This is a genomic window from Streptomyces sp. NPDC099050 (genome assembly GCF_044759865.1).
GTDB lineage: Bacteria > Actinomycetota > Actinomycetes > Streptomycetales > Streptomycetaceae > Streptomyces.
Window position 1 is genome coordinate 140263 of record NZ_JBIWAE010000002.1, and the last position, 114542, is coordinate 254804.

Below are 114542 nucleotides of genomic sequence, written 5' to 3' on the forward strand. Positions count from 1 at the left end.
GTTCGCGACGCGGCGCGCCGTCGGGCCCCACGCCCCGGGGGGCGGGGGCGGCGGGGCGGGGGGGGGGGGGGCGGCGGGGGTGGGGGGGGGGGCGCGCGGGGGGCCCCCCCCCCCCCGCCCCGGGGGCGCCCCTCTGTTTTGTTCTCTCTCGGATTCCCGTCTCAGATCCTGATCTGCACGGCGCGGGTGAGACGGTCGTGCAGTCCGCGGCCGTCGCGGTCCCAGACCAGGGCCGGGATCAGCAGGGCGAGCAGGGCGGTACGGAGCACCACGCGGCCGAATCCGAGCCGGCCTCCGTCCTGTGAGACGACCCGGAGGCCCAGGATCCGCTTCCCGGGGGTAAAGCCCACGGTGCCGACCGTCAGGATCACCAGGGCGACGAAGACGGCCAGGGTCCAGTTCCCCGAGCCGTTCCAGTCACGGCCCGTGATCAGGCCGTACGCGATCAGCTGGCAGCCCAGCCAGTCGATGGCCACGGCGCCGAGCCGGCGGCCGAAACGGGCCACCGAGCCGGGCCCCTGCTGCGGCAGGCCGAGCTGCTTGCCGGGGTAACCGAAGTCGGCACCCATCTCCTCGGCGGCCTCGCGGGGGCCGGAGAGCCAGGATCCGATTGCTTGCCTCTTGTCCACCCCAACACGGTACCGGTGCCGCTCTGCGCCGTTCCGCCGAGGGCCTGGTTAACTTGTGCGAAACAAATGGGTCATGCTTGAGAAACCCCGTCTGCTTATGGTCGGGTCAGCGTGCGGCACCGCACTGACGCACCACTAGCTATAAAAGCCCGCCCCTGCCCCGGGGTCGGGAGTAGGAGGAGTTGGATGTTCAAGAACGCCGACGAAGTGACGCAGTACATCCAGGACAACGACGTCAAGTTCGTTGACGTCCGCTTCTGTGACCTGCCTGGTGTGATGCAGCACTTCACCATCCCGGGGCGCGCGTTCGACCCGAACGAGGAGCTGGCCTTCGACGGCTCCTCGATCCGCGGCTTCCAGGCGATCCACGAGTCCGACATGGCGCTGCGCGCCGACATCACCACCGCGCGCCTGGACCCGTTCCGCAAGGACAAGACGCTCAACATCAACTTCTTCATCCACGACCCGATCACGGGCGAGGCCTACTCGCGCGACCCGCGCAACATCGCGAAGAAGGCCGAGGCGTACCTCGCCTCCACCGGCATCGCCGACACCGCGTTCTTCGGTCCCGAGGCCGAGTTCTACGTGTTCGACAGCGTGCGCTTCGCGACCTCCGCGAACGAGGGCTTCTACCACATCGACTCCGAGGCCGGCGCCTGGAACACGGGCTCCGAGGAGAACAACCGTGGTTACAAGGTCCGCTACAAGGGCGGCTACTTCCCCGTAGCCCCGGTCGACCACTTCGCCGACCTGCGGGCCGAGATCTCCCTCGAACTGGACGCCCAGGGCCTCCAGGTCGAGCGCCAGCACCACGAGGTCGGCACCGGCGGCCAGGCCGAGATCAACTACAAGTTCAACACGCTGCTCGCCGCGGCCGACGACCTGATGCTCTTCAAGTACGTCGTGAAGAACGTCGCCTGGCGCAACGGCAAGACCGCGACCTTCATGCCGAAGCCGATCTTCGGCGACAACGGCTCGGGTATGCACGTGCACCAGTCGCTGTGGGCGAACGGCGACCCGCTGTTCTACGACGAGGCCGGTTACGCGGGCCTGTCGGACATGGCGCGCTACTACATCGGCGGCATCCTCAAGCACGCCCCGTCGCTGCTGGCCTTCACCAACCCGACGGTGAACTCCTACCACCGCCTGGTCCCGGGCTTCGAGGCGCCGATCAACATGGTGTACTCGCAGCGCAACCGCTCCGCCGCGATGCGCATCCCGATCACGGGCTCGAACCCGAAGGCCAAGCGCGTCGAGTTCCGCGCCCCGGACCCGTCCTCGAACCCGTACCTGGCGTTCTCGGCCCTCCTGCTGGCCGGCCTCGACGGCATCAAGAACAAGATCGAGCCGATGGAGCCGATCGACAAGGACCTCTACGAGCTCTCGCCGGACGAGCACGCGAGCGTCCCGCAGGTCCCGACCAGCCTCGAGGCCGTCCTCAAGGCCCTGGAGGAGGACCACGAGTACCTCCTGGCCGGCGGTGTCTTCACCCCCGACCTGATCGAGACCTGGATCGACTACAAGCGGACCCACGAGATCGCCCCGATCGCGCTGCGCCCGCACCCGCACGAGTTCGAGCTCTACTTCGACCTCTAAGCCGTGCCGTGGTCGTGCTGACGCACTGATCTCACGAAGCCCCGCCCCCTTCTCCGAGAAGGCGGCGGGGCTTCCGCGTTGCGGCGGCGCGGCGCTGGTGAAGGAGGAGTCCGCCCGTTCCCGTGAGGGACGAGTGCGGGTCAGCGCATCAGGGGCATGGCGCCCGTGAGGTCGCGCAGGCAGCGGATCGCGAGTTCCGCGGGGGAGCCGGGGCCCGTGGGCGGGGTGTCCGTGGTGGACCAGAGTTCCAGGGCGATGCGGATGGCGTCCGTGGCCGCCGCCGCGAGCAGGCGGACGGCGAGGGGTTCGGCGTCCGGGCCGGCGAGCCGGGCGACGACCGGGACCAGGCGCTCCTCGGACTCCTGGTTGACCCTGTACCAGACGGCCCGCAGAGCCTCGTCGGTCGTGGCGGCGCGCAGCAGGCCGCGGGTGACCTCCAGGCCCTCGTCGAGCGCCTGGGTGCCCGTGAGGGAGCGGGTGACCGCGCGCTCCAGGGCCTCGGTGAGCGGGGTGCCGGGGTCTTCCTCGGCGAGCAGCGCGCGCCAGGCGTCGCCGCCGCCCGCGAGCAGGGGGGCGACGGCCTCCTGCTTGTTGCGGAAGTAGCGGTAGAACGTGCGCAGCGCCACGCCCGCGCGGTGGGCGATGTCCTCGGCGGTGGTGCCGTCGGGGCCGTGCTCGGCGAAGAGTTCGCAGGCGGCGCGGGCGATGTCGAGCTGGGTGGCCGCCTTGCGGCGCTCGTTCAGCGACTGGGCTCCGGGGCCGGCCTGGGGCGAGTACGGACGAGGGGATCTCACCCGGGAAGGATACCTCGGCCCAGGGGGGCAAATGCACGTTTTGACAGGGTGGCAAAACGTGCCATCGCGGGAGTACGCTCCTCCCCATGAACCGTTACGAAGGACGTCGCGTCCTCATCACCGGCGGCGGCTCCGGCATCGGCCAGGCCACCGTCCACCGGATCCTTTCCGAAGGCGGCCGGGTCCACACCGTGGACGTCAACGAGGCCGGCCTCAAGGCCACCGCCGACCAGGCCGCCGCCGACGGGCACGCGGACCGCCTCACCACCGCGGTCCTCGACATATCGGACGAGGCCGCCGTCAAGGCGGGCGTGGCCGCCGCCGTGGACGTCCTCACGGGCATCGACGTGCTGGTCAACGCCGCGGGCATCCTGCGCTCCGCGCACACCCACCAGACCACGCTCGAATTCTGGAACAAGATCATCGCGGTGAACCTGACCGGTACGTTCCTGGTCATCCGCGAGTCGCTCCCCGCGCTGCTGGCGGGCGACCAGCCGGTCGTCGTCAACTTCAGCTCCACCTCGGCGTCCTTCGCCCACCCCTACATGTCCGCCTACGCGGCCAGCAAGGGCGGCATCCAGTCGATGACCCACGCGCTCGCCGCCGAGTACAGCAAGCAGGGGCTGCGCTTCGTCGCGGTCGCGCCCGGCTCCATCGAGAGCGGCATGACCACCGGCAACGGCCCCGGCCTGCCCGAGGACACCGACTGGAGCCTGTTCGCCAAGCTCGCCCCGGCCCTCGGCCAGGGCTTCGCCGGCCCGCAGACGGTCGCCGGCGTCGTCGCCATGCTGGGCTCCGAGGACGGCGCCTTCATCACCGGCACGGAGATCCGCATCGACGGCGGCACGCACGCCTGAGGCGCCGAAGGGGCGTCAGCCCCTGAAGCGGTCCCACAGCCGGGGGAAGCGCTCCGCGAGCACGGCTTCGTTCTCGAAGTCCAGCGCAGCGCCCTCCGGCTCCGCCGGCTGCAGCGGGATCCCCAGATCCGGCGCGACCGACCCGGTCAGCTGCTCGTACGCCTCGTCCGCCGCGTACCCCAGCTCCTCGCCGTCCCCGTCGATCTCCTCGTCGAACTCGTCGAGGAGCTCCGCGAGCTGGTCCGGATCGTGCACCCCGCCCTCGAAGACCTCCCGGCCCTGGCCGATCAGCCAGCACCGGAAGTAGTCGAACGCGTCGTCGCTGGCCCCGTCGAGCAGCACCCAGGCCGCGCCCCACAGGTCCCAGGTGTACGCCCGGTTGTACCGCGACTCGAAGTGCCGCGCGAAGTCCAGGACGGAGTCCGGGTCGAGCTGTGCCAGCCGCTCCACCAACAGCTCGGCGTGTTCCTCGGGGTCGCCCTCGGCGGCCTCGCGGGTACGGTCGACCATCTCCCAGAACTCCGTCTCGTCCATCACCGCTCAAGCATTACGGGTACACCCCCTCGCCGCCACCGCGCGTGCCGCGAAAGGCCGGTCGGGGCCCCCGCACGGCCGCATGCGCACGCGAAAGGCGGCCCGCCCCCGAAGGAGCGGACCGCCTTTCGCATGCGCTTGAGAACGCTTCGGCCTTACAGGCCGTAGCGCTCCCGGGCCTCCTTGATGGAGGACGCCGGGACCTCGCCGCGGCGGGCGAGCTGGGCCAGCGCGGCCACCACGATCGACTGGGCGTCGACACCGAAGTGGCGGCGGGCACCCTCGCGGGTGTCGGAGAGGCCGAAGCCGTCCGTACCGAGCGAGGTGTAGTCCTGCTCGACCCACTGGCTGATCTGGTCCGGGACCTGACGCATCCAGTCGGAGACGGCGAGCACCGGGCTGGTGACGCCTTCCAGGGCGCGGGTGACGAACGGGGTGCGCATCTCCCCGCGCAGCAGCGCCTCGTCGCACTCCAGCGCGTCGCGGCGCAGCTCGCCCCAGGAGGTGGCGGACCAGACGTCGGCGGCCACGTTCCAGTCGGCGGCGAGCAGCTTCTGCGCGTCCAGCGCCCAGTGGATGGCCGTACCGGAGGCCATCAGCTGGATCTTCGGGGCCTCGGCGGCCGGGGCCGCCTCCGCCAGGTCCGCCGCCGTGTTGAAGCGGTAGAGACCGCGCAGGATGCCCTCTTCCACGCCCTCGGGCATGGCCGGCTGCGGCTTCGGCTCGTTGTAGACCGTCAGGTAGTAGAAGACGTCTTCCGGCTTCTCGCCGTACATCCGGCGCAGACCGTCCTTGACGATCACCGCGATCTCGTACGCGAAGGCCGGGTCGTAGTTGAGCGACGCCGGGTTCGTGGACGCGATCAGGTGCGAGTGGCCGTCCGCGTGCTGCAGGCCCTCACCCGTCAGGGTGGTGCGGCCGGCGGTGGCGCCGACGATGAAGCCCTTGCCGAGCTGGTCGGCGAGCTGCCACATCTGGTCGGCGGTGCGCTGCCAGCCGAACATCGAGTAGAAGATGTAGAACGGGATCATCGGCTCGCCGTGCGTCGCGTACGACGTACAGGCGGCGATGAAGTCGGCCATGGCGCCGGCCTCGGTGATCCCCTCGTTGAGGATCTGGCCGTCCTTGGCTTCCTTGTAGTACATGAGCTGGTCGCGGTCGACCGGCTCGTACGTCTGGCCCAGCGGCGAGTAGATGCCGGCCGACGGGAAGAGGGACTCCATACCGAAGGTGCGGGCCTCGTCCGGGACGATCGGAACCCAGCGCTTGCCGGTCTCCTTGTCCCGCATCAGGTCCTTGACGAGCCGGACGAAGGCCATGGTGGTGGCCATCTCCTGCTTGCCGGAACCCTTGAGCAGCGGGGCGAAGGAACGGTCCGCCGGAGCCGGCAGGGCCACGTGCTTGACCTTGCGGGCCGGGGCCGGACCGCCGAGCGCCGCGCGGCGCTCGTTCAGGTACTGGACCTCGGGGCTGTTCGCGCCCGGGTGGCCGTACGGGACCTGGCCGTCGGCGAAGGCGCTGTCCGGGATCGGGAGGCCAAGGAGGTCGCGCATGTCCTTGAACTCGTCGATCGTCAGCTTCTTCATCTGGTGGTTCGCGTTCTTCGACTCGAACCCGGCGCCCAGCGTGTAGCCCTTGACGGTCTGCGCGAGGATCACCGTCGGCGCACCCTTGTGCTCCAGGGCGGCCTTGTACGCGGCGTACACCTTGCGGGGCTCGTGGCCGCCGCGGGAGCTGTGGAAGCACTCGGCGATCTTCGCGTCGGAGAGCACACCGGCCAGCTGCACGAGCTCGGCGTTGGCGCCGAAGAAGTGCTGGCGGATGTAGGCCACGTCGCGGGTCGCGTACGTCTGGAACTGCGCGTCGGGCACCTCGCGCAGGCGGCGTACCAGGGCGCCCGTGGTGTCGAGCTGGAACAGCTCGTCCCAGGCGGAGCCCCACAGCGACTTGATGACGTTCCAGCCGGCGCCGCGGAACTGGGCTTCCAGCTCCTGCACCACGCGGAAGTTCGCGCGGACCGGACCGTCGAGGCGCTGCAGGTTGCAGTTGATGACGAAGGTCAGGTTGTCGAGCTGCTCGCGGGAGGCCAGGGCCAGGGCGGCGGTCGACTCGGGCTCGTCCATCTCGCCGTCGCCCAGGAAGGCCCAGACGTGCGAGTTGGCGGTGTCCTTGATGCTCCGGTTCTGCAGGTAGCGGTTGAAGCGCGCCTGGTAGATCGCGGAGAGCGGGCCGAGGCCCATGGACACCGTCGGGAACTCCCACAGCCACGGCAGGCGCCGCGGGTGGGGGTAGGACGGGAGACCGTTCCCGCCGGCTTCCTGGCGGAACTTGTCGAGCTGCTGCTCGGAGATCCGGCCGTCGAGGAAGGCGCGGGCGTAGATGCCGGGGGAGGCGTGGCCCTGGATGTAGAGCTGGTCGCCCGATCCGTCGGCCTCCTTCCCGCGGAAGAAGTGCTGGAAGCCGGTCTCGTACAGCCACGCGGCCGAGGCGAAGGTGGCGATGTGGCCGCCGACGCCGTACTTGGAGCCGCGGGTCACCATGGCGGCCGCGTTCCAGCGGTTCCACGCGGTGATCCTGGCTTCCATCGCCTCGTCACCGGGGAACTCCGGCTCCGCGGCGGTGGGGATGGTGTTGACGTAGTCCGTCTCGAGCAGCTTCGGCAGCGCGAGGCCGGCGGCCTCGGCGTGCTGAAGGGTGCGACGGAGCAGGTACTCGGCGCGGCGCGTACCGGCGGCCTTGGCGACGGCGTCGAGGGAGGCCGCCCATTCGGCGGTCTCCTCGGTGTCGCGGTCCGGGAGCTGGTCGAGCTCGCTCGGAAGCTTTCCTACGGGGTCGGACATCGGTGTGCGCCGCCTTCCGGACAAAGGAGAGGTGGTGAAGAAATCCCTGACGGGCAGGACAGGGTCGTTGGACCCGGGTGGGGTCCGCGGATGACTGTAAGGCGCTGATCGATGATCGATCAAATGAATGTGACATAGAAATGTCCATATGAAGAAAGTCGGCACCGGGTGCCATCAAAACAGGCACCCGGTGCCGGGCAATTCGGGGCAAGGCGGGCAGTGATGCGGGGGTGCGTCGGCTAGTTCACGCCCGCGGCGCGCAGCCCAGAACGTGCCGCTTCACGAGCAGGCCGATGTCGGGGTCCTGGTTGCGGAAGGCGTCCACAAGGGCTTCGTGCTCTTCGGCGTAGGACTTCTGGACGGTTCCCAGCCAGCGGATGGACAGGGCCGTGAAGACCTCGATGCCCAGGGACTCCCAGGTGTGCAGCAGCACGCTGTTCCCGGCGGCCCGCACCATCTCCCGGTGGAAGCCCACGGTGTGCCGCACCTGGGCCGTGCCGTCCGCGCTGCGGTCGGCCTCCCACAGGGCCGCGACGTGCGGCTCCAGGGCCGAGCAGTCGGACGCCAGCCGGGGCGCGGCCAGCTCGGCCGCGATCTGCTCCAGGCCCGCCCGGACCGGATAGATCTCCTCCAGGTCCGCCGCCGACAGGTTCCGTACGCGCACGCCCTTGTTCGGCGCCGACTCGATCAGCCGCAGCGTCTCCAGCTCCCGCAGGGCCTCGCGCACCGGGGTCTGGCTGACCTCCAGCTCCACCGCGATCCGGCGCTCCACGATCCGCTCACCGGGCTTCCAGCGCCCGCTGACGATCCCCTCCACGATGTGCTCGCGGATCTGCTCGCGCAGCGAGTGCACGACGGGTGGGGTGATCATCGGGCTTCATCTCCTGAGAGGTGTGCAGGGGCGTGCGGGCCTTGATGCGTAGACAATACGGCGGCGCCGCCCGTCGCGATGCGTTCCTGGTCAGAGGCACAGGGTGAGGCTGGTTACAGCCGTCAACCGGAATGCCCCAGGGTACGACGACGGCGCCCCCGCCCGGGACTTGCGGTCCGGGCGGGGGCGCCGTGCGTGACAGGGTCTCAGAGACCGAGCTCGACCTCGAACTCGCCGGCCTCGAGGATCGCCTTGACGGCCGAGAGGTACCGGGCCGCGTCCGCGCCGTCCACCAGGCGGTGGTCGTAGGACAGGGTCAGGTACGTCATGTCGCGGATGCCGATGTTCGTGCCCTCGGCGGTCTCGATGACCACCGGGCGCTTGACCGTCGCGCCGATGCCCAGGATGGCGACCTGGTTCGGGGGCACGATGACCGTGTCGAACAGCGCACCGCGCGAGCCGGTGTTGCTGATGGTGAAGGTCGCGCCCGACAGCTCGTCCGGCGTGATCTTGTTGCCGCGGACCTTGGAGGCCAGGTCGGCGGTCGCCTTGGAGATGCCCGCCAGGTTGAGGTCACCGGCACCCTTGATGACCGGGGTCATCAGGCCCTTCTCGGAGTCCACGGCGATGCCGATGTTCTCCGAGTCGAAGTAGGTGATGGTGCCCTCGTCCTCGTTGATCCGGGCGTTGACGACCGCGTGGGCCTTCAGCGCCTGGGCCGCGGCCTTGACGAAGAACGGCATCGGGGACAGCTTGACGCCCTCGCGGGCGAGGAAGCCGGCCTTGGCCTTCTCGCGCAGCTTCATGATCTTGGTGATGTCCACCTCGACCACGGAGCTGAGCTGCGCCTGCGAGTGCAGGGCCTTCATCATGTTGTCGCCGATGACCTTGCGCATGCGGGTCATCTTGACGGTCTGGCCGCGCAGTTCGGACACCGCGGCGGCCGGAGCCTTCGCGGCGGGAGCGGCGGCCGGAGCCGGAGCGGCAGCGGCGGCCTTGGCGGCCTCGGCGGCGGCCAGGACGTCCTGCTTGCGGATGCGGCCACCGACACCGGTGCCCGAGACCGCGGACAGGTCGACGCCGGACTCCGTGGCGAGCTTGCGCACCAGCGGGGTCACGTAGGCACCCTCGTCACCGGCGGAAACCGGGGCGGCGGGGGCGGCCGGAGCGACCGGAGCCGGGGCGGCGACCGGAGCCGGAGCGGCAACGGGAGCCGGAGCGGCGACCGGAGCGGCGACGGGCGCCGGGGCGGCCGCGACCGGAGCCGGGGCGGCCGCGACCGGAGCCGGGGCGGCCACGGGGGCCGGAGCGGCGGCCGGAGCCGGAGCAGCGGCGGCCGGAGCGGCCGCGGGAGCCGCGCCCGCCGCGCCGATGACGGCCAGACGCGCGCCGACCTCGGCGTTCTCGTCCTCGGCGACCAGGATCTCCAGCAGGACGCCGGCGACCGGGGCGGGGATCTCGGTGTCGACCTTGTCGGTCGAGACCTCCAGCAGCGGCTCGTCGGCCTCGACCGACTCGCCGACCTGCTTCAGCCAGCGGGTGACGGTGCCCTCGGTGACGGACTCGCCCAGGGCGGGGAGCACGACATCCGTACCGGCAGCAGCCGGAGCGGCGGCGGCCGGGGCCGCGGGAGCCTCGGCGACGGGGGCCGGAGCGGCCGGAGCCTCGGCGGCCGGAGCCGCGGGGGCCTCAGCGGCCGGAGCCTCGGCGGCCGGAGCCTCGGCCGCGGGGGCCTCGGCGGCCGGGGCCGGCGCGCCCGAACCGTCGTCGATGACGGCCAGCTCGGCGCCGACCTCGACGGTCTCGTCCTCGGCGACCTTGATGGAGGCCAGGATGCCCGACACGGGGGACGGGATCTCGGTGTCGACCTTGTCGGTCGAGACCTCGAGCAGCGGCTCGTCGGCCTCGACGCGCTCGCCCTCGGCCTTCAGCCAACGGGTGACAGTGCCCTCTGTAACGCTCTCACCGAGCGCCGGAAGGGTTACGGAAACCGACATGGTTTCAGTTGCTCCTAACGAATGTGCGGAAGTGGTCGTCGCGCCCAGTGACGGTTAGTCGTGTGCGTGCAGGGGCTTGCCGGCGAGCGCCAGGTGCGCCTCGCCCATCGCCTCGTTCTGCGTGGGGTGTGCGTGGATGAGCTGCGCGACCTCGGCCGGCAGGGCTTCCCAGTTGTAGATCAGCTGGGCCTCGCCGACCTGCTCGCCCATCCGGTCACCGACCATGTGGACGCCGACCACGGCACCGTCCTTGACCTGGACGAGCTTGATCTCGCCCGCGGTCTTCAGGATCTTGCTCTTGCCGTTGCCCGCCAGGTTGTACTTGAGGGCCACGACCTTGTCCGCGCCGTAGATCTCCTTGGCCTTGGCCTCGGTGATGCCGACGGAGGCGACCTCGGGGTGGCAGTACGTGACGCGGGGGACACCGTCGTAGTCGATCGGGACGGCCTTGAGGCCGGCCAGACGCTCCGCGACCAGGATGCCCTCGGCGAAGCCGACGTGCGCGAGCTGGAGGGTCGGGGCGAGGTCGCCGACGGCCGAGATGGTCGGCACGTTGGTCTGCATGTACTCGTCGACCACGACGTAGCCGCGGTCCATCGCGACGCCCTGCTCCTCGTAGCCCAGACCCTGGGAGACGGGGCCGCGGCCGATCGCGACCAGCAGCACCTCCGCCTCGAAGGTCTTGCCGTCCGCGAGGGTGACGCGCACGCCGTTCTCGGTGTACTCGGCCTTGTCGAAGAAGGTGCCGAGGTTGAACTTGATGCCCCGCTTGCGGAACGCGCGCTCCAGCAGCTTGGAGCTGTTCTCGTCCTCGACCGGCACGAGGTGCTTCAGACCCTCGACGATGGTCACGTCGGTGCCGAAGGACTTCCACGCCGAGGCGAACTCGACGCCGATGACGCCGCCGCCCAGGACGATGGCGGACTCGGGCACGCGGTCCAGGACCAGCGCGTGGTCCGAGGAGATGATGCGGTTGCCGTCGATGTTCAGACCCGGCAGCGAGCGCGGCACGGAGCCGGTCGCCAGGAGCACGTGGCGGCCCTGGATGCGCTGGCCGTTCACGTCGACGGACGTCGGCGAGGAGAGGCGGCCCTCACCCTCGATGTAGGTCAGCTTGCGGGAGGCGACAAGACCCTGCAGGCCCTTGTACAGGCCCGCGATGATGTCGTCCTTGTACTTGTGCACACCCGCGATGTCGATGCCCTCGAAGGTGGCCTTGACACCGAACTGGGCGGCCTCGCGGGCCTGGTCCGCGATCTCGCCCGCGTGCAGCAGAGCCTTCGTGGGGATGCAGCCGTTGTGCAGGCAGGTGCCGCCGAGCTTGTTCTTCTCGATCAGGGCAACGTCCAGACCCAGCTGGGATGCGCGCAGTGCGGCAGCGTAACCGCCGCTGCCGCCGCCGAGGATCACTAGGTCGAAAACGGTGCTGGCGTCGTTCGCCACGTCACGTCCTCCATGCATGTGCGCCGGGCACCGGTCCTCTGTGACCGGGCGGCGGCTGGTATACGGCCGCTTTTTTTCGGCCCTGTGGTGGGGGCCCTGTCCTGCCGAGAACCCATCTTCGCATTTGTCGGCGGAACGCGGGACGCCGGGCCTGCCCTCGGTCAGGTCGTTCTGCCCGAACCGGGGGTTACCGCAGCGTAGAAACCTACGGATTTCGTTGGAAGCGAACAGGCCCCGGCCGTGATCAGAAAATCTGATCACGGCCGGGGCCCGCGTGGAGCTCGGCTGCCGGGTGTCAGCCCAGGTCGCCCGTGGCCGTGCGCTCGGCCAGTCGGACCAGGGTGCGGACGGCGGAGCCGGTGCCGCCCTTGGGGGTGTAGCCGTACGGGGCGCCCTCGTGGAACGCGGGGCCCGCGATGTCGAGGTGGGCCCAGGTGATGCCCTCGCCGACGAACTCCTGGAGGAAGAGGCCGGCCACCAGGCCGCCGCCCATCCGGACGCCCATGTTGGCGATGTCGGCGGTGGGGGAGTCCATGGTCTTGCGCAGGTCCTCGGGGAGCGGCATCGGCCAGGAGGCCTCGCCGACCTCCTCGGCGATCTCGTGGATCGAGGTACGGAAAGCGTCGTCGTTGGCCATGATGCCGAAGGTGCGGTCGCCCAGGGCCATCACCATGGCGCCGGTCAGGGTCGCCACGTCGACGATCGCGTCCGGGTTCTCCTCGGAGGCCTTGGTCAGCGCGTCGCCCAGGACCAGACGGCCCTCGGCGTCCGTGTTGAGCACCTCGACCGTCTTGCCGCTGTACATGCGCAGCACGTCGCCGGGCTTGGTGGCCGAACCGGAGGGCATGTTCTCGGCGAGCGCGAGCCAGCCGGTGACGTTGACCTGGAGGCCGAGCTTGGCGGCCGCGACCACGGAGGCGAAGACGGCGGCGGCGCCGGCCATGTCGCACTTCATCGTCTCGTTGTGGCCGGCCGGCTTCAGGGAGATGCCGCCGGAGTCGTAGGTGATGCCCTTGCCGACGAAGGCGAGGGTCTTCTCCGCCTTGGGGTGGGTGTAGGAGAGCTTCACCAGGCGCGGCGGGTTCTCGGAGCCCTTGCCGACGCCCATGATGCCGCCGTAGCCACCCTTGACCAGGGCCTTCTCGTCCAGGACCTGGACCTTGATGCCGTTCTCCTTCGCGGCCGCGCCGGCGACCGCCGCGAAGGCCTCGGGGGTGAGGTCGTTCGGCGGGGTGTTGACGAGGTCACGGGCGATGTTGATCTCGGTCGCGAGGATCGTGGCGCGCTCGGCCGCGGCCTTGTGCTCCTTGTCGCGCGGCTTGGCGCCGAGCAGGGCGATCTCGGCGAGCGGCTGCTTCGGTCCGCCGTTCTTGGAGCCGGCGGCCTTCTTTTCGCCGCCCTGGTAGGCGGTGAAGGCGTACGCGCCCAGCAGCGCGCCCTCGGCCACGGCCGTGACGGCGGAGGCGTCGTCGAGGGGGAGCGCGAAGGCGGCCTTCTTGGTGCCGTGCAGGGCGCGGGCGGCGGCTCCGGCGGCGCGGCGCAGCGCCTCCTCGTCGTAGGACTCGTCCGTGTCGGGAAGGGCGCCCAGTCCGACCGCCAGCACGACCGGGACCTTGAGGCCGTCCGGTGCCGGGAGCTTGGTGGTCTCGCCTTCGGCGCCCGAGGCACCGAGGGCGTCGAGCACGGCGGCCAGCTTGCCGTCGTACGCCTTGTCCACGGCCTCGGCGCCCGCGGCGACGACGGGGCCCTTGGGGCCCTTCGCCACGCCGACGACGAGGGCGTCGGCGCGCAGCGTCGCCGGTCCGGCAGTGCTGAGAGTCAGAGCAGTCACGGTGGTGAATTCTCGCTTCCGTTTTGGTGGTGTGGGCCGAGTGGGTGGACGGCCGTCCGTAGCGATCGTATTCGGGCCCGATGGCCGCCGGAAACGAGCCTACGCGCACGTACTCGTCCGCACGTCACTCGAAGGTTTGGCAAGTTGTTCGATCAAGCGGCCGTCAGGTTCACCCATCTGTGGCTTCTGTCCGACGTTTGCCCCGAGGACCTGACGAGGTCCGAAACACTCGGACCACTCTCGCAAGGGGACGCGGGGTTCCTTTGCATCATTTCCACAGAAGCCTCCCCGGTCCGGCCCCACGCCGCGTACCGAAGTCGAGGATCTGCGGGGGGAAAGGCCGAAATGGTCCATAAGAACCGGATGAACAGGCTCGCCGCCGTCTGCCTCGCGGCCGCCATAGCATCCGTCGCGGTACCCGGAGCGTCCGCGCAGGCCGCGGTGACTCCGCGGATCGACCTGCGGGTGCTCGTCGTCGACGACGGCGGGTCCTCGGTCGAGGCGATCACGGCGGAACTCCGCGACACGGGGGTTCCGTACACCCGCGTCGACCTGGGCAGCGGCAGCCGGCCGGTCGTCAACGCGGCGTTCCTCGCCGACACGGTCGACGGGCGGCCGCGCGCCAAGTTCCAGGGCGTGGTGCTGCCCAACGAGAACCCCTTCGGGGAGGGTTCGGCCGAGATGGCCGCGCTCACCGCGTACGAGACGGCGTACGGGATCCGCCAGGTCGACGCGTACACCTGGGCGCACCCGGGCGTCGGCCTGGAGTACACCGACAACGGCGGCTACAGCGGCACCCTGGACGGCACGCAGGCGGCCGTCACCACCGCCGGCCAGGCCGGCCCCTTCGCCTACCTCGGGGGGCAGGTGGCCTTCGAGGACAACTCGGCGCTGATCCCCGAGAGCTACGGGTTCATGGCCAAGCCGCGCGCCGGCTACACCAGTTACCTCGACGCCCCGGTCGGCTCCGGACGGGCCTCGCTCGTCGGCGAGTACACCCACGACGGGCGCAGCGAACTGGTCGTCACCTTCGGCTACAACCAGCACCAGCAGCAGTTCCGCCTGCTGGCCCGGGGCATCGTCGAGTGGATGACCCAGGGCGTGCACCTCGGCCAGGAGCGCAACTACTTCGCGGTCCACGTCGACGACGTCTTCGCCCCGGACGCCCGCTGGAACAAGGAGCTCAACTGCACCCCGGGCGACTACGCCTGCGCCGGCGGCGAGGGCCAGGAGTCCACGATCCGGATGACGGCCGCCGATGCCGTGTACGCGGCGCAGTGGCAGACGTCCAAGAACTTCAAGCTCGACATGCTCTTCAACGGCGGCGCCGGTGAGGAGTGGAAGGCGGAGAACGGCGGCGTCGACGCCCTGACCGCCCAGCTCGTCGCCGACCGGGCGAAGTACCGGTGGATGAACCACACCTACACCCACCCGTTCCTCGGCTGCGTCCAGGACACCACCACCGTCCCGTGGACCTGCACGAAGAACAGTGCCGGCGCGATCAACTACATGAGCCGCGCCGATATCTCCGCGCAGATCCGGGACAACAACAACTGGGCCGCCGCCAAGGGCATCACCACCGACCGCACGGAACTGGTCACCGGTGAGCACTCCGGCCTCAAGACCCTCCCGCAGCAGCCCCAGGACAACCCCAACCTGGCCGGCGCGCTCGCCGACAACGGCGTGAAGTGGGCGGGCAGCGACAACTCCCGCGAGCCCGCGCAGCGGGCGGTCGGCGCCGCGCTGACCGTCCCCCGGCACCCGATGAACGTGTACTACAACACGGGCACCAACGCCGAGATGGCCGACGAGTACAACTGGATCTACACCAGCCGGGCCGACGGCGGCAGCGGCATCTGCGAGGACAACCCCGCCACCTCCACCTGTCTGCCGGACCCGCTCGACGCCACCACCGGCTACCTGGACTACATCGTTCCGGCCGAGGCCAGGACCGCCATGCGGCACGTCCTGAACAACGACCCGCGCCCGCACTACGTCCACCAGTCCAACCTCGCCGAGGACCGCACCCTCTACCCGGTGCTCGACCAGGTCCTCGACGGTTACCGCGCCCTCTACGCGCCCAGCGCGCCGCTCGTGAACCAGAGCATGAAGGACACCGGCGTCGAGCTCCAGCGCCGCGCGGCCTGGAACGCGGCGGTCGCCGCCAACCAGGTCACCGCCTACCGCATCGGCAAGGACGTCACCGTCAAGGCGCCCTCCGGAGTCGTGGCCCCGCTCACCGCGCCCACCGGCACCAGGAAGCAGCTCCTGCTGGGCACCGCCGACTTCGGCACCGCCTACGCCGGTACCCGCTCCGCCTGGACGGCTCCCGAGCTGCTCCAGAGCGCCGTGACGCTGCGCATGCCGTGACGCTGCGCATGCCGTGACGCTGCGCATGCCGTGACGCTCCGGGAGTTCTGACGCTCCGGACGCTCTGCCTGCCCTGATCAGCGGGGCGGGCACGTACAAGACAGCCACGCGCACCACCTAGCGCCGGCGCTCCGCCAACCACGGGCGCCGGCCCCTTTTCCGTCCTTGGGGGGACACACCGCATGAGCCATGGGCGCCATGTCACCATGCTCACCGAAGGCACCTACCCGCACGTCCACGGGGGCGTCAGCACGTGGTGCGACCAGCTGGTCCGCGGCATGCCGGAGGTCGACTTCAACGTCATAGCCCTGACCGGCTCCGGACGCGAGCCGGTCACCTGGGAGCTGCCGCGCAACGTCTACCGCCACACCAGCTTTCCCCTCTGGGGCGCCCCGCCGGCCCGCAGACTCCGCTCCGGCCTGCGCGGCAAGGCCAAACGGGCGTTCGCCGAGACCTACGAGACCTTCCTGCTCTCCCTGCTCGACCCCGCGCGCGGCGGATTCTCCGCATCCCTGCGCGAGCTGGCCCTGCTGGCCCGGTCCGGGCGGCTCGCCGCGGCCCTGCGCTCCGAATCGGTGCTGCGCCTGCTGATGACCGTCTGGACCCGCCCCGGCCTGGTCACCACCGCCGCCGAGCCCACCATCCACGACGCGCTCACCGCCACCGACCTGCTGGAACACGCGCTGCGCCCGCTGTCCGTGCGGATCCCGCCCGACAGCGTCGCCCACGCCGTCAGCAGCGGACTGGCCACCCTCCCGGCGCTCGCCGCCAAGTACCTCGACGAGGTGCCCTTCCTCCTCACCGAGCACGGCATCTACCTCCGCGAGCGCTACCTCGGCTACCGCAGCGCCGAACAGCGCTGGCCCGTCAAGGCGCTCATGCTCGGCTTCTACCGCGAGCTCAACACCGAGGGCTACCGCCAGGCCGACCTGATCACCCCGTGCAACCAGTACAACCGCCGCTGGGAGGAGCGCGGGGGCGCCGACTCCGAGCGGATCCGCACCGTCTACAACGGCGTCGACCCGCACGCCTTCCCCGAGGCCGGCCCCGAGCCGGAGGTCCCCACCCTCAGCTGGTGCGGCCGCATCGACCCCATCAAGGACCTCGAAACCCTCCTCCGGGCCTACGCGTTCATGCGCGAGGAGCTCCCCGCCCTGCGGCTGCGCCTCTTCGGGCCGGTCCCGGCGGGCTGCGAGGACTACAAACTGAAGCTGGAGAAGCTGGCCGCCGAACTGGGGGTGAGCGACGGGATCACCTACGAGGGCCGCATCGACGACGTGGCCCGCGCCTACGCGGCCGGCTCCGTCGTGATGCTCTCCTCCATCAGCGAGGGCTTCCCCTTCTCCATCATCGAGGCCATGTCCTGCGGCCGCACCACCGTCTCCACCGATGTGGGCGGGGTCCGCGAGGCCGTCGGCGACACCGGGCTCGTCGTCCCGCCGCGCGAGCCCGAGACCATGGCCCGCGCCACCCTCGCCCTGCTGCGCGACGACGAACGCCGCGCGGAACTGGGCCGGATGTCCCGCAGGCGGGTGGTGGAGAAGTTCACGCTCCACCAGTCCGTGGACGGCTTCCGCCACATCTACCGCGAGCTCGCCGGCCAGCCCGTCCTGCCCGTCCACGTGGGCGACGAGTGGACCCAGCGCCTCGCCGACCCCTGGTACAAGGAACTCGCCGCCGACGGGAGCCTGTGGTGAGCGGATCCCTCTGGCTCAAGCCGCCCGGCCCGGACGGGACCTGGGTGCCCGTCGGCCACGCCGCGGCCGCCGGGCGCGGTACGGCGCCCGCCGCCGACGCGGCCGGCGCCCTGCCCGGCATCCCCCGGCCGCGCCGCCAAGGACACGAAGGACGCGAAGGACGCGAAGGACACGAAGGACAGGCCGGGCCCGAAGGGCGCGAAGGACAGGCCGGCCGCGAAGGACGCGACGGGCCGGCCGCCGACCCGATGGACGAACTCGCCGAACGCCTCGACGCGTTCATCGCCGCCGCCGTCCACCCCGACGAGATCGCCGCCGTCCTGGAATCCGACGGCATGACCGACGAGCACATCCGCCTCGCCTACGGCCGCCAGGACTCCTTCGGCCTCGCCGAGGAGCTCTACGCCCGGGTGCCGCGCTCCTTCCCGGAGCCCGACAAGGTCCCCGACCCCTGGAAGGTGCCCCTCACCGCCTGCCTCCTGCGCGGGGTGATCTTCGCCCTGCCCGGGCTCGCCTACCTGCTCGGCGCGCCCCTGCTGGACGGCCCCAAGGACCGGCTGGGGCTGCCCGCGGGGACGCTCACCCTGCTCGCCGGGGCGCTCATCGGCTGGGTCTGGGACCAGAGCCTGTCCCACCGGGCGTACTCCTGGCTCGGCCTCGGCGACCGGGCCGCCGCCGGGCGGACCCTGCTCGTCGGAGCCCCGGCGGGGGCCCTCCTCGGGACCGCCGCCGCGCTGGCGGTACCCGGCGGGCCCCCCTTCTCCTACGCCTTCGCCGCCGGTCAGGCCCTGTACGTCGGGGCCGCCACCGTCCTGCTCGTCCTCGGGCGGGAGCGCCTGCTGCTGGCCGCGCTCGCACCGATGGCCGCGGGGGCGCTGCTCGCGCTCCTCGTGGAACTCCCCGTTCCGGTCCGGGTGTTCCTGCTGACGGCCTCCCTGCTGGCCGCCTGCGCCCTGGCCCTACGGGAACTGCCGCTGGCCGACGGCGTACGGGCCCTCGTGCTCCGCGTCCGCGGCTGGACGGAGCACCGGCCGGGCCAACGGGGCCCGGTGCGCTGGCAGATGCTGCGCGGCGCCGAGGAGGAGTACGCACCGCGCGGACCCCGGCTCGGGGACTCCGTCCCCTACGGGGTGTTCGGCCTGGGCACCGGTCTGCTCGTGCTGTACGCCGCCCTGGGGGAGGTCCTCGCCGGCGGTCCCGCCGAGGCGGTCGCGGCCCCGTCGGCGGTGGCTCTCACCCTCAGCATGGGACCCGCCGAATGGCTGCTCCACCGGTTCCGCAGCGGCAGCCTCGCCGGGCTGCGCGCGGCCCGCTCGCCCCGGCAGTTCTGGCTGCGGATGCTCTCCACCCTGGCCCGGTGCCTCGCCACCTACCTGGCGGTGCTGCTGGTCCTCGGCCTCACCGGAACCCTGCTCTGGCCCGGCGCGCCCGGCCTGACCGGGGTCCGGGTCGCGACCCTGCTGCTGCTCGGCACCGTGATGTGGACCGGGCTGCTCCTGCAGTCCTTCGGGGCGGTCCGGCCCGCCGCGGTGGTCTGCGCCTCGGCCGCCGTCGCGCAGAGCCTGGCCCTGCTCCTGGGCCTCGGCCAGCCGCGCGCCGTGCAACTGGCCGTCGCCGGAGCCGCGGCGCTCGCGCTGGGCACCCTGGTCTGCCTGCTGCTGGGCCGCGCCACGGCCCACCGCTGACCCGGCCCACCGCGGACCCGGCCCACCGCGGACCCCGGCCCACCGCTGCCCAGGCCCACCGCCGACCCCGGCGGCCCCGCCGCGTCACCCCCCGATGCACGTGACCCCGTACGAGAAGAAGGACCTCATGCTTCTGGTGCCCCTCTACGAGCACCCCGCCGACTGCCCCGAGTACTGGGAGCGGCTCATCCGCGCCGCGGGCCGGCTGCACTCCGTGGTGCTCAACCCCGCCAGCGGGCCGGGCGAGGCCCCCGACGAGCGGTTCGCCGCCGTCGCGGAGCGGCTGCGCGGGGCCGGCGTGCCCGTCCTGGGGTACGCCGACACCGACTACGGGCGCCGCCCGCACGCCGCCGTGGTCCAGGACCTGCTGCGCTACCGCGACTGGTACGCCACCGACGGGACCTTCCTGGACCAGGCCGCGGCCGGCCCGGAGTTCCTGCCGCACTACCGGCGGCTCGCCGTCGCGGCGCGGGCCGCCGGGGCCCGTACCGTCGTCCTCAACCACGGAGTGCACCCGCACCCCGAGTACGCCGAACTCGCCGACCTGCTCGTCACCTTCGAGGGGCCCTGGGACGCCTACCGGGACGCGGCCGTCCCTCCGTGGACCGCCGACCATCCCGCCCAACGGTTCTGCCACCTCGTCTACGCCGTCCCGCCGGGCGCCCCCGCCGCCGAACTCGCCGAACGGCTCGCCGCCCAGCGCGGGGCCGGGGTGCACTGCGCGGTCCCGGGGACCGGCGCGCACCCGTGGGGGACCCTGCCGTACGCCCTGGAGGCCACCGGATGAGACGCCAGCCAGTCAGCCGGCCCACCCGCCGGCCTGCCCGCCCGCCCGTCCGCCCGCCCGTCCGTACGGCCGTCCGGCGCCGCCTGCTGGTCCTCGTACCCCTCCTGCTGCTCGCGGCCTGCACCTCCGGCCCGGACCGGGACGGCGAGGGGGAGGACAGGCCCGACGACCTCTCGCCCGCCCCCGCGCCGGGGGAGCGCTGGCTGCCGGCCCCCGGGGTCAGCTGGCAGTGGCAGCTCACCGGGAAGCTCGACACCTCGGTGAAGGCGGCGGTCTACGACATCGACGGGTTCACCACCACCAAGGAGCAGGTCGCCGAGCTGAACGCGGCCGGCCGGCGGACCATCTGCTACCTCTCCACCGGCGCCTGGGAGGACTTCCGCCCGGACGCCGCCGCCTTCCCGGCGTCGATGCGCGGGACCGGCAACGGCTGGGAGGGCGAGCGCTGGCTCGACATCCGCCGGCTCACGGAGCTGGAACCGCTGATCGCCAAGCGGTTCGACATGTGCCGGGACAAGGGCTTCGACGCGGTGGAGCCGGACAACATGGACGCCTACCGCAACAGGTCCGGCTTCCCGCTCACCGCCGGCGACCAGCTGAAGTACAACCGGCTGATCGCGCGGCTCGCGCACGACCGCGGACTGTCGGTCGGCCTCAAGAACGACCTCGACCAGATCCCGGAGCTGGTGGGGGACTTCGACTTCGCGGTCAACGAGCAGTGCGCCCAGTACGACGAGTGCGGACGGCTCACCCCCTTCATCGCGGCGGGCAAGGCGGTCTTCCACGTGGAGTACGAGCTCCCGGCGAGCCGGTTCTGCGCCGCCTCGCGCGAGCTCAAGCTCAGCTCGCTGGAGAAGAAGTACGACCTCGGTGTCTGGCGCAAGGCCTGCTGAGCACCCGCCGGGGAGGGCGGGGGCGCGGCCGCTCAGCCCACCGGGAGGATCGCGTGCACCCGGTAGCCGCCCCCGAAGCGGGGGCCGGCGAAGCAGGAGCCGCCCAGGGCCACGGCCCGCTCGCGCATGCCGAGCAGGCCGTGCCCGCCGCCGGGGTCGCGGGGCTCCGGCGAGGGATCGGCCGCGGAGCCGCCGTCGTCCAGCACGGTCACCTCCACCGAGCCGCCCACGCGCACCACGCTGACCTCGGCGCCGGCCCCCGGCCCCGCGTGCTTGCGGACGTTGGTCAGCGCCTCCTGGATCACCCGGTACGCCGCGAGGTCCACGGCGGCGGGCAGCGGAACCGCGGCGGCCGGGCCCAGCTGGACGATGACCTTCACCGGGAGCCCGGCGTGCCGGAAGGTGCCCACCAGGTCGTCGAGGACGGCCAGACCGGGCGCCGGTTCGGTCGGCGCCTCCGGGTCGCCGGACTGGCGCAGCAGTCCGACGGTCGCCCGCAGCTCGTTCAGGGCCGAGCGGCTGGCGTCCCGTACGTGCGCCAGCGCCTCCTTGGCCTGGTCCGGGCGCTTGTCCATGACGTGCGCCGCCACGCCCGCCTGCACGTTGACCAGGGCGATGTGGTGGGCCACCACGTCGTGCAGGTCCCGGGCGATCCGCAGCCGCTCCTCGGCGACCCGCCGCCGGGCCTCCTCCTCACGGGTCCGCTCGGCGCGCTCGGCCCGCTCCTGGATGGCGTCGACGAAGGCCCGCCGGCTGCGCACCGCGTCCCCGGCGGCCGCGGCCATGCCGGTCCAGGCGAAGATGCCGAGGTTCTCCTGCGCGTACCAGGGCAGCGGCCCGGCCAGCATGGCCACCCCCGTCAGCCCGGCCATGGTGAGCAGGCCGAGCTTCCAGGTGGTGGGCCGGTCGGTGCGGGCGGCCACCGTGTACAGGGCGATCACCGTGCACATGGCGACGGGCGCCCGCGGCTCCCCGGTGGTCAGTTCCAGCAGCGAGAGCCCGACGGCCACGGCCAGCACCGCGCGCGGCCGCCGGCGCCGCAGCACCAGGGCGGCGGCGCCGAGCACCATGAGGACCAGCGAGAAGGGCTCGGGCGTGCGGGTCCCGAAGGTCGGACCGTGCTCCCCGTGCGGGTCGGCGAAGGACCCGACGACCATGGCGACGAGTGCCCCGAACGCCAGTACGGCATCGGTGGCCAGCGGATGGTCCCGCATCCACTGCCGTGTGGGCGCGAGCGGCCCGAGGTGTGTCGTCACCCCGATACGGTACGGCCCCGCACGCGTTCTCAGACCCCTGGCGGCGGTACGGGAGGCGTCCCGGGCGGGACCGGGGGAGGGGGCGGGACCGCGGGCGGCGTCCCGGCCGGGGGCAGCCCCAGCGGGGCGCGGGATCGCTCCGGGCCCCACTTGGCGCGCACCAGACAGATCAGCATCACCGAGGCGATGGCGGCCAGGTGCTCCTTGCCCGCCAGGTTGTCCTTGAAGAGCAGCTCGCCGATCATGACCAGGATCACGACGGAGCCGGTCACGTAGGCCCGGTAGCGCCAGCAGACGTACACGGCGAGCCCGACCACCGCCGCCGAGGGCCCGGTGTCGTTGACGATCCGGTCCGAATCGGGCAGGCCGAAGGGGTGGTCCGGGCCCAGCGAGATCCCGATCCGCGCGTAGGTGGTTCCGGCCAGGGTGGCCACGTAGCCGATGACCAGCGTGCGCCACCAGCCGATGCAGATCTCCGAGATCCCGAAGACGAGCAGGATCTGCGCGAGCGCCCCCCACACCGGCAGGTCCAGCGCCGGGACGAACAGCGACAGCGGGGTCCGCAGCAGGGCCAGCCAGAGCGGGTCCACCGCTTTGACCGACCCGAGGTCCTGCACCGGCTGGAAGCCCCATGACGTCTGCTGGACGATCTGGAAGACGGCCGTCAGGCAGACCGCGCCGAGGGTCATCGGGATCGCCCGCCACGTGTCTCGGACGAGCGCGTCCCGGACCGTCCGGTACAGGGGCCCCCACTCGCGGCGGGCGAACCGCCGCAGTGAGGCAGTGGTCAACGCTTGCTCTCCAGATGTCTGCGGTGCATCCACTTCGGCAGCCCGGGTGCTTCCAGGAAGCCCTCGGCCCGGCCCGCGGCGATGCCGATCCGCAGCAGGTCCGAACTCTTCTCGAAGAGCATGAACCGCGGTTCCCAGATCGGCCGGTATTTGGCGTTGGCCCGGTAGAGGGACTCGATCTGCCACCAGCGCGAGAAGAAGCTCAGCAGCGAGCGCCACAGACGCAGCACCGGACCGGCGCCGAGCTTCGACCCGCGCTCGAAGACGGAACGGAACATCGCGAAGTTCAGCGAGACCTGTGTGACCCCGATCTCCTTCGACCGCTCCAGGAGTTCGATGACCATGAACTCCATCAGGCCGTTCTCGGAATCCCGGTCACGGCGCATCAGGTCCAGGGAGAGGCCCTTGGGTCCCCAGGGCACGAAGGACAGTACGGCGCGCAGTTCGCCCGTGCCGTCGAAGCACTCCAGCATCACGCACTGGCCGTCGCCGGGATCGCCCAGCCGGCCCAGTGCCATGGAGAAGCCGCGCTCGGTCGCGCCGTCGCGCCAGTCGTCGGCGCGCCGCAGGAGTACGTCCATCTCCTCGGCCGGGATGTCGGCGTGACGGCGGATGCGGACGGTGTACCCGGCCCGCTTGACGCGGTTGTACGCCTGGCGGACGGTGCGCATGGCGCGGCCCTCCAGGGTGAACTCGTCGGTCTCGACGATGGCCTCGTCGCCCAGCTCCAGCGCGTCCAGTCCGTGCCGGGCGTAGATCTGCCCGGCCTCCTCGCTCGCGCCCATCACGGCGGGCACCCAGCCGTGCTCGCGGGCCTCGGCCAGCCACGGGTCGATGGCGCCGGGCCAGGCCTCGGGGTCGCCGATCGGGTCGCCGGAGGCCAGCGAGACCCCGCCGACCACGCGGTAGGTGACCGCGGCCTTGCCGGTGGGGGACCAGATGACGGACTTCTCGCGGCGCAGCGCGAAGTAGCCCAGTGAGTCGCGGTCCCCGTGCCGGGCGAGCAGCAGGCGCAGCTTCTCCTCGTCCTCCTCGCCGAGCGGGTCCACGGCGCGGCGCGAGCGGAAGGCCGCGAAGAGGACGGCGAGCAGCAGCAGCGTGGACATGACGTTGATCGCCACGTCCACCCAGCCCGGGGTGGTGATCGTGTTGTACGCCTTGTCGTCCGGGGCCAGGGTCACCAGCCGCATCACGCCGTACCGCCAGCGGGCCAGGAAGGTGGCGTCCGCGGCGTCCGGGTCGGTGTTGGTCGCGCCGACGACCAGGGCGGCGACCAGCGAGGTCACCAGCAGGCCGACGGAGGCGACCAGGCTGGCCAGCAGCGGGTTGGAGCGGTCGCCCTTGGCGTAGAACTCCCGGCGGCCCAGCAGCAGGGCGCCGACGAAGAGCGCGGTCAGCCCGAAGGCCACCCAGTTCTGCGGGTGGACGCGGAACTCCGGGTAGCAGAACTCGTACCCGCCCCCCGAGCACGGGGTGAAGGAGGCGACGGCGGCCATCGCGAAGGCCGCCAGCAGCAGCCCGCTCAGCACCAGGTTCAGGATCCAGGCCGCGCGTTTGCGGCGGCCCATGGTGACGGTGAGCAGCAGCGAGAAGGCCGCGGAGGCGAAGCCCGCCGTGAGCAGGTACGGGGTGTAGAAATCGGCGGTGCTGTGCCGGCGCAGGTCCTGGCCGAGCGAGAACCACACCGCGCTGAGCAGGTTGACGAAGGTGACGGCGCGCAAGTACCACACCGCGAAGGCGGCGCCGCGCCGCGAGCGGACGCTTCCCCGGCCGGTTTCCCGGGTGTTCCCCTGGGCATTGGCCTGGCCGTTCCCCCGCCCGCCCCCCGGATTGTTTCTGCCGTTCGGATCCCCACCGGTTCCTCGGTCGGTCTTCCGATCGGTCTCTGCGCTGGTCAAACGGACCTCTCCCATAAAAAGCGATGATATGGGGCATCGCGGTCCGTGCTGGGCTCCCTGAGGGCCGCGGCCTGGTCAGGACCGCGTGCCCCGGGGACTCATTCGGTCGGCTCGGCCGCCCTCTCGGGGAGTTCCGCCGCGAGTGCGGCGGCCGCCTGGACGAGGGGGAGGGCCAGCAGCGCCCCGGTTCCTTCTCCCACAGTGACGCCGTGGTCGAGGACGGGGTTGAGCGCCATCCGGTCCAGGGCCTTCGCCTGGCCCGGCTCTCCGCTGGCCTGTCCGGCCAGCCACCAGTCCGGGGCCCGGAAGGCGGCCCGCTGGGCCACCAGCCCGCAGGCCGCCGAGACGACCCCGTCGAGGATCACGGGGGTGCGGCGCACCGCGCACTGGAGCAGGAAGCCGGTGATCGCCGCGACGTCGGCCCCGCCGACGGTGGCGAGCAGCGCGACCTGATCCCCGAGGACGGGCCGGGCGCGTCGCAGCGCGTCGCGGATCGCCGCGCACTTGCGCATCCAGGTCAGGTCGTCGATCGGCATGCCGCCGCGGCCGGTGACCACGGAGGCGTCCGTACCGCACAGGGCGGCGACGAGGGTCGCGGCGACGGTGGTCCCGCCGACGCTCAGGTCGCCGAGGACGACCAGGTCGGTCCCCGAGTCGGCCTCCTCGTCGGCGATCTGGATCCCGAGGCGCAGCGCCGCCTCGGCCTCCTCGGTCGTCAGCGCGTCCTCCACGTCGATCCGCCCGCTGCCGCGCCGGACGCGGTGCTTGGTGATCTCCTGGGGCAGCAGGTCGAGATGGCAGTCCAGCCCGGCGTCCACGATCCGTACGGAGGCGCCGAGCCGCCCGGCCAGCACCGCCACCGGGCTCCGCCCGTCCAGGACGGCCCGCACCAGCTCGTGGGCGCTGCCGGCGGGACGTACGGAAACCCCCTCGGAGGCCACCCCGTGGTCCGCGGCGAACAGCACGACGCGCGGCCGCTCGATCGGCTTGACCGGCACCCGGCCCTGCGCGGCGGCGAGCCACTCGGCGAGTTCGTCGAGCCGCCCCAGCGCCCCGACCGGCACGGCCAGCCGTTCACGGCGTTCCTCGGCGTCACGCCGGACGCCCCCGTCGGGGCGCTCGATCAGATCGGAGAAGTCGTCGAGATTCAGCGTGGTCATTTGCCAGAGGGTACAGCGGCTCCCCGGGCGGCCCGAACGGTCCGTGCACCACCTTTCACCGCCGGTCCCCGCGGTTACTGCTTCAGGACCAGCGCCTGCCCCGCCACCACCAGGAGGACGTGCTCGCACTCCCCGGCGACCCCCGCGTTCAGCCGCCCCAGCTCGTCGCGGAACCGGCGCCCCGACGCGGTCGCGGGGACCACGCCCGAGCCGACCTCGTTGCTCACCAGCACCACCGGCCTGCGGGTCGCGCGGACGGCCGCCACGAGTTCCGCCGTCCGTTCCCGCAGCTCAGCGGCGCCCTTGTCCGCCCACACCGCGTCGTCCCAGGCTCCGGCCCGGTCCATCGCGTCCGTGAGCCACAGCGCCAGGCAGTCGATGAGCAGCGCCGGCCCCTCCTGCTCCAGCAGCGGCACCAGATCGCAGGTCTCCACCGTCCGCCAGGACGAGGCCCTGCGCTCGCGGTGCAGCCCGATCCGCGCGGCCCACTCCGCGTCGCCCTCGCGGGTGCCGCCCGTGGCCACGTAGACGACCTCCGGGTAGCCGGCCAGCCGGCGCTCGGCCTCGTACGACTTGCCCGACCGGGCTCCGCCCAGGACCAGGGTCCGCCGCGGCACCTCGGGCGCCGGCCGGTACTCCCCGGCCGCCACCGTGGTCCCGTCCGCCACCGTCCGCGCGCCCGCGGCGGCGCACCGGCGCTCCAGTTCCGCCCCCGGCGGGGTGTCGTGGTCCAGGTGGACCGCGATCACGTCCGTCGACGGGCCCACGGCCCCGCTGGCCCGCAGCCGCGCCAGCGCCTCCGGCCGGCCGAGCACGTCCGCGAGGACCACGTCGTACGGGCGCCGCCCGCTGGTGCCCGCGGTCCCGGCCGGGGCCCCGCCCGGCGGCAGGTACAGCATCCGGGCGCCGTCCGGCCCGGTCACCTCGTACCCGGTGCCCGGCGCGTCCATCGGCACCGCCCGCACCCGGTGCCCCGAGATCACCGCGAGCTCCCGCCCGTCCGGCACCCGCCCGGCCGCCGGCAGCCCCGGCGGCAGCTCGACGGCGGGGCCGTCGTGCGGGTGGGTCAGCAGGACCTGCCGTACGGCGGCCAGCGAATGCCCCGCCCGGGCACCGGCGAGCACTGCCCCGGGGGTCAGGTCCAGGAGCAGCGCCCCGTCCACGAGCACGGAGGTGGCGGCGCGCGCCCGGGGCCCCACGGAGAGCGCGCACGCGGCGCAGGGACAGCCGGGGCGGGGCAGTCCTTCGGGTGTGCCGGTGCCGAGCAGAGTGAGTTCCACAGGATGATCCTCCCGCGTCGCCGGGACTGCTGCGCGCCCGGTTAGTCTGCGGGCACACTCAAGGCGAGAAGCGTGTGAGAAGCGGACGAGCAACGGAGGCGGACATGGCGTGGACGTGGCGGTTCGAGACGGCCGACGGCAGCGAGACGAGCCCGTCGGTGGTGCCGGAGGAGTTCACCACGCAGGGGGACGCCGAATCCTGGATCGGCGAGTACTGGAAGGACCTGCTGGAGGGCGGTACCGAACAGGTGAAGCTGTCCGACGACACCGGGGTCCAGCTCTACACGATGAGCCTGCGCGAGGCCGCGGAACTCTGAGCGGCGCCGGCCGGCGCTGACCGGCCGACCAGCTGACCGGCGCTGACCGGTTCCGGCCGGGTACGCGAGAGCCCGGACCCCCTCAGGGGGTCCGGGCTCTGCCGTGCGAAGGGCGGGCTCGGGCGCTCAGCCCCGTACGCCGCACAAGTGCAGCAGCGCGGCGACCCCGCGGTAGGGGTCGGTCCGCCCGGCGCGGTCCTCGGCGGCGAGCAGCCGCTCCAGTTCCGCGTCGGCGGGCAGCTCGTTCGCGGCCTCGGTGCCGTCGGTGAAGACGCGCACGCCGTACCAGGTCTGCAGCGGGGCGCCGATCCCGGACAGGGTCGCGGTCAGCGTCGCCAGCCGGTCGGCGCGCACGTCCAGGCCCAGCCGGTTCGTGTAGTCGACGCCGTCGAAGGCGGTCAGCGCGGCCGTCCAGTCGCCGTGCAGACCGGGCCGCATGGCGAGGGCGTCGCCGTTGCGCACCAGCAGGGACAGCAGCCCGCCGGGGGCCAGCATCCGGGCGAGCCCGGCGAGCATGGCGTCCGGCTCGGGGACGTACATGAGCACGCCGTGGCAGAGCACGACGTCGAAGCTGCCCGGCAGGAAGTGCGCGCCGGTCTCCCGGCCGTCGCCCTCCATGAGGCGGACGCGGTCCTGGATCCCGGGGGGCTCGGCGGCCAGCACCTCGCGGGCGACGGCAAGCATCGCCGGATCCTGCTCGAGTCCGGTCACCATGTGCCCGGCGCGGGCCAGGCGCAGTGCCTGCGTGCCCTGGCCCATGCCGACGTCGAGGACGCGCAGCCGCTGTCCCACCGGGAAGCGGTGCGCGATCTGCTCGTCGACCTGACGGCCGACGAGCTCCTGGCGCACCGCGTTACGGAGCCCGCCCAGGCCTTCCAGCCACAGCCGGGCCCCGTCCGCGAAGCCACCCCCGCCGAACGCTCCGGGCGTTCCTCGGCTCAGGGCCGTTCCCCGCGCTTGACCTGCGGCTTCGGCAGACGCAGCCGGCGCATCTGGAGGGTGCGCATCAGGCCGTACGCGACGGCGCCGCGCTTGGGCTCGTCCGGGAAGCGCTGGTTCAGGGCCTTGCGCAGGCGGATGAACATGCCGACGGAGTCGACGATGATCAGCGCGATCACGCCGAGCCACAGCAGCAGCGCGATGTTCTGGATGGACGGCACCCGCACCATGCTCAGCACCAGGATGATCACGGCCAGCGGCAGGAACATCTCGGCGACGGAGAAGCGGGAGTCCACGAAGTCGCGCACGTACCGGCGCACGGGGCCCTTGTCCCGGTTGGGCAGATAACGCTCGTCACCATTGGCGAGGGCCTCGCGCTGCTTGGTCATCTCGACCCGGCGGCGCTCACGAGCCCGCTTGGCATCCTCCTTGCGGTTGCCGGTCGAAGCCACCACTGCCTTGCGCTGCGACTGGGCCACAGCACGCTTCGGCGTCGGGCGGCCCTTCGGGGCCTGAGGGTCACGGGACTGGGAGAGGTCGGCGCTCACCTTGTCGGTGGCGGCGTCCTTCTCTTCCTTGGAGGATCGGCTACCAAACACAAACCCAAGGGTACGTGGTTGCGGGCGCGCGCCCCATCCCGGCGGGGAACGATCCGGCAACGGCGGGCGTCCTTCCTGGGGGGAGCACCTACTCCTTACGCCTGACTCGGCGGACGAGCAGTCGTCCTGGAGGAGGAGCGCATCCCCGCTCGAACAGTGCGGTAATAGAGACAGGGCCCGTACTGTGGGTCTTGTTGGTGACCTGGAGCACAGTCCGTCTAGAAGGGGGCGCGCGAAGCCCATGAGCGGTGTCATGAAGCGTATGGGGATGATCTTCCGCGCGAAGGCGAACAAGGCCCTGGACCGGGCCGAGGACCCGCGCGAGACCCTCGACTACTCGTACCAGAAGCAGCTCGAACTGCTTCAGAAGGTGCGCCGCGGCGTCGCCGACGTGGCGACCTCCCGCAAGCGGCTGGAGCTGCAGCTGAACCAGCTCCAGGGCCAGTCCAGCAAGCTGGAGGACCAGGGCCGCAAGGCGCTGGCCCTGGGCCGCGAGGACCTGGCCCGCGAGGCCCTGTCCCGCCGCGCCTCGCTGCAGCAGCAGGTCAGCGACCTGGAGGTGCAGCACCAGACCCTCCAGGGCGAGGAGGAGAAGCTGACCCTCGCCGCCCAGCGGCTCCAGGCCAAGGTGGACGCCTTCCGCACCAAGAAGGAGACCATCAAGGCCACGTACACGGCCGCCCAGGCGCAGACGCGGATCGCCGAGTCCTTCTCCGGCATCTCCGAGGAGATGAGCGACGTCGGCCTCGCCATCCAGCGCGCCGAGGACAAGACGGCGCAGCTCCAGGCCCGCGCCGGCGCGATCGACGAGCTGCTCGCCTCCGGAGCGCTCAGCGACGCGAGCGGGCTCGCCAAGGACGACCTCCAAGCCGAGCTGGACCGCATCTCGGGCGGTTCGGACGTGGAGCTGGAGCTCCAGCGCATGAAGGCCGAGCTGGCGGGCGGCCCCTCCGCCCAGAATCCGGCCATCGAGGGCGGCGCCCCGGGCGCCGGCCAGCAGTCGCCGACCCAGCACCGGTTCGACAAGCAGTAGGACGGGGCCCGTCATGATTGTCCGCATCATGGGGGAAGGTCAGCTGGAGCTGGCGGACAGCCACTTCAGCGAGCTCAACAAGCTGGACGACGAACTGCTCGCGGCGATGGAGAGCGGTGACGAGGAGGGCTTCCGGCGCACGCTGGGCGAGCTGCTCGCCGCCGTACGGCGGCTCGGCGAGCCGCTGCCCGACGAGGCGCTGGAGCCGTCCGAGCTGATCCTGCCCGCGCCCGACGCCTCGCTGGACGAGGTGCGGGAGATGCTCCGCGACGACGGGCTGATCCCGGGCTGATGCCGGCCTGCTGCCGGGCTGATCCCTGGGCCGTACCCGGCTGACCGCGCGCAGACGGGAAGGAGAAGGGCCCGCCCCCATTCGGCGGGCCCTCCTCCGTCAGTGCGACTCCTTCTCGGAAGTCCGTTCCCCGTCCGGGGTCCCGCCGATGAAGTTCTCGAACCTGCGCCGCGGCGAGGACCACCGGCGGTCGTGGTGGAAGGCGCGCAGCTGGGCCTTGGCGCGGGCCTTCGGACGGTTCGCGTAGAGCTTCTTCGCGTACGGGGAACCGGGCCGGGCGAGCCGGACCGCGCCGATCAGCGCGACGAAGGGGATGACCGTGCCGAAGAAGGCGGTGCGCGCCTTGCCCTTCCACAGGGCGATCAGGGCGAGGAAGAAGTTGGTCGCGGTGTTCATGGCGACCAGTCCGCGGTTGTGCCGTTCGTCCTCGGTGAGGTCGTTGACCCCGAAGGGCAGGAAGCCGCCCAGCACCAGCGCCACGATCGCCGCCGTCAGGACCACGATCTCCACGCTCTTGCGGCCCTGCTCGCTCCAGTAGACGTCGTCCAGGTGCAGGATCAGCGCGAACTCGTCCAGCACCAGCCCCGCGCCGAGCCCGAAGATCACGGCCGACAGGCCCGCCCCGAAGCTGTGCCGGGCGCTCCCGATCGCACCGAAGCCACCGATGATCACGAGGATCACGCCCGGGACCACGTGGTGGATGTGCATCCCGCCCGGCGTGACGTTCTTGAAGGGGCCCCGGCCCGCCCGGATCATCCGGGTGATCACGCGGGTGACCAGGAAGGACAGGACGAAGGAGACCAGCGCGAGGAGCAGCGGGAGCTTCCCCGGCTCCATGATGTTGCGATACCACCAGTGACCCATGCCACCACCTCCCGATTTGGGGTGTATTGGGTAACTTACCGGTCCTGTCGAGCGGGTAGCGTTCGCGCCGATGACAGATTCGTACGACGGCCCGTCCCCGACCCCGCCCCCGGAGCGCGCCTCGCTGCTCGACGGGGTGCGCTTCGCCTTCGGCACGCTCACCGTGCTGCCCACCCGCATCCACCGCTGGGACCGCCCCGCGGCCCGCACCGGCATGGCCTGCGCCCCGCTCGCCGGGCTCGTCGTGGGGCTCCTCGCGGCGGCGCCCGGGGTGGTCCTGCTGCTGTGCGGCGGGGGTCCGCTGCTCGCCGCCGCCGTCACCGTCGCCGTACCGGCGGCCCTGACCCGCGCCCTGCACCTGGACGGCCTCGCCGACACGGTGGACGGCCTGGGCAGCGCCAAGCCGGCCGACACCGCGCTGCGCATCATGAAGCAGTCCGACATCGGGCCCTTCGGCGTGGTGGCACTGGTGTTCCTCCTGCTGGTCCAGGTCGCGGCGCTGGCGAACGTGTACGCCGACAGCTGGACCCGGGGCGCCCTGGCCGCCGTGGTCGCGGCCGTCACCGCCCGGCTCGCCATGACCATGGCCTCCCGCGACGGGATCCCCCCGGCCCGCCCGGAGGGGCTGGGTGCGGCCGTCGCCGGAGCCGTCCCGCGCGAGGCGGCCGTCGCGGTCGCCGTACTCGTGCTGACCCTGTCCGCCGCCGCCGCGCTCCCGCTGGGCCTGCCTGCCGCCGCGCAGCACGCGGCGGCCGTCCTGGCCGCCCTGCTGGCGGCGGAGGCCCTGCTCCGGCGCTGCGTACACCGCTTCGACGGGGTCACCGGGGACGTGTTCGGAGCCCTGGCCGAGGTCTCGGCGACGACCGCCCTGGTCGTACTGGCCCTGGGGTAGGGAAGGCCTTCCGGATCCCGCCCGCCCTGCCGCCCGCCCTGCCGCCCGCCCCGCCGCCCGCCGGGCTCCCGCCGCGCGGGACGACGTAGGGTCGGGGCGTGGAACAGACCCCGAACCAGGCCCCGACGCCCATCCGGGTGCTCCTCGCCGACGACCAGGCCCTGCTGCGCAGCGCGTTCAGGGTGCTCGTCGACTCCGAGTCCGACATGTGTGTCGTCGGGGAGGCCTCCGACGGGGCGCAGGCCTTCGAACTGGCGCGCACGCTCCGGCCCGACGTCGTGCTCATGGACATCCGGATGCCCGGCACCGACGGCCTCGCCGCCACCCGGCTGATCAGCGCCGATGCCGAACTGGCCGAGGTCCGCGTGGTGATGCTGACGACCTTCGAGGTGGACGAGTACGTGGCGGCGGCCCTGCGGGCGGGCGCCTCCGGGTTCCTCGGCAAGGGGGCCGAGCCCGAGGAACTGCTCAACGCCATCCGCGTCGCGGCCGCCGGTGACGCGCTGCTCTCCCCGGCCGCCACCAAGGGGCTCATCGCCACCTTCCTCGCGCAGGGCGGCGGCGAGGGGGCCGCCCCCGCCGCGGGCGCGGCCCACCTACAGCGCCTGGCCGCGCTGACCGGACGCGAGCGCGAGGTCCTCGTCCTGGTGGCGGCGGGCCTGTCCAACGACGAGATCGCCCGCCGGCTGGAAGTCAGCCCGCTCACCGTCAAGACCCACGTGAACCGGGCCATGTCCAAGCTCGGCGCCCGCGACAGGGCGCAATTGGTGGTCATCGCGTACGAATCGGGACTGGTCCGGCCCCGGGCCGAGTAGGGCGCGGGAGTTTCGCCGTACCGCGCGGCGGTTCGGAGTACTCCCGCCTACTGCGAACGCGGTATGCCCCGGATAAGGACGGGACCTGGGGGCGACGTCGGCGTGCCCGTGCCCACGAGAGGCTGAGGGGCCCCGCGCGTGCCCGAAGGCACGGTCCGTCACGCCTCGTAGACGTCACCGCGTCCCTGCAGAGAGATCCCCATAGTCATGTTCCGGCTGTCCCGCTTCAGCCTCGCCCAGAGGGCGCTGATCGGCCTCGTGTCGCTCGTCGCGCTCTTCTTCGGCGCCATAGCCATCCCGCAGCTCAAGCAGCAGCTGCTGCCCTCCATCGACCTGCCGATGGTGTCCGTGCTCGCGCCGTACCAGGGCGCTTCGCCCGACGTGGTGGAGAAGCAGGTCGTCGAACCGATCGAAGCCATGCTCAAGGGCGTCGACGGCATCACCGGCATCACCTCCACCGCCAGCGAGGGCAACGCCCTGATCATGGCGACCTTCGACTACGGCGACGAGGGCACCAAGCAGCTCGTCGCCGACGTCCAGCAGGCCGTCAACCGGGCCCGCGTACGGCTGCCCGCCGAGGTCGACCCGCAGGTGATCGCCGGTTCCACCGACGACATCCCGACCGTGGTCCTCGCCGTCACCTCCGACAAGGACCAGCAGGCGCTGGCGGACCAGCTGACCACGTCCGTGGTCCCCGCGCTGGAGGACATCGCAGGCGTCGGCCAGGTCACCGTGGACGGGGTGCGGGACCTCCAGGTCACGGTCACCCCCGACGAGGCCAAGCTCGCCGCCGCCGGCCTCGACGGCGCGGCCCTGGCCCAGGGCCTCCAGGCGGGCGGCGCCACCGTCCCCGCCGGCTCCTTCGACGAGGCGGGCAAGAACCGCACCGTGCGCGTCGGTTCGGGCTACACCTCGCTCGCCCAGCTGGAGGACCTGCGCCTCACCGCCGGACCGGGCAAGCCCGCCGTCCGCCTCGGCGACGTGGCGAGCGTGAAGCAGGAGCCGGCCAAGGCCGACTCCCTCACCCGCACCAACGGCAAGCCCAGCCTCGCCCTGATGCTGACCATGGACAAGGACGGCAGCGCCGTCGCCATCTCGGACGCGGTCAAGGACAGGCTGCCCGAGCTCCGCTCCACCCTCGGCTCCGGCGCCGACCTGACCGTGGTCAGCGACCAGGGCCCGGCCGTCGCCAAGTCCATCTCGGGCCTGACCACCGAGGGCCTGCTCGGCCTGGTCTTCGCGGTCGTCGTGATCCTGGTCTTCCTCGGCTCGCTGCGCTCGACGCTGGTCACCGCGGTCTCCATCCCGCTGTCCGTCGTCCTCGCGCTGATCGTGCTGTGGACCCGCGACCTCTCCCTCAACATGCTGACGCTGGGCGCCCTCACCATCGCCATCGGCCGGGTCGTCGACGACTCGATCGTGGTCCTGGAGAACATCAAGCGCCACCTCGGCTACGGCGAGGAGCGGCAGCACGCGATCATCACCGCGGTCAAGGAGGTGGCCGGCGCGGTCACCTCCTCCACGCTCACCACCGTCGCCGTCTTCCTGCCGATCGCCTTCGTCGGCGGCATGGTCGGCCAGTTCTTCGGCCCCTTCTCCATCACCGTCACCGCGGCCCTGCTGGCCTCGCTGCTCGTCTCCCTGACGGTCGTGCCGGTGCTCTCGTACTGGTTCCTGCGCACGCCGAAGGGCGTCAGCGAGGGGGACGCCGCGAGCATCGAGAAGGCCCGCCGCGAGGCCGAGGAGAAGGAGTCCCGCAGCAAGCTCCAGCGGTTCTACGTACGGGCGCTGGGCCTGGTCACCCGCCGCCGGGTCGCCACCCTGATCGTCGCCGCCGTGGTGTTCGTCGCGACGCTGGGCATGACCCCGCTGCTCAAGACGAACTTCTTCGACCAGGGCGAGCAGGAAGTCCTCAGCATCAAGCAGCAGTTGCCGCCGGGCACCTCGCTGGCCGCCGCGGACGAGGCGAGCCGCAAGGTCGAGAAGGTCCTGGACGGCACCGACGGGGTCAAGGACTACCAGGTCACCGTCGGCTCCTCCGGCTTCATGGCCGCTTTCGGCGGCGGTACCGGCTCCAACCAGGCCTCGTACCAGGTCACGCTGGAGGACTCGGGGAAGACCGAGTCCGCCAAGAAGCACATCGAGACCGCCCTCAAGGGGCTCGACGGCGTGGGCGAGACCACCATCGCGGCCGGCGACGGCTTCGGCAGCCAGAACCTCAGCGTGGTCGTCAAGGCCGGTGACGGGGCCGTCCTGGCCAAGGCCGCCGAGCAGGTCCGCGCCGAGGTGGCGAAGATCGAGGACGTCACCGACGTCCAGAGCGACCTGTCCCAGTCCGTGCCCCGGATCTCGGTCACCGCCACCCCCAAGGCGGCGGAGTTCGGCCTGAACCAGGCGGCGCTCGGCGCCATCGTCGGCCAGGCCGTACGCGGCAACCCGGCGGGCAAGGCCGTACTGGACGACACCGAGCGGGACATCGTCATCAAGTCCGCTCAGCCGGCCACCACCCTGGCCCAGCTGCGGGCGCTGCCCGTCGGCCCCGTGAAGCTCGGCGACATCGCCGAGGTCAAGGAGGTCCCCGGCCCCGTCGCGATGACCCGGATCGACGGCGCCCGCGCCGCGACCATCAGCGCGAAGCCGATCGGCGACAACACCGGCGCCGTCAGCTCCACCCTGCAGTCGAAGATCAAGGCCCTGGACCTGCCCGAGGGCGCCACGGCCACCATCGGCGGCGTCGGACAGGACCAGAGCGAGGCCTTCGGCCAGCTGGGCCTGGCCATGCTCGCGGCCATCGCGATCGTGTTCATGCTGCTGGTCGCCACGTTCCGCTCGCTGGTCCAGCCGCTGATCCTGCTGGTCTCGATCCCCTTCGCGGCGACCGGCGCGCTCGGCCTGCTCCTGGTCACCGGCACCCCGCTCGGCGTCCCGGCGATGATCGGCATGCTGATGCTCATCGGCATCGTCGTGACCAACGCGATCGTCCTGATCGACCTGGTCAACCAGTACCGGGCCCAGGGCTACGGCGTGATCGAGGCGGTCGTCGAGGGCGGCCGCCACCGGCTGCGCCCGATCCTGATGACGGCACTGGCGACGATCTTCGCGCTGCTCCCGATGGCGCTGGGCGTCACAGGCGAGGGCGGCTTCATCTCGCAGCCGCTCGCGGTGGTCGTCATCGGCGGCCTGATCAGCTCCACCGTGCTGACCCTGCTCCTGGTGCCGACCCTCTACACGATGCTGGAGCTCCGCAAGGAGCGCCGCAGCGCGAAGAAGAGGGCCCGCCTGACCGTGGTCCCGGCCCCGGCCGCCCCGGCGGACGAGGAGAGCCCGGTCAAGGTCTGACCGGGCGGGAACCCGTACACGCCGAAGGGCCGCTCCTCCCGGGAGGAGCGGCCCTTCGGTCATTGCCGGCGGCCGGGCTACGGAAGCGCGAGCATCCGCTCCAGGGCGAGCTTGGCGAAGCTCTCGGTCTCCTTGTCGACCTGGATCTGGTTGACGAGGTTGCCCTCGGCCAGGGACTCCAGGGTCCACACCAGGTGGGGAAGGTCGATGCGGTTCATGGTCGAGCAGAAGCAGACCGTCTTGTCGAGGAAGACGACCTCCTTGTCCTCCGCGGCGAAACGGTTCGCCAGTCGCTGGACGAGGTTCAGCTCGGTGCCGATGGCCCACTTGGAGCCGGCCGGGGCCGCCTCCAGCGCCTTGATGATGTACTCGGTGGAGCCGACGTAGTCCGCGGCCGCCACGACCTCGTGCTTGCACTCCGGGTGGACCAGGACGTTCACGCCGGGAATGCGGGCGCGCACGTCGTTGACCGAGTCGACCGAGAAACGGCCGTGCACCGAGCAGTGGCCGCGCCACAGGATCATCTTGGCGTTCCGCAGCTGCTCGACGGTCAGGCCGCCGTTCGGCTTGTGCGGGTTGTACAGCACGCAGTCGTCGAGGGACAGGCCCATGTCGCGGACGGCGGTGTTGCGGCCCAGGTGCTGGTCCGGGAGGAAGAGGATCTTCTCGCCCTGCTCGAACGCCCACTCCAGGGCCTTCTTGGCGTTGGACGACGTACAGATCGTGCCGCCGTGCTTGCCGGTGAAGGCCTTGATGTCGGCCGAGGAGTTCATGTACGAGACGGGCACCGTGACTCCGGCGACGCCGGCGTCGGTCAGCACGTCCCAGCACTCCGCGACCTGCTCGGCGGTGGCCATGTCGGCCATCGAGCAGCCCGCGGCCAGGTCGGGCAGGACGACCTTCTGGTCGTCCGAGGTCAGGATGTCCGCGGACTCGGCCATGAAGTGGACGCCGCAGAAGACGATGTACTCGGCCTCCGGCCTGGCGGCCGCGTCCTTGGCGAGCTTGAAGGAGTCACCGGTGACGTCGGCGAACTCGATGACCTCGTCACGCTGGTAGTGGTGGCCGAGGATGAAGACCTTGTCCCCGAGCTTCTCCTTGGCGGCACGGGCGCGCGCCACGAGGTCCGGGTCCGACGGCGAGGGCAGGTCGCCGGGGCACTCCACCCCGCGCTCGCTCTTGGGGTCGGCCTCGCGGCCGAGCAGCAGCAGGGCGAGGGGCGTCGGCTGGACGTCCAAGGGCTGGTTGTCCAAAGGCTGGGCGGTGGTCACGACACGCACCCTTTCTGTTCTGCGACAAGGGACTTCTGAAGCCACTCTGAAGCCATCGCTTCGACTTCTCGTCTATTTGACGCTATCTATCATAACTGCTTCACGTCACTTTGACGATGCCGATAGTGTCGATGTGACGAATTCGCCCTCCGGTCGCGGGCGCCTCGCGGGGACCCACCACCGCGCGGTGGTGTGCGAGCATGGAATTTCTGAAACACGCGTCGGGTCCCGGAATGAATCCGCGGCCCCGCTCGTTGCCACCGACGGCAAGAGTCCGACGTTTCCCCGCTCCCGGCGGGGAGCCGCCCACTTCGGGAGTGAATGCAGATGTCCGTACAGGACGAAAAGACCACCGTGAGCGACGGCATCCTCCTGTCCGACGCCGCCGCCGAGAAGGTCAGGACCCTGCTGGAGCAGGAAGGCCGCGATGACCTGGCGCTGCGCGTCGCCGTCCAGCCCGGTGGCTGCTCGGGCCTGCGCTACCAGCTCTTCTTCGACGAGCGCTCCCTCGACGGCGACGTCGTGAAGGACTTCGACGGTGTGAAGGTCGTCACCGACCGGATGAGCTCCCCGTACCTGCACGGTGCGTCCATCGACTTCGTCGACACCATCGAGAAGCAGGGCTTCACGATCGACAACCCGAACGCCACGGGCTCCTGCGCCTGCGGCGACTCGTTCAACTAAGCCCCGCGGGGCCTCACGGCCCGGCTGCGCTCGTAGAACCGACGAGAGGGGCCCGCCCGCGGACATCCGCGGGCGGGCCCCTCTCGCACGTCCCGGCGCGTCCCGGCGCCTACTGGCGGGGGACGGCCTTGCCGTTCGTCGCGTCGATCACCTTGCGGTCGCCGAGCGGCTGCTGGAGCGTGCCCGTCACCGTCATCTCCTTCGCGACCAGGATGCAGGCCTGTCCCGGCTTGTTCGGGGTGTCCGTGATCTTGACCATCACCGTCTCGGGCTGCTCCCTGACCTCCAGGGCGTACGTGCTGCACACCCCGCCCCAGAAGTTCACGGTCAGCGTCCGGTCGGCCGAGGCGTACGAGAAACCGGGCACGGTCTGCCCCTTCGCGGGCGGGTCGACCGGCGTGGGCAGGTCCACCGGGGGAGCCTCCCCGGTCAGGGCCGCCGGCTGGGCCACCGTGTGGCCCGGGCCGCCGCCCTTGCCGGCCACCTCGAACAGCCAGGCCGGCACCAGCCCGCGCGCCCCGTCGACCGTGCCCGGAACCAGCCCCAGCTCGGCGCCCCGCACCGACTCCGTCCGCGTCGGCTTCATCGGCCGGGGCTCCGGGTTGCACGGCAGCGTGTCCGTGGCGCCGTCCGGGGAGTCCGGAGTCAGCGGGACGCTCGTGGCGCAGCCGCTGGGGCCGGGGTCCGTGGCGCCGCCGCCCCGGGACTTGTCGTTGAGCCGGGCCAGCGCGTCCACCGAGCCGATCACCGGCTGCTCGGCGGCGGCCCGCACCGGAGCCTTCAGCTCGCCACTGCCCGACACCACCTGGGAGTCCGCCCCGACGCCGATCCGGGTGGACCAGCCCTGCGTGGGCAGGCCGCCGATCACCGGGTCGGCCGTCACCAGGCGTACGGAGCCCTGCGCGATCCGGGCGTCGAGCGCCGCCGCACCCTGCCCCACGGCCGTCAGCACGGGCGCGGCGGCGGCCTTGGCGGCCTCCTCGGAGACGGGAGTGCCGCCGGTGCCGCCGTGCTCCCGACCCAGGTCCTGGGGGAGGGTGGCCGGGCCGCAGGTGTCCTTGCCGCGGACACAGTCGTCGCCGGCGCCGCCGACCTGGAAGCGGGAGTAGTTCCAGGTCCCGGGGGCCTTGAGGTTCACCGTCAGCCGGGGCCCGGAGCCGTCCGCCGTCTCCCCGGCCTGCCAGGTCTCCCCGACGAGCCGGGGCGCGCCCGAGATGCCCAGCGCCGTCGCGAGCCGCGCCACCTCGGCGGAGGTCACCTCACCGCTCGCCGCGAAGGCCGGCGCCGTGGCGGGGCCGTCGGGGAGGGGAACGTCGGCGGTGTACGTGACCCCGCCGCCGGAGGGGTCGGGCTCGCCGGGGGCGATGCCGGGCCCGGGCGGAGTGGGCACGGCCGCCGCCGCGCGGGGCGCGGAGGCCGCGCTGTCGGCCGTACGGCCCTCGCGCGCTCGTCCCTCGCCGTGCGCGACCGAAGCCCAGTACGCGGTGCCGCCGCCGGTGAGCAGGACGGCGGCCGCGATCGAACCGACGACCCAGACCGGCCGCCGTCGTGTGACACGTGACGCGCCTGGGGCGCCGAGCACCTCGGCCGCCCCGGCTCCCTCGGGTGCTTCCAGTCCATCGGAGTGTTCGCTGGTCACCGCATCGCTCCTTTGCCCGTCCCGCATGGGGTGATGCGGGTGTGACGGAACAGACGCGGATCCGGTTCCGCCGGGCCCGGCAAGATCCGAAAGAGACGGCCTAGTAGCCGTAGACCGCCGTGGAGGCGATCAGGCGGGCCGAGGCCGCCGGGACGCGGATCCCGTTGATCTGCGAAGGCGCCACCACCCGATCCGGCCGCCGATCGGCGGGAACCGGCCAGTGCGGGGCCATCCGGGCGCAGTCGCCCAGCAACTGTTCGAAGTCGGTGCCCGCCGCGTTCTCGGAGGTCCGGACGTGCCCGAAGCCATCGGTGTAGGTCATGGGGCACGGTAGGCACGCCACCGCGGGTGAAGAAAGAGCTACTACGGGGTAGTTTCGGCCGGTCGGCCGTTCGGCCCCCGACCGGGTAGTTTTGACTGTCCCCTCGCCTTCCCCCGCAGGAGCGTCCACGCCGTGCGTATCGCAGTCACCGGCTCCATCGCCACCGACCACCTCATGACCTTCCCCGGCCGCTTCGCCGACCAGTTGGTCGCGGACCAGTTGCACACGGTCTCCCTCTCCTTCCTCGTCGACAACCTCGACGTGCGGCGCGGCGGCGTCGGCCCGAACATCTGCTTCGGCATGGGGCAGCTCGGCGCCCGGCCGATCCTCGTCGGAGCCGCCGGCTCCGACTTCGACGAGTACCGCGCCTGGCTCGACCGCCACGGCGTCGACACCCAGTCCGTGCGGATCTCCGAGGTGCTGCACACCGCGCGCTTCGTCTGCACGACGGACGCCGACCACAACCAGATCGGCTCCTTCTACACGGGCGCGATGAGCGAGGCCCGCCTGATCGAGCTGAAGGCGGTCGCGGACCGGGTCGGCGGCCTGGACCTCGTCCTGATCGGCGCGGACGACCCCGAGGCGATGCTGCGCCACACGGAGGAGTGCCGTACGCGGGAGATCCCCTTCGCGGCGGACTTCTCGCAGCAGATCGCCCGGATGGACGGCGACAACATCCGCACCCTGATGGAGGGCGCGACGTACCTCTTCTCGAACGAGTACGAGAAGGGCCTCATCGAGGCGAAGTCCGGCTGGACCGACGCGGAGATCCTGGCCAAGGTCGGCACCCGCGTCACCACGCTCGGCTCGAACGGCGTCCGCATCGACCGGGTCGGCCACGACCCGATCGTGGTCGGCTGCCCGGAGGAGACCGCGAAGGTCGACCCGACGGGCGTCGGCGACGCGTTCCGCGCGGGCTTCCTGACGGGCCTGGGCTGGGGCGTCGGCCTGGAGCGGGCCGCGCAGGTCGGCTGCATGCTGGCCACGCTCGTCATCGAGACCCTCGGCACCCAGGAGTACACCCTGGGCCGGGCCCACTTCATGGAGCGCTTCACGAAGGCCTACGGCGACGAGGCCGCGGCGGAAGTCCAGTCCCACCTCCCGGCGTAGCCCCTCGCGGGGCCCGGCCCTGTCCCCGTGTGCGGGCGGGTGCGGGTGGCTCGGCCCTGCGGGGCGGAGTTCCCCTACCCGCCCTTCCACCGTTCCCCGGGCTCTGCCCGGGCCCGGTCCTCAAACGCCGGACGGGCCGAATTTTGCCGCTGCGCGGCAGATCCAGCCTCGCCGGCGTTTGAGGCGCGGGGTCCGGGGCGGAGCCCCAGGGGTCCGGGCGCAGCCCGGGGAACGGTGGAAGGGCGGGTAGGGGACAGCCCCGCAGGGCCGCCCCCCCGGGTCAGACCGCCCGGCGGACCGTGTACGCAGTACCGAGGGGACGCGGGGCTTCCCCCACGTACACCTGCCCCCGCATCGCGCACCACGCCGGAATGTCCAGCCGCGCCACCTCATCGTCCGACAGGACGGTCACAGTGCCACCCACCGGGACCCGGCCGATGGCCCGCGCCAGCTCGATCACCGGCTGCGGACACCGCAGGCCGAGGGTGTCCAGTTCCAGGGATTCGGCCTCCGGATCGGCGGCCAACACCGGTTCCGTCACGCCGAGTTGCTCGCGGATTCCCGCCACCAGCCCCGGCAGGACCTCCAGGAGGCCGTTGACCTCCGCCGCCGTCGTACCGGCCGGGAGGGAGACCCGTACGTTCCCCTCCGACAGCACCCCCATGGCCCGCAGGACATGGCTCGGCGTCAGCGTCGAGCTGGTGCACGAGGACCCGGAGGACACGGAGTAGCCGGCCCGGTCCAGCCCGTGGAGCAGGGTCTCCCCGTCCACGTACAGGCAGGAGAAGGTGACCAGGTGCGGGAGCCGGAGGTCCGGATGGCCCACCACCTCCACGTCCGGCACCAGGCGGGCCACCCGCCGCCGCAGCCGGTCCACCAGGATCCGCAGGCGGGCCGCCTCCGCGTCCGCCTCGGCCCGCACCGCCCGCAGGGAGGCCGCCGCGGCGACGGCCGCGGGCAGGTTGACGAAGCCGGGAGAGCGCCCCGACTCCCTTTCGTCGGCGGGGCCTTGGGGGGCGAAGCGCACGCCCTTGCGGACCGCCAGCAGGCCGATCCCGGCCGGGCCGCCCCATTTGTGGGCGCTCGCGCACAGCACCGACCAGTTCCCGGGGACCGGCCCCCAGCCCAGCGACTGCGCGGCGTCCACCAGCAACGGGACCCCGGCCGCGGAGCACACCTCGGCGACCTCCGCCACGGGCTGGACGGTGCCGACCTCGTGGTTGGCCGACTGGAGGCAGGCCAGCGCGGTGGAGGGGCCCACCCGTTCCCCGTAGGAGGAGGCACAGACCCGGCCGAACCGGTCCACGGGGACCTCCTCGACCCGCCCGCCGCCCGCCGCGTGGACCTCCGCCGCGTGCAGTACGGAGCTGTGTTCCACCGCTGATACGACCAGATGCCCGCCGACGCGCCGACGCCCCGCCAGGACCCCGGCCATGCCCGAGTGAACCGCGTGCGTCCCCGAAGGAGTGAACACGAGCTCGTCGGGGCGGCAGCCCACCGCCTCGGCCGCCGCCTCCCGCGCCGCGTCCAGCAGCAGCCGGGCCCGGCGCCCTTCGCGGTACAGCCGGGCCGGGTCGGCCCAGCCCTCGTCAAGGGAGGCCTGGAGCGCCTGCCGGGCCACGGGGTGCAGCGGGGCGGCGGACGCGGTGTCGAAGTACGGCATCCGGTCACGCTAACCGGCCGCCGCGCCGACGCCGCGCCGGCGTCGTGTCCGGCCGAGTTCAGGGGCCGTCAGATGCCGCCCAGACCCCGCCATTCGGGGCGCGTTGGGCCGTCCCCCGTACGGCGGATCCATCCCTTCGGGGTCAGTAACGGCGCGTTGGGCACCCTCCCCGCGCGACCCCAAATAGCGTCCAGTAGGGTTTGGTCCGCATAAACATCCAAACCCCTGCCTGCGTCAGGGCCGGCGACCGACCCGAATGCGGCCGCGGCCGGCCGCGCGGGCCGAGACTCTCGGGAAGGCGCTACGTGAGTCCCTACGGCTCCGACCGCTCGCCGCGGCGCCCGATGCGGCGGAAGCTGCTGCAGGCGCTGACTGCGGGCGTGGTCCTGGCGACCGCCACTGGTTGCTCGTATACATGGAAAGACTTCCCCCGCCTCGGATTGCCCACCCCGGTCACTGAAGAGGCGCCTCGCATCCTCTCGCTGTGGCAGGGGTCCTGGGCGGCCGCTCTGATCACTGGCATCCTCGTGTGGGGCCTGATCATGTGGAGCGTCATCTTCCACCGGCGCAGCCGGACCAAGGTCGAGGTTCCCCCGCAGACCCGGTACAACATGCCCATCGAGGCGCTGTACACCGTGGTCCCGCTCATCATCGTCTCGGTGCTCTTCTACTTCACCGCGCGCGACGAGTCGAAGCTGCTCTCCCTCTCCGCCAAGCCGACGCACACGATCAACGTGATCGGCTACCAGTGGAGCTGGGGCTTCAACTACGTCGAGGACGTCGACGGCGACGCGGCGACCCCGAAGGCGGGCGAGGTTCCCAAGGAACTCGCCGCCATTCCGGACCGCTACACCAAGGACTTCCCGGCGGGCGCCGAAGGCGTCTACACCAAGGGCGTCCCGAGCGACCGGAACGCGGAGACCGGCAACCCGGGCCCGACGCTCTGGCTGCCGAAGGGCGAGAAGGTCCGCTTCATCCTGTCGTCCAACGACGTCATCCACTCCTTCTGGGTGGTCCCCTTCCTGTTCAAGCAGGACGTCATTCCGGGGCACACCAACGTCTTCGAGGTCACCCCGACCCAAGAGGGCGTCTTCATGGGCAAGTGCGCCGAGCTCTGCGGTGTCGACCACTCCCGAATGCTCTTCAACGTCAAGGTCGTCTCCCCGGAGGCGTACAAGGCGCACCTGAAGGAGCTCGCGGAGAAGGGTCAGACCGGCTTCCTCCCGGCCGGCATCCAGCAGACCGACCCGGCCCGCAATGCTGAGGTGAACAAACTGTGAGCATCCTCAACCAGCCTCAGGGTGCCGAGGCCGACTCGTACGAGAACGAGTTGCCGGTACGGAGCAAGCAGCCGGGCAATGTCGTCGTGAAGTGGTTGACCACCACCGACCACAAGACCATCGGCACGATGTACCTGATCACGTCGTTCGTGTTCTTCCTCATCGGCGGTCTGCTGGCGCTCTTCATGCGCGCCGAGCTGGCCCGTCCGGGTACGCAGATCATGTCGAACGAGCAGTTCAACCAGGCGTTCACCATGCATGGCACGATCATGCTGCTGATGTTCGCCACCCCGTTGTTCGCCGGCTTCGCGAACTGGATCATGCCGCTGCAGATCGGCGCGCCCGACGTGGCGTTCCCGCGGCTGAACATGTTCGCGTACTGGCTGTACCTCTTCGGTTCGACCATCGCGGTGGCCGGCTTCATCACCCCCTCGGGTGCCGCCGACTTCGGCTGGTTCGCCTACTCCCCGCTGTCGGACGCCGTCCGCTCGCCGGGCATCGGCGCCGACATGTGGATCATGGGTCTGGCCTTCTCCGGCTTCGGCACGATCCTCGGCTCGGTCAACTTCATCACCACGATCATCTGCATGCGCGCCCCCGGCATGACGATGTTCCGCATGCCGATCTTCACCTGGAACGTGCTGCTGACCGGTGTCCTGGTCCTGCTCGCCTTCCCGGTGCTGGCCGCCGCGCTCTTCGCGCTGGAGGCCGACCGGAAGTTCGGCTCGCACATCTTCGACGCGGCCAATGGCGGCGCCCTCCTGTGGCAACACCTCTTCTGGTTCTTCGGACACCCAGAGGTGTACATCATCGCGCTGCCGTTCTTCGGAATCGTTTCCGAGATCATTCCGGTCTTCTCGCGCAAGCCGATGTTCGGTTACATCGGCCTGATCGCCGCGACGATCTCGATCGCCGGCCTTTCGGTGACCGTGTGGGCCCACCACATGTACGTCACCGGCGGTGTGCTGCTGCCGTTCTTCTCCTTCATGACGTTCCTCATCGCGGTTCCGACCGGTGTGAAGTTCTTCAACTGGATCGGCACCATGTGGAAGGGCTCGCTGTCCTTCGAGACCCCGATGCTCTGGACGATCGGCTTCCTGGTCACCTTCACCTTCGGTGGCCTGACCGGCGTCATCCTGGCTTCGCCCCCGATGGACTTCCACGTCTCCGACTCGTACTTCGTCGTCGCGCACTTCCACTACGTCGTCTTCGGCACCGTTGTCTTCGCGATGTTCGCGGGCTTCCACTTCTGGTGGCCGAAGTTCACGGGCAAGATGCTGGACGAGCGCCTCGGCAAGATCACCTTCTGGACGCTGTTCATCGGCTTCCACGGCACCTTCCTGGTGCAGCACTGGCTGGGCGCCGAGGGCATGCCGCGTCGTTACGCGGACTACCTCGCGGCGGACGGCTTCACGCTGCTGAACACGATCTCGACGATCAGCTCGTTCGTGCTGGGCCTGTCGATGCTCCCCTTCATGTACAACGTCTGGAAGACGGCGAAGTACGGCAAGAAGGTCGAGGTCGACGACCCGTGGGGCTACGGCCGTTCGCTCGAATGGGCGACGTCTTGCCCGCCGCCGCGGCACAACTTCCTCACCCTGCCGAGGATCCGGTCCGAATCCCCGGCATTCGATCTGCACCACCCCGAGATCGCGGCCCTCGACCACCTTGAGGACCACTCCGTGGCCGCCAAGGCCGTCGCTGGTGGCAAGGAGGCCGGCAAGTGAAGATCCAGGGCAGGATGTTCCTGTGGCTCGCCGCCTTCATCCTGATCATGACCGTCGTGTACGGCGTGTGGTCCAAGGAGCCGGTCGGCACCACCGCGCTCGCGCTGGCCTTCGGCCTGAGCGCCATGATCGGCTACTACCTGGCCTTCACGGCCGCGCGCGTGGACGAGATGGCCCAGGACAACCTGGAGGCCGACGTCGCCGACGAGGCGGGCGAGCTGGGGTTCTTCTCCCCGCACAGCTGGCAGCCGCTCTCGCTGGCCATCGGTGGCGCCTTCGCCTTCATGGGCGTCGTCTTCGGCTGGTGGCTGATGTACTTCTCGGCGCCGCTGATCCTCGTGGGTCTGTGGGGCTGGGTGTACGAGTACTACCGCGGCGAGAACCAGAACCAGTAGCCGCACCCGCGGATCCGCTCCCCGGAGCGGCCGCAGCGTGAGACCAGGGGCCCGGACACCTCCAATGGAGGAGTCCGGGCCCCTCGTTTGCAGTCACCCCGCGCGCCGTAATTGTCATATCTTCATAGCGTTGGCTCCATGAACCAGTCACCGCGTCTTTGGACCGTTATCGGCTGCTCCCTGCTGGTCGCGTCCCTCGGGGCCGGCGCCACCGCATGCGGGTCGGGCGACGACAGCCCGCTGTCCGCCCGCCCCTACGACGCGGGCGACCAAGTCGCCCTCAACCAGTCCTCCGGCAGTCGCCCGGTCGACCCGGACCGGCCCCTGGAAGTCACCGCCAAGAGCGGCGAAGGCCGGATCACCGACGTGAGCGCCGTGGACACCCACGGACGCCGCCTGGCGGGCGAGTTGTCCGCCTCCGGCGACCGCTGGCACAGCACCGTCCCGATGGCCGCCGGCGTCCGGTACACCGTCCTCGTGAGCACCGAGGACGAACGGGGCGCCCCCGGGCAGCGCACGCTCGCCTTCGACACCACCCCGGCCCAGAAGGTCCTCAAGGTCGAATTCGGCCCGGACGAGGGCAAGTACGGCGTCGGACAGCCCCTCACGGCCGAACTCAACGAACCCGTGAAGGACAAGGCCGCACGCGCCGTCATCGAGCGGGGCCTGGTCGTCGACGCCCCGCCGGGAGCCGTGGGCGCCTGGCACTGGGTGGATGACAAGAAGCTCCACTACCGGCCCAAGGACTACTGGCCCGCCAACACCACCGTGTCCGTCCGGAGCAATCTGGAGGGCATCAAGATCGCCGACGACCTGCACGGCGCCGCCTCCAAGCCGCTGAAGCTGGAGATCGGCGACCGCGTCGAGGTCACCACGGACGCCTCCTCGCACTGGATGACGTTCCGGCGCAACGGAGAAGTGATCAATTCCATTCCGGTGACCACCGGCAAGCCCGGGTTCTCCACCCGCAACGGCGTCAAGGTGGTGCTCGGCAAGCAGTACTACGTCCAGATGCGCGGCGACACCGTGGGCATCGGCGGCAGCGAGTACTACAACCTGCCCGTCTACTACGCGACGCGCGTCACCTGGAGCGGTGAATACGTCCACGCCGCGCCGTGGTCCGTCGGCTCCCACGGCTACGCCAACGTCAGCCACGGCTGCACCGGCATGAGCACGGGCAACGCCGCCTGGTTCTACGAGAACATCACCGAAGGCGACATCGTCCGCGTCATCAACAGCATCGGCGACGACATGGACACCTTCGGCAACGGCTTCGGCGACTGGAACATGGACTGGAAGGACTGGCGCGAGGGCAGCGCCCTCCTCAAGGGCACCCAGGAGGGCCGCAGCCCGGTCGACCAGGCCCGCCTGCGCCCGCAGGTGTAACCACCGGGCCAGGAGCGCCGGGAGAGGCCGCTGCCGGGGCACGGGGGCCCGTACGGACCGTACGGGCCCCCGTGCCCCGGTACGCGCCGGTAGAGGCCCGCGCGGGGCCGTACGGGCCCCGTGGGCCCTTGTGGGCCCCATGGGCCGCCTGGGCCCCGCTACGCCGCCGGCGAGAGCCTCGCGCGCAGCAGACCCGCCAGGGCCTGCGCGAAGTCCACCGGATCAACCGGAAGGGTGACCGCGGCGTCCGCGCGGCTCCAGGTGGCCAGCCAGGCGTCCTGCGGACGGCCCATCAGGAGCAGGACGGGCGGGCACTGGAAGATCTCGTCCTTGATCTGCCGGCACACCCCCATCCCCCCGGCCGGAACCGCCTCGCCGTCCAGCACGCACACGTCGATGCCGCCCGCGTCCAGCTCCTTCAGGACGGCCGGAAGCGTGGCGCACTCCAGGAACTCCACCGGCGGCAGGTCTGCGGCCGGCCTGCGCCCGGCCGCCAGCCGCACCTGCTCCCGGGTGCCCGCGTCGTCGCTGTAGACCAGAACCCGCGCAGTCGCCCGCATTTCGTTCCTCCACGTGTCCCGTGAATCACGTTGATGTTGCGCGGGATGCTACTCCGTCCGACCCGGTGTCAACATCGGTTCGCGCAGCCTCGCCCCGGGATCGCCGGCGGGCGTCCGAAGGGCGATCTGATGGGCCGTTCGGGCCTTGCACACGCCCCTGACACTCCGAACGGCACCCCCCGGGGTGAGGGCGGGATAAGGGACCGACATAATGTCGGTCGTGGCGACAGCAACGACAGTAGATACCGGGCACGCGCACCCGACGGTCAACAGGCCGAACCTCGTCAGCGTGGGAACCATCATCTGGTTGAGTTCCGAGCTGATGTTCTTCGCGGCCCTCTTCGCGATGTACTTCACCCTGCGATCCGTGACAGGCGCCGAGTACTGGACAGAACAGGCTTCGGCCTTGAATCTGCCCTTCTCGGCGACGAACACGACGATCCTGGTGCTTTCCTCGCTCACCTGCCAGCTCGGCGTATTCGCCGCCGAGCGCGGTGACGTGAAGAAGCTCAGGACGTGGTTCATCATCACGTTCGTCATGGGTGCGATCTTCATTGGCGGCCAGGTGTTCGAGTACACCGAGCTGGTCATGCACGAGGGCATGAGCCTCTCGTCCGGTCCGTACGGCTCGGTCTTCTACCTGACCACCGGCTTCCACGGTCTGCACGTGACGGGCGGTCTCATCGCCTTCCTGCTGGTCCTCGGCCGGACGTACGCGGCCAAGAGGTTCACCCACGAACAGGCCACGTCGGCCATCGTCGTGTCCTACTACTGGCACTTCGTCGATGTCGTCTGGATCGGCCTCTTCGCAACGATCTACCTGATCAAGTAGCGAACACGTCGCCGGGCCCGACCCGGCACTCCATCCAGACACACCGACGCAGAAGATCCTGACACCGGGGTAATCCGTGAAAAAGCTCTCCGCACGACGACGCCATCCGCTGGCGGCGGTCGTCGTTCTACTCTTCGCGCTGGCGGTTACCGGGGGGCTGTACAGCGCCTTCGCGCCCGCGGGCAATGCGAAGGCCGACGAAACCGTCCAGTCCCTCGCCATCGAGGAGGGCCAGAAGCTCTACGCCGTCGGCTGCGCAAGCTGCCACGGGACCGGCGGTCAGGGTTCCTCTGACGGCCCCAGCCTGGTTGGCGTCGGCTCCGCTGCCGTCGACTTCCAGGTCATGACGGGCCGTATGCCCGCCCAGCAGCCCGGCGCCCAGGTGCCGAAGAAGCCCGTCATCTACACCCAGGCGCAGACCGACCAGCTCGCCGCGTACATCGCGTCCCTCGGAGCCGGCCCGATCGTGCCGACCGAGAAGCAGTACGACCCGGCGGGTGCCGACATCGCGAAGGGTGGCGAGCTGTTCCGCAACAACTGCGCGCAGTGCCACAACTTCACGGGCGAGGGCGGCGCACTGACGAACGGCAAGTACGCCCCCAACCTTGAGGGCGTCGAGCCGAAGCACGTCTACGAGGCCATGCTCACCGGCCCGCAGAACATGCCCTCCTTCCCCGACAGCACCATGCCGGAGAAGCAGAAGAAGGACATCATCGCGTACCTCCAGCACGTGAACGGCGAGAAGTCGACCAACCCCGGTGGCCTCAAGCTCGGTGGCCTCGGCCCCGTCTCCGAGGGTCTCTTCGGCTGGATCTTCGGACTGGGTGCGCTGATCGCTGTCGCCGTCTGGGTCGCGGCCCACACCGCTAAGGCCAAGAAGTCATGAGTAGCCAAGACATTCCCGAAGAGAACCACCTGCCGAGCGAGCAGGGCGACGCGCACCACGGCGACGTGGCAGTGCCGGACAGCGACCCGTTCGCCGACCCCGGCCTGCCGGTCCACCGGCCGCGGATCCAGGACATCGACGAGCGGGCCGCGAAGCGCTCCGAGCGCACGGTGGCCTTCCTGTTCACGCTGTCGATGCTGGCGACGATCGCCTTCATCGCCTCGTTCGTGATCCTGCCGGTCGACAAGATCGTCTACATCTTCCCCATCGGGAAGGTGAGCGCTCTGAACTTCGCCCTCGGCGTGAGCCTCGGCGCGGCCCTCTTCTGCATCGGCGCGGGCGCGGTCCACTGGGCCCGCACCCTGATGTCCGACGTGGAGGTCGCCGCCGAGCGCCACGAGATCGCGGCCCCGGCCGAGGTCAAGGCGCAGGTCATGCAGGACTTCGCGGACGGCGCGCGCGAGTCGGCCATCGGCCGCCGCCCGCTGATCCGCAACACGATGTTCGGTGCGCTGGCCCTGCTGCCGCTCTCCGCCGTCGTGATCCTGCGCGACCTGGGCCCGCTGCCCGAGGACAAGCTGCGCAAGACCATCTGGGCGAAGGGCAAGATGCTCATCAACCAGAACACGATGGAGCCGCTGCGGCCCGAGGACATCGTCGTCGGTTCGCTGACCTTCGCCATGCCGGAAGGCCTGGAGGAGGACGCGCACGACTTCCAGATCCAGATCGCCAAGGCCGCCCTGATGATCGTCCGTATCCAGCCGGAGAACATCAAGGACAAGAAGGAACTGGAGTGGTCCCACGACGGGATCGTGGCCTACTCCAAGATCTGCACCCACGTCGGCTGCCCGATCAGCCTGTACGAGCAGCAGTCGCACCACGTGCTCTGCCCGTGCCACCAGTCCACCTTCGACCTCTCCGACGGCGCCCGAGTCATCTTCGGCCCGGCTGGTCACGCGCTCCCGCAGCTGCGGATCGGCGTCAATGACGAAGGTTTCCTCGAGGCGCTCGGCGACTTCGAAGAGCCCGTCGGTCCCTCTTTCTGGGAGCGCGGATGAGCACTGCCACTCAAACCAAAGAGCGCAAGGCTCCGGCCGGCGAGCGCGTAGCCGACTGGGCCGACGGCCGGCTGGGCATCTACAGCCTCGCCAAGGCCAACATGCGCAAGATCTTCCCGGACCACTGGTCCTTCATGCTGGGCGAGATCTGCCTCTACAGCTTCATCATCCTCATCCTCACGGGTGTGTACCTGACGCTGTTCTTCCACCCGAGCATGAACGAAGTGCACTACGACGGTTCGTACATCCCCATGCAGGGTGTCGCGATGTCGGAGGCCTTCAAGTCGACCCTGGAAATCAGCTTCGACGTCCGCGGCGGTCTGCTCATCCGGCAGATCCACCACTGGTCGGCGCTGATCTTCATCGCGGCGATGCTCGTGCACATGATGCGCGTGTTCTTCACCGGCGCGTTCCGCAAGCCGCGTGAGGTCAACTGGGTCTTCGGCTTCCTGCTGCTGGTCCTCGGCATGTTCACCGGTTTCACCGGTTACTCCCTGCCGGACGACCTGCTCTCGGGCACCGGTGTCCGCTTCATGGAAGGCGCGATGCTGTCCGTGCCGATCGTGGGCACGTACCTGTCGTTCTTCTTCTTCGGCGGGGAGTTCCCCGGCGGCGACTTCGTGGGCCGGCTCTACTCGGTGCACATCCTGCTGCTGCCCGGCATCATGATGGGCCTGCTGGTGGCCCACCTGATCCTGGTCTTCTACCACAAGCACACCCAGTTCGCGGGCCCCGGCAAGACGGAGAAAAACGTCGTCGGCATGCCGCTGCTCCCGGTCTACATGGCCAAGGCCGGAGGCTTCTTCTTCCTGGTCTTCGGTGTCATCGCGCTGATCGCGGGCATCGCCTCGATCAACCCGATCTGGGCGCTCGGCCCGTACCGCCCGGACCACGTGTCCACCGGTGCGCAGCCCGACTGGTACATGGGCTTCTCCGAGGGCCTGATCCGTGCCATGCCCGGCTGGGAGATCAACATCTGGGGCCACACCCTGGCCCTGGGCGTGTTCATTCCGTTCACGATCTTCCCGCTGGTCCTGGCCACCATCGCGGTCTACCCGTTCATCGAGTCCTGGGTCACCGGGGACAAGCGCGAGCACCACATCCTGGACCGCCCGCGCAACGCCCCGACGCGCACGGGCTTCGGTGTGGCATGGCTGACGTGGTACGTCATCCTGCTGATCGCCGGTGGAAACGACATGTTCGCGCAGTACTTCCACCTGTCGATCAACTCGATCACCTGGTTCGCCCGCATCGGGTTCTTCGTCGGTCCGGTCATCGCGTTCATCATCACCAAGCGGATCTGCCTCGGCCTCCAGCGCCGGGACCGGGACAAGGTGCTGCACGGTCGCGAGACCGGCATCATCAAGCGCCTGCCGCACGGTGAGTTCGTCGAGGTCCACGAGCCGCTCTCGCAGGGCCAACTGCACACGCTCACCTCGTACGAGCAGTACGAGCCCGCCGAGATCGGCCCCACGGTCGACGAGAACGGTGTCGAGCGCAAGGTGAAGCCGCTGGAGAAGCTCCGCGCCAAGCTCAGCAAGGGCTACTACGGGGAGAACAACCAGATCCCGAAGCCCACCGTCGAGGAGTACAAGGAGATCCAGAGCGGCCACGGCCACCACTGATCTCCCGCAACACGGCTTCACACGCTTCGTATGCTTCACGCATGACTGCTAGAGGGACTGGTTTCGGTCAGTCCTGGTGTCGCCACGGCGAGAGCCCCGTCCAGCGTCTGGACGGGGCTCTTTGCCGTCCCCGGGGCTGGATAGGCTGAAGCCCTTCCCATTCCACGTGGAATCCTTCACGAGCAGCAGGAGCGGACCATGAACCTGGTGACCCCGGCAGGCGGCGACAGCGTGGCGGCCCGCGGCTGGCCGGGCCTTCTGGACGCCCTGCTGAGCGGCCGGGACCTCGGCGCCGACGACACGGCCTGGGCCATGGACCGGATCATGCGCGGGGAGGCCACCGATGCCCAGATCGCAGGCTTCGCCGTCGCCCTGCGGGCCAAGGGGGAGACCGTGGCCGAGATCAACGGCCTGGTCCGCGCCATGTACGAACACGCCAACCTGATCGAGGTGCCGGGCCGGACGGTGGACATCGTCGGCACCGGCGGCGACGGGGCCAAGACGGTCAACATCTCCACGATGTCGGCCGTCGTGGTGGCCGGTACGGGCGCCAAGGTGGTCAAGCACGGCAACCGGGCCGCGTCCTCCGCGAGCGGCTCCTCGGACGTCCTGGAGAAGCTGGGCGTCAACCTCGACCTCACCCCCGCGCGGGTCGCGGAGGTCGCCGAGGAGGCCGGGATCACCTTCTGCTTCGCGGTCAAGTTCCACCCCGCGCTACGGCACGTGGCGGCGGCCCGCCGCGAGCTCGGCATCCGCACCACCTTCAACTTCCTCGGCCCGCTGACCAACCCGGCCCGGGTCCGCGCGCAGGCCACCGGTGTGGCCGACGCGCGGGTGGCCCCGATCGTCGCGGGCGTCCTGGCGGAGCGGGGCTCCTCGGCGCTGGTCTTCCGCGGTGACGACGGGCTCGACGAGCTCACCACCACGGCGACCTCCCGGGTCTGGTGGGTCCGCGACGGCGAGGTCCGGGAGCAGGGCTTCGACCCGCGCGACATCGGCATCCCGCTGGTGGACGTCTCCGCGCTGGGAGGCGCGGACGCCTCGTACAACGCGGACGTGGCCCGGCGCCTGCTGGCCGGCGAGACCGGCCCGGTACGCGACGCGGTGCTCCTGAATTCGGCGGCGGCACTGGTCGCGCTGGACCCGGGTGCGGGGACCCTGGAGGAGCAGCTCGCCGCCGGTGTCGTACGGGCGGCGGAGTCGGTGGACTCGGGCGCGGCCCGCGAAGCGCTGGCCCGCTGGGTGGCGGCGAGCAACGCGTAGGGATCCGGCCAAGATCCAGTACTGGCCCCGGTCCGCCATGTGGACCGGGGCCTTGCGTTCGGAAGATCGTGTGGCAGGATGCTCCACAGGTCACGAGTGACAGCGTTTAGGCCCCGGCTTGCTGTCCGGCAACCCTCCTTCCGTGGCGGGGTGCCCCGGGTGATGACCAGGTCGTAGGCAGTGAGGTCTACGGCAAGCGCGGATCCCTCACACCTCTTATCGGGGTGCTTGGCCAGGGGTCCTGGTCCTCGAGGAGCGTTTTCCGTGAGCAAGCGAATGCGATAGGGCGACTCCGCCCCCTCTTCACCCCCGGAACAGGGTCACTTCCGCGTACCCGCAGCACGTCTGCCTACGCCGGCCGATCCACACCCCGGGGCACTCCCGTACCCCGAACGGCCGCAGAGCCGTATCCGCGTACGGGCACACCGAAGCCATTCACACCTGCCTGCCGGGAGATACCGCCATGTCCGCAACCCTGAACGCCGCCACCGTCACCGCTGCCACCACCGTCGACCCCGCCTGCGCCGAGCCGCTGGCGGTCCTCGGCCGCGAGGTCACCGTGCCGCTCGTCACCGGTGGCGAGGTCACCTACGCCGCTCTCGACTACGCGGCCAGCGCCCCCGCGCTGCAGCGGGTCTGGGACGACGTGGCCGCGTACGCCCCGTACTACGGCAGCGTCCACCGCGGCGCCGGATACCTCTCGCAGCTCTCCACCGACCTGTTCGAGCAGAGCCGCGTCACCGTCGCCGAGTTCCTCGACTGCCGGCCCTCCGACCAGGTGATCTTCACCCGGTCCACCACCGACTCCCTCAACCTGCTCGCCGCCGTGCTCCCGGCCGGCTGCCAGGTCTTCGTCTTCGAGACCGAGCACCACGCCTCGCTGCTCCCCTGGACGAACGCGCAGGTCACCTACCTCGACGCCCCCCGCACCCCGGACGAGGCCGTCGCCACCCTGGAGCGCGCCCTGGCCGACCGCGACCCTTACGGCCCGGCGCTGGTCTGCGTCACCGGAGCCTCCAACGTCACCGGCGAGCTGTGGCCCGTCAAGGAACTCGCCGCCGCCGCGCACGCCCACGGCGCCCGGATCGTCCTGGACGCCGCCCAGCTGGCCCCGCACCACCCCGTCTCGGTCCAGGACCTCGACGTGGACTGGGTCGCCTTCTCCGGCCACAAGCTCTACGCGCCCTTCGGCTCGGGCGTGCTCGCCGGCCGCGCGGACTGGCTGCAGGAGGCCGACCCGTACCTCGCGGGCGGCGGCGCCTCCCGCAAGGTCGCCCGCCGCGAGGACGGCGGCGTGGACGTCGAGTGGCACACCACCGCCGCCCGCCACGAGGCCGGCTCCCCGAACGTGATCGGCGTCTACTCCATCGCCTCCGCCTGCAAGGCCCTCAACGAGGCCGGCTTCGAGAACCTCGTCGCCCGCGAGCAGCGGCTCATCGCCAAGGTCCGCGAAGGCCTCGCCGAGGTCCCGGCGGTCCGCGTGCTGTCCCTCTTCGGCGACGACGCCCCCCGCGTCGGCGTCATCTCCTTCGTCGTCGACGGCTGGAACAGCTCGCACTTCGCGGCCGCGCTCTCCGCCGAGTACGGCATCGGCGTCCGCGACGGCCTGTTCTGCGCCCACCCGCTGGTCCGCACCCTGCTCGGCAGCGAGCCGCAGTCCCAGGGCGAGTGTGGAGCCCCGGAGGCGGCCCCGGGGGAGCGCTCGCTCAACGCGATCCGCGTCAGCTTCGGCGCCGGAACCCCCGACGAGCACGTCGAGCGCTTCGTCCACGCGGTGAAGGAGCTCGTCGCGGACGGCGCCAAGTGGCAGTACCGCACCGAAGAGGGCCGCTGCGTCCCGGCCGTCTGAGAGGCTGCGGGGCATGACCTACCGGGACCCGGTACCGACCGTGCGGTCCTGCGTGCCGGGTGCCTCGCGGACCACCTGCGCGGCTGTCTCTTCCGGCTGGGAAACGGCCGCCCCGCCCGGCCGGGCGATCCGCTGCCCGAGCTCCGAAGGGCTACGCGTCCAGGCCGATCGCGAAGGCCGCTTCCAGGTCGTGCTGGGAGTAGGTGCGGAACGCCACGTGGGTGTCGGTCGCCTCGACGCCCGGGATCTTGCTGATGCGGCCGGGGATGATGTCGGCCAGGTCCTCGTGCCGGGACACCCGGACCAGCGCGATGAGGTCGTAGGTGCCGGTGACGGAGTAGACCTCGCTGACGCTGTCCAGTGCGGCGATGGCCTCGGCGATCTCGGGGATCCGGTCCACGCTGGTCTTGATGAGCACGAGTGCGGTGATCACGGTTGGCTGTCTCCCTCGACGGCAGTCACTGGTCGGCCCACTCTAGTCCCACCCCGGTAGCGGGCCCACGCGTAGAGGAAGCCCACCGAGAAGCCCACCACGTGGGCCAGATAGGCGACTCCGGGCCCGCTCGCCGCCCGGTGCGCCGCCAGCCACTGCAGGCCGAACCAGAACATCAGCACGATCCACGCGGGGAAGCGCAGCGGCAGGAAGAACAGGAACGGGAACAGGCTCGTCACCCGCGCCTTGGGGAAGAGGTACAGGAAGGCCCCCAGGACCGCGGAGATCGACCCGGAGGCCCCGACCAGGGTCTGGTCGGAGGAGGCGTAGGCCGCCGCGTACGCCGCCAGGGCCAGGTATCCCGTACAGACGTAGAAGCAGAGGAACACCGCCCGGCCCATGCGCCGCTCCGTCATCGCCCCGAAGACGTAGAGGAAGAGCATGTTGCCCAGCAGGTGCAACCAGCTTCCGTGCACGAACAGGGCCGTGAGGGGGGTGAGCGCCGCCCGGCCCGAGCCGGTGAACAGCTCGTCGGGGACCACGCCCCAGCGCCGGAAGTACGCCGTCCCGTTGGCCAGCAGCTGGTCGCCCGTCCCGTAGACCGGATTCAGCCCCGACGCCGGGCTCAGGACGAACACCACGCAGCAGCCGGCGATCAGCGCATGGGTGATCACCGGGCCCCGGGCGGCCTCGCGTACGGCCTGCCACCTTACGATCATGCGACCGAGCATGACCCAGCCGGGCCCACCGGCGGGTGCGGCAGGCCGTAGGGTTACGAGCTACGCACGCACGCACGTACCCGTGCCGACACGGGCGGGTGTATCGCGCGCGTTCGTGTAAGCGATAGAAGGATAGAAGGAGAGAGCGGCCTGATGACGGTTCCCCTGCCGACCGACACCACCCGGTGGCGCTGCACCCTGTGCGGCAACCTCACGCGTTTCGACGTCACCCGTTCGTCGAAGGTCGTGGAGTACGTCCACCTGGACCTCGCCGGGGAGCCCAAGGTCGAGGAGCGCGAGGTGGTCAATGAGACCATCGAGTCGGTGCGCTGCCGCTGGTGCAACGCGGTGGACCAGATCGAGCTCGTGGACAGGCCGGGCGCGGACTCCTGAAGGAGCCCCGCCCGCAGGTGAATGACGGTAGGGGTGACGGATTGTGGAGCCAGCAAGCGGCGCTGAGCCGGCCGACGCGGCCGGTGACGCCGCCGAGGTCCTCGACCGCCCGCTGCCGGAAGGCGTGCGGCGCCGGGTCGTCGCGCTCGTCTCAGACGCCTTCGGCGGTCTGACGGTCGCGGACCTCCCGGCGCAGCTGCGCCAGTACGCCCGTTTCACCCCGTCCCGGCGCGCCAAGTTCGCGGGCAACGCCATGGCCACGGCCGTGGAGAGCGACCCCGTCTTCCGGGGCCGGGTCGCCGAGAAGTTCCGCGAGGCGCAGGCCGACCTGGCCTCCGCGCTGGAGTCGGGCGCCCCGCCCGCCGCTGCCGATCCGCTGGACGTGGCGGCCGCCGCGTACGTGCTGCGGCCGGCCGGCTGGGTCAAGCTGGTCGCCGCCGCGGGCGAGGAGGCGCAGCGCGCCGACGCCGAGCGGGTCGACGAGGAGGCCCGCCGTGAGATGGGGCGGCTCCGCGAAGAGCTGGCCCACGTACGGGAACTGCAGCGCACCGGTGTCGACCAGGTACGGGTCGAGCTGGACGCGGCGCGCAAGGAAGCGGAATCGCTTCAGCGCAAGCTGCGCAGCGCGCTGAGCGACGTCAAGCGGGGCGACGCCGCCCTGCGCAAGATCAACGCGGAGGTCGACGGCATCCGCGCCGAGGCGGCCGCCCAGGTGACCACCGCCGAGAGCGAGACCCGGCGGCTCAAGTCCCGCCTCGCGGAGGTGGAATCGGCGCTGGAGACCTCCCGCCGGGCCACCCGCGAGGGGCGCAGCATCGAGGACATGAGGCTGCGGCTGCTGCTGGACACCGTGCTGGACGCCGCCGCGGGGCTGCGCCGGGAGCTCGCGCTGCCGCCGGTCTCCACGCGGCCCGCCGACACGGTGGAGGCCGTGGAGCCGGGCCGGATGACCCCCAAGGACATCGCGGCGCGGGCCCTGTCGGAGACCGACCCGGCACTGCTGGACCAGCTGCTGGCGCTCCCGCAGGCCCATCTGGTGGTCGACGGCTACAACGTCACCAAGACCGGCTACCCGACGATGCCGCTGGAGAAGCAGCGGCTGCGGCTGCTGGGCGGGCTGTCCATGCTCGCGGCGCAGACGGGCGCCGAGATGACCTGTGTCTTCGACGGGGCGGAGCTGGCGGCCCCCGTGCTGCTGGCGCCGCCGCGCGGGGTGCGGGTGCTGTTCTCGAAGGCGGGGGTGACGGCGGACGAGCTGATCCGCCAACTGGTGCGCGCCGAACCGTCCGGCCGTCCGGTGGTCGTGGTCTCCACGGACCGGGAGGTCGCCGACGGGGTGGCCAAGGTCGGGGCCCGGCCGGTGGCGTCCGCCTTGCTGCTGAAGCGGCTTTCGCGCGTTTCGTAACTGCTGGCGCATATGCCGGAATTGGCATGTGATCGGGGGGACGGACCGTCAAGTCATCGGCACAGAGCGTGCACCGTAGGTAAAGAACCTGGTCGGAGAACGATTTTTTTACCGACAGGATTTGAACTGATCACAGAAGGGTCACTAGGGTCAGTCAAACCTTCGTGCGGTAATTCACTCATTCGGGGTGATGGCGAAGGTGTCGCCGAGTTTGTTGGACGGATTGCGTTCTTCGGCGGCTCTAGGAAGAAGGAGCTCGCCTTCGTGGCGTCCCACCGTCGACCCAAGCAGCCGACCCGCATGCGCACGACCGTGCTCGGCGTCACCGCGGCAGCCGCCGTGGTCCTCTCGGGGCAGGCCGCCAACGCCGCCCCCGCCAAGCCGAGCAAGGACGAGGTCAAGGCCAAGGTCGACGCCCTCTACGAAGAGGCGGAGCAGGCCACCGAGAAGTTCAACGGGGCCCAGGAGCGCCAGGACAAGCTCGAAACCGAGATCGGGCAGCTCCAGGACCAGGTCGCGCGCGGCCAGGCCGAACTGAACACCCTGCGCGGCACGCTCGGCTCGATGGCCAGCGCCCAGTACCGCAGCGGCGGCATCGACCAGTCCCTCGCGCTCTTCCTCTCGGCCGACCCGGACAGCTACCTCGACAAGGCCTCCACCCTGGAGCAGCTGAGCGGTCAGCAGGTCGACGCGGTCCACAAGATCCAGGCCAAGCAGCGCACCCTCGCGCAGCAGCGCCAGGAGGCCGCGGGCAAGCTCACCGACCTCGACGCCACCCGCAAGGAGCTCGGCGACAAGAAGAAGGCCTCCCAGGACAAGCTCGCCGAGGCCCAGGCGCTGCTCAACACGCTGACCGCCCAGGAGCGGGCGCAGATCAAGGACGAGGACTCGCGCGCCAGCCGCGGCGCCGGCGAGCGCGTTCCCGACCTCGGCAACGCGAAGCCCTCCGGCCGGGCGGGCGCGGCCCTCGCCGCCGCCAAGACCAAGGTCGGCAGCGCGTACATATCCGGGCACGAGGGCCCCAGCTCGTTCGACTGCTCGGGCCTGACCCAGTGGGCGTACAAGCAGGCCGGCGTGAACATATCGCGCACCACCTTCACCCAGATCAACGACGGCACCCGGATCGGCAAGAGCCAGCTCCAGCCCGGCGACCTGGTGTTCTTCTACGGAGACCTGCACCACGTCGGCCTGTACGCGGGCGGCAACACGGTGCTGCACGCCTCGAACCCGCGCAGCGGCGTCAAGTACGAATCGATCGACAACATGCCGTTCCAGTTCGGCGTGCGCGTCGGCTGACGCCCCCTGCACCCCTCCGCCCCTCAGGGTCCGACCGGGACGCGCCGCGCACCGCCCATCCGGGCGAATTCCGAGGCCCCGCTCTGACCACACGCCCCGCCGGTGACCTGCGTCTCCGACGGGGCGTCACTGTGTGTGCCCGCCGGAGGTCGTTGGCCGGTGCCCTTCCGCGCGGCTACTGTCTGCCAGCGCGGAACCCCGGCACACGGCCGTCCACGGAGGGCGGACCCGGGTCCCGCTCAGCAGGAGGGAGCGGTTTCACGTGGCGTCCCATCGCCGGTCCGGGCCCAGCGCCCTCGACCGGAACACCAGGGTCACCGTCCTCACCGCCGCCGCGGCGGGAGCGGCGGCTCTCATGTCGGGCGCACCCGCCGGTGCGGCCCCCGGCCTCCCGCAGGAGCCCTCAGCGGGCACTCGCGCCCAGGTCGACCGGCTCTTCGAAGAGGCCGAACAGGCCACCGAGCGCTTCAACCAGGCCGGCGAGCGCGCCGGCCGGCTCCGCACCGAAGTCGACCGGATCCAGGACGCGGTGGCCCGCGGACAGGACCGGATCAACATCATGCGCGGGGTGCTCGGCGCCTACGCCGGAGCCCAGTACCGGGCCGGCGGCATCGACCCCGCCGTCGAGCTGATGCTCTCCGACGACCCGGACGACTACCTCGCCAAGGCCTCCGCCCTCGACCGGCTGTCCGGCCGCCAGGCCCGCCAGCTCGAAGAACTGCGCTTCGAGCAGGGCCGGCTCGGCCAGGAACGCCGGGAGGCCTCCCGCAAGCTCTCCGAACTCGACGCCCTGCGCGCCGACGTGGCGAGGGAGAAGCGCGCCGTCACCGCCAAGCTCGCCGCCGCGCGCCGGCTGCTGAACGCGATGCCCACGCAGGAGCGCGCCGACTTCGACCGGGCCTCGCGCTCCGGCGGCCGCCCCGACGCCCTGCCCGACCTCCCCGACGCCGCGGCCTCCGGGCCCTCGTCCGGGCGCGCCATGACCGCCGTGATGGCGGCCCGGTCCGCCGTGGGGCGGCCCTACGTCTGGGGGTCCACCGGACCCTCCGGCTTCGACTGCTCCGGACTGATGGTGTGGTCCTACCGGCAGGCGGGCGTCGCCCTGCCGCGCACCTCGCAGGCGCAGCGGAGCGCCGGCCGGCGGGTCTCCCTGTCGGAGGCGCGCCCGGGGGACCTGGTGACGTACCGCTCGGACGCCAGCCACGTCGGCATGTACGTCGGCAACGGGCAGGTGGTGCACGCCCCGTACCCGGGGGCGCGGGTGCGGTACGACCCCGTCGGGATGATGCCGGTCTCCTCGGTGACCCGGCCCTGAGAGCCGCGCTGCGTACGATCGGGTGATGTTCCCGGTCTTGGGTGGTACCGCTCGCGGGCGCCCGCGCGCACTGACGTCGGTGCCGGTGCCGGTGCCGGTGCTGCTGCTGCTCTGCCTGGTGCTGCTGTGCGTGCCGCTCGTGGGATGCGGGTCCGGTTCCGGTTCCGTGGCCCCTTCGGGTTCGGCTTCGGGTTCGGCTTCGGCGGATCCCGTGGAGCGGGACGTGCGGCGGGCCGTCGCCGACTGGTCGGCGGCCCCGCCCGCGGCCCTCGCGGCGATCCCGCTGGAGGACTGGACGTACGAGGTCTCCGCGGTCCGGGTGGACGGCGTACGGGCCTTCGCGCGCGCCGAGCTGCGCTACCGGCTCACCGGCTACGACGCCGCCCCGGCCGGCTCCGCCCGCGAGGTGGAGCTCACCCGGGGCGGCGGCTCCTGGGCGGTGACCACCGACCGGCCCGCCCCCGGAGCCCTGCCCCAGCTCTGGGACCAGGGCCCGGTGTCCGTGGAGCGCGGGGCGCACGCCCTCGTGCTCGGCGGCTCCGGGCAGAGCTCCGGCGCCCTCTCCGAGATCGCCGCCGAGGCGGACAGGGCGGTGCCCGCGGCGAGCGCGGCCTGGCCGCGGCCGTGGGCGGGCCGGGTGGTGGTGCTGGTGCCCGGCTCGCTGGACGCGATGGCCGCGCTGCTGGGGCGGCCGGCGGAGGAGTACCGGGGCCTGGGCGCCGTCACCACCGGGCGGACCGGGGCGGGCCCCGCTCCCGCGGACCGGGTCGTGGTGAACCCGGAGGGGTACGGGCAGCTCACGGCGGAGGGCCGCCAGGTGATCCTGACCCACGAGACCACCCACGTGGCCACCCGGGCGGCGACCACCTCCCGGACCCCGCTCTGGCTCTCCGAGGGCTTCGCGGACTGGGCCGCGTACCGCGACAGCGGCCGCACCCCGGCCGAGGTCGCCCCGTCCCTGGCCCGCGCGGTGCGGCGGGGCGACCTGCCGGCGGAACTCCCCGCGGCCGGGGCCTTCGCCTTCGGCGGGGACGCGGACGCGCTGGCGCGGGCCTACGAGGGCTCCTGGCTGGCCTGCCGGTTCATCGCCCGCCGATGGGGGGAGGCGGCGCTGCTCTCGTTGTACGAGAGCTCCGGCCGTGACTCGCTGCCGGCGGCGCTGGCGGACACCCTCGGGACGGATTCCTCCGGGCTGACCCGGGCCTGGCGGGAGGACCTGGCCCGGGAGTTCCGATAGCCGGAGTCCCGGCGCGGACGGGGTTGGGGTGCGCTTGCTGCGGGTGGGGGCCGGTGCCGGGGGCGGGGTGGGGTGTCGGCCTGGACTGCATGATTTAGGCGCCCTGTGCCCTACTTCGACAGTGATGCCGAGTAGGGCGCCACAAATCACGCTTTACGTCCCGGCCAACACCCCACCCCGCCCCCGTCCCCGACCTCGGGCCCGCAGCCCCGTGAGCCGGTCCGGGCGCCGTCCCGCCGGGCAGCGCTCCGGGCCTCCGGTAGGGTCGGCAGGCGATGGACAAGACGCTGATCGTGACCAACGACTTCCCGCCGCGGCCGGGGGGCATCCAGGCCTTCCTGCACAACATGGCGCTGCGACTCGACCCCGACCGGGTCGTGGTCTACGCCTCCACCTGGAAGCGCTCCGCCGAGGGGCGGGCCGCCACCGCCGCCTTCGACGCGGAGCAGCCCTTCCAGGTGATCCGCGACCGCACCACGATGCTGCTGCCGACCCCCCGGGTCACCCGCCGGGCCGTCGGCCTGCTGCGCGAACACGGCTGCTCGTCGGTGTGGTTCGGCGCGGCGGCCCCGCTGGGGCTGATGGGGCCCGCGCTGCGCCGGGCCGGCGCGCGCCGGATCGTGGCGACCACGCACGGGCACGAGGCGGGCTGGGCGCAGCTGCCGGTCGCGCGCGGGCTGCTGCGGCGCATCGGCGAGGGCACGGACACCCTGACCTACCTGGGGGAGTACACCCGTTCGCGGATCGCCCCGGCCCTGACGGACCGGGCCGCGGCGCGCATGACGCAGCTCCCGCCGGGCGTCGACGAGAAGACCTTCCACCCGGCGTCGGGCGGCGCGGAGGTGCGGGCGAAGCTGGGCCTGACGGACCGGCCGGTGGTCGTCTGCGTCTCGCGGCTCGTCCCCCGCAAGGGGCAGGACACGCTGATCGAGGCGATGCCGCGGATCCTGGCGGCGGTGCCGGACGCCGCCCTGCTGATCGTGGGCGGCGGCCCCTACGAGGCCGACCTGCGGGCACTGGCCGGCAAGGCCGGGGTCGCGGAGTCCGTCGTGTTCACGGGCGCGGTCCCGTGGTCCGAACTGCCCGCCCACTACGGGGCCGGGGACGTCTTCGCGATGCCCTGCCGCACCCGCCGCGGCGGCCTCGACGTCGAGGGCCTCGGCATCGTCTACCTGGAGGCCTCCGCCACCGGCCTGCCGGTGATCGCCGGCGACTCCGGCGGCGCCCCCGACGCGGTACTGGACGGGGAGACGGGCTGGGTGGTCCCCGGCGGCGCCCCGGCCCAGACCGCGGACCGCGTCGTCGCCCTGCTCCGGGACCCGGCCCTGCGCGCGCACATGGGCGAGCGCGGCCGCGCCTGGGTCGAGGAGAAGTGGCGCTGGGACCTGCTGGCGGAGCGCCTGCGCGAGCTGCTGTAGTCGGCGCGTCCGGCTCGGGGCCCCGGGGCACCTTTTTCCGTACGGAGGGGGGCGGAGGGGGATTATCGCTCCCGGAGGCACGATCGCGGGCGGAGTCGATCAAACCGGCCGGGCCGCGGCGGGGCCCGCCTACGGTCGAGACATGTCTGACTGTTACTCAGAAGCGTGTCAGTCCGGGTCATGGCTGGTTGGGCGGAATCCGCTCATGATGCGGCCATGACACCAAACCTGACACGTCGTCATGTTCTCGGTCTCGGCGCCCTGCAGACCGCGGCGGCCCTCGGCTTCACCCGGATCGGGCCGCGGTCCGCGGCCGCCGCCGAGCCCGCGGCCGCCACGTACGCCCCGGCCATCGTCGTCGGCTCCGGCTACGGATCCGCCGTCGCCGCGCTCCGCCTCGGGCAGGCCGGCGTGCGGACCGTCGTCCTGGAGATGGGACGGCTCTGGGACACCCCGGGAGCCGACGGGAAGGTCTTCCCGACCACTTCGGCCCCCGACCAGCGCTCGATGTGGTTCCGCAACCGCACCGAGGCCCCGCTCGCCCAGTTCCTCTGGCTGGACGTGGTCAACCGCAACATCAGCCCGTACCCCGGCGTCCTGGACCGGGTGAACTACGGGGACATGTCGGTGTACGTGGGCCGCGGCGTCGGCGGCGGCTCCCTGGTCAACGGCGGTATGGCGCCCACCCCGAAGCGCTCGTACTTCACCGAGATCCTGCCCCGCGTCGACGCCGACGAGATGTACGGCACCTACTACCCCCGGGCCCGCGCCATGCTCGGGGTCAACGACATCGACCCGGCCTGGTTCGAGTCCACGGAGTGGTACCGCTTCGCCCGGATCTCCCGCAAGCACGCCCAGAAGACCGGGCTGAAGACCACCTTCGTCCCCAACGTCTACGACTTCGAGTACATGAAGCGCGAGGCCGCCGGCACCGCCACCCGGTCCGCCCTCGCGGGCGAGGTCATCTACGGCAACAACCACGGCAAGAAGAGCGTGGACAAGACCTACCTCGCCGCCGCCCTGGGCACCGGGAACGTCACCATCGAGACCATGCAGCGCGTGGTCGGCGTACGGCAGGACCCGGCGGGCGGCTACGTCCTGACCGTCCAGACCAGCGACCTCACCGGCCGCGTCACACAGGTCCGCGAACTGGGCTGCAAGCAGCTCTTCCTCGGCGCCGGCAGCCTCGGCACCACCGAGATCCTGCTGCGCGCCCGCGAGAGGGGCACCCTGCCCGCCCTCAACGACAAGGTGGGCCTCGGCTGGGGCCCCAACGGCAACGTCATGACCGCCCGAGCCAACCACCTGTGGGACACGGTCGGCTCCCACCAGGCCACCATGCCCGCCCTGGGCATCGACGACTGGGACAACGCCTCGAACCCGGTCTTCGCCGAGATCGCCCCGCTCCCGATGGGGTTCGAGCACTGGATCTCGATGTACCTGGCCATCACCAAGAACCCGGAGCGCGGGCACTTCACCTACGACGCCGCCAGCGACTCGGCGAAGCTCCAGTGGACCCGGGGCCAGAACGCCCCGTCCGTCCAGGCGGCCAAGCGCCTCTTCGACCGGATCAACCGGGCCAACTTCACCATCTACCGCTACGACCTGTTCGGCGACAACAAGAACTTCGCCGACAACTTCACCTACCACCCGCTGGGCGGCTGCGTCCTCGGGGACGCGACCGACGACTTCGGCCGGGTCAAGGGCTATCAGGGCCTCTACGTCACCGACAGCTCACTGATCCCCGGATCGCTCGGCGTGAACCCGTTCGTGACCGTCACCGCGCTCGCGGAACGGAACATGGCGCGGGTCCTCGCCGAGGACCCGCGGTAGGGCCGCGAGCCGTCCCTAGCCCCGGTAGAGGGCTTCGATCTCGTCCGCGAAGTCCTTCGCCACCACATTCCGCTTCAGCTTCAGCGAAGGCGTGATGTGCCCGGACTCCTCCGTGAACTGGGAGGGCAGAATGCGGAATTTCCGCACCGATTCCGCCTTGGAAACCGCCGCGTTGCCGTCGTCCACGGCCCTCTGGACGGCGGCGACGAGATCCGCGTCCTCGCGCAGCTGGGCCGCCGTCACACCGGCCGGCTTGCCGTGCTCCGCGGCCCACCGGCCCAGGAACTCCTCGTCGATGGTGACCAGCGCGGCCACGAACGGCCGCGCGTCGCCGACCACCATGCACTCCGCGACCAGCGCGTGCGCCCGGATCCGGTCCTCGATCACCGCGGGGGCGACGTTCTTGCCGCCCGCCGTGACGATGAGCTCCTTCTTGCGGCCGGTGATCGCCAGGTAGCCGTCCTCGTCGAGGGTGCCGACGTCGCCGGTGTGGAACCAGCCGTCGGTCAGCGCGTCGGCGGTGGCCGTCGGGTTGTTCCAGTACTCCTTGAAGATGTGCTCGCCGTGCAGCAGCACCTCGCCGTCGTCGGCGATGCGCACCACGGAGCCCGGGAGCGGCTGGCCGACCGTACCGATCTTCGTCTTGTCCCACGGGTTGAAGGCCGTGGCGGCGCAGGACTCGGTCAGGCCGTAGCCCTCCAGCACCGTGAAGCCGATGCCGCGGAAGAAGTGGCCGAGCCGCTCGCCCAGCGGGGCACCGCCGGAGATCGCGTACTCGCCGCGCCCGCCGAGGACCGTGTGGAGCTTGCTGTAGACCAGCTTCGAGAAGAGCTTGTGCTTCAGCCGCAGCTTGAGGGACGGCCCGCCCGGCAGGTCCAGCGCGCGGCTGTACGCGATCGCCGTCTCGGCCGCCGCGTCGAAGATCTTGCCCTTGCCGTCGGCCTGGGCCTTGGCGCGGGCCGAGTTGTAGACCTTCTCGAAGACGCGCGGCACGCCGAGGATCAGCGTGGGCCGGAAGGACTGCAGCTCGTCGGTGAGGTTCTTGATGTCCGGTACGCAGCCCAGCCGGATCGGCGCCAGCACGGCCGCCACCTCCACCAGGCGGCCGAAGACGTGCGCGGCCGGCAGGAAGAGCAGCACGGAGCACTCGCCGGTCCGGAAGAGCGGGTGCAGCCGGGCCACGATGTTGCCGACCTCGGCGAAGAAGCTGCGGTGGGTCAGCACGCAGCCTTTGGGGCGGCCGGTGGTGCCGGAGGTGTAGACGATGGTGGCCGGGTCGTCGGCGCCCGCCAGCGCGCTGCGCTCGTCGACCTCGGCGTCGGAGACTCCGGCGCCGGCGGCCTGCAGCGTCTCCAGGGCGCCCTGCTCGATCTCCCAGACCTCGCGCAGCTCCGGCAGCCGGTCGCGCAGGGCGGCCACGGACGCGGCGTGCGCGGGGGACTCCACGACGACGGCGACGGCGCCGGAGTCGCCGAGGATCCACTGGATCTGCTCGGGGGAGCTGGTCTCGTACACGGGGACCGTGACGGCGCCCGCGCTCCAGATCGCGAAATCGAGCAGCACCCACTCGTAGCGGGTGCGGGAGATCAGGGCGACCCGGTCGCCGGGCTCGATGCCGGCCGCCATCAGGCCCTTCGCCGCGCTGCGGACCTCGGCGAGGAACTCGGTCGCGGTGACGTCCTGCCACGCGCCGCCGACCTTGCGGGCCATGACGGCGGTGTCGGGATGCTGAGCGGCGTTGCGGCGGATGAGATCCGTCAGGTTCCCGTCCGACGGGACCTCGTACAGGGCCGGAAGACTGAACTCGCGCAAGACTGCTGCTCCTCTGGGCGCCATCGCCACCATGTGGACCGACCGGACGTTACCCACCGGTAGGGGGTTCCGGATAGAGGGAACCGGCCAGATGTTCCCTGCGTCACATGTCGCGGCCGTGTCCTGCCGACACTAGTCGACCCGGTTTGCGACTCGGAAGTAACCGCAGGTCCGACCGCCTGAGCCGATTCCCTCCCCGCGGTGCCCAAGCGCGCCTAGGGTGGCCGCATGGGTGGCTCTATGGGTGGCACGAAAAACCGGACACGGGTCCACGTCGTCAGCGACGTCCACGGCAACACCGAGGCCCTGGCACGGGCCGGGGAGGGCGCCGACGCGCTGATCTGCCTCGGCGACCTCGTCCTCTTCCTCGACTACGCCGACCACTCGCGCGGCATCTTCCCCGACCTCTTCGGCGTCGATAACGCCGATCACATCGTGGAACTGCGCACCGCCCGCCGTTTCGAGGAGGCCCGGGAGTTCGCCCGCGGGCTGTGGGCCGGGCGGGACCGGGAACGGCTCCTCGAGGGCGCGGTCCGGCGCCAGTACGCCGAGATGTTCGCCGCCTTCCCCCGGCCCACCTACGCCACGTACGGCAACGTGGACATCCCCGGGCTCTGGCCCGAGTACGCCGGCCCCGGCCTCACCGTGCTCGACGGGCAGCGCGCCGAGATCGGCGGCCGGGTCTTCGGCTTCGTCGGCGGCGGACTCCCCTCGCCGATGCGCACGCCCTACGAGGTGCCCGAGGAGGAGTACGCGGCCAAGGTGGAGGCGCTGGGCGAGGTCGACGTCCTCTGCTCGCACATCCCGCCGGAGGTGCCGGAGCTCTGCTACGACACGGTGGCGCGGCGCTTCGAGCGGGGGAGCGGGGCACTGCTCGCCGCGATCCGCCGGGTACGGCCCCGGTACGCGCTCTTCGGCCACGTCCACCAGCCGCTCGCCCGGCGGATGCGGATCGGCGCCACCGAGTGCGTGAACGTCGGGCACTTCGCCGCCACCGGAAGGCCGTGGGCCCTGGAGTGGTGAGCTCTCGACGCGCGATAGCCTTCACGCGGCGGCCCAGGGCCGTCCGCACACTTCCTCGAACTCCCCCCGGAGGAGCGACCGCGATGGCGGAACACACCAGCTCGAGCATCATGATCGAGGCGTCCCCGGCCGACGTCATGGCCGTGATCGCCGACTTCGCCCGCTACCCGGAGTGGACCGGCGAGGTGAAGGAGGCCGAGATCCTGGCGAAGGACGACGCCGGCCGGGCCTCGCTCGTCCGGCTGCTGCTGGACGCGGGCGCGATCAAGGACGACCACACGCTGGCCTACACCTGGCCGGCGGAGAACACGGTCAGCTGGACGCTGGACAAGTCCCAGATGCTGCGGCAGCTCGACGGGTCCTACCAGCTGGCGCCGGTCGCGGGCGGTGCGCGCACCGAGGTGACGTACTCGCTGACGGTGGACGTCAAGATCCCGATGCTCGGGATGATCAAGCGCAAGGCGGAGAAGGTCATCATCGACCGGGCGCTGGCGGGCCTGAAGAAGCGCGTGGAAAGCCGGCCCACGCCTTCTTGATGCGCCGCTCGCACCACTCGGCCCTGGCGGGCCTCCTGGGCTTCGCGTCGCTGTGCCGGACTCCGTCCGGCGGGGGCTGGGCGGGGGTGCGGGTGGGTTGGCCCTGCGGGGCGGGTCCCCTACCCTCCCCCAGACTCCGTCCGGGGGGACCCCCGGTTCGCCCGTTCCCCGGGCTGCGCCCGGACCCTTGCCATGTGCGGCCTCCTCAAACGCCGGAGGGGCTGGATGGATCAAACCTCGCCGGCGTTTGAGGCGCGGGGTCTGGGGCGGAGCCCCAGGGTCTTCGGGGTCCGGGCAGAGCCCGGGGAACGGCGGAAGGGCGGGTAGGGGAACTCGCCCCGCGCAGCGGTAACGGTCGCAGCGGGGAACTCGCCCCGCGCAGCGGTAACGGTCGCAGCGGGGAACTCGCCCCGCGCAGCGGCAGCGGTCGCAGCGGGGAACTCGCCCCGCACAACGGCATCCCGTGGCCGGGCCAGGGTGGTGGCCCTGGGGACCGGGGCCCCGGGTGGGCCCCGGGGCGTGCGAGGCTGGCAGCGGCCACCCGCCGGCCCCGCCGGGGACGCGGGGCAGGCACCCGCGGAGCTAGGAGCAGCATGCACACCCTTCTCGTCACCGGCCCCGGCGGCGCCGGGCGGAGCACCGTCGCGGCGGCGACCGCGCTGGCCGCCGCACGGCAGGGGCACCGCGTGCTCCTGCTCTCCGCGGACCCGGGCGACCCGCCCATCACCGCGCAGGGCGACCTCCGCGTGGCCCGCGTCGACTCCGGCGAGGAGTTCCGGCGCGAGCTGGTCGAGCTCCAGGAGCGCGGCTCCGCGGTCCTCGGAATGCTCGGCGCCCGCCCGCTGCACACCGACGAGATCACCGAACTGCCCGGCGCCGAGCAGTTCGCCCTGCTCCGCGCCCTGCGGCGGGCCGCGGACGAGCCCGGCACCGACCTCGTGGTGGTGGACCTGCCCCCGCTGCACCAGGCGATCACCACCCTCGCGCTCCCCGCCCAGCTCCGCCGCTACCTCGCCCGGCTGCTCCCCGCGGAGCGCCAGGCGGCCCGCGCCCTGCGCCCCGTACTGGCCCAGCTGGCCGGCGTCCCCATGCCCGCGCAGTGGCTCTACGAGGCCGCCGCCCGCTGGGACGAGGACCTGGCGGCCGTCCAGGACGTCCTGGAGGCCCCCACCACCTCCGTACGGCTCGTCGCGGAGCCGGGACCCGCCGCCGACGCCGCGCTGCGCCTGGGCGTGCTCGGGCTCGCCCTGTACCGGCTGCCCGTCTCGGCGCTCGTGGCCAACCGGATGCTGCCCGCCGGATCCACCGACCCCTGGCTGGCGGGACTCGCCGCCCAGCAGGAGAAGTACGCCGCCCAGTGGGCCGGCGACGGGAGCCTCCCGGTGCTCCCCGTCCCCCACCTGGGCCGGGACCCGCACGGTCCCGAGGATCTCGCGGAGCTGGCCCCGGCACCCGCCCCCGCGATCGCGCCCCGCCCGGCCTGGACCGTCGAGGACCGGATCGCCGAGGACGGGGTGCTGCTCTGGCGGGTCCCGCTGCCCCGCGCGGAGAAGCGCGAGCTCGGCCTGGTCCGGCGCGGTGACGAGCTGCTGCTCACGGTGGGCCCGTACCGCAGGATCGTTCCGCTGCCCGCCGTGCTGCGCCGCTGCACCGTCTCCGGCGCCGCCCTCGCGGACGACGAGCTGCGCATCCGCTTCACCCCGGACCCGGAGCTGTGGCCCCGGGGCGGGGAAAAGGCGTAGCGGGCGGACCCGGCGGCCCCGGCGGCCTGGGGGGCGTACCGCCGTTCGGGTAACGTCGGAGGTAGCAGGAGCAGGAATCCGTACCACCCGCCCGCCGCCGCAGGAGAGTCCGCCATGAGCGAGGCCACCGACCGCCCCACCGATCCCTCATCCGGGGACGACGCCTGGGCCGAGGCCTGCGCCGAGGACCTCGCCGCCGAGCGGGAGCGCCGCAGGTCCGAGCAGGGCGCCTCCGGGAGCGCGGGCACCGGGACCGCCGCCGAGGAGCTGTTCAAGCTCTTCGAGGCCGTCGCGGACAAGGTGACCGACAAGGTCTCCGCGCTGAACAACCCGCTGTTCGGCGTGGCCGCGCAGGGCGCCGTACGGCAGTTCGTCAACCAGGCGAAGACCGCCGCCAAACCCGTCGTCGAGCGCAACCCCGAGGTTTTCGACCACCTCGCGGCGGCCGGCTCGGAGCTGCTCGCCGCCTACCGTTCCGCGGTCGAGGGCCACGAGCGCCGCTGGACGCGCGACGAGCCGGCCCCCGGCCGGGGGAGCGGGACCGGCGCCAACGCCACCGGCAACGCCGCCGGAAACGCGAAGGACCCGCGTGACGAGGGTGACGACGGCCCGACCGAGCGTATCGATCTCGACTGAACCCCGCCCTCCCTCGGGTACGGTTGACAGCGGCGGGGTTTGACCGGAAACCGAGGGACTAATGGGACTCACCATCGGCGTCGACATCGGCGGCACGAAGATCGCGGCCGGCGTGGTCGACGAAGACGGCACCATCCTTGAGACGTACAAGGTGCCCACGCCGCCGACCCCGGACGGAGTCACGGACGCGATCTGCGCCGCCGTCTCCGAGGTCAGCGCCAGCCACACCATCGACGCGGTCGGCATCGGCGCCGCCGGATACGTCGACGACAAGCGCGCGACCGTGCTCTTCGCGCCGAACATCAACTGGCGGCACGAGCCGCTCAAGGACAAGGTCGAGCAGCGCATCGGCCTGCCCGTGGTCGTCGAGAACGACGCCAACTGTGCCGCCTGGGGCGAGTACCGCTTCGGCGCCGGCCAGGGCCACGAGGACGTCATCTGCATCACCCTCGGCACGGGCCTGGGCGGCGGCATCATCATCGGCAACAAGCTCCGGCGCGGACGCTTCGGCGTGGCCGCCGAGTTCGGCCACATCCGGGTGGTCCCGGACGGCCTGCTGTGCGGCTGTGGCAGCCAGGGCTGCTGGGAGCAGTACGCCTCCGGGCGCGCGCTCGTCCGGTACGCCAAGCAGCGCGCCAACGCCACCCCCGAGAACGCGAAGGCACTCCTCGCGCTCGGCGACGGCACTCCCGAGGGCATCGAGGGCAAGCACATCAGCGAGGCGGCCCGCGCCGGCGACCTGGTGGCCATCGACTCCTTCCGCGAGCTGGCCCGTTGGGCGGGCGCCGGCCTCGCGGACCTGGCCTCGCTCTTCGACCCGTCGGCGTTCATCGTCGGCGGCGGCGTCTCGGACGAGGGCGACCTGGTCCTCGACCCGATCCGCAAGTCCTTCAAGCGCTGGCTGATCGGCGGCGCGTGGCGTCCGCACGCGCAGGTGCTCGCGGCGCAGCTCGGCGGCAAGGCCGGTCTGGTCGGCGCGGCGGACCTGGCCCGCCAGGGCTGAAGCCCGCCCCGCGGCAACCCGTATCGGCGGAACTGCCCGCCGCGCCCCCTGGGGTGCGGCGGGCAGTCTCGTTATGTTGCCGTGTATGGACCTCACCGAGCTGCCGAACTCCCGTACCGAAGCCGATGGTTCCGCCGTGATCCGGGTGCTCTCCTACAACGTCCGCTCGCTGCGCGACGACGAGGACGCGCTGGCGCGGGTCATCCGCGCGTGCGCACCGGACCTGGTGTGCGTCCAGGAGGCGCCGCGGTTCTTCCGGTGGCGCAAGCACGCGGCGCGGCTGGCCGCGAAGTGCGACCTGGTGGTCCTGTCGGGCGGTGCGACGGCGGCGGGCCCGCTGCTCCTGTGTTCCCTACGGGCCTTCGTGGAGCGGACCGAGGACGTCCTGCTGCCGCTGACCCCGGGCCGCCACCGGCGGGGCTTCGCCACGGCGGTCGTACGGGTGGGCGGGGTCCGGGTCGGGGTCCTGAGCGCGCACCTGTCGCTGGACGGGCCGGAACGGCTGGCCCAGGCGGAACTGCTTCTGGACCGGCTCGCCGGGATGGACGTGCCGTACGTGATCGCCGCGGGGGACATCAACGAGGGCCCGTCGGGGCCGGCCTTCCGCCGGCTGGCGGGGGCCCTCCAGGACTGCCGGGTCGTGGCGCCGTGGGGTGGGGAACACACGTGGGTGCGGTCGTCGCCGCCGCGGCGGATCGACGCGGTCTTCGCCGGCGCCGGGGTGGAGGTCCTGGCCTGCGGCGTCCCGACGGGCCTGCCGGGAGTCACCCCCGCGGACCTGACCCGCGCCACGGACCACCTCCCGGTCCTGGCCGCCCTCCGGCTGCCCGCAGCTCCTTGACGCACCCCTCGCACCGCTGCGCGGGCTTCGGGCCGCTGCGCCGGAATCCGTCCGGCGCAGCAGCCCGAAGCCCGCGTCAAAAAATCACACCACCGCGCCCCGACCGGGGTCGTCGTCATCGTCCTCGTCCGTGGACATCCGCGCGACCAGCGTCGCGAAGCCGCCCAGGAAGCCGCCGACGCCCAGCGTCGTCAGCCACCAGGTCATCTCCCACTGCAGCAGCACCGCCAGGAGCAGCAGGACCGGTCCGCCCACCACCGCCAGCCAGGCGAACTTCGAGGTCGTGTCCGCCTCCGGCAGCTCCGGCTCCGGGGGTACGAAGTGACCCTCTTCCTTCGCGGCTCCGGGGGAGTCGTCGGGCTCGGCCAGGGAGTGGTCCCGCGGACCCGGCCCGATCGCGCCGCCCACGCCGGGGGCGAACACCACCGAGCTGCCCAGGGCCGCCGACGGCGGCTCCGGGGACGCCGGGCCGGCCGGGCCCGCCGGGTCCGCCGCCGGCGCGGGGCCGGCCGGTTTCACGTCCTCCTCCGGAAGGAGGAGGTTCTCGATCGGCCGGAACGGTCTCGCGCCCGGCGGATCCGCGGGCTCCTGCCCGTAGCCGGCCACGATCGCCGCCCACGCCGCTTCCTCGTCCAGTGGGGGGACACCCCCCGAAGACTCCTCGTGCTCAGCCACCGCTGGCCGCCCCCTCCCTGCCCAAGCTCTCCGACAGCCGCCCGACGAACGCGTAGCTGTCCGCGAAGATCCGCTCCGCGTCATGGTCCAACGTCGCGACGTGGTAACTCTGTTCCAGCAGCGTCTCGGTGACGTCCGTGGAGGACACCCGCGCCAGGATCCGCGTCGAGTCCGTCGGCCGCACCACGTGGTCCTGCGGGCTGTGCAGCAGCAGCAGCGGCTGCGTCACCTGCGGCAGTTCGGTGTCCAGCATCTGCAGGAACTTGCGCAGCGAGTGCGCGGCCCGGGTCGAGACCCGGTCGTAGCCGATCTCCTCCGAGCCCGGCTTGGCGATGTCGCTCGCGATGCCCGGCGTCGACCGGATGAAGTGCTTGACCACCGGCAGGGCCGCGGCCAGCGGGTCGTGGATCTTGTTGACCGGGTTGACGAGGACGATGCCGCTGATGCTGTCCCCGTGCTTCGCCGCCAGGCGCAGGGTCAGCGCGGCGCCCATCGACAGCCCGAAGACGAACACCTGCTCGCAGCTGCCCTGCAGCTCCCGCAGCGCGCGGTCGACCTCGGCGTACCAGTCCTGCCAGCCGGTGAGCTGCATGTCCTGCCAGCGCGTCCCGTGCCCGGGGAGCAGGGGCAGCGACACCGTCAGTCCCTGCGCGGCCAGATGCTCGGCCCAGGGCCGCATCGACTGGGGGGAACCGGTGAAGCCGTGGCAGAGGAGGACGCCGACCTTTCCGCCCTCGTGGCGGAACGGCTCGGCTCCAGGGAGGACGGGCACCAGGGTCTCCTTCGAGGGGGGCGGGGGGTGCGTAGCGCTGTGTGACTTCACCGTACGCGACGGGGGTGACACCGACCAGGGTCGTCGGACGGCTCCAGGTACGACCAGGGGATAAGGTCTGTTCGACAGACACAGGAAGGCTTTCGAGTTGATCTACGGCGCAATGAAGTTCTCGATCGGCGGTTCCCTGAAGCTCGCCTTCAGGCCGTGGGTGGAGGGCCTCGAGAACATTCCCGCAGAGGGGCCGGCGATCCTCGCGAGCAACCACCTGTCCTTCTCCGACTCCTTCTTCCTCCCGGCCGTACTGGACCGCAAGGTGACCTTCATCGCGAAGGCGGAGTACTTCACCTCCCCGGGCGTCAAGGGCAAGCTGACGGCCGCCTTCTTCAAGGGCGTCGGCCAGCTCCCGGTGGACCGTTCGGGCGCGCGCGGGGCCGGCGAGGCCGCCATCAAGAGCGGCATCGACGTCATCGAACGCGGAGAGCTGTTCGGTATTTACCCCGAAGGGACGCGTTCACCCGACGGCCGGCTCTACCGTGGGAAGCCCGGCGGTCTGGCCCGGGTGGCACTGGCCACCGGAGCGCCCGTGATCCCCGTCGCGATGATCGACACGGAGAAGATCCAGCCGCCCGGCAAGGTGGTGCCCAAGCTGATGCGCCCGGGCATCCGGATCGGCAAGCCGCTGGACTTCAGCCGCTACCACGGCATGGACGGGGACCGCTTCATCCTCCGCTCGGTGACCGACGAGGTCATGTACGAGATCATGAAGCTCTCCGGCCAGGAGTACGTCGACATCTACGCGACGGCCGCCAAGCGCCAGATCGCCGACGCGGAGAAGGCCGCCGCGAGGAGCGAGAAGGCCCAACCGGCCGTCTCGGACACCGACAAGTAGCAGCACACGGGCGGGACCGCCCGTACGGGGTGGGGGAGATGGCGAAGCGCGAGCGCGTCGTACGCATGTCGGTCGAGCAGCCGCTGTGGCGTGCCCTGACGGCCTACCGGCTGCTCACCACGGTGTACGCGGCCCTGCTGTTCGCCTCCGCCTACAAGCAGTTCGACCGCCCCTGGATCGCGGCCGCCTACCTCGCCTTCCTGGCCGGCTGGACCCTGGTCACCCTCCCCAAGGTGGCCAACGCCGCCAGCTGCACCAAGCGGTTCCTGTGCGCCGACCTCACCGTCGCCTGCGTCGGGATCCTGCTCACCCCCCTCGCGGACACCCACGCGCGGATCGTGGACGGCGGCCCCACCCTCCCCTCGATATGGACCGCGGGCTCCGTCCTCGCCTTCGCCATCAAGGGCGGCTGGCGCTGGGCCTGCTTCGCCTCCACCTTCGTCGCCGCCGCCAACCTCGCGCAGCGCGGCGAGCCCACCCGGGACACCCTGCACAACGTGCTCCTGGTCTGGGTGGCCTCCATCGCCATCGGCTACGTCGTCGAGGTCGCCCGGGCCAGTGAGGCCACCCTCGCCCGCGCCCTGGAGATCGAGGCCGCCACCCGCGAGCGCGAACGCCTCGCCCGCGACATCCACGACGGGGTCCTCCAGGTCCTCGCCATGGTCCAGCGGCGCGGCACCGAACTGGGCGGGGAGGCCGCCGAGCTGGGCCGGATGGCCGGGGAACAGGAGGTCGCGCTGCGCACCCTGGTCTCCAGCGGGCTGGCGCGCCCCTCCCGGATCTCCCGTGACGAGGCGCTCGGCGCGATCGTGGCCGCCTTCGAGGTGGAGGAACCCGGCGAGGATGAGGGCGAGCTCGATCTGCGGGCCCTCCTGGCCCCGCACGCCGGCTCGCGGGTGAGCTTCGCCGAACCGGGCACCCCGGTGCCGTTGCCCGTGCCCGCCGCGAGGGAGCTGGCGGCGGCGGTCGGCGCCGCCCTCGACAACGTGCGCAAGCACGCGGGTGAGGGGGCCAGCGCCTGGATCCTGGTCGAGGACTGGGGCGACGAGGTGATCGTGACCGTCCGGGACGATGGTCCGGGCATCCCGGCCGGCCGGCTCGACCAGGCCGAGGGCGAGGGCCGGATGGGAGTGGCCCTGTCCATCCGGGGCCGCCTGCGCGACCTCGGCGGCAGCGCCGAGCTGGTGTCCGTCCCGGGGCAGGGCACCGAAGTGGAACTGAAAGTACCGAGGGGGAGCACCCAGTGAACGAGTCGAGCGGGCAGAACGGCCAGGGCGAGCAGAGCGGCCTCGGCGGCATCAAGGTCATGGTCGTGGACGACCATCCGATGTGGCGGGACGCGGTCGCCCGCGACCTGGCCGCCGCCGGCTTCGACCTGGTGGCCACCGCGGGCGACGGGCCCGAGGCCGTACGCAGGGCCCGCGCCGCGGCCCCGCACGTCCTGGTCCTCGACCTCAACCTCCCCGGCATGCCCGGCGTGCAGGTCTGCAAGGAACTGGTCGGCGCCAACCCGGCGCTGCGGGTCCTCGTGCTCTCCGCGAGCGGCGAGCACGCCGACGTCCTGGAAGCCGTGAAGTCCGGTGCGACCGGCTACCTGCTGAAGTCCGCGGGCGCCCAGGAACTCATCGACGCCGTGCGCCGCACGGCGGCGGGCGACCCCGTCTTCACCCCGGGCCTGGCGGGCCTGGTCCTCGGCGAGTACCGCCGCCTCGCCACCGATCCGGCGCCCGCCGCCTCCGACGAGCCGAAGGCCCCGCAGCTCACCGACCGGGAGACCGAGGTGCTGCGGCTGGTGGCCAAGGGGCTCTCGTACAAGCAGATCGCGGAACGGCTCGTGATCTCCCACCGCACGGTGCAGAACCACGTGCAGAACACCCTGGGCAAGCTCCAGTTGCACAACCGGGTGGAACTCGTCCGGTACGCGATAGAGCGGGGCCTCGACGACGAGTAGGTGGTGGAATCGGTCGTACTTACGCCCTCGTACGAGTGAACTGGCGTACACAATGCGCCTTAATTCCACCGGAATTGCCCCCTCCCGGCCCTTGTCGTGACCTAGGCCACCACTAGTGTGGCCGTGATGGCGAAGGGAAATTCCGTAACGGGATCCCCCTCCTTGAGGAGGAGGCTTTCTCCCTGTGGTTGAGGGCCGCCGTTACCAGCACGAGCCAACACGTATGTGGAGGTGAACGAGGTTGGCTACGTTCCACGTAGGCGAGAAGACCCACCAGTCCGTGCTTCCTCAGCGGGCTGCTCTGGAATTCGAGTCAGCAGACACCCCCCGGATCGGGGACGAAACGGGACTCGAACGCCGCACTCGTGCGGTACCCGGCGTGGAACATGTGCGAGGGGAGACCGCCGATGCTTCACCTGGCATCGACGGCGTCACCCCCAACCGTGAGGTTGGGGAGAGGGCCCGTGAGGGCCACCCTGTCGCATTCGTCCTGGACAAGCACGGCCATCCGCTGCAACCGACCAGCCCCGCAAGGGCCCGCAAGCTCCTCCATCAGGGCCGGGCCGTCGTTGCCCGGCACACCCCGTTCGTCATCCGACTCAAAGACCGCACGGTCGCCGAGTCCCAGGTGGACGGTGTTGAACTCGGAATCGACCCCGGCTCGAAGCACACCGGCGTCTCAGTGTTCACCGCGAAGGACGGTGAGCGCCGCGGCCTGTACGCGGTCGAACTCGCCCACCGAGGCGGCCGGATACGGGACAAGCTGACCGCTCGTGCCGCCTACCGGCGTGGCAGGCGATCGCGCAACCTGCGCTACCGTGCACCCCGCTTCTCCAACCGCGCCCGTCCCAGGGGCTGGCTCGCCCCGTCGCTGCGTCACCGCGTGGACACCACCATGTCGTGGACCACCCGGCTCGCACGCTGGGCACCCATTCGTGCGGTGCATGTGGAACGGGTCGCGTTCGACACCCACACCATGTCCCACGGCGGACCCCTGGAGGGGGCCGAATACCAGCACGGCACCTTGCACGGCACAGAGGTCCGCGAATACCTGTTGGCCAAGTGGGGGAGGGCTTGCGCTTACTGCGGCGCCACCGGAGTCCCGCTCAACATCGACCACATCCAGCCCCGCTCACGCGGGGGCAGCGACCGCATCTCCAACCTGTGCACTGCCTGCGTTCCCTGCAACGAGAAGAAATCCAACCAGTCGGTCGAAGACTTCCTCAGACGATCGCCACGCCAGTTGGCGCGCATCCTCGTACAGGCCAAAGCCCCGCTCCGCGACGCGGCGGCCGTAAACGCCACCCGCTGGGCCCTGTGGCGCGCTCTCGACGACGCCTTTCCCACGGTGCGCGTCGCATCGGGTGGCCGCACGAAGTGGAACCGGCAGCGGACCGGCACCCCCAAGACCCACACCCTCGACGCCCTGTGCGTCGGTGAACTCGTCACCGTCACCCGTACGCCGGTCCGTGTCCTCGCGGTCGCCGCGACCGGGCGCGGCACCTACACCCGCACCCGCACCGACAAGTACGGCTTCCCCCGCCTGCATCTGCCCAGGCAGAAAACGTTCTTCGGCTATCAGACCGGAGACCTCGCCCGTGCCGTCGTCCCCACCGGCAAGAAGGCCGGCACTCACATAGGACGGATTGCCGTCCGTGCCACCGGCAGTTTCAACATCAAAACCGCACACGGCCTCATCCAAGGCATCCATCACAAACATCTCCGCCTCGTCCAACGAGCCGACGGATATGGCTACACAGCCCGACCCGAAGCACCCGTCACCTTTGCCTGACCGTGACCGGCGGCAGCGAAGAGACCTCCGGCGCTTCGTGCCTGCAACTCAAGGATTCGTTTCCTCTCCCAGCTGAAGCAGGGAGTATCTACGAAAGAAGAAAAGCGATGAAGGTCGGAGTGCTGACGGGCGGCGGCGACTGCCCCGGGCTCAACGCGGTGATCCGCAGTGTCGTGCGCAAGGGCGTCCAGGAGTACGCCTATGAGTTCATCGGGTTCAAGGACGGCTGGCGCGGCGCGGTCGAAGGCCGCACCGTTCCGCTCGACATCCCCGCCGTCCGCGGGATCCTGCCGCGCGGCGGAACCATCCTCGGCTCCTCGCGCACCAACCCGTTCAAGTTGGACGACGGCGTCCGCCGGATCAAGGAGAACCTCGCCAAGTACGAGGTCGACGCCCTCGTCGCGATCGGCGGCGAGGACACCCTCGGCGTGGCCGCGAAGCTCTACGAGGAGTACGGCATCCCCTGCGTCGGGGTCCCCAAGACCATCGACAACGACCTGTCGGCCACCGATTACACCTTCGGCTTCGACACCGCCGTCGGGATCGCGACCGAGGCCATCGACCGGCTGCACACCACCGCCGAGTCGCACATGCGGGTGCTGGTCGTCGAGGTGATGGGCCGGCACGCCGGCTGGATCGCCCTGCACTCGGGGCTCGCGGGCGGCGCCAACGTCATCCTCATCCCCGAGCAGCGCTTCGACGTGGACCAGGTCTGCGCCTGGGTGAGCTCGCGGTTCAAGTCGAGCTACGCGCCGATCGTGTGCGTCGCCGAGGGCGCGATGCCCAAGGACGGTGACATGGTGCTGAAGGACGCGACCAAGGACTCCTTCGGGCACGTGCGGCTGTCCGGCGTGGGCGAGTGGCTGGCCAAGGAGATCGAGGCGCGGACCGGCAAGGAGGCCCGTACGACGGTACTCGGGCACGTCCAGCGGGGCGGCACCCCGAGCGCGTTCGACCGGTGGCTGGCCACCCGCTTCGGGCTGCACGCGATCGACGCGGTGCGCGACGGGGACTTCGGGAAGATGGTCGCGCTGAAGGGGACGGACATCGTACGGGTGCCGATCGCCGAGGCGACGGCAAAGCTGAAGACGGTGGACCCGGCTCTGTACGAGGAGGCCGGAGTGTTCTTCGGCTGAGCCGCTGAGCCGCTGAGCCGCTGAGCCGCTGAGCCGCTGAGCCGCTGAGTCGCTGAGCCGCAGCGCGGGCGCGGGTCATGGGTCGTAAGGTGGCAAACGACCCATGGTCCGATTCTTTTGCGCAGTACTGGAGCGAACGTGGAAATCCTGGCATTCGGGGTGACGGCGGACGAGAAGCCGCTCATCGAGAAGGCCTTCGCGGGCCAGCACGAGGTGCGCTGCCTGGACGTCTTCCTCAGCGAGGACACCGCCCCCATCGCGGCCGGGTACGAGATCGTCTCGTCGAGCGTCAACGCGGACCTGAACGGCCGGGTGCTGCGCACCCTGGCGGCGGGCGGGACCAAGATGATCGCCCAGCGCTCCACCGGCTTCAACAACATCGACCTGGACGTCGCCCTGCAGCTCGGCCTGACGGTCGGCCGGGTGTCGTACTACTCCCCGTACTCGGTGGCCGAGTTCGCCTGGACCCTGGCCATGGCCGTGAACCGGCGGATCGTCCGGGCCTCGAACCGCACGCGGGACTTCGACTTCCGGCTGAACGGCCTGATGGGCCGCGACATGCGCGGCCGCACGGTGGGGGTGCTCGGCACCGGCAAGATCGGGGAGGCGTTCACCCGGATCGCCCACGGCTTCGGGATGAACCTGCTCGGCTGGGACGTGGCGCAGAACCCGGCGTGCGTGGAGCTGGGCATGAAGTACGTGGACAAGGAAACGCTGTTCGCCTCCTCGGACCTGATCAGCCTGCACGTTCCGCTGCTGGATTCCACGCACCACATCATCGGCGCCGAGGCGCTGAAACTGATGAAGGACGACGCCATCCTGGTGAACTCCAGCCGCGGCGGCCTGGTCGACACGGACGCGCTGGTCACGGAGTTGCGGGCGGGCCGCTTCGCGGGAGTGGGCCTCGACGTGTACGAGGCCGAGGCCGGGCTCTTCTTCCTGGACAAGTCCCTGGTGGTCGTCGAGGACGACACCCTGGCACGGCTGATCACCTTCCCGAACGTGGTCGTCACCTCCCACCAGGCGTACTACACCCACGACGCGGTGGGCCAGATCATCGACACCACCGTCGCCAACGTCGCGGACTACCTGGCGGGCCGCCGCTCGGAGAACACCCTGGTTCCTTCTCCTTCCTGACGCGAGGCTCGCACCGCTGCGCGGGCTTCGCCTCGCTGCGCCGGACTCCGTCCGGCGGGCGCTGCCCGGACCCGGTCCGCGGCGGAGCCCCAGGGCCCCGGGCGCAGCCCGGGGCCCGACGGGTCAGGGCGGAGCCCTGGGAACGGGCGAAGGGCGGGTAGGGGACAGCCCCGCGCAGCCGCCCCTGCCCACCCCGGGTGGGCTACGCCCGGGCGGCGGCCCGGACTCCGGCGATCAGGTCGCGGACCAGTTCGGCGCCCCGGAGGGTCAGGACCGACTCCGGGTGGAACTGGACCCCCGCGAACCCGCCGGAGGCGGAGCGCAGGGCGTGGACCTCGCCCGTCGCGGGATCACGGGACACCTCGATGCCCCGCAGGGCCAGGGACCGCTCCCGCTCCGCCGAGCAGTGCGCCGCGTACGTGTTGTAGAAGCCGACGACCTCCTCGGCCCCGAACAGCGGGATCCGCGTCTGCGCCCCCTGCGCCGGCTCCGCCTTGCGGACCAGCGGGAGCCCCAGCTCGGCGGCGAGCAGCTGGTGGCTGAGGCAGACCCCGAGCAGCCCGCCCCGGTGCGAGGCCAGGAGCTCCGCCGCCAGCTCGCGCATGATCCGGATCTTCGGGTCGCCGAAGTCCGCCGGGTCGCCCGGGCCCGGGCCGAGCACGATCGGCCCGTCCCAGGCCAGGGCGGCCGCCCGCAGCCCCGGGTCGTCGTAGCGGCGTACGGTCACCTCCAGCCCGGCCACCCGCAGGACGTGGCCCAGCATCGAGGTGAAGGTGTCCTCCCCGTCCACCACCAGCGCGTGGCCCGTCACCTCGGCCGGCCGCTCCTGCATCCGCAGCCAGAACGGCGCCAGGTACTCGCGGCGCGCGGCCAGGGCCGCCTGGACCCGGGGGTCGTCGGCCAGCCGGAGACCGGAGAAGGAGGGCCGCGCCGCCGCCGGGCGCACGCCCAGCGCCGCCAGCACCCCGGCCGCCTTCGCGTGCGTCTCCGCCACCTCGCCCGCCGGGTCGGAGTGCCGTACGAGGGTGGCCCCGACGGGCACCCGCAGCGCGCCGTCCGGTGCGATGTCCGCCGTGCGGATGAGGATGGGGGAATCGAGGGTCTGCGCCCCCGAGGCGTCCAGGCCCAGCAGGGCCAGCGCGCCCGCGTAGTAGCCGCGGCCGCCGGTCTCGTACCGCTCGATGACCCGGCAGGCGTTCTGCACCGGCGATCCGGTCACCGTCGCCGCGAACATCGTCTCCTTCAGCACCTCGCGCACGTCCAGCGAGGACCGGCCGCGCAGCTCGTACTCGGTGTGCGCGAGGTGCGCCATCTCCTTGAGGCGGGGGCCGACGACCACCCCGCCCATGTCCCCGACCGTGCACATCATCTTGAGTTCCTCGTCCACCACCATGGACAGCTCCTCGGTCTCCTTGCGGTCCCCGAGGAAGGCGAGGAGGGAGTCGGCCGTCGGCCCCCCGGCCGGGTGGCGGTACGTACCGCTGATCGGGTTCATCACGACCGTGCCGCCGGTCATCCGTACGTGTACCTCGGGGCTGGCCCCGACCAGGGTGCGGTCCCCGGTGTGGACCACGTACGTCCAGTACGCGCCCCGCTCGCCCTCCAGCAGCCGCCGGAACAGCGCGAGGGCGTCGGCGCGGCCGAAGCCCTCGATCCGGCCCCGGTAGGTGCGGCGGATGACGAAGTTCGCGCCCTCGCCCCGGCCGATCTCGTCCTCGATGACCCGCCGGACGGTGTCCGCGTACTCCTCGTCGGGGACGTCGAAGCCGCCGTCGTCCACCCGTACGGCGTGGGACGGCAGCGCGGCCAGCGCCTCGGCGAGCGGGATCTCGTACGTCTCCCCGGCGACCAGCACGCTCAGCGGCGTGCCGTCGTCGCGTACGTCGAACCCGCGCTCCCGCATCTGGCGGAAGGGGACGAGCGCCAGGGCGGGCCGCTCGCCGACGGGCAGGTCGGCCAGGTGCTCGGCCTCGTGGACCGGGCCGATCAGCAGCTCGACGGTGTCGTGGTCGCGGCCGGGCGTGCGGCGGCGCAGCAGCGCGAACGGCGGGCAGGTGTCGTCGAGCAGGCGGCTGAGGAGCGGGTGAGGGTGCGTGTGCGGATTCGCGTGCGCGTGCATGGAGTGGGCGTCCTATCCGGTTTCGGAGGGTGGGACGGCCCGGGTTTCCAGCGACTGTGTTGCCTCACAGAACGCGGAAGGCCGCCCCTCGGGGCGGCCTTCGTTTCGCTCGTGTCTTCAGGTACGCGCGAGAAGTGGGCCGCCGGGAGCGGGCCACCACCAGTTCTGGTTCGAGTGCGCGTACATGCTCCGACCCTAGCCCACCGGTCCGGCGAAGGGATGTGAACGGGTGAGTAACACAGTGAGAGACATCCGTCTCACGTAGTGGTCCTCGACCGGGAGGCGGGGTGTGACGCCGTAATGTGTGTGGGGTGACCGTGAACGCTGAAACCCAAGCCCCCGCCTCCAAGGCGACCTGGCGAGACCTTCCCGCGGCGCAGCAGCCTTCGTACCCCGATGCCGAGGCCCTGCGCGCTGTCGTCGCGGACCTCGAGTCGTATCCCCCCCTCGTTTTCGCGGGCGAATGCGACCAGCTGCGCGCCCGCCTGGGAGCCGTCGCCAAGGGCGAGGCGTTCCTGCTGCAGGGTGGCGACTGCGCCGAGGCCTTCGATGCCGTCTCCGCCGACCACATCCGCGCCAAGCTGAAGACGCTGCTCCAGATGAGCGCGGTCCTGACGTACGCGGCCTCCGTGCCGGTCGTCAAGGTCGGCCGCATCGCGGGCCAGTACTCCAAGCCCCGCTCCAAGGACACCGAGACCCGCGACGGCATCACCCTGCCGACGTACCGCGGCGACTCCGTGAACGGCTTCGCCTTCACGGAGGAGTCCCGCGTCCCGGACCCCGAGCGCCTCAAGCGCATGTACCACGCGTCGGCCTCCACGCTGAACCTGGTGCGCGCCTTCACCACCGGTGGTTACGCCGACCTGCGCCAGGTGCACGCCTGGAACCAGGACTTCGTGAAGAACTCCCCGTCCGGGCAGCGCTACGAGCAGCTCGCGCGGGAGATCGACAACGCCCTGAACTTCATGAAGGCCTGCGGCACCGACCCGGCGGAGTTCAAGGCCGTCGAGTTCTACGCCTCCCACGAGGCGCTGCTCCTCGACTACGAGGGCGCCCTCACCCGTACGGACTCCCGCACGGGCCGGCTGTACGACACCTCCGGCCACATGGTCTGGATCGGTGAGCGCACCCGCCAGCTCGACCACGCGCACATCGAGTTCTGCTCGCAGATCGCCAACCCGATCGGCATCAAGCTCGGCCCCACCACCACGGTGGACGAGGCGCTCACCTACATCGACCGCCTCGACCCCGAGCGCGAGCCGGGCCGGCTGACCTTCGTCGTCCGCATGGGCGCCGACAAGGTCCGCGACAAGCTCCCCGAGCTGGTCGAGAAGGTCACCGCCTCCGGTGCGACCGTCGCCTGGGTCACCGACCCCATGCACGGCAACACCTTCGAGGCGGCCTCCGGCCACAAGACGCGCCGTTTCGACGACGTGCTCGACGAGGTCAAGGGCTTCTTCGAGGTCCACAAGGGCCTCGGCACCCACCCGGGCGGCATCCACGTCGAGCTGACCGGTGACGATGTCACCGAGTGCGTGGGCGGCGGCGACGAGATCTTCGTCGACGACCTGCACCAGCGCTACGAGACGGCCTGCGACCCGCGCCTCAACCGCAGCCAGTCCCTGGACCTGGCGTTCCTCGTCGCGGAGATGTACCGCGACCAGTAGGCGCCGCGGCGCAGTGTGAACACCTCATGACGGTGGGGCGCGGATCGAATGTGATCCGCGCCCCATCGTCGTTCCCGGCTCTTTTAGGGAACCCTAAGTTTGGGTAGGGTTAGGTAAGCCTCACCGAATAGGGGGTGGCTGGCCGAACCGTTCCTGTCAGGGAGGTGAACCGCGTGTACGTCTGCTCTTGTTTCGGGATCACCGACAAGCAGGTCAAGGACCACGCGGCTGCCGGGGCCTGTACCCCCCGCCAGATCGCCTCGGCCACGAAGGCCGGCACCGACTGCGGTTCCTGCGTGCGGACCATCCAGGGTCTCCTCGGCCGCGGGGCCTGCCCGCGCCGTGAGCTGCTGGAGAAGGGCGACGCCGCCGCCGTGCTCGCCGCGGACCCGCTGGTACCCGCGGGCGCGGAGCTCGCCGAAGCCGCGTAGGACGTCTCCGTACGGACCGGCTCGGTACGTCTCGGTACGTCTCGGTACGTACCGGCTCGTTACGGACTAGCTCGGCTGCTCGATGAGCTGCGCGATGTAGAGCGCCTCGCCGATGGACCCGATGAGCTCCAGCTGGGTGTCGAGGTAGTCGATGTGGTGCTCCTCGTCCTCCAGGATCTCCTCGAAGAGCCGCGCCGAGGTGACGTCACCCTTGCCGCGCATGACCTCGATACCGCGCTTGAGGCGGTCGATCGCCTCGACCTCGACCTGCCGGTCGGCCTGGAACATCTCGGTCAGCGTCTGGCCCACGCGGACGTGGAAGAGACGCTGGTAGTTCGGCAGACCGTCGAGCATCAGGATGCGCTCGGTGATCTTGTCCGCGTGCTTCATCTCATCGATGGACTCTTCGCGGGTGTACTTGGCGAGCTTGGTCCAACCCTTGTTGTCCTGGATCCGGTAGTGGAGCCAGTACTGGTTGATCGCCGTGAGCTCGCCGGTCAGCTGCTCGTTGAGGAATTCAAGGACCTCGGGGTCGCCCTGCATCGCAGAGGCTCCTTCCAAAGCAATGTCACAGCAATGTGACGGGGCAGGTGCGCGCATCCTTGCACCGCCGCCGGAGGCCGTCCAGTAAGTGCCTCCTTAGTGGGAGTTGCCGTGACTTGCCCGAAATCGGGGCGAAGCTGGTCACGACCACCCCGCCAAGTCTGTCACCATGGAGACATGGGTCAGCCGGAAAGCCGGGAATCTCCGGGATCAGAGCAACTGGAGCTTCCCCCGGGGCAGAGGTTGCAGCGAGGCTGGCCGGTCACCCACTACGGACCGGTACCCAAGTTCAAGCCCGAGCGCTGGGAGTTCCGCGTCTTCGGCGCGACCGCCGACGGTGAGAAGCACTGCTGGAACCACGAGGAGTTCGCGGACCTGCCGTTCGAATCCGTCGAGGCGGACCTGCACTGCGTCACGAAGTTCAGCATGACCGGTGCCGAATGGGGCGGGGTGCTCGCCCGCGCGATCCTCGCCCTCGCTCCGCCGTCCCCGCAGGTCACGCACGTGATGGTGTGGGCCGAGTACGGCTTCAGCTCCAACATGCGCCTCGCGGACTTCGCCTCCGAGCGGACCGTCTTCGCCACCCACCAGGGCGGTGAACTGCTCACCGCCGAGCACGGTTTTCCGCTCCGGCTGGTCGTACCGCACCTCTACGCGTGGAAGGGTCCCAAGTGGGTCCGCGGCGTCGAGTACATGACCGCCGACCGCCGGGGCTTCTGGGAGGAGCGCGGCTACCACAACATCGGCGACCCCTGGCGTGAGCAGCGCTACTCGTACCAGGAGGAGCCGGGGGACGGCCCCGAGCTGTAGTCCCCGCAGGTCAGGGACTCACCACAGCAGGATCACCCCGTTGTCGATCAGTTCCATGACGGCGATCGAAAGGGTGTCCGCCGCCAACGCCACCCGAATGGCCGTACGGAAGTCCAGGCCGGCGGCGCGGATCCCGCGCAGGGTGAGCGCGTAGCCGAAGAAGAACGTATTCCTCAGCAGGTCACCCGAGCTCGCGCAGCTCCTTCAGCAGCGCCACGTCCGCCGCATGCCCTTCCTTGCCGCCCGGCGTCTCGGTGATCAGGGGCACGCCCTCCATCGCCGGATGCGTGAACAGTTCCGCGAAGGCGTCCCGGCCGATGTGGCCCTGACCGATGTTCGCGTGCCGGTCCTTGTGGGCGCCCACGCCCTCCTTGGAGTCGTTGGCGTGCACCAGCTTCAGCCGGCCCTCGCCCACCGTGTCCACCAGCAGGTCCAGCGTCTGCTTCGTCCCGCCCGGCTCGGCCAGGTCGTGCCCGGCCGCGAAGACGTGGCAGGTGTCGAGGCAGATCCCGAGCATGGGATGGCGGTCGAGGGCGTCGAAGTACGGGCCGAACTCCTCGGCGGTCGAGCACAGCGAGGAACCCTGCCCGGCCGTGGACTCCAGCAGCAGGAAGGGGTCGTCGTCATGCGTCAGCTCGTCCAGCAGCGGCAGCATGTGCTCCCTGACCTGCGCATACGCGGCTTCGCGCGGCCGGCCCCCGGTAGCCGAGCCGGTGTGCACGACCACCCCGAGCGCGCCGATCGCCCGGGCCCGGCGCAGCGAGTGCCGCAGCGATTCCACGGACTTCTCCACGGTGGCCTCGGTGTGCGAGCCGAAGTTGATCAGGTAGGGCGCGTGGACGTACGCCGGGATCCCCTCCGCCGCGCAGGCCCCGCGGAACAGCTCGTCCTGGGCCGGATTGCCGAGCGGAGTGGCCCAGCCGCGCGGATTGGCGACGAAGACCTGCACGGCCTCGGCGCCCATCTCGCGGGCGTACGTCAGCCCCACCGAGGCGAGCCCGCCCGCGACGGGCACGTGCCCGCCCACTGGATTGCGGCTCATCGAATTGTTGTTCATGGCGTGCGGTTACAGCCCCTTGGTCCTGATGGTGATCGTGCTGCCCTCGGCGGCGTTCTGGCCCGCGGGGACCGACTGGGAGTCGACGGTGTTGCTGAAGGAGAGGAAGGGCTTGTCGACCTTGACCTTGAAGCCCAGTCCCTCCAGGGTCGCGCGGGCGGCGTCGGCCTCCTGGCCCGTGACGTCCGGGACCGGGATCTGGCGGGGGCCCTTGGACACGGTGAGGGTGACCGTGTCACCCGCGGCGGCCTGGCTGCCGGCGCCGATCGACTGGTTGGCGACCGTACCGGCGGGGAAGGGGGAATTGACCTCCTCGGGGGCCGTCTGCACCTTCAGGCCGAGGCCCTCCAGGGTGGAACGGGCCTGGTCGAGGGAGGTGCCCGTGACGCGCGGGACCGGTACCGGGCGGCCCTTGCTGACCACCATCGCGACCAGGGTGTCGAGGGACCGCTTCTGCCCGCCCGTGGGGTCCGTGCTGATCACCGAGCCCTGCGCCACGTCCTGGCTGAAGGCCTGCGTGACGGCCCCCGGCGTCAGCCCGGCCGAGGTCAGCTCGGCCTTCGCGGCCTCCAGGGGCTTGCCCTTGAGGTCGGGAACCACGACGACCTCGGGCCCGCGCGAGATGGTCAGCGTCACGGCGCCGTTGCCGCGGATGCGCTTGCCGCCGGCGGGATCGGTGTTCATCACGGTGCCCTTGTCGAAGGCCGCGCTGAACTTGCGGTCGACCCGCTTCACCCCGAGCCCGGCCGCCGACAGCTGTGACTTGGCCTCCGCCTCGGTCTTGCCGAGCAGGTTCGGGACCTTCGTGAACTGGCCGGAGCTGATGTACCAGACCCCCGTACCGAGGCCGAGGAAGAGCAGCACACCGACCACGACGAGCAGCACCCCGGGGCGCCGGATCCGCGAGGCGGCCGCCGCCGACGCCGGGGGCAGCGGCGGAGACGCGAGCCGGGAGGTGTGGGACACGGGCTCGGCGTGCGAGGCGTGCGCGACGTGTGCGGCGTGCGAGGTGTGTGCGCCGTGTGCCCCGCGTGCGGCCCGGGTGGTCACCGGGCGGGGGATCACGCTGGTGCGGTCCTCGGCGGCGGTCCGCTCCGCGGCCCGCGCCTGCGGCGGGACGGCGTCCAGCTCGGAGTCGGCGAGCTGGGCGCGGGCCCCTATGGCCAGCCCGAGGAGGGCGGCCGCGTCGTAGGGGCGCAGATCGGGGTTGCGCGCGGTGGCCTGGGCGACGAGCTCGTCGAGTGCGACGGGCAGCCCGGGGACGGCGGCCGACGGCGGCGGGACGTCCTCGTTGAGGTGCTGGAAGAGCACCTGCGCGGGATTGGTGCCGGTGTGCGGCTTGGATCCGGTGAGCATCTCGTAGAACACGACCCCGCAGGCGTAGACGTCCACGCGGGTGTCGGTGACCCCGTTCTCGATCTGCTCGGGGGCGAGGTAGGAGACGGTGCCGAGGACGGACCCGGTGGTGTTGGTCACGGAGTCCACGGACCGCACCAGCCCGAAGTCGGCCACCTTGACCCGGCCGTCGTCGCCGATCAGCACGTTCTCGGGCTTCATGTCCCGGTGCACGAAACCGGCGCGGTGTGCGGCGCCGAGGGCGGCGAGCACCGGTTCGAGGATGTCGAGGGCCGCGCGGGGCTGGAGCGCGCCGCGCTCCCGGAGCACGTCGCGCAGGGTGCAGCCGGACACGTACTCCATCGCGAGGTACGTGTACGGGCCGTGCGTGCCCTGGTCGAAGACGGCCACCACGTTGGGGTGCGCCAGGCGGGCCACGGACTTCGCCTCACGGATGAACCGGTCGACGAAGTCGGGGTCGGCGGCGAGGGCCGGGTGCATCACCTTCAGCGCGAGGACCCGGTCCAGGCGGGTGTCGACGGCCCGGTAGACCGTGGCCATGCCGCCGGCCGCGATACGGGCGTCCACGCGGTAGCGGCCGTCGAGCGTCTGCCCGACGAGGGGGTCATCCAGGGTCGTGTCCACCCGCCGATTCTACGAGGGCCGGGTGGCGGACTGCCCCGGTCCTCGGGGGGTTGCAGCCCAGCTTTGAATCCTCCCTACCTTGAGGGGCGGGGATTCCTGGCTCACGCAGCCTGGCGGCCCGGAGGGCTGTCAGGTCTTCCACGATCGGCACCAGCCGGGTTGAGACCAGCCCGGACCAGCATCACGCGGGCGGAGTTCTTGTCCCTGGGGGACACGGTTCCGCATGCGGTGCAGGTGTAGGTACGTTCTGAGAGAGGTAGTGCGTGCTTGGTTCTCGCTCCGCACTGTGCGCAGTCCATGGTGGTGTGCGCAGGATGGACGAGGTGCACGATGCGTCCGTGCTTGCGCGCCATGGCGATCAGCACCGTCTTGGTAGCGGTAATCGCGGCGTCGGCGGCCTTGCGGGCCATGGTCGACTTGGCGAGGAACTTCGGCCGGAAGTCCTCCACCGCCAGGACGTCGTGGTCGCGGACCACAGCCTTGGCCCACTTGCGGCCGGTGTCCTGGCGCTGCCGGGACACCTTCTTGTGGAGCTTCGCCGTCAGCTTCTTCGCGGCCCGGTAGCCCCGCGAATCGGGCTTGCCTTTGGCCGGTTTCCGGCGGGCCATCATCCGCTGGTAGTGGGCGAGCCCGGCGGCGGCCTTCCGCCCGTGCTCCTGATGCGGGAGGTCATGGGCGTCGCCGGTGGTGGTCGCCGTCTCCTTCACACCCCAGTCGATGCCGATCACGGCGCCCGTCTCCGGGAGCGGCCGGACTTCGGTGGAGACGACGAAGGACGCGTACCAGTGGCCGAGGCTGTCGCGGTAGATCCGCACCGACGACGGGTCCGCCGGAAGTTCGCGGGACCACACCACCCTCAGGCTGATCCCGCCCGCGACGTGCAGGCGGCCGTCCTTGATCCGGAAACCGCGACGGGTGTAATTGAGCGTGGGATCGGCATGGGACTTCTTCTTGAACTTCGGCATCCCCGCCCGCTGCCGCATCGGCAACCGCGCCTTGACGTCCCTCAAGGCCTTGGCACGAGACTTCCCGAAGTCCCGAACCAACTGCTGCTGCGGAACACTGCTGCCATCACGCAACCACGCATTCATGGTGCGGGTTTCGGTCAGCATCTTGTCCAGCCGTGCGGGACCGCACTTCTCGTTCTCGGCGCGGGCCTTCTTCGACCGAGCGGTGCATTCGTTCCAGATCCACCGGCACCGGTCCCACTCACCCAACAGCCTGGCGAGCGCGGTCGACGACACACGAAGCCGGTAGGTGAACCGGGCGTGCCCGGTCTCTTCCGTCCCCTGAGATGCCGTCACGCGGTCAGCCTAACCGTGGTGCACTCGCGGCCGGACGTGTCGCGGATTTGGGCCAGCTCCATCCAGCGCTCGTGGGTGACGGAGTCTGAGACGTTCTTGTTGATCGCGGCCATTAACTCCCCCTCAGTGCGGAAGCGATGTCGCGGACGGCGCAGAAGCCGATGAGGGACGTACTCGTAGCGCTCACTCATCCGACGCTCCCTCGAAGGTGCTGAGGAAGTGCTCCCAGCCGACAAGCGCACGATCGAGTAGGTCCGTACTGGGCTCGACCGCTGCGGCCACCCCGGCCGAGGGTGCGTCTGAGGTGCTTGCTGTCTCGGAGGCCGAGGTGTCTACGGGGATCTGACGCATGTGCGCGTTTCCTTTGCGTAGCAGGGGAGCGCCCCCGATCGCGCGGGGTAGCAGCTCGACTACGAAGCTACTCGCAGCAGTTCTGCGAGTCAAGAAAATCTGCTACTCGCAGAAATTCTGCGTATCTGCGAGACTGGCCGCGACTCGAAAGGAGCACGTATGAGCGAGGGATTCGGCCTGGTCGTGCGCTTCTCGCTGCGCGACCAGGAAGCCGCGACGGCATTCGATGAGCTGTGTGCGACCACGCTGGAGGGCATCAAGAGCGCAGAGCCGGGCACCCTGGTCTATGTGGTGCACGTACCGGAGGGCGATCCGCTGGCGCGAGTGTTCTACGAGCTGTATGAGGATCGCGCCGCGTTCGACGTCCACGAGGCGCAGCCGCACACGAAGTACTTCCTTGCCGAACGGGGGCAGTACCTTGCTGGTGTCGAGGTCGCCTTCCTCGACGTGACCGGCGGGAAGGTGACGGCGCAGAAGTGAGTTCCGAGGAGCGGCGCGCCTTTGGCGCGCGAGTGGCCGATCTGCGCAAGCAGAGGGGGGTGACGCAGGGGGAACTCGCCACGGCCATCGGCCGTACGGCGAGCTGGCTGTCCCAAGTGGAGCGGGGCATCCAGCCGGTGAACCGCCTGGACGTGCTGCGGCTCCTCGCTGACGGCCTTGGTGTGCCGCTCCAGGTGCTGCAGCCCGACGCCCCGGCCCCGGCAGAGGCCGAGACGGCATCCGAACCAGACACGAACGATCTCGATCAGGCTCGTCTGGTGCTCTCCGGGCACTCTGCGCTCGATGTACTCCTGAACCCCCGCCAGGACTTCAGGCCGGATTCCCTTGCCGAACTTCGAGCATCGGTTGACAGGATCTGGCAGCTCACGCACGGCGGTCAGTTCGCCGAACTGAGCGCGGCTATGAGCTCGTCGGTTCCGCTGCTGGAGCGGGCCGTGCGAACGGCGCCGGATGAGTACCTGCCCGAACTGCACGATCTGCTGGCGAGGATTTACCAAGCCCTGTCTGCGGCTTTCGTTCGTCAGAACGAGGCGGACGCCGCGTGGGTTGCGGCGGATCGGGCGATCCGAGAGGCGGAGCTTTCCGGCAGTACCCTCGGCGTCTTCGCCGGGATCTACCGCCTCTGCCACGCCTTCGTTCGTCTGAAGCGCCTCGACCAGGCCGAGCACACTGCTGCCAAGGCGGTCAGCGCCCTCCTGCAGCATGTCGAGAGCAACGAGCCCACACCCCAACACCTCTCCGTGCTGGGATCGCTGCACTTGATGCTGGCACTCGTGCACGCCCGCTTGGGCGAGAGGGCGTCGACGCGGCGGCAGATCGACGCGGCCCGAAGCGTCGCCAGCCTCCTGGGCGAGAACCGTAACGACTTCAATCTTGAATTCGGTCCCACGAACGTGGAGATCCAAGCCGTCTCGACCGCAGTCGAGCTCGGCGATGCCGGCGAGGCGCTCGACATCGCGAACGGACTCCGCATGGACGGCCTGTCCTCCGAGCGGCAGGCTCGTCTGCTCATGGACTTGGGCCGAGCCCACGTGCAACGCCGCCAGTACGCCGACTCCCTGGACTGCCTGCTGCGCGCCGAGGAGCTGGCACCCGAGGTGATCCACACCCATGCGGCCGCCCGGGCGGTCGTGCGAGACCTCGTACTCGTCGCAGGCCGGACTGCGTCGGATCGTCTGCGCGCGCTGGCGGAGCGTACGGACAGCCTCGCATGAGCGCCACGACGCGGCGGAAGTCGCGGGACAACCTCCTCACCGTGCGGTGAGGGCGGGTTTCAAGGCATCAGCCCCAGACGGGCTGGGGACGCCATGGGCGGGAACCGTGTAGCGATCTGATGCGCGCGTCCTTTGCCTGCGGCTTGTGGTCGTCTCACCGGCCCGGATTCTCGACATGGAAGGGCCCAGCTCGGGGCTGCTGTCCCTGCCGGAGCTGGGTTGCGCTTCGCTGATCGGGCAGTCCATGTCTCTCTGACCCGCCCGTTCTTTTGGGGTTTTCCGGCTGCCTTCGTTTTTCCGTGGCGGGTCGGTCTGTCAAGGGCGGCCGAAGGCCGTCGCGGAGCGACGCGAACGTAGTGAGCGCCCTTGACAGGGCGGCCCGACGCGGAAGGACGATGAGGCTGACGGGAAACCCCAAACCTCTCGACGCTTCCGGCTGGCCCGGATTCCGTCTTCTCCCCGGTCCCGCCGCGCTGGGCGGGCCGGTTCCGCCCCGGCACCGAGGGGGGGCGGGTGGGCAGCCACCGGGTCGGGGTGGTGCGCGAGGGGGCGAGGACCCCGCCCCCGCAGGGCCCCGTACCGCCTTCCCCTCAGAACGCCGGGCGTTCCGGGTCCAGGGCGGCTCGGCCTTCCCGCGGGGAGGAGGCTTCCGCGAAGCGGCGTTGGGGGATGCGGCCCGCGCGGTGGGCCAGGCGGCCCGCCGATACCGCGTCCCGCATGGCCGCGGCCATCAGGACGGGGAGCTGCGCCCGGGTCACCGCCGAGGCGAGCATGACCGCCGCGCAGCCCAGTTCCATGGCCAGGGCCACGTCCGAGGCCGTTCCGGCGCCCGCGTCCAGGATGACCGGGACCCCGGCCCGCTCGGTGATCAGCTCGAAGTTGTGCGGGTTGCGGATGCCCATGCCGGACCCGATCGGGGATCCGAGCGGCATGATCGCCGCGCAGCCCACGTCCTCCAGTTTGCGGGCGAGGACCGGGTCGTCGTTCGTGTAGGGGAGGACCGTGAAGCCCTCGTCGACCAGGGTCTCGGCGGCGTCGAGCAGTTCGATGCCGTCCGGCAGGAGGGTGCGCTCGTCCGCGACGACCTCCAGTTTGATCCAGTCCGTGCCGAGGGCCTCCCGGGCCAGCCGGGCCGTCAGTACGGCCTCGCCCGCCGTGAAGCAGCCCGCGGTGTTGGGGAGGACGGCGATGCCCAGGCGGTTCAGGACGGACAGGACCGAGCCCTGGACCGTCGGGTCGAGGCGCCGCATCGCGACCGTGGTGAGTTCGGTGCCGGACGCGACCAGCGCCCGTTCCAGGATGTCCAGGCTCGGGGCTCCGCCGGTGCCCATGATCAGGCGCGAGGAGAAGGTCCGGCCGCCCAGGGTGAACAGGTCGTCCGCCATGGTGCTCAGCCCCCCTGGACCGCGGTGAGGACCTCGACGCGGTCGCCGTCGGTCACGGAGGTGTAAGGCCACTGGCCGCGCGGCACCACGGTCTCGTTGAGGGCGGCCGCGACCCCCTTGGTGGCCTCGGTGAGGGTGGCGACCACGGCGGCGAGCATGGTCCCGTCCGCGATCTCGTGCGGCTCGCCGTTGACGGAAATGGTCATGCGAACGACTCCTGTCGCGTGAGGGTGGACGTGCCGGGGGAGGCGGCAGTGGAGGCGGCAGTGGAGGTGGCGGCGAAGCGGCGCGGGGTGAAGGGGCGGGCGATCTCCGGGAGTTCGCCGGTGGTCAGCAGGTCCGCCATCACGTCCCCGGTCAGCGGGGTCAGCAGGACGCCGTTGCGGTAGTGCCCGGTGGCCAGGTGCAGCCCCGGGAGTTCGGTCGGGCCGAGGAGGGGGGCGTTGTCCGGCGAACCGGGCCGCAGTCCGGCCCGGGTCTCCACCAGGGGGAGTTCGGTGATCCCGGGTACCAGTTCGTGGGCGTCGCGCAGGAGTTCGTAGACCCCGCCCGCGGTGACCGTGGTGTCCCAGCCGAGTTCCTCGCTGGTGGCGCCGAGGACGAGTTCGCCGTTCTCGCGGGGGACGAGGTACACGTGGCTGCCGCGCACCACGGCCCGTACGGTCCGCGACAGGAACGGCGCGTAGGACGGTGGCACCGCGAGGCGCAGCACCTGACCCTTCACCGGCCGTACGGGGGCCACGGCCTCGGGCGGTACGCCGTCCAGCCGGCCGCTGAGCGAGCCCGCGGCCAGCACCACCTGGTCGGCGCGCAGCTCCGTACCGTCCGCGTCGTCGAGGACCGCGCCGCAGGCCCGGTCGGCGGCGGTCAGCAGCCGGGCCGCTCCGGCGCGGTGCAGGGAGACGCCGGCCCGTTCGCAGGCGGCCAGCAGGGCGGCCGCGAGGCGGCGGGGATCGACCTGGTGGTCGCCGTCCACGCGCAGGCCGCCGCGCACGCCCGGAGCCAGCATCGGCTCCAGGCGGCGGCACTCGCGGCCGGTCAGCCACTCGGACTCCAGGCCGCAGCGGCGCTGGAGGGCGTGCAGCTCGCGCAGGTGCAGCCGGTCGTCGGCGTCGAGGGCGACGGCGAGGGTGCCGCAGGCGCGGTAGCCGATGTCCATCCCGCCGCTGGCTTCGGCGAGCTCGGCCGCGAAATGGGGGTAGCGGGCGGCGGAGGCGAGGTTGAGCCCGAGCAGGGTCTCCTCGCCGTAGTGCAGCTCGGTGACGGCGGCCAGCATGCCGGCCGCGACCTGGGCGGCGCCGCCGCCGGGGGCCGGATCGGCCAGTGCGGTGCGCAGCCCGCGCCGGGCCGCCCGCCAGGCGGTGACCAGACCGATGATGCCGCCCCCGATGACGAGGACGTCGTGGCCGGGACTCCGGCCGTTCCTGGATGAATGCATGGGCGTCCAGCCCCTCCCTTCGCCGGCATGACCCGGATCAGGTTCGTACGGTCGGAGGCCGGCCAGCCTCCCTCTCAGCCCGGTACGCCCGGACTCCCGCGATAGGTTCCGTGCCAGAGTAACGGTGAGGCCGACGGCCGGTAAGGCTGCCTCCCCGGAGGCGGTCCCCGCCCGAACCCCGCCCGGTCCCCGGGTAGGTTCCCGCCCGCTATTCCTGACGGATCGTCAGTTGATTAGGCTGGGCCGCGTGAGCGAGCAGACGCAACAGCAGACGCAGCAGGCGCAAGACACTCGGCGCGGCGTGGTGATCGTCGGTGCCGGGATGGCCGGGGTCCAGACCGCGGTCGCCCTCCGGGAACAGGGCTGGGCCGGCCCCGTCACCCTGCTGGGAGCCGAACCCCACCAGCCCTACGACCGGCCCCCGCTGTCCAAGGCGGTGCTCCTCGGCAAGGCGGAGGACTCGGCCTTCGACGTCGACTTCGAGGAGCTCGGCATCGAGCTCCGCCTGGGGGTCGAGGTCACCGGGCTGCGGGCCGCCGACCAGGAAGTGGACACCGGGGCCGGCCCGGTCCCGTACGAGGTCCTCGTGCTGGCGACCGGCGCCCTCCCGCTGACCCTGCCCGGCGCGGAGGGCGTCCCGGGGGTGCACTTGCTGCGCACCCTGGACGACGCGGCCCGGCTGCGGCCCGTACTGGCGGCCGGCGCGGCGGTGGTGGTGGTCGGGGCCGGGTGGATCGGGGCGGAGTTCGCCACCGCCGCCCGCGAGGCGGGCTGCGCGGTGACGGTGGTCGAGGCGGCCGACCGGGTCCTGGCGGGCGCGCTGCCCGCGGAGGTCGCCGAGCCGATGGGGCGCTGGTACGCCCAGGCGGGCGCCGAGCTGCTGACGGGCGCGCGGGTGGCCTCCGTGGAGCCGGGCCGGGTCCTGCTGGCCGACGGGCGGGCGCTGCCGGCCGGGGCGGTGGTGGTGGGCATCGGCGCCCGGCCGGCCACCGGATGGCTGGCGGGGTCCGGCGTGGAGCTCGGCCCGGACGGGGCGGTGGTCGCCGACGAGCGGCTGCGCACCTCGGTGCCCGGGGTGTACGCGGTGGGAGACTGCGCCTCGTTCCCGTCGGGGCGCTACGGGTCGCGGCTGCTGGTGCACCACTGGGACAACGCGCTCCAGGGGCCCCGGGTGGTCGCGGCGGACATCCTCGCCGGTGGCTCCGGGGAGCAGGTCTACGACCCGGTCCCGTACTTCTGGTCGGAGCAGTTCGGCCGCTTCGTGCAGTACGCGGGGCACCACGGCTCCGCGGACGCGATGGTGTGGCGCGGCGACCCGGCGGACGACACCTGGTCGGTGTGCTGGCTGCGGGAGGGCCGGCTGGCCGCGGTCCTCGCGGTGGGCCGCCCGCGCGACCTGGCGCAGGGCCGGCGCCTCATCGAGTCGGGCGCGCTGCTGAACCCGGCGAAGGTCGCGGACCCGGGGACCGCCCTGAAGTCGACGTCGACCTGACCCGCCGAGGCCGGGCCGGGCCCGCCCAGGCCGATTCCCGGCCCGCTCGGGCCGTCTCCGGCCCCGCTCGGCGGGGCTCCGGGTCCCCGGACGGGGTCGCTCGGGTACCGGCAGCCAGTCCGAGATGGCAGGCTTGTGCTCGTGACCGAGATTGACGCAAAGATCGATGCCCTTGTTCCCGCCTGGCTGTACCTCCCCGACATCGCGGAGATGCTCGACATCGAAGTGACCAAGGTTCGCCAGCTGGTCAAGGAAGGGCAGCTGCTCGCGGTGCGCCGCGGCGAGAACCGCTCCCTCCAGGTCCCCGCGGCCTTCATCGACGGGGACAAGATCGTCAAGGGGCTGGTCGGCCTGCTGACCGTGCTCCGCGACGACCGCTTCACCGACGCGGAGATCCTGGAGTGGCTCTTCACCGCCGACGAGACCCTGCCCGGCACCCCCGTGCAGGCACTGAGCGAGAATCGCGGCACGGAGGTGAAGCGCCGCGCTCAGGCGCTCGCCCTCTGACCTGAATCCGCCGTGCACGCGGTGTGCGGGCCCGTCCGGGTCCCGCACACCGCGTACGTACGTCCGGACGCCCGTACGACACATCACCCCGGGGGTACCCATGTCCGCCATCGCCGCCCAGCTGTCCGATGCCCGGCTCTACCTGTGCACGGACGCCCGCAAGCGGCAGGGCGACCTCCCCGAGTTCCTGGACGCCGTCCTCGCCGGCGGCGTGGACATCGTCCAGCTGCGCGACAAGGGCATGGAGGCGGGCGAGGAGCTGGAGCACCTCCGGGTCTTCGCCGAAGCGGCCCGCCGCCACGGCAAGCTGCTCGCCGTCAACGACCGGGCCGACGTCGCGCACGCCATCGGCTCGGACGTGCTGCACCTCGGGCAGGGCGACATCCCGGTGCCCGCCGCCCGCGCCATCCTGGGCCGGGAGGTCCTGATCGGCCGCTCCTGCCACTCCGAGGCGGAGGTCGACGCGGCCGCCGCCGAGCCCGGCGTGGACTACTTCTGCACCGGCCCCTGCTGGCCCACCCCCACCAAGCCCGGCCGGTTCGCCCCCGGCCTCGGCCTCGTCCGGCACGCGGCCTCCCTCGCCCAGGACCGGCCGTGGTTCGCCATCGGCGGGATCGACGCCGGGAATCTCGACGAGGTCCTGGACGCCGGCGCCTCCCGCGTCGTGGTCGTACGGGCCCTCACGGAGGCCTCCGACCCCGGCGCCGCCGCCGCCGACCTCGCCAAGCGGGTCCGCTCCCGGCTCGGCTAGCGCGCCCCGGGCGGCAGCGGACGGGACAAGGGGCGGCTCCGGCCGCCCACACCCGCACCCACACCCACACCCACACCCGCACCCGCACCACCCCGGCGTCTCATTTCCGCGTCCAATCCGTGGACAACGCTTCGATGGACACCGGACCGCGTCTAACCTCCCCGTATGGCCTTTGGTACCTCTTCCACCTGGTCGGACCGTGCACACACGGTCCGCGACCTCATCGCGTCCGGGCGCTCGTACTCCTTCGAGTTCTGGGCCCCCAAGACGGAGAAGGGCGAGCGCAACCTCTGGAACGCGCTCCGCCGGGTCGAGGCGGTGGCACCGAGCTTCGTCTCCGTCACCTACGGGGCCGGCGGCTCCACCCGCGGCGGCACCGTCCGGGCCACCGAGCAGATCGCCGCGGACACCACGCTGACCCCGGTCGCGCACCTCACCGCCGTCGATCACTCGATCGCCGAGCTGCGCAACGTCATCGGACAGTTCGCCGACGCGGGCATCCGGAACATGCTCGTCGTGCGCGGAGACCCGCCGGGCAACCCCATGGGCGAGTGGGTGCCGCACCCCGAGGGCGTGCACTACGCGGCGGACCTGGTCCGGCTGGTCAAGGAGTCCGGCGACTTCTGCGTCGGCGTCGCGGCCTTCCCCGAGATGCACCCGCGCTCCTCGGACTGGGACACGGACATCCGGCACTTCGTGGACAAGTGCCGCGCGGGCGCCGACTATGCGATCACACAGATGTTCTTCGATCCGGAGCACTACCTCCGGATGCGCGACAGCGTCGAGAAGGCGGGCTGCGAGACCCCGATCATCCCCGAGGTCATGCCTGTTGTGAACATCAAGCAGCTCGACCGGCTCCCGCAACTCAGCAACGCAATCTTCCCCGCGGCTGTGAAAGAGCGCATGCTCGCGGTCAAGGACGACGCGGCCGCTGTACGCTCCATTGGCATCGAGTTCGCCACGGAGTTCTGCGCGCGGCTGCTGTCCGAGGGTGTCCCGGGGCTGCACTTCATCACGCTGAACAACTCCACGGCGACGCTGGAGATCTACGAGAACTTGGGCCTGCACCAGCGGGCCTGACCGGCCGTACCGTTCCCCCCGGGCGGGCGGCCGTACCGAGAGGGGCCCCGCATGGGAATGACGGTCCTCTACATCGCGTTCGGTTTCGTCGCGCTGTGGCTGCTTGCCGAGGTCCTGATGCAGTACAAGGCCCGGCTGCGCTGGCGCCTGCTCGCCTTCGCCGGGTTCGTCGGGGTGGTCGCCGGTGTCGTGCTGCCGTCGGTGCTCGTCATCGGGGCCGGCGCCGTCGCGTTCGCGATCGGCCAGACGCTGGTGACCCTCTCCTTCCGCAAGGGCTTCGTGTCCGGCTGGGCGCTGCGCCGGGGCAAGGCCCCCCAGCCCGGGCTCGCGCAGACCCGGCGCCGGCGGGCCGGGGGCGCACCGCGCCCGGAGCCGGCCCTGGAGGTCACGGCCCTGGAGTACGGGCCCGACCCGGCCGGGGACGACGAGTACGCCGAGGAGCCGGACGAGGATTCCGGCGCGTTCAGCGGGGGCGCCGTGCGCGAACGGGTCCAGGGGTTCTACCCCGCGCAGCCGGACGCCGACGCGGCCGGTCCGTACGGGGTCCCCGGCGAGAACGCCGCCTTCGCCTCCCCGTTCACCGGGTTCGCCCCGCCCGCCGAGCAGGACGCCCACCAGTACGCGGCGTACTACGACCCGCAGACCCAGGGCGGCTACGACTACACCACCGGCTATCCGCCCCCCGGCGATCAGCAGGTCTACGCCGCCTACTCGGATCCGTACATCGGCACCGGCGGAGCCGTCGCCCCGCAGCAGCCGTACGGCTACCCGGACCCGTACGGCGGCTACGCCCCGGACCCGTACGCGGCCGGGCAGCAGGAGCAGTACTCCATGGACACCCCGCCCGGCGGGGTCTGGGTCCCGCAGCAGCGCGACGTGAACCAGCCCTACCCGGCGGAGGAGCCGCAGCAGCAGCCGTACCCGTACCCGTACCAGGGCACGGGCGACTACGAGCAGTACCGCTACTAACCGCCCGGCCCCCGGCCGTCTAGCGGGAGCCGCTGAAGTCCGCGCCCTCCACGATCAGCCCGGCCACCAGGGCCCCCGTCATCCCGGCGTGCGCCAGTCCGCCGCCCGGGTGCGCCCAGCCGCCCGCCAGGTACAGCCCGGGCACGGCGGTGGTGTTCGCCGGGTGCAGCAGCCGGCCCCCGGCCCCGGCCAGCGCGGGCGCCGGCACCCGGCCGCCCACCGCGCCCGTGGCCGCCTCGACGTCGGCCGGGGTGCGCAGCTCGTGCCACAGCAGCCGCTCGCGCAGCCTGGGGACGGCGCGCTCGGCCGCCGTCAGCAGGTCCTCGGCGGACGGAGCGGGCGCCGTCCCCCCGGTCAGCACCGCGTGGACGGTGACCGCCTCGTGCTCCGCGTCCGGCCGGGTGGCCGGGTCGTCGGGGCGCAGCACGGTGACCGGACCCACCAGCGTGCGGTGCGCGGCGCCGGCGTCCCGGGCCCCGCGCAGCGCGGCGAACAGGGTGTACCAGCGGGCGGGTTCGGCCGCACGGGTGGACGCGGAGTCCGGGGCGGGCGGGATCCGCAGCCCGCCGGGGTCTGCGGCGCACACCACGTGGTCGGCCGCGACCTCGGTCCCGTCGGCCGTGACCAGCCCGGCCGCCCGGCCCTCGCGCACGAGGACCTCCCGCACCTCGGCGCCGAACTCGAAGGCGACCTTCCGCTCCAGGCACCGCTCGTACACGGCGGTGGCCAGCTCCCGGACCCCGCCGCGCACGTACCAGCTGCCGAAGGTCTGCTCCATGTAGGGCAGCACCGCCGCCGAGGCGGGCGCGGTCGCCGGATCGACCCCGTACGCCCGTACGCGCGCGGTGAGCAGCTCGTCGAAGCCGCCGCCGCCGAGCTCGCGGGCGGCCACCTCGGCCAGGGTCGGCGGCCGGCGGCGCAGCAGTCCGCTCCCGCGCAGCGCGGGGTACGGATCGCGGCCCAGGGCGGACCGGTCCTGCTTCAGCGGCTCCTCCAGGAGCGGCCGGCGGGTGGCGTCCCAGGCGTCCCGGGCACGGCCCAGGACCGCGCTCCAGCGGTCCCCGGAGCCGGGTCCGAAGGCGGCGTCGACGGCGGCCGCGGCGCCGCCGTGCGAGCCGCCCGGGAAGGTGAGCGTACGGCCGTCCGGGAGGACGTAGCGGACGGCGGGGTCGATCTGGACCAGTTCCGCGCACTCCTCCAGGGGGCGCTTGCCGGTCTTGACGAACAGATCGCGGTAGACGGCGGGCAGGTGCACCAGCCCGGGGCCGGTGTCGAAGGCGAAGCCGTCGCGGGCGTACCGGCCGACGGCTCCGCCGTAGGTCGCCCCGCGCTCGTACACCGTCACCTGATGTCCGGCCACGGCCAGCCGTGCCGCCGTCGCCATCGCGCCCATCCCGGCGCCGATCACCGCAATTCGTGCCATGCGGCTGAGCCTATCGAGCGACGCGGGCCACCTCGTCGGCGAGTCTCTTCTCCTCGCGGCGTTGGGCGCGGCGGCGCAGATAGCGGCGGATCTTGGCCCAGAGGTAGATCAGCAGGGCGAGTCCGATGATCAGCAGGACGGCGCAGATGATCGCGGCGGCCTCCGGATTGAACATCGCCAAGGTGACGATGCCGCCCACCCCGAGGTCCTCGGCGGTGCTCATCGCGACGTTGCTGAAGGGTTCGGGCGAGGTGTTGATCGCCATGCGCGTGCCGGCTTTGACGAAATGGCTGGCCAGGGCGGTCGTGCCGCCGACCGCGCCGGCGGTGATGTCGGAGAGCGAGCCGCTCTGCCCGGCCAGCAGAGCGCCCACCACGGCTCCGGACACCGGGCGGATCACGGTGTGGACGGTGTCCCAGAGGGAGTCCACGTACGGGATCTTGTCGGCGACGGCCTCGCAGAGGAAGAGGACGGCCGCGACGATGAGCACGTCGGTGCGCTGCAGGGACGCGGGGACCTCGTCGGTCAGGCCGGTCCGGCCGAAGATGCCGAGCAGGAGGACCACGGCGTAGGCGTTGATCCCGCTGGCCCAGCCGCTGGTGAAGACCAGGGGGAGCACACTCATCTGATCATCATGTCCCAGAAGCCGTGATCCGGCGCGGAATCAGGGGTGAACAGCGCGGCATGCCAGTGAGGGGACGGCCGCCTTCCGGCGGCCGTCCCCTCACTCGAGTCTGTTCGGTGGGGCCTACTGCCCCTGTTCGTCACGGCGGCGCTGCCACCGTTCCTCGATACGGCCCATCATCGACCGACGCTGCCGGTTCTGCCCTGGGGGCGAACCGGCCGCACTGCCGGAGGCGGGTTGCTCACCAGGCTTGGGTGCCTTGCGCCAACCGGTGACCACGAGCACCGTACAGCCCAGCATGACGAGGAATCCCACCACGCTGATCCACAGTACGTTCGGCACGATCACACCGGTCATGAGGAGCGCGATACCCACCACAATGCCTGCGACTGCCTGGTAGACCCGTCGCCGGGTGTACGTGCGCAGTCCGCTTCCCTCAAGCGCTGTAGCGAATTTGGGATCTTCGGCGTACAGCGCTCGCTCCATCTGCTCGAGCATTCGCTGCTCGTGCTCCGAGAGCGGCACGGGAGTCCTCCTCATCCGTCGGTCGCGGGGGGTAGCGACCAGGGGTCCCCTTCAGGATAGGCGGGGAATCGCCCCCGTGATACCCGCCCTCTACGCCACGTTCTAAAAAAACACTGCCCGTAAAAAGTACCGCTTGGGGAATGCTCAGCGCCGTCTTGAACGGCTCACTGAGGGCGTTATTCCCCAGAGGTCCGCTCGTCATGCCGGGCACTGACCCCGATCATACGGGTCACGACGCCGGTTCGTAGGGTGAGTGGCGCACCGCGTTCCCCGAAGCTCCGCAGATCAGGCGGGCTTCTCGCCGAGGACGTGCAGCTGCGTGGCGACCGCGTGGAACGCCGGGAGCTCGGCCGCGGCCTCCTCCAGCCGCAGCAGGGCCTCGACGGCGCCCGGCTCGGTGTCGACCAGGACGCCCGGGACGAGGTCGGCGAAGATCCGGACCCCGTGCACGGCGCCCACGGCCAGACCCGCCTCGGCGACCAGCGCGGAGAGCTGCTCGGCGGTGAAGCGGCGCGGTACCGGATCGCCCGCGCCCCAGCGGCCGGCCGGGTCGGTCAGGGCCGTACGGGCCTCCGTGAAGTGCCCGGCCAGGGCGCGGGCCAGGACGGCCCCGCCGAGTCCGGCGCCGAGCAGGCTGAGGATGCCGCCGGGGCGCAGGGCGGCCACCGCGTTGGCGACGCCCTCGGCCGGGTCGTCCACGTACTCCAGCACGCCGTGGCAGATCACCACGTCGTACGCGTCGCGCTCGACGACGTCGAGCAGGCCCTGGGCGTCGCCCTGCACCCCGCGGACCAGATCGGCCACGCCGGCTTCGGCGACGCGTCGCTCCAGACCGAACAGTGCGTTGGGGCTCGGGTCCACCACGGTGACCCGGTGGCCGAGGTGGGCCACCGGCACGGCGAACTTGCCCGTACCGCCACCCGTGTCCAGCACGTCCAGCACGTCCCGCCCGGTCGCCTTCACCCGGCGGTCGAGCGCCTCCTTGAGGACCTCCCACACCACGGCGGTGCGGAGGGAGGCGCGGGGGCGGGAAGTGTCCGACACGGCTGATGGCTCCTCGGCGCGTTGGTGAACGGTCGCTGCCCACCCTATGGCCTCGCGCTACCGGGCAGGTCATCCCGCGTCCGGACGCTCCGCACGCGGTGGCGGCAGGGCCTGGGCCGGGCCGGCCGGCGCAGGCGGGCGGAGCGAGAGCATCCGCTCCACCAGGCGCAGGAACATCGCGACGGCACGCACCAGATCGTCCGCGTCCCGGCCGGTGGCCGCTCCCGCTATGCCCGCCTCCGCCCGCGCCCGGCGGGCCGCGCCGGAGGCGAAGAGCGCGCTCCACTCGGTCAGTTCGGGCGCTATCTCCGGGAGCACCTCCCACGCGCTGCGGATCCGCGGCCTGCGCCGGGGGTGCGCCGGTTCGGGCCGCCCGCGCGCGGCGAGCACGGCCGCGGCGGCGCGCAGCGCGGCGAGATGGGCGGTGGCGTACCGCTCGTTGGGCCGGGTCAGCAGGGCGGCTTCGGCCAGGCCCTCGTGGGCCTTGGTGAGCAGGTCGAGGGCGGCGGGTGGAGCCGCCGACTTCCGGGGGACGGGGTGGACAGGGGACGGGGACGGTGTGGCCATGACGAACCTCCTGTCATCGCGTGCGCATCGCGCTGCCTGGTCGAGCTCCTACGGGTCGAGCTGTTCTTACGTGCCCCCATCGTGACGGGCCCCACTGACAATCGCGCTGACCTGCGGTTTCGTCCCCGCCGCCGGGGCCGCCGCCGGGCAACTGCCGCCCCGTGCGCCGTGGATGCCGCCGGGGATGCTAGTTTTTGAACTGACCGGTCAGTTCAAAAGAAGGGGGAGGGCGTGGACAGCCCGCACGGCGCGGCCGTCAAAGCCGAGGACTTCGGAGTCAAGGGCCCGCGCGGCTGGGTCTTCCGGGGGATCGGGATCGACGCGGCGCCCGGCTCGCTCATCGCGGTCGAAGGCCCCTCCGGGAGCGGGCGGACCTGCCTGCTCCTCGCCCTCACCGGCCGGATGAAGGCCACCGAGGGCCACGCCGAGATCGGCCGCCACCGGCTGCCGAAGAAGATGGCCGCGGTCCGCCGCATCGCCGCCCTCGGCCCGGTGCCCGGGGTCAACGACCTCGACCAGGCCCTCACCGTCGCCGAGCAACTGCGCGAGGGCGCCCTGCTCCAGCGCCGCTACGACGGCCCCGTCCGCGCCCTGCTCCGCCCGCGCGCCGAGCGCCGCACCTCCACGGCGGCCCGGATCGATGCCGCGCTGGCCGCCGCCGGACTCGACCTCGGAACCCTGGCCAAGGGGCCGCGCACCTCGGTGCGGGACCTGGAACGGCTGGAATCCGTACGGCTGTCGGTGGCCATCGCGCTGCTCGGCTCGCCCCGCCTGCTCGCCCTGGACGACCTGGACCTCAAGCTCTCGGCCGCCGAACGCGCCGAAGCCTGGGAGCTGCTGCGCTCCCTCGCCGCCCGCGGGACCACGGTCCTCGCGGTGTGCGGCGAGGCCCCGTCCGACGCGACGGTCCTGCGCACGGTCCCGGCGGCCGCCACCACCACCGACCCGGCCTCGGAGCCCGCGGCGGGCCCGGCCACGGAACCGGTCCCGGACTCCGCCGCCGACCAGGCCGCCACACCGGCCGAGGGATCCGCCGTGGTGCCCCGGCCCACGGACTCCAAGATCACCTGGGGCGTCCAGGCCACCACCCCGCACGACTCTGACGGAACCGACGGAACCGCCGGCACCGCCGACTCCGACGAGACCACCGACTCCGCCGGCACCGGCATCCCGGCCACCGCCCAAGACCCGCACGACACGAAGGGGGACGACGATGCGCTCGCCGAAGCTGGCCGCGCTTGAGCTGAAGCGGTTCGGGCGGGGGAAGCTGCCCCGGGCCGCCCTCGTCGCGCTGCTCCTGCTGCCGCTGCTCTACGGAGCCTTGTACCTGTGGTCCTTCTGGGACCCTTACAGCCGCCTCGACAAGGTGCCGGTCGCCCTCGTCAACTCCGACCGCGGCGCCACCGTCGACGGGAAGCAGATCGACGCCGGCGGCGAGATCACCCGCAAGCTGCGCGACAGCAAGACCTTCGACTGGCGCGAGGTGAGCGCGGAGGAAGCGGCCGAGGGGCTGGAGAACGGCACCTATTACCTCTCCCTCACCATGCCCGCCGACTTCAGCTCGAAGATCGCCTCCAGCTCCGGTGAGGACCCCGCCACCGGAGCCCTCCAGGTCCGCACCAACGACGCGAACAACTACATCGTCGGATCGATCTCGCGCACCGTCTTCTCCGAGGTCCGCTCGGCCGCGTCCACCAACGCCTCCCGCGGTTTCCTCGACAAGATCTTCGTCAACTTCTCCGACCTCCACGACAAGACCGCCCAGGCCGCCGACGGAGCCGACAAGCTCACGGACGGGGCGGGCAAGGCGCAGAAGGGCGCCAAGGACCTCGCCGACGGCCTGGACACGGCGAAGCAGAAGAACGGCGAACTCACCGGCGGACTGAAGAAGCTGAACGGGGCCGCCGGACAGCTGGAGACGGGGACGAAGGACATCGCGGCCGGCACCCAGCGGCTCGCCGACAAGGTCGGCGGCGCCGCCGACAAGGCCCGTCCCTTCCTCAAGGACCCCAAGAGCCTCGCGGACAGCGCCGAACTGGTCGCCGACACCGCCAAGGTCGTCGACAACCACCTCGAAGCCTTCGCGAAGGCGGCCCCAGCCGCCGCGACCGTCACCCGGCGCGTCTCCACCGGCGCCGCCGACGTCTACGCGAAGACCTGCACCACCGGCGCCGAGCCGCTCCCCGAGACCTGCCCGCAGCTGAAGCGGCTCAAGGACGACGCCGCCGAAGCCGCGGAACTCGCCGGCGACGTGGACACCCTGCTGGGGAACGCGAACGGAGACCTCGCCACCCTCCACAAGCAGCTCGCCGACCTGGAGCGCGAAGCCCGCCTCCTCGTCACGAAGGCCCCCGGGCTCTCCGCGGACCTGGAGGCCGCGGTCACCCAGGTGAACGCCCTCAACGACGGCGCCCACAAGGTCTCCGACGGCATGGCCAAGCTGCACACCGGCATCGGCTCCGCCACCGAGGGATCCGGCGCGCTCGGCGCGGGCGTCGGCAAGCTCGGCGCCGGCGCGCACGACCTCGACGGCGGCCTGGTCAAGCTCGTCGACGGCAACGGGGACCTCGCCGGCGGCCTGCACGACGGCGCGGGCAAGATCCCGGCCTACGACCAGCAGCAGCGCGACGCCCGCACCGAGGTCATGGCCGACCCGGTCCGCCTCGCCAACCAGTCCCTGCACAAGGCGCCCAACTACGGCACCGGCTTCGCCCCGTACTTCATCCCGCTCTCCCTCTGGGTCGGCGCGATGGTCGCCTACATGCTGATCGCGCCGCTGAACCGGCGCGCGCTCGCCACCGGAGCCTCGCCCTGGCGGATCGCCCTCGCGGGCTGGCTGCCCGTGGTGGGGATCGGCGCCGCGCAGGTGGGCGCACTGATGTCCGTACTGCACTGGGGACTCGGCCTGCAGATGGCCCGGCCGGCGCTCACCGTCGGTTTCCTGATCCTGGTCACCGCCTGCTTCGCCGCGATCGTCCAGTGGCTCAACGCCAAGTTCGGCGCCGCCGGGCGGATCCTGGTGCTGGCCGTCCTGATGCTCCAGCTCACCTCGGCGGGCGGCACCTACCCCGTCCAGACCAGCCCCGGTTTCTTCAATGCCATCCACCCCTACCTGCCGATGTCCTACGTGGTCGAGAGCCTGCGCCGGCTCATCACCGGCGGCGACCTCGCCCCGGTCTGGCAGGGCTGCCTGGTCCTCACCGCCTTCACGGCGGGCGCCCTCGCCCTGACCGCCCTCGCCGCCCGCGGCAAGCAGGTGTGGACGATGGACCGGCTGCACCCGGAACTGAGCCTGTAGCCCGGACGGACAGGTTGACCTGTGAGAATCAGCGCCATGGAAAGCAGCAGCACCGGTACGGCCGCGGGTGGTGGCCGCCGCGCGGCCACACGGCAGAAGCTCTACGAAGCAGCCGTCACCCTCATAGCGGAGCAGGGCTTCTCCGCGACGACGGTCGAGGAGATCGCCGAGCGGGCGGGCGTGGCGAAGGGCACCGTCTACTACAACTTCGCCAGCAAGAACGACCTCTTCGAGGAGCTGCTGCGGCACGGGGTCGGCCTCCTGACCGAGTCCCTGCGCACGGCGGCGGAATCCACCGAGGCCAGGGGCGGCACCCGGGTCGAGGCGCTCGACGAGATGATCCGGGCCGGACTGGTCTTCATCGACCGCTACCCCGCCTTCACCCAGCTCTACGTCGCCGAGCTGTGGCGCACCAACCGGACCTGGCAGTCCACGCTGATGGTCGTCCGGCGGGAGGCCGTCGCCGTCGTCGAGACGGTGCTGCGCGAAGGCGTGGAACGGGGCGAGCTCAGCGCGGAGATCGACGTGCCGCTGACGGCCGCGGCGATGGTGGGGATGGTGCTGGTGGCCGCGCTGGACTGGCAGTCCTTCCAGAGCGAGCGGTCGCTGGACGACGTGCACTCGGCGCTGTCGCTGCTGCTGCGGGGCCGGGTGAGCGGGAACCGCTGACGCGTCTCCGCCGGCGGGTGACCCCCGATCGGCAGTGCCCCCCGATCGGCGGTGCCGCAGGGGCGGCCGGGCCGCGTAGAACTGGTGGGGCGGGTGAGTATCCGTACCTAGACGCGGAAATGAGTATCTGCGCGGATGGGGTGCGGGGCGTCGCCGCGCCAGACTGGGGGCCACGGACAGGGACCCGGCGCGCACCGCCGACACGGGGCGGCAGGTGCGGACCGGGTCTCTCTGGCCGACGGGGTGGGAACAAGGCTGAGGCCGGGGCTCGGGGGGATCGAGCCCCGGCCTCAGCCGTGTCCCCGACCCGGCGTCAGCCGCGGCCGCGCAGCGGGATGCGGGCCCGGGCCCGGACCCGGGAGGTCGCGTCGGCGAAGCGGCCGGTCAGCTCCGACCAGCGGGCCGAGGCGGCCCAGCGGACGCGGGCCGCCGAGCGGGGGAGGAACCGCGCGCGCAGCCGGGACCGGCGGGACACCCCGGCGAGGAGCCCCGCGCGGGCCAGCAGAACGTCCGCAGCCAGCTCCCCGTAAGGGGGCTCCGCGCCCGGCGGTGCGTACAGTTCCCGCTCCACCGCGCCCGCGACCCGGCGTACGGCACCGGCCGCCTCCGCGTCCAGCCGGCCCAGGGACACCACCCGGTCCGCCGCCCCCCGCGGGGACAGCGCCTCGTCCGGGAGGATCCCCACGTCCCACGCCGCGTCACCCAGCTCCCGCCAGGCGGCCAGGACCCCGCCCGAGCCGAGCCGCCGCGCCCGCGACCGCCCGCGCCACAGGAACGGCAGCAGCGGCAGGGCCAGGAGCAGGACGCCCCCGGCCGTCCAGGCCAGGACCGTGGCCGCGGACGGGCCGTCGCCCCCCGCGCCCGTGCTCCGCTGGCCCGCGGCCGGACCGCACTCGCCCAGCCTCCTCTGGTCCGGCGGGCAGTCGTCCGCCGTCGAGGGCCCGGCGGACGGCTGCGCCGCGCTCGCGGACGGGGCCGCCGTCGGCACGCTCGGCTGGGTCTGCGGGGTGCTGGGCCGGCTGTAGTCCGGCACGGTGATGCCCGACCGGGGCGTCGGCTCGAAGCGGGTCCAGCCCACGCCCTCGAAGTACAGCTCCGGCCAGGCGTGCGCGTCCCGCATCGAGACGTTGACGACGCCATCGGCCTGCTTCACCCCGGGCGTGAACCCGACCGCGACCCGCGCCGGGATCCCGAGGGTGCGCGCCATCGAGGCCATCGAGAAGGCGAAGTGGACGCAGAAGCCCTCCTTGTCGGCGAGGAACTTGGCGATGGCCTGCGAACCCGTGCCCGAGGACACCTTCGTGTCGTAGCGGAACCCGCCGCTCACCGCGAAGTAGTCCTGGAGCTTGACCGCCGCCGAGTAGTCGTCCTTGGTGCCGCGCGTGACCTCGCGGGCCGTCTGGACGACGACCGCCGGCAGGTTGTCCGGCACCTTCGTGTACTCGGCCGCGATCTCCGGATCGGCCGCCGGAGCGCGGCGCAACTGCTCCGCCGTCGGGTTCAGCAGCAGGCTGCGCACCGAGTACTGCACGCCTTGGGCGTTCTGGAACTTTTCCTTGCCCAGCTGGTCCCCGACGAGCGTGCGCCCGGCCGGTTCGAACCGCCACTTCCCGGCGATGTCCACGCCCGTCGCCGGATAGGGCATCGGCAGGTAGCGCTGCGCGTACGTCTGCGCCGAGGAGATGAAGGTCTGCACCTCGGTCGCGCCGTTCAGCACGCTCTCGCTCACCCCCGGCGGGTTCGGCATCCGCTTCGGGACGTCCGTCAGGGCCCGCCCCGAAGCCTCCCACTTGATGCCGTTGAACTCGTCCAGCGCCAGGATCCGCAGGTACTGCTCGCCGAGCTGCGGGCTGTCCGTGCGGTAGCGCAGCACCACCCGGTTGTCCTGGGTGTTCAGACTGCTCTGCAGGGAGACCAGCGGGTTGACCGCCTGGATCGACGGGCCGAGGCCGTTGCCCTCGCCCTCGCCCGCGCCGCCGCCCGTGCCCAGGAGGCCGCTGCCCATGGAGGGCAGCACCGCGGGCACCGCCAGCGCCAGACCCAGCGCGACCGCGCCGAGCCGCCGCCCGGTGCGCACCGGGGCGAGGGCCTGGCCGCCGCCCGCGTACCCGGCGGCCACCCTTCCGGGAGGGGCGGCCCCGAAGACCCGCCCCCACTGCGCCAGCCGGTCGCGTCCCTCCGCGAGCAGGAGCAGCAGGTAGCCGCAGCCGGCCAGCAGGAAGGCGGTCCAGGAGGCGCCGCCCGAGCCGGTGGCCGCGCCCGACAGGCCCGCCGCCACCGAGTACAGCGCGAGCAGCGGGAGCCCGGCCGCGGCGGCCGTCCGTACGGTCACCGCCAGCAGGTCGACCAGCAGCCCGATCAGCAGCACCCCGGACACCAGCAGCAGCCGGATCCCGTCCGTCAGCGGGGCCGGCATCGAGAACTCGTTCACGTCCTGCACGCCCTGGCGGAACAGCGCGCCGAAGTCCGTGACGAGGTAGTCCAGCAGCCCCTCGCCGGCGGCGGACGGCATCTTCCCGCCGAACACCAGCATCAGGGCCAGCAGCGATACGAGGACCTGCGAGGCCACGGTCAGCGTCCGGGCCAGCGGCACCCGCCGCGCGCCCGCGCCCACCGCGCTCTGCAGCGCCAGCAGCAGCGCCGCCTGCGGCAGCCAGCCGCCCGATTCCACCAGCGGGTTCAGCGACCAGGCGGTGAACAGGGTCGCCAGGGCCGCGAAGACCGTCAGTCTCGCCCGTCCGCTCATCCCCAGCCCCCCGCCGGACCCGAACCGCCCGCCGCGCCGATCGGCGCGTTGCCCGCCTGCCGCCACAGTTCCCCGAAGGCCACCCCGGGCGGGGCGGCCAGCGCAGTCCAGCCCGCGTCGCGCAGCCCGGCCAGGCGCTCGTCCAGCGGGGGCAGCCCCTGCGCCATCACCGAAGCCAGGCCCTGGGGCCGCCCGGACCAGTCCGCGGAGTCCAGTACGAACGCCACGGCGCCTCCGCCGCGCCGGCACATCTTGGCCGCCAGACCCGTCTGTACGTCGTCCAGGTCTCCGAAGAAGGCGATGAGGAGCCCGTCACCGCCCGCTCCGCCGAAGCCGCTGCCGGCGCCGTTGCTCCGTACCGCGTCGCAGGCCCGCGAAAGGCCCGCGCCGTCGGAGTGGCCGATCACCGCGAGGGTGTCCATCAGCAGCCCCGCCGCCTCCGCGGACTCCTGTCCGCCGGAGGTGAAGCCGCCGCCCTCGCGGGGCACGCAGTCCCCGGTGTCCGTCAGCAGCCGCACCGAGAAACCCTGCTCCAGCAGGTGCACCAGGGTCGACGCGGCGGCGGAGACGGCCCACTCGAAGGCCGAGTCGGGGCCGGCGCCCTCGTAGGCGAGCCGCCGGGTGTCCAGCAGCACGGTGGCCCGGCTGCGCTGCGGCTGCTCCTCGCGGCGCACCATCAGCTCGCCGTAGCGGGCGGTGGAGCGCCAGTGCACGCGGCGCAGGTCGTCGCCGCGCCGGTAGCCGCGCGGGATCACGTCGTCCTCGCCCGCCAGGGCCAGCGAGCGGCGGCTGCCGTCGCCGTAGCCGGAGGACTCGCCGGTGAAGCGCACCAGCGGCAGCGCCTCGGTGCGCGGGATGACGGTCAGGGTGTCGTAGGCGGAGAAGGAGCGGGTCAGCTCGACCAGCCCGAAGGGGTCGGTGAGCCGCAGCTGGAGCGGGCCCAGCGGGTAGCGGCCGCGCAGATCGGACCGGACCCGGTACGAGACCTCGCGGCGGCCGCCCGGCTCCACCCGGTCCAGGACGAAGCGCGGCCGGGGCCCCAGCACGTACGGCACCCGGTCCTGGAGCATCAGCAGCCCGGTCGGCATCCGGGAGGTGTTGTCGAGCCGCAGCTGCACCCGGGCCTCGGAGCCGGCCGGCACCCGCACCGGGGTCAGCCGGCGATTGCCGGAGACCCGGTGGCGGGTGCGGTGCAGGGCCAGGACGCAGAGCAGCGGCAGCAGGGCGAGCAGCAGTCCGACCCGGAGCAGCTCGGACTGGCCCAGTACGTAGGCGCACAGCCCGGCGGCGATCCCGGCGGCCAGGAAGGAGCGGCCGCGGGTGGTGAGCCCGGCCAGCGAGGCGCGCAGCCCGGCCGGGCTCCCGGCGGACTGCGGACTCCGGTCGCCCGCGCCGTGCGGGGCGCCGGCGCTCATCAGAAGCCCCGGATGCCCGCGCCGGGCGGGATCTCGCCGCGCGAGGGCGCGGCCGGTACGGGCGTGCGCTGGAGGATGTCGGCGACGACCTGCTCGGCGGTGCGCCGGCTCAGCTGGGCCTGCGCGGTGGGCAGCAGCCGGTGCGCGAGCACCGGTCCGGCCAGGGCCTGGACGTCGTCGGGCAGGACGTAGTCCCGCCCGGCCAGGGCGGCGGAGGCCTTGACGGCGCGCAGCAGGTGCAGGGTGGCGCGGGGCGAGGCGCCCAGGCGCAGGTCCGGGTGGCTGCGGGTGGCGGCGACCAGGTCGACGACGTAGCGCCGGACGGGCGCGGCCACGTACACCTCGCGGACGGCTTCGATGAGCTTGCCGATGTCGTGGGCGTGCGCGACGGCCGTCAGGTCGTCGAGCGGGGAGAGCCCGCCGTGCACATCGAGCATCCGCAGTTCGGCCTCGGGGCTGGGGTAGCCCACCGAGACCCGGGCCATGAAGCGGTCGCGCTGGGCCTCGGGGAGCGGATAGGTGCCCTCCATCTCCACCGGGTTCTGGGTGGCGACGACCATGAAGGGGCTCGGCAGCGTGTAGGTGGTGCCGTCGATGGTGACCTGGCGCTCCTCCATCGATTCCAGCAGCGCGGACTGGGTCTTGGGGGAGGCGCGGTTGATCTCGTCGCCGATGACGATCTGAGCGAAGATCGCGCCCGGCTTGAACTCGAACTCCCGGCGCTGCTGGTCGTAGATGCTCACGCCGGTGATGTCCGAGGGCAGCAGATCCGGGGTGAACTGGAT

General features: G+C 71.7%; 99 protein-coding genes, 1 pseudogene and 2 riboswitches (1 of these 102 running past the window's edge). Of the genes and pseudogenes, 57 read left to right on the forward strand and 43 right to left on the reverse strand.

Translation table 11 applies throughout. The features are described 5' to 3' along the window. Positions 1-161: 161 nt before the first annotated feature. Positions 162-629, reverse strand: coding sequence for an RDD family protein (locus ACIQV3_RS03660; protein WP_403709394.1), 468 nt, complete (start codon positions 627-629; stop codon positions 162-164). 186 nt (positions 630-815) lie between these two features. Here ACIQV3_RS03660 and glnA point away from each other — a divergent pair, with 186 nt between their 5' ends. Continuing rightward, on the forward strand, positions 816-2225 hold the full coding sequence (gene glnA / locus ACIQV3_RS03665) for a type I glutamate--ammonia ligase (RefSeq protein ID WP_403709396.1): 1410 nt from the start codon (positions 816-818) through the stop codon (positions 2223-2225). Between the two features lie 140 nt (positions 2226-2365). On the opposite strand, the gene ACIQV3_RS03670 is transcribed toward glnA, so the two are convergent. Continuing rightward, the gene (locus ACIQV3_RS03670) at positions 2366-3019 is read right to left on the reverse strand and encodes a TetR/AcrR family transcriptional regulator (protein WP_403709398.1); all 654 of its coding nucleotides are present in this window, start codon (positions 3017-3019) and stop codon (positions 2366-2368) included. Between the two features lie 86 nt (positions 3020-3105). On the opposite strand from ACIQV3_RS03670, the gene ACIQV3_RS03675 reads away from it, so the two are divergent. Further along, positions 3106-3876, forward strand: coding sequence for an SDR family NAD(P)-dependent oxidoreductase (locus ACIQV3_RS03675; protein WP_403709400.1), 771 nt, complete (start codon positions 3106-3108; stop codon positions 3874-3876). 15 nt (positions 3877-3891) lie between these two features. Here the strand turns inward: ACIQV3_RS03675 and ACIQV3_RS03680 are convergent, their stop codons facing one another. From ACIQV3_RS03680 to ACIQV3_RS03705, 6 genes are all read right to left on the reverse strand, one after another. Next, the gene (locus tag ACIQV3_RS03680) at positions 3892-4410 is read right to left on the reverse strand and encodes a DUF4240 domain-containing protein (RefSeq protein WP_266881731.1); all 519 of its coding nucleotides are present in this window, start codon (positions 4408-4410) and stop codon (positions 3892-3894) included. Positions 4411-4565: 155 nt separating this feature from the next. Next, positions 4566-7250: a pyruvate dehydrogenase (acetyl-transferring), homodimeric type gene (gene aceE / locus ACIQV3_RS03685; protein WP_403709402.1), complete on the reverse strand. Its 2685-nt coding sequence runs from the start codon at positions 7248-7250 to the stop codon at positions 4566-4568. A 244-nt stretch (positions 7251-7494) separates the two neighbouring features. Continuing rightward, positions 7495-8118, reverse strand: coding sequence for a GntR family transcriptional regulator (locus ACIQV3_RS03690; protein ID WP_403710130.1), 624 nt, complete (start codon positions 8116-8118; stop codon positions 7495-7497). Positions 8119-8327: 209 nt separating this feature from the next. Beyond that, complete coding sequence (gene sucB / locus ACIQV3_RS03695; RefSeq protein ID WP_403709404.1) at positions 8328-10118, reverse strand: 2-oxoglutarate dehydrogenase, E2 component, dihydrolipoamide succinyltransferase; 1791 nt, start codon at positions 10116-10118, stop codon at positions 8328-8330. 54 nt (positions 10119-10172) lie between these two features. Beyond that, positions 10173-11561: a dihydrolipoyl dehydrogenase gene (lpdA, locus tag ACIQV3_RS03700; RefSeq protein WP_250742547.1), complete on the reverse strand. Its 1389-nt coding sequence runs from the start codon at positions 11559-11561 to the stop codon at positions 10173-10175. A 295-nt stretch (positions 11562-11856) separates the two neighbouring features. Then, positions 11857-13392 (reverse strand): leucyl aminopeptidase, encoded by a 1536-nt coding sequence (locus ACIQV3_RS03705; protein ID WP_403709406.1) that lies wholly within the window; start codon positions 13390-13392, stop codon positions 11857-11859. A 345-nt stretch (positions 13393-13737) separates the two neighbouring features. Here ACIQV3_RS03705 and ACIQV3_RS03710 point away from each other — a divergent pair, with 345 nt between their 5' ends. The 5 genes from ACIQV3_RS03710 (at position 13738) to ACIQV3_RS03730 (ending at position 20824) form a co-directional block, all read left to right on the forward strand. Next, positions 13738-15762, forward strand: a complete 2025-nt coding sequence (locus ACIQV3_RS03710; RefSeq protein ID WP_403709408.1) for a hypothetical protein — start codon at positions 13738-13740, stop codon at positions 15760-15762. 182 nt (positions 15763-15944) lie between these two features. Further along, positions 15945-17459, forward strand: coding sequence for a GT4 family glycosyltransferase PelF (pelF, locus tag ACIQV3_RS03715; RefSeq protein WP_403709409.1), 1515 nt, complete (start codon positions 15945-15947; stop codon positions 17457-17459). Beyond that, entirely contained in the window at positions 17456-19144 is a 1689-nt protein-coding gene (locus tag ACIQV3_RS03720; protein ID WP_403709411.1) for a hypothetical protein, read from the forward strand. The genes pelF and ACIQV3_RS03720 overlap by 4 nt, the downstream gene beginning before the upstream one ends. Positions 19145-19238: 94 nt before the next feature. After that, complete coding sequence (locus ACIQV3_RS03725) at positions 19239-19931, forward strand: spherulation-specific family 4 protein (protein WP_403709413.1); 693 nt, start codon at positions 19239-19241, stop codon at positions 19929-19931. Then, positions 19928-20824, forward strand: coding sequence for an endo alpha-1,4 polygalactosaminidase (locus ACIQV3_RS03730; RefSeq protein ID WP_403709415.1), 897 nt, complete (start codon positions 19928-19930; stop codon positions 20822-20824). Before ACIQV3_RS03725 ends, ACIQV3_RS03730 begins: the two co-directional genes overlap by 4 nt. Before the next feature lie 32 nt (positions 20825-20856). Here the strand turns inward: ACIQV3_RS03730 and ACIQV3_RS03735 are convergent, their stop codons facing one another. The 5 genes from ACIQV3_RS03735 to ACIQV3_RS03755 form a co-directional block, all read right to left on the reverse strand. Then, positions 20857-22038, reverse strand: coding sequence for a sensor histidine kinase (locus tag ACIQV3_RS03735; protein WP_403710132.1), 1182 nt, complete (start codon positions 22036-22038; stop codon positions 20857-20859). A 71-nt stretch (positions 22039-22109) separates the two neighbouring features. Beyond that, positions 22110-22871 carry a hypothetical protein gene (locus ACIQV3_RS03740; protein WP_403709417.1) on the reverse strand — a complete coding sequence of 254 codons (762 nt, stop codon included), beginning with the start codon at positions 22869-22871 and terminating at the stop codon, positions 22110-22112. Continuing rightward, positions 22868-24784 (reverse strand): phosphatidylglycerol lysyltransferase domain-containing protein, encoded by a 1917-nt coding sequence (locus tag ACIQV3_RS03745; protein ID WP_403709419.1) that lies wholly within the window; start codon positions 24782-24784, stop codon positions 22868-22870. Before ACIQV3_RS03745 ends, ACIQV3_RS03740 begins: the two co-directional genes overlap by 4 nt. 83 nt (positions 24785-24867) lie before the next feature. Then, positions 24868-25929 (reverse strand): nicotinate-nucleotide--dimethylbenzimidazole phosphoribosyltransferase, encoded by a 1062-nt coding sequence (gene cobT / locus ACIQV3_RS03750; protein ID WP_403709421.1) that lies wholly within the window; start codon positions 25927-25929, stop codon positions 24868-24870. Between the two features lie 74 nt (positions 25930-26003). Further along, positions 26004-27209 (reverse strand): bifunctional adenosylcobinamide kinase/adenosylcobinamide-phosphate guanylyltransferase, encoded by a 1206-nt coding sequence (locus ACIQV3_RS03755; protein ID WP_403709423.1) that lies wholly within the window; start codon positions 27207-27209, stop codon positions 26004-26006. A gap of 104 nt (positions 27210-27313) precedes the next feature. Here ACIQV3_RS03755 and ACIQV3_RS03760 point away from each other — a divergent pair, with 104 nt between their 5' ends. Next, the gene (locus ACIQV3_RS03760; protein WP_403709425.1) at positions 27314-27526 is read left to right on the forward strand and encodes a hypothetical protein; all 213 of its coding nucleotides are present in this window, start codon (positions 27314-27316) and stop codon (positions 27524-27526) included. Between the two features lie 126 nt (positions 27527-27652). Here the strand turns inward: ACIQV3_RS03760 and ACIQV3_RS03765 are convergent, their stop codons facing one another. Both ACIQV3_RS03765 and ACIQV3_RS03770 read right to left on the reverse strand, forming a co-directional pair. Continuing rightward, entirely contained in the window at positions 27653-28375 is a 723-nt protein-coding gene (locus ACIQV3_RS03765) for a class I SAM-dependent methyltransferase (RefSeq protein WP_403709427.1), read from the reverse strand. A gap of 89 nt (positions 28376-28464) precedes the next feature. Next, the gene (locus ACIQV3_RS03770) at positions 28465-29064 is read right to left on the reverse strand and encodes a DUF3043 domain-containing protein (protein ID WP_243330006.1); all 600 of its coding nucleotides are present in this window, start codon (positions 29062-29064) and stop codon (positions 28465-28467) included. Positions 29065-29305: 241 nt separating this feature from the next. Between ACIQV3_RS03770 and ACIQV3_RS03775 the strand changes: the two genes are divergently transcribed. Together ACIQV3_RS03775 and ACIQV3_RS03780 are read left to right on the forward strand one after the other, a co-directional pair. Further along, a complete protein-coding gene (locus ACIQV3_RS03775; RefSeq protein ID WP_403709429.1) occupies positions 29306-30097 on the forward strand; it encodes a PspA/IM30 family protein in 792 nt (263 codons plus the stop codon). Positions 30098-30110: 13 nt separating this feature from the next. Continuing rightward, positions 30111-30389 carry a hypothetical protein gene (locus ACIQV3_RS03780; RefSeq protein ID WP_403709431.1) on the forward strand — a complete coding sequence of 93 codons (279 nt, stop codon included), beginning with the start codon at positions 30111-30113 and terminating at the stop codon, positions 30387-30389. A 99-nt stretch (positions 30390-30488) separates the two neighbouring features. On the opposite strand, the gene ACIQV3_RS03785 is transcribed toward ACIQV3_RS03780, so the two are convergent. Further along, positions 30489-31253 carry a hypothetical protein gene (locus ACIQV3_RS03785; RefSeq protein WP_403709433.1) on the reverse strand — a complete coding sequence of 255 codons (765 nt, stop codon included), beginning with the start codon at positions 31251-31253 and terminating at the stop codon, positions 30489-30491. Between the two features lie 70 nt (positions 31254-31323). On the opposite strand from ACIQV3_RS03785, the gene ACIQV3_RS03790 reads away from it, so the two are divergent. From ACIQV3_RS03790 to ACIQV3_RS03800, 3 genes are all read left to right on the forward strand, one after another. Continuing rightward, positions 31324-32145: an adenosylcobinamide-GDP ribazoletransferase gene (locus ACIQV3_RS03790; protein WP_403709435.1), complete on the forward strand. Its 822-nt coding sequence runs from the start codon at positions 31324-31326 to the stop codon at positions 32143-32145. Between the two features lie 98 nt (positions 32146-32243). Further along, positions 32244-32960 (forward strand): response regulator, encoded by a 717-nt coding sequence (locus ACIQV3_RS03795; protein ID WP_403709437.1) that lies wholly within the window; start codon positions 32244-32246, stop codon positions 32958-32960. 207 nt (positions 32961-33167) lie between these two features. Then, positions 33168-36299, forward strand: coding sequence for an efflux RND transporter permease subunit (locus ACIQV3_RS03800; protein WP_403709439.1), 3132 nt, complete (start codon positions 33168-33170; stop codon positions 36297-36299). Between the two features lie 77 nt (positions 36300-36376). On the opposite strand, the gene nadA is transcribed toward ACIQV3_RS03800, so the two are convergent. Further along, positions 36377-37579, reverse strand: a complete 1203-nt coding sequence (gene nadA / locus ACIQV3_RS03805) for a quinolinate synthase NadA (protein ID WP_403709441.1) — start codon at positions 37577-37579, stop codon at positions 36377-36379. Positions 37580-37897: 318 nt separating this feature from the next. Between nadA and erpA the strand changes: the two genes are divergently transcribed. Beyond that, on the forward strand, positions 37898-38254 hold the full coding sequence (gene erpA / locus ACIQV3_RS03810; RefSeq protein ID WP_243330017.1) for an iron-sulfur cluster insertion protein ErpA: 357 nt from the start codon (positions 37898-37900) through the stop codon (positions 38252-38254). A gap of 109 nt (positions 38255-38363) precedes the next feature. On the opposite strand, the gene ACIQV3_RS03815 is transcribed toward erpA, so the two are convergent. Both ACIQV3_RS03815 and ACIQV3_RS03820 read right to left on the reverse strand, forming a co-directional pair. Continuing rightward, positions 38364-39893, reverse strand: coding sequence for a hypothetical protein (locus ACIQV3_RS03815; RefSeq protein ID WP_403709443.1), 1530 nt, complete (start codon positions 39891-39893; stop codon positions 38364-38366). A gap of 100 nt (positions 39894-39993) precedes the next feature. Then, the gene (locus ACIQV3_RS03820; protein WP_403709445.1) at positions 39994-40215 is read right to left on the reverse strand and encodes a hypothetical protein; all 222 of its coding nucleotides are present in this window, start codon (positions 40213-40215) and stop codon (positions 39994-39996) included. Positions 40216-40347: 132 nt separating this feature from the next. On the opposite strand from ACIQV3_RS03820, the gene ACIQV3_RS03825 reads away from it, so the two are divergent. Next, positions 40348-41325 carry a carbohydrate kinase family protein gene (locus ACIQV3_RS03825; RefSeq protein WP_403709447.1) on the forward strand — a complete coding sequence of 326 codons (978 nt, stop codon included), beginning with the start codon at positions 40348-40350 and terminating at the stop codon, positions 41323-41325. Between the two features lie 280 nt (positions 41326-41605). Here the strand turns inward: ACIQV3_RS03825 and ACIQV3_RS03830 are convergent, their stop codons facing one another. Continuing rightward, complete coding sequence (locus ACIQV3_RS03830) at positions 41606-42988, reverse strand: cysteine desulfurase/sulfurtransferase TusA family protein (RefSeq protein WP_403709449.1); 1383 nt, start codon at positions 42986-42988, stop codon at positions 41606-41608. 305 nt (positions 42989-43293) lie between these two features. On the opposite strand from ACIQV3_RS03830, the gene coxB reads away from it, so the two are divergent. From coxB to ACIQV3_RS03850, 4 genes are all read left to right on the forward strand, one after another. Continuing rightward, complete coding sequence (gene coxB / locus ACIQV3_RS03835) at positions 43294-44268, forward strand: cytochrome c oxidase subunit II (protein WP_403709451.1); 975 nt, start codon at positions 43294-43296, stop codon at positions 44266-44268. Further along, a complete protein-coding gene (ctaD, locus tag ACIQV3_RS03840; protein WP_403709453.1) occupies positions 44265-45995 on the forward strand; it encodes a cytochrome c oxidase subunit I in 1731 nt (576 codons plus the stop codon). Before coxB ends, ctaD begins: the two co-directional genes overlap by 4 nt. After that, positions 45992-46390 carry a cytochrome c oxidase subunit 4 gene (locus ACIQV3_RS03845; protein ID WP_403709455.1) on the forward strand — a complete coding sequence of 133 codons (399 nt, stop codon included), beginning with the start codon at positions 45992-45994 and terminating at the stop codon, positions 46388-46390. The genes ctaD and ACIQV3_RS03845 overlap by 4 nt, the downstream gene beginning before the upstream one ends. A gap of 138 nt (positions 46391-46528) precedes the next feature. Continuing rightward, entirely contained in the window at positions 46529-47776 is a 1248-nt protein-coding gene (locus tag ACIQV3_RS03850; protein ID WP_403709457.1) for an Ig-like domain-containing protein, read from the forward strand. Positions 47777-47934: 158 nt separating this feature from the next. On the opposite strand, the gene ACIQV3_RS03855 is transcribed toward ACIQV3_RS03850, so the two are convergent. Continuing rightward, a complete protein-coding gene (locus tag ACIQV3_RS03855) occupies positions 47935-48336 on the reverse strand; it encodes a hypothetical protein (RefSeq protein WP_250742508.1) in 402 nt (133 codons plus the stop codon). A gap of 211 nt (positions 48337-48547) precedes the next feature. Here ACIQV3_RS03855 and ACIQV3_RS03860 point away from each other — a divergent pair, with 211 nt between their 5' ends. From ACIQV3_RS03860 to ACIQV3_RS03885, 6 genes are all read left to right on the forward strand, one after another. Continuing rightward, positions 48548-49168 carry a heme-copper oxidase subunit III gene (locus ACIQV3_RS03860; protein ID WP_386522100.1) on the forward strand — a complete coding sequence of 207 codons (621 nt, stop codon included), beginning with the start codon at positions 48548-48550 and terminating at the stop codon, positions 49166-49168. A 76-nt stretch (positions 49169-49244) separates the two neighbouring features. Continuing rightward, on the forward strand, positions 49245-50054 hold the full coding sequence (locus ACIQV3_RS03865) for a c-type cytochrome (protein WP_403709460.1): 810 nt from the start codon (positions 49245-49247) through the stop codon (positions 50052-50054). Then, the gene (locus ACIQV3_RS03870) at positions 50051-51112 is read left to right on the forward strand and encodes a Rieske 2Fe-2S domain-containing protein (protein ID WP_403709462.1); all 1062 of its coding nucleotides are present in this window, start codon (positions 50051-50053) and stop codon (positions 51110-51112) included. The genes ACIQV3_RS03865 and ACIQV3_RS03870 overlap by 4 nt, the downstream gene beginning before the upstream one ends. Next, positions 51109-52737: a cytochrome bc complex cytochrome b subunit gene (locus ACIQV3_RS03875; protein ID WP_403709464.1), complete on the forward strand. Its 1629-nt coding sequence runs from the start codon at positions 51109-51111 to the stop codon at positions 52735-52737. Before ACIQV3_RS03870 ends, ACIQV3_RS03875 begins: the two co-directional genes overlap by 4 nt. Positions 52738-52935: 198 nt before the next feature. Beyond that, positions 52936-54000, forward strand: a complete 1065-nt coding sequence (trpD, locus tag ACIQV3_RS03880) for an anthranilate phosphoribosyltransferase (RefSeq protein ID WP_403709466.1) — start codon at positions 52936-52938, stop codon at positions 53998-54000. 88 nt (positions 54001-54088) lie between these two features. Continuing rightward, positions 54089-54205: riboswitch (SAM riboswitch) on the forward strand. Between the two features lie 258 nt (positions 54206-54463). Beyond that, positions 54464-55849 carry an aminotransferase class V-fold PLP-dependent enzyme gene (locus ACIQV3_RS03885; protein ID WP_403709468.1) on the forward strand — a complete coding sequence of 462 codons (1386 nt, stop codon included), beginning with the start codon at positions 54464-54466 and terminating at the stop codon, positions 55847-55849. Positions 55850-56000: 151 nt separating this feature from the next. Here ACIQV3_RS03885 and ACIQV3_RS03890 read toward each other — a convergent pair whose 3' ends face one another. Beyond that, positions 56001-56282 carry an Lrp/AsnC family transcriptional regulator gene (locus tag ACIQV3_RS03890; protein WP_243330042.1) on the reverse strand — a complete coding sequence of 94 codons (282 nt, stop codon included), beginning with the start codon at positions 56280-56282 and terminating at the stop codon, positions 56001-56003. Beyond that, the gene (locus ACIQV3_RS03895; protein ID WP_403709470.1) at positions 56279-57001 is read right to left on the reverse strand and encodes a rhomboid family intramembrane serine protease; all 723 of its coding nucleotides are present in this window, start codon (positions 56999-57001) and stop codon (positions 56279-56281) included. Before ACIQV3_RS03895 ends, ACIQV3_RS03890 begins: the two co-directional genes overlap by 4 nt. Positions 57002-57154: 153 nt before the next feature. Between ACIQV3_RS03895 and ACIQV3_RS03900 the strand changes: the two genes are divergently transcribed. From ACIQV3_RS03900 to ACIQV3_RS03930, 7 genes are all read left to right on the forward strand, one after another. Then, positions 57155-57394: a hypothetical protein gene (locus tag ACIQV3_RS03900; protein WP_008738811.1), complete on the forward strand. Its 240-nt coding sequence runs from the start codon at positions 57155-57157 to the stop codon at positions 57392-57394. 40 nt (positions 57395-57434) lie between these two features. Further along, entirely contained in the window at positions 57435-58799 is a 1365-nt protein-coding gene (locus ACIQV3_RS03905) for an NYN domain-containing protein (protein WP_403710134.1), read from the forward strand. Between the two features lie 264 nt (positions 58800-59063). Continuing rightward, the gene (locus ACIQV3_RS03910) at positions 59064-60095 is read left to right on the forward strand and encodes an NlpC/P60 family protein (protein WP_403709473.1); all 1032 of its coding nucleotides are present in this window, start codon (positions 59064-59066) and stop codon (positions 60093-60095) included. Positions 60096-60357: 262 nt separating this feature from the next. Continuing rightward, the gene (locus tag ACIQV3_RS03915) at positions 60358-61410 is read left to right on the forward strand and encodes an NlpC/P60 family protein (protein WP_403709475.1); all 1053 of its coding nucleotides are present in this window, start codon (positions 60358-60360) and stop codon (positions 61408-61410) included. 79 nt (positions 61411-61489) lie between these two features. Next, entirely contained in the window at positions 61490-62647 is a 1158-nt protein-coding gene (locus ACIQV3_RS03920) for a hypothetical protein (protein ID WP_403709477.1), read from the forward strand. Positions 62648-62922: 275 nt separating this feature from the next. Beyond that, the gene (locus ACIQV3_RS03925; RefSeq protein WP_403709479.1) at positions 62923-64065 is read left to right on the forward strand and encodes a glycosyltransferase family 4 protein; all 1143 of its coding nucleotides are present in this window, start codon (positions 62923-62925) and stop codon (positions 64063-64065) included. Positions 64066-64281: 216 nt separating this feature from the next. Further along, positions 64282-65898: a GMC oxidoreductase gene (locus tag ACIQV3_RS03930; RefSeq protein ID WP_403709481.1), complete on the forward strand. Its 1617-nt coding sequence runs from the start codon at positions 64282-64284 to the stop codon at positions 65896-65898. 15 nt (positions 65899-65913) lie between these two features. Here the strand turns inward: ACIQV3_RS03930 and ACIQV3_RS03935 are convergent, their stop codons facing one another. Then, entirely contained in the window at positions 65914-67710 is a 1797-nt protein-coding gene (locus tag ACIQV3_RS03935; protein WP_403709483.1) for an AMP-dependent synthetase/ligase, read from the reverse strand. Between the two features lie 240 nt (positions 67711-67950). Between ACIQV3_RS03935 and ACIQV3_RS03940 the strand changes: the two genes are divergently transcribed. The 6 genes from ACIQV3_RS03940 (at position 67951) to ACIQV3_RS03965 (ending at position 73491) form a co-directional block, all read left to right on the forward strand. Further along, positions 67951-68733: a metallophosphoesterase gene (locus ACIQV3_RS03940; protein ID WP_403709485.1), complete on the forward strand. Its 783-nt coding sequence runs from the start codon at positions 67951-67953 to the stop codon at positions 68731-68733. A gap of 83 nt (positions 68734-68816) precedes the next feature. Next, the gene (locus ACIQV3_RS03945; protein WP_403709487.1) at positions 68817-69269 is read left to right on the forward strand and encodes an SRPBCC family protein; all 453 of its coding nucleotides are present in this window, start codon (positions 68817-68819) and stop codon (positions 69267-69269) included. 593 nt (positions 69270-69862) lie between these two features. Further along, positions 69863-71011, forward strand: coding sequence for an ArsA family ATPase (locus ACIQV3_RS03950; protein ID WP_403709489.1), 1149 nt, complete (start codon positions 69863-69865; stop codon positions 71009-71011). Positions 71012-71125: 114 nt separating this feature from the next. Beyond that, the gene (locus tag ACIQV3_RS03955; protein WP_403709491.1) at positions 71126-71647 is read left to right on the forward strand and encodes a DUF5304 domain-containing protein; all 522 of its coding nucleotides are present in this window, start codon (positions 71126-71128) and stop codon (positions 71645-71647) included. 61 nt (positions 71648-71708) lie between these two features. Further along, positions 71709-72650 carry an ROK family glucokinase gene (locus ACIQV3_RS03960; protein WP_383957068.1) on the forward strand — a complete coding sequence of 314 codons (942 nt, stop codon included), beginning with the start codon at positions 71709-71711 and terminating at the stop codon, positions 72648-72650. Between the two features lie 85 nt (positions 72651-72735). Continuing rightward, positions 72736-73491, forward strand: a complete 756-nt coding sequence (locus tag ACIQV3_RS03965; RefSeq protein WP_403709494.1) for an endonuclease/exonuclease/phosphatase family protein — start codon at positions 72736-72738, stop codon at positions 73489-73491. Between the two features lie 84 nt (positions 73492-73575). Here ACIQV3_RS03965 and ACIQV3_RS03970 read toward each other — a convergent pair whose 3' ends face one another. Together ACIQV3_RS03970 and ACIQV3_RS03975 are read right to left on the reverse strand one after the other, a co-directional pair. Further along, positions 73576-74166, reverse strand: coding sequence for a hypothetical protein (locus ACIQV3_RS03970; RefSeq protein ID WP_403709496.1), 591 nt, complete (start codon positions 74164-74166; stop codon positions 73576-73578). Then, positions 74159-74938 (reverse strand): alpha/beta hydrolase, encoded by a 780-nt coding sequence (locus ACIQV3_RS03975; protein ID WP_403709498.1) that lies wholly within the window; start codon positions 74936-74938, stop codon positions 74159-74161. The genes ACIQV3_RS03970 and ACIQV3_RS03975 overlap by 8 nt, the downstream gene beginning before the upstream one ends. A 163-nt stretch (positions 74939-75101) precedes the next feature. Here ACIQV3_RS03975 and ACIQV3_RS03980 point away from each other — a divergent pair, with 163 nt between their 5' ends. From ACIQV3_RS03980 to ACIQV3_RS04005, 6 genes are all read left to right on the forward strand, one after another. After that, positions 75102-75830 (forward strand): lysophospholipid acyltransferase family protein, encoded by a 729-nt coding sequence (locus ACIQV3_RS03980; protein ID WP_403710136.1) that lies wholly within the window; start codon positions 75102-75104, stop codon positions 75828-75830. Positions 75831-75868: 38 nt separating this feature from the next. After that, a complete protein-coding gene (macS, locus tag ACIQV3_RS03985) occupies positions 75869-77077 on the forward strand; it encodes a MacS family sensor histidine kinase (protein WP_403709500.1) in 1209 nt (402 codons plus the stop codon). Between the two features lie 59 nt (positions 77078-77136). Next, positions 77137-77781: a response regulator transcription factor gene (locus ACIQV3_RS03990; RefSeq protein ID WP_266881716.1), complete on the forward strand. Its 645-nt coding sequence runs from the start codon at positions 77137-77139 to the stop codon at positions 77779-77781. Between the two features lie 379 nt (positions 77782-78160). Continuing rightward, complete coding sequence (gene iscB / locus ACIQV3_RS03995; protein WP_403709502.1) at positions 78161-79573, forward strand: RNA-guided endonuclease IscB; 1413 nt, start codon at positions 78161-78163, stop codon at positions 79571-79573. A gap of 107 nt (positions 79574-79680) precedes the next feature. Then, positions 79681-80709 carry a 6-phosphofructokinase gene (locus ACIQV3_RS04000; protein WP_403709504.1) on the forward strand — a complete coding sequence of 343 codons (1029 nt, stop codon included), beginning with the start codon at positions 79681-79683 and terminating at the stop codon, positions 80707-80709. Between the two features lie 138 nt (positions 80710-80847). Further along, complete coding sequence (locus tag ACIQV3_RS04005; RefSeq protein ID WP_403709506.1) at positions 80848-81846, forward strand: 2-hydroxyacid dehydrogenase; 999 nt, start codon at positions 80848-80850, stop codon at positions 81844-81846. 202 nt (positions 81847-82048) lie between these two features. Here ACIQV3_RS04005 and ACIQV3_RS04010 read toward each other — a convergent pair whose 3' ends face one another. After that, positions 82049-83965: an anthranilate synthase family protein gene (locus tag ACIQV3_RS04010; RefSeq protein ID WP_403709508.1), complete on the reverse strand. Its 1917-nt coding sequence runs from the start codon at positions 83963-83965 to the stop codon at positions 82049-82051. Between the two features lie 302 nt (positions 83966-84267). On the opposite strand from ACIQV3_RS04010, the gene ACIQV3_RS04015 reads away from it, so the two are divergent. Further along, positions 84268-85632 carry a class II 3-deoxy-7-phosphoheptulonate synthase gene (locus ACIQV3_RS04015; RefSeq protein ID WP_399383466.1) on the forward strand — a complete coding sequence of 455 codons (1365 nt, stop codon included), beginning with the start codon at positions 84268-84270 and terminating at the stop codon, positions 85630-85632. A 164-nt stretch (positions 85633-85796) separates the two neighbouring features. Further along, complete coding sequence (locus tag ACIQV3_RS04020) at positions 85797-86063, forward strand: bacterioferritin-associated ferredoxin (RefSeq protein WP_266877117.1); 267 nt, start codon at positions 85797-85799, stop codon at positions 86061-86063. Between the two features lie 66 nt (positions 86064-86129). On the opposite strand, the gene bfr is transcribed toward ACIQV3_RS04020, so the two are convergent. Beyond that, positions 86130-86606, reverse strand: coding sequence for a bacterioferritin (gene bfr, locus ACIQV3_RS04025; protein WP_403709511.1), 477 nt, complete (start codon positions 86604-86606; stop codon positions 86130-86132). Between the two features lie 177 nt (positions 86607-86783). Between bfr and ACIQV3_RS04030 the strand changes: the two genes are divergently transcribed. Further along, positions 86784-87416, forward strand: coding sequence for a sulfite oxidase-like oxidoreductase (locus ACIQV3_RS04030; protein WP_403709512.1), 633 nt, complete (start codon positions 86784-86786; stop codon positions 87414-87416). A 21-nt stretch (positions 87417-87437) separates the two neighbouring features. Here ACIQV3_RS04030 and ACIQV3_RS04035 read toward each other — a convergent pair. The 4 genes and pseudogenes from ACIQV3_RS04035 to ACIQV3_RS04050 form a co-directional block, all read right to left on the reverse strand. Then, positions 87438-87581: pseudogene (locus tag ACIQV3_RS04035) on the reverse strand (DUF4396 domain-containing protein); the annotation flags it as partial. A gap of 16 nt (positions 87582-87597) precedes the next feature. Further along, on the reverse strand, positions 87598-88473 hold the full coding sequence (locus ACIQV3_RS04040; protein WP_403709514.1) for a deoxyribonuclease IV: 876 nt from the start codon (positions 88471-88473) through the stop codon (positions 87598-87600). Between the two features lie 9 nt (positions 88474-88482). Next, positions 88483-90453: a Stk1 family PASTA domain-containing Ser/Thr kinase gene (pknB, locus tag ACIQV3_RS04045; protein ID WP_403709516.1), complete on the reverse strand. Its 1971-nt coding sequence runs from the start codon at positions 90451-90453 to the stop codon at positions 88483-88485. Positions 90454-90554: 101 nt separating this feature from the next. Continuing rightward, a complete protein-coding gene (locus tag ACIQV3_RS04050) occupies positions 90555-91757 on the reverse strand; it encodes an RNA-guided endonuclease InsQ/TnpB family protein (RefSeq protein ID WP_403709518.1) in 1203 nt (400 codons plus the stop codon). 510 nt (positions 91758-92267) lie between these two features. Here ACIQV3_RS04050 and ACIQV3_RS04055 point away from each other — a divergent pair. Continuing rightward, positions 92268-92588: a putative quinol monooxygenase gene (locus tag ACIQV3_RS04055; protein WP_403709520.1), complete on the forward strand. Its 321-nt coding sequence runs from the start codon at positions 92268-92270 to the stop codon at positions 92586-92588. Beyond that, positions 92585-93823, forward strand: a complete 1239-nt coding sequence (locus ACIQV3_RS04060; protein ID WP_403709522.1) for a helix-turn-helix domain-containing protein — start codon at positions 92585-92587, stop codon at positions 93821-93823. The genes ACIQV3_RS04055 and ACIQV3_RS04060 overlap by 4 nt, the downstream gene beginning before the upstream one ends. A gap of 590 nt (positions 93824-94413) precedes the next feature. Here the strand turns inward: ACIQV3_RS04060 and ACIQV3_RS04065 are convergent. From ACIQV3_RS04065 to thiO, 3 genes are all read right to left on the reverse strand, one after another. Beyond that, the gene (locus tag ACIQV3_RS04065; RefSeq protein WP_403709524.1) at positions 94414-95208 is read right to left on the reverse strand and encodes a thiazole synthase; all 795 of its coding nucleotides are present in this window, start codon (positions 95206-95208) and stop codon (positions 94414-94416) included. Positions 95209-95213: 5 nt separating this feature from the next. Continuing rightward, positions 95214-95414 carry a sulfur carrier protein ThiS gene (gene thiS / locus ACIQV3_RS04070; protein ID WP_403709526.1) on the reverse strand — a complete coding sequence of 67 codons (201 nt, stop codon included), beginning with the start codon at positions 95412-95414 and terminating at the stop codon, positions 95214-95216. Next, complete coding sequence (gene thiO / locus ACIQV3_RS04075; RefSeq protein ID WP_403709528.1) at positions 95411-96646, reverse strand: glycine oxidase ThiO; 1236 nt, start codon at positions 96644-96646, stop codon at positions 95411-95413. The genes thiS and thiO overlap by 4 nt, the downstream gene beginning before the upstream one ends. Continuing rightward, a riboswitch (TPP riboswitch) is annotated at positions 96644-96756 on the reverse strand. Its footprint overlaps the gene before it by 3 nt. A gap of 137 nt (positions 96757-96893) precedes the next feature. On the opposite strand from thiO, the gene ACIQV3_RS04080 reads away from it, so the two are divergent. The 5 genes from ACIQV3_RS04080 to ACIQV3_RS04100 all read left to right on the forward strand — a co-directional run bounded on the left by ACIQV3_RS04080 (position 96894) and on the right by ACIQV3_RS04100 (position 101445). Further along, a complete protein-coding gene (locus ACIQV3_RS04080) occupies positions 96894-98138 on the forward strand; it encodes an NAD(P)/FAD-dependent oxidoreductase (protein WP_403709530.1) in 1245 nt (414 codons plus the stop codon). Positions 98139-98279: 141 nt separating this feature from the next. Further along, positions 98280-98645 (forward strand): Rv2175c family DNA-binding protein, encoded by a 366-nt coding sequence (locus tag ACIQV3_RS04085; RefSeq protein ID WP_327252328.1) that lies wholly within the window; start codon positions 98280-98282, stop codon positions 98643-98645. Between the two features lie 100 nt (positions 98646-98745). Then, positions 98746-99396: a thiamine phosphate synthase gene (gene thiE, locus ACIQV3_RS04090; protein ID WP_403709532.1), complete on the forward strand. Its 651-nt coding sequence runs from the start codon at positions 98746-98748 to the stop codon at positions 99394-99396. A gap of 165 nt (positions 99397-99561) precedes the next feature. After that, entirely contained in the window at positions 99562-100476 is a 915-nt protein-coding gene (gene metF, locus ACIQV3_RS04095) for a methylenetetrahydrofolate reductase [NAD(P)H] (RefSeq protein WP_403709534.1), read from the forward strand. A 51-nt stretch (positions 100477-100527) separates the two neighbouring features. Continuing rightward, positions 100528-101445 (forward strand): hypothetical protein, encoded by a 918-nt coding sequence (locus tag ACIQV3_RS04100; protein WP_403709536.1) that lies wholly within the window; start codon positions 100528-100530, stop codon positions 101443-101445. 19 nt (positions 101446-101464) lie between these two features. Here the strand turns inward: ACIQV3_RS04100 and ACIQV3_RS04105 are convergent, their stop codons facing one another. The 5 genes from ACIQV3_RS04105 to ACIQV3_RS04125 all read right to left on the reverse strand — a co-directional run bounded on the left by ACIQV3_RS04105 (position 101465) and on the right by ACIQV3_RS04125 (position 105629). Next, positions 101465-102868 carry a phytoene desaturase family protein gene (locus tag ACIQV3_RS04105; protein ID WP_403709538.1) on the reverse strand — a complete coding sequence of 468 codons (1404 nt, stop codon included), beginning with the start codon at positions 102866-102868 and terminating at the stop codon, positions 101465-101467. Positions 102869-102878: 10 nt separating this feature from the next. Beyond that, complete coding sequence (locus ACIQV3_RS04110) at positions 102879-103493, reverse strand: DUF4126 domain-containing protein (protein WP_403709540.1); 615 nt, start codon at positions 103491-103493, stop codon at positions 102879-102881. A 123-nt stretch (positions 103494-103616) separates the two neighbouring features. Beyond that, the gene (locus ACIQV3_RS04115; protein ID WP_403709542.1) at positions 103617-104018 is read right to left on the reverse strand and encodes a DUF3040 domain-containing protein; all 402 of its coding nucleotides are present in this window, start codon (positions 104016-104018) and stop codon (positions 103617-103619) included. A 285-nt stretch (positions 104019-104303) separates the two neighbouring features. Beyond that, a complete protein-coding gene (locus ACIQV3_RS04120) occupies positions 104304-105062 on the reverse strand; it encodes a class I SAM-dependent methyltransferase (protein ID WP_403709544.1) in 759 nt (252 codons plus the stop codon). A gap of 69 nt (positions 105063-105131) precedes the next feature. After that, positions 105132-105629: an SAV_6107 family HEPN domain-containing protein gene (locus ACIQV3_RS04125; RefSeq protein WP_403709546.1), complete on the reverse strand. Its 498-nt coding sequence runs from the start codon at positions 105627-105629 to the stop codon at positions 105132-105134. Positions 105630-105860: 231 nt separating this feature from the next. Between ACIQV3_RS04125 and ACIQV3_RS04130 the strand changes: the two genes are divergently transcribed. The 3 genes from ACIQV3_RS04130 to ACIQV3_RS04140 are packed head-to-tail and all read left to right on the forward strand — an operon-like array spanning position 105861 to position 109596. After that, on the forward strand, positions 105861-106871 hold the full coding sequence (locus ACIQV3_RS04130; RefSeq protein ID WP_403709548.1) for an ATP-binding cassette domain-containing protein: 1011 nt from the start codon (positions 105861-105863) through the stop codon (positions 106869-106871). Beyond that, entirely contained in the window at positions 106843-108927 is a 2085-nt protein-coding gene (locus ACIQV3_RS04135) for a YhgE/Pip family protein (protein ID WP_403709550.1), read from the forward strand. Before ACIQV3_RS04130 ends, ACIQV3_RS04135 begins: the two co-directional genes overlap by 29 nt. Before the next feature lie 36 nt (positions 108928-108963). Next, positions 108964-109596 carry a TetR/AcrR family transcriptional regulator gene (locus tag ACIQV3_RS04140; protein WP_323187825.1) on the forward strand — a complete coding sequence of 211 codons (633 nt, stop codon included), beginning with the start codon at positions 108964-108966 and terminating at the stop codon, positions 109594-109596. A 313-nt stretch (positions 109597-109909) separates the two neighbouring features. Here the strand turns inward: ACIQV3_RS04140 and ACIQV3_RS04145 are convergent, their stop codons facing one another. The 3 genes in view from ACIQV3_RS04145 to ACIQV3_RS04155 are tightly spaced (each overlapping or abutting the next) and all read right to left on the reverse strand, a layout consistent with a single transcriptional unit that may run on beyond the window. Next, a complete protein-coding gene (locus ACIQV3_RS04145; protein WP_403709551.1) occupies positions 109910-112342 on the reverse strand; it encodes a transglutaminaseTgpA domain-containing protein in 2433 nt (810 codons plus the stop codon). After that, positions 112339-113757 carry a DUF58 domain-containing protein gene (locus ACIQV3_RS04150; RefSeq protein ID WP_403709553.1) on the reverse strand — a complete coding sequence of 473 codons (1419 nt, stop codon included), beginning with the start codon at positions 113755-113757 and terminating at the stop codon, positions 112339-112341. The genes ACIQV3_RS04145 and ACIQV3_RS04150 overlap by 4 nt, the downstream gene beginning before the upstream one ends. After that, positions 113757-114542, reverse strand: partial view of an AAA family ATPase gene (locus tag ACIQV3_RS04155; protein ID WP_403709555.1) — the 3' portion only. It continues 225 nt past the right edge of the window; 786 of the gene's 1011 nt are visible here — the last part of the coding sequence; the start codon falls outside the window, past its right edge; the stop codon is at positions 113757-113759. The genes ACIQV3_RS04150 and ACIQV3_RS04155 overlap by 1 nt, the downstream gene beginning before the upstream one ends.

Coding starts and splice junctions, on each gene's coding strand:
- ACIQV3_RS03960 (WP_383957068.1), top strand. CDS start 71,709: ATGGGACTCACCATCGGCGTCGACATCGGCGGCACGAAGATCGCGGCC.
- ACIQV3_RS03950 (WP_403709489.1), top strand. CDS start 69,863: ATGCACACCCTTCTCGTCACCGGCCCCGGCGGCGCCGGGCGGAGCACC.
- ACIQV3_RS03945 (WP_403709487.1), top strand. CDS start 68,817: ATGGCGGAACACACCAGCTCGAGCATCATGATCGAGGCGTCCCCGGCC.
- ACIQV3_RS03875 (WP_403709464.1), top strand. CDS start 51,109: ATGAGCACTGCCACTCAAACCAAAGAGCGCAAGGCTCCGGCCGGCGAG.
- ACIQV3_RS03990 (WP_266881716.1), top strand. CDS start 77,137: ATGGTCGTGGACGACCATCCGATGTGGCGGGACGCGGTCGCCCGCGAC.
- thiE (WP_403709532.1), top strand. CDS start 98,746: ATGTCCGCCATCGCCGCCCAGCTGTCCGATGCCCGGCTCTACCTGTGC.
- ACIQV3_RS03965 (WP_403709494.1), top strand. CDS start 72,736: ATGGACCTCACCGAGCTGCCGAACTCCCGTACCGAAGCCGATGGTTCC.
- ACIQV3_RS03820 (WP_403709445.1), bottom strand. CDS start 40,215: ATGACCTACACCGATGGCTTCGGGCACGTCCGGACCTCCGAGAACGCG.
- ACIQV3_RS03730 (WP_403709415.1), top strand. CDS start 19,928: ATGAGACGCCAGCCAGTCAGCCGGCCCACCCGCCGGCCTGCCCGCCCG.
- ACIQV3_RS03940 (WP_403709485.1), top strand. CDS start 67,951: ATGGGTGGCACGAAAAACCGGACACGGGTCCACGTCGTCAGCGACGTC.
- ACIQV3_RS03955 (WP_403709491.1), top strand. CDS start 71,126: ATGAGCGAGGCCACCGACCGCCCCACCGATCCCTCATCCGGGGACGAC.
- ACIQV3_RS03900 (WP_008738811.1), top strand. CDS start 57,155: ATGACGGTTCCCCTGCCGACCGACACCACCCGGTGGCGCTGCACCCTG.
- ACIQV3_RS04145 (WP_403709551.1), bottom strand. CDS start 112,342: ATGAGCGGACGGGCGAGACTGACGGTCTTCGCGGCCCTGGCGACCCTG.
- ACIQV3_RS03925 (WP_403709479.1), top strand. CDS start 62,923: ATGGACAAGACGCTGATCGTGACCAACGACTTCCCGCCGCGGCCGGGG.
- ACIQV3_RS04055 (WP_403709520.1), top strand. CDS start 92,268: ATGAGCGAGGGATTCGGCCTGGTCGTGCGCTTCTCGCTGCGCGACCAG.
- ACIQV3_RS03860 (WP_386522100.1), top strand. CDS start 48,548: ATGTCGGTCGTGGCGACAGCAACGACAGTAGATACCGGGCACGCGCAC.
- ACIQV3_RS03855 (WP_250742508.1), bottom strand. CDS start 48,336: ATGCGGGCGACTGCGCGGGTTCTGGTCTACAGCGACGACGCGGGCACC.
- glnA (WP_403709396.1), top strand. CDS start 816: ATGTTCAAGAACGCCGACGAAGTGACGCAGTACATCCAGGACAACGAC.
- ACIQV3_RS03800 (WP_403709439.1), top strand. CDS start 33,168: ATGTTCCGGCTGTCCCGCTTCAGCCTCGCCCAGAGGGCGCTGATCGGC.
- ACIQV3_RS04030 (WP_403709512.1), top strand. CDS start 86,784: ATGGGTCAGCCGGAAAGCCGGGAATCTCCGGGATCAGAGCAACTGGAG.
- ACIQV3_RS03780 (WP_403709431.1), top strand. CDS start 30,111: ATGATTGTCCGCATCATGGGGGAAGGTCAGCTGGAGCTGGCGGACAGC.
- ACIQV3_RS04105 (WP_403709538.1), bottom strand. CDS start 102,868: ATGGCACGAATTGCGGTGATCGGCGCCGGGATGGGCGCGATGGCGACG.
- ACIQV3_RS03785 (WP_403709433.1), bottom strand. CDS start 31,253: ATGGGTCACTGGTGGTATCGCAACATCATGGAGCCGGGGAAGCTCCCG.
- ACIQV3_RS03735 (WP_403710132.1), bottom strand. CDS start 22,038: ATGCGGGACCATCCGCTGGCCACCGATGCCGTACTGGCGTTCGGGGCA.
- ACIQV3_RS04140 (WP_323187825.1), top strand. CDS start 108,964: ATGGAAAGCAGCAGCACCGGTACGGCCGCGGGTGGTGGCCGCCGCGCG.
- ACIQV3_RS03980 (WP_403710136.1), top strand. CDS start 75,102: ATGAAGTTCTCGATCGGCGGTTCCCTGAAGCTCGCCTTCAGGCCGTGG.
- ACIQV3_RS04040 (WP_403709514.1), bottom strand. CDS start 88,473: ATGAACAACAATTCGATGAGCCGCAATCCAGTGGGCGGGCACGTGCCC.
- thiO (WP_403709528.1), bottom strand. CDS start 96,646: ATGCATTCATCCAGGAACGGCCGGAGTCCCGGCCACGACGTCCTCGTC.
- ACIQV3_RS03775 (WP_403709429.1), top strand. CDS start 29,306: ATGAGCGGTGTCATGAAGCGTATGGGGATGATCTTCCGCGCGAAGGCG.
- ACIQV3_RS03895 (WP_403709470.1), bottom strand. CDS start 57,001: ATGATCGTAAGGTGGCAGGCCGTACGCGAGGCCGCCCGGGGCCCGGTG.
- ACIQV3_RS03930 (WP_403709481.1), top strand. CDS start 64,282: ATGACACCAAACCTGACACGTCGTCATGTTCTCGGTCTCGGCGCCCTG.
- ACIQV3_RS03830 (WP_403709449.1), bottom strand. CDS start 42,988: ATGCCGTACTTCGACACCGCGTCCGCCGCCCCGCTGCACCCCGTGGCC.
- ACIQV3_RS03680 (WP_266881731.1), bottom strand. CDS start 4,410: ATGGACGAGACGGAGTTCTGGGAGATGGTCGACCGTACCCGCGAGGCC.
- ACIQV3_RS03710 (WP_403709408.1), top strand. CDS start 13,738: ATGGTCCATAAGAACCGGATGAACAGGCTCGCCGCCGTCTGCCTCGCG.
- ACIQV3_RS04135 (WP_403709550.1), top strand. CDS start 106,843: ATGCGCTCGCCGAAGCTGGCCGCGCTTGAGCTGAAGCGGTTCGGGCGG.
- ACIQV3_RS03725 (WP_403709413.1), top strand. CDS start 19,239: ATGCACGTGACCCCGTACGAGAAGAAGGACCTCATGCTTCTGGTGCCC.
- ACIQV3_RS03885 (WP_403709468.1), top strand. CDS start 54,464: ATGTCCGCAACCCTGAACGCCGCCACCGTCACCGCTGCCACCACCGTC.
- ACIQV3_RS03675 (WP_403709400.1), top strand. CDS start 3,106: ATGAACCGTTACGAAGGACGTCGCGTCCTCATCACCGGCGGCGGCTCC.
- ACIQV3_RS04125 (WP_403709546.1), bottom strand. CDS start 105,629: ATGGCCACACCGTCCCCGTCCCCTGTCCACCCCGTCCCCCGGAAGTCG.
- ACIQV3_RS04000 (WP_403709504.1), top strand. CDS start 79,681: ATGAAGGTCGGAGTGCTGACGGGCGGCGGCGACTGCCCCGGGCTCAAC.
- ACIQV3_RS03745 (WP_403709419.1), bottom strand. CDS start 24,784: ATGGGAGAGGTCCGTTTGACCAGCGCAGAGACCGATCGGAAGACCGAC.
- ACIQV3_RS03790 (WP_403709435.1), top strand. CDS start 31,324: ATGACAGATTCGTACGACGGCCCGTCCCCGACCCCGCCCCCGGAGCGC.
- trpD (WP_403709466.1), top strand. CDS start 52,936: ATGAACCTGGTGACCCCGGCAGGCGGCGACAGCGTGGCGGCCCGCGGC.
- ACIQV3_RS03850 (WP_403709457.1), top strand. CDS start 46,529: ATGAACCAGTCACCGCGTCTTTGGACCGTTATCGGCTGCTCCCTGCTG.
- metF (WP_403709534.1), top strand. CDS start 99,562: ATGGCCTTTGGTACCTCTTCCACCTGGTCGGACCGTGCACACACGGTC.
- sucB (WP_403709404.1), bottom strand. CDS start 10,118: ATGTCGGTTTCCGTAACCCTTCCGGCGCTCGGTGAGAGCGTTACAGAG.
- cobT (WP_403709421.1), bottom strand. CDS start 25,929: ATGACCACGCTGAATCTCGACGACTTCTCCGATCTGATCGAGCGCCCC.
- erpA (WP_243330017.1), top strand. CDS start 37,898: ATGTCCGTACAGGACGAAAAGACCACCGTGAGCGACGGCATCCTCCTG.
- thiS (WP_403709526.1), bottom strand. CDS start 95,414: ATGACCATTTCCGTCAACGGCGAGCCGCACGAGATCGCGGACGGGACC.
- ACIQV3_RS04065 (WP_403709524.1), bottom strand. CDS start 95,208: ATGGCGGACGACCTGTTCACCCTGGGCGGCCGGACCTTCTCCTCGCGC.
- pelF (WP_403709409.1), top strand. CDS start 15,945: ATGAGCCATGGGCGCCATGTCACCATGCTCACCGAAGGCACCTACCCG.
- ACIQV3_RS04100 (WP_403709536.1), top strand. CDS start 100,528: ATGGGAATGACGGTCCTCTACATCGCGTTCGGTTTCGTCGCGCTGTGG.
- ACIQV3_RS04110 (WP_403709540.1), bottom strand. CDS start 103,493: ATGAGTGTGCTCCCCCTGGTCTTCACCAGCGGCTGGGCCAGCGGGATC.
- ACIQV3_RS04150 (WP_403709553.1), bottom strand. CDS start 113,757: ATGAGCGCCGGCGCCCCGCACGGCGCGGGCGACCGGAGTCCGCAGTCC.
- macS (WP_403709500.1), top strand. CDS start 75,869: ATGGCGAAGCGCGAGCGCGTCGTACGCATGTCGGTCGAGCAGCCGCTG.
- bfr (WP_403709511.1), bottom strand. CDS start 86,606: ATGCAGGGCGACCCCGAGGTCCTTGAATTCCTCAACGAGCAGCTGACC.
- ACIQV3_RS03760 (WP_403709425.1), top strand. CDS start 27,314: ATGGCGTGGACGTGGCGGTTCGAGACGGCCGACGGCAGCGAGACGAGC.
- ACIQV3_RS03870 (WP_403709462.1), top strand. CDS start 50,051: ATGAGTAGCCAAGACATTCCCGAAGAGAACCACCTGCCGAGCGAGCAG.
- aceE (WP_403709402.1), bottom strand. CDS start 7,250: ATGTCCGACCCCGTAGGAAAGCTTCCGAGCGAGCTCGACCAGCTCCCG.
- ACIQV3_RS04010 (WP_403709508.1), bottom strand. CDS start 83,965: ATGCACGCGCACGCGAATCCGCACACGCACCCTCACCCGCTCCTCAGC.